A 112,452-nucleotide genomic window follows, 5' to 3' on the forward strand; every position below is an offset into this window, starting at 1 on the left:
GGAGATCGCCAAGGCGGCGAAGGAGCACGGCACGCCGATCCGCATCGGCGTGAACGCGGGCTCGCTGGACCAGCGCCTGCTCCAGAAGTACGGCAGGGCCACGCCGGAGGCGCTCGTCGAGTCGGCGCTGTGGGAGGCCTCCCTGTTCGAGGAGCACGACTTCCGCGACATCAAGATCTCGGTCAAGCACAACGACCCGGTGATCATGATCGAGGCGTACAAGCAGCTCGCCGCCCGGTGCGACTACCCGCTGCACCTCGGTGTGACCGAGGCGGGCCCCGCCTTCCAGGGCACCATCAAGTCGGCCGTCGCCTTCGGCGCGCTGCTCTCCCAGGGCATCGGCGACACCATCCGCGTCTCGCTGAGCGCGCCGCCGGCCGAGGAGGTCAAGGTTGGCATCCAGATCCTCCAGTCGCTGGGCCTCAGGGAGCGACGGCTGGAGATCGTCTCCTGCCCGTCCTGCGGCCGCGCCCAGGTCGACGTCTACAAGCTGGCCGAAGAGGTCACCGCCGGTCTCGACGGGATGGAGGTGCCACTGCGGGTCGCGGTGATGGGCTGCGTCGTCAACGGCCCCGGCGAGGCGCGGGAGGCCGACCTCGGCGTCGCCTCCGGCAACGGCAAGGGACAGATCTTCGTCAAGGGCGAGGTCGTCAAGACGGTCCCCGAGTCCAGGATCGTGGAGACCCTCATCGAAGAGGCGATGAAGATCGCCGAGCAGATGGAACAGGACGGTACAGCCCCGGGGGAGCCGGCCGTCACCGTGAGTTGAACAGCACGGACCGAAGGGGGCCCGAGCGTGACGATTCTGGAGAACATCCGGCAACCACGCGATCTGAAGGCGCTGTCCGAGGCGCAGCTTCGCGAACTGTCCGGGGAGATCAGGGAGTTCCTGGTGCACGCGGTCGCCAGGACCGGCGGCCACCTCGGCCCCAACCTGGGCGTGGTGGAACTGACCATCGCGCTGCACCGGGTCTTCGAGTCACCGGCCGACCGCATCCTGTGGGACACCGGACACCAGAGCTATGTGCACAAACTGCTGACCGGGCGCCAGGACTTCTCCAAGCTGCGCGGCAAGGGCGGCCTGTCCGGCTACCCCTCCCGTGAGGAGTCCGGGCACGACGTCATCGAGAACAGCCACGCCTCCACCGCGCTCGGCTGGGCCGACGGCCTCGCCAAGGCCCACCAGGTGCAGGGGGAGAAGGGACATGTCGTCGCGGTCGTCGGCGACGGCGCCCTGACCGGGGGCATGGCCTGGGAGGCACTGAACAACATCGCGGCCGCCAAGGACCGGCCGCTGATCATCGTCGTCAACGACAACGAACGCTCCTACGCCCCCACCATCGGCGGCCTCGCCAACCATCTGGCCACCCTGCGCACCACCGACGGCTACGAGAAGTTCCTCGCCTGGGGCAAGGACGTCCTGCTGCGCACACCGGTCATCGGCCACCCCCTCTACGAGGCCCTGCACGGCGCCAAGAAGGGTTTCAAGGACGCCTTCGCCCCGCAGGGCATGTTCGAGGACCTGGGCCTGAAGTACGTCGGCCCCATCGACGGGCACGACATCGGCGCGGTCGAGTCCGCACTGCGCCGCGCCAAGCGCTTCCACGGGCCGGTCCTGGTGCACTGCCTCACGGTCAAGGGCCGCGGCTACGAACCCGCCCTCGCCCACGAGGAGGACCACTTCCACACCGTCGGCGTGATGGACCCGCTCACCTGCGAGCCGCTCGCCCCCTCGGGCGGCCCGTCCTGGACCTCCGTGTTCGGCGAGGAGATCGTCAGGATCGGCGAGGAGCGCGAGGACGTCGTCGCCATCGCCGCGGCCATGCTGCACCCGGTCGGACTCGGCCGCTTCGCCGAGCGCTTCCCGGACCGGGTCTGGGACGTCGGCATTGCCGAGCAGCACGCCACCGTCTCCGCGGCCGGACTCGCCACCGGCGGACTGCACCCGGTCGTCGCCGTCTACGCCACCTTCCTCAACCGCGCCTTCGACCAGCTGCTGATGGACGTCGCCCTGCACCGCTGCGGAGTGACCTTCGTGCTGGACCGGGCCGGGGTGACGGGCGTCGACGGGGCCTCGCACAACGGCATGTGGGACATGTCGGTGCTCCAGGTGGTGCCGCGGCTGCGGATCGCCGCGCCGCGCGACGCCGCCCAGCTGCGGGCCCAGCTGCGCGAGGCCGTCGCCGTGGACGACGCGCCGACCCTGGTCCGCTTCCCCAAGGAGAGCGTCGGGGAGGACGTCCCGGCGGTGGACCGGGTCGGCGGCATGGACGTGCTGCTGCGCGACGAACACCCCGAGGTGCTGCTGGTGGCCGTCGGCGTGATGGCGCCCGTGTGCCTCCAGGCGGCCGAACTGCTCCAGGCCCGCGGCATCGGCTGCACGGTGGTGGACCCCCGCTGGGTCAAGCCCGTCGACCCCGCCCTGCCGGGCCTCGCGGCGAAGCACCGGATGGTCGCGGTAGTGGAGGACAACAGCCGCGCCGCCGGGGTCGGTTCGGCCGTCGCCCTGGCCCTCGGCGACGCGGGCGTGGACGTGCCGGTACGGCGGTTCGGCATCCCCGAGCAGTTCCTCGCCCACGCCAAGCGCGCCGAGGTGCTGGCCGACATCGGGCTGACCCCGGTCGAGGTCGCCGGGGCGATCAGCGGAAGTCTCGCCGTACGAAAGGCCGGCGAGGACGGCCCCGCGGGCCTCGGCCGCACAGTCGGGGAGACGGAATGACCGATGCCGAACCCGCCGCGGGAACCGGGCAGTTCGATCTCGCCCGGCTCCTCGCCGAGCGCGGCGCCGAACGCTACGAACTGCACACCAGGTACCTCAACCACCAGCTCCCGCGCATGCTGCACACCATCGGCTTCGACAAGGTCTACGAGCGGGCCGAGGGCGCCTACTTCTGGGACGCCGACGGAGACGACTACCTGGACATGCTCGCCGGGTTCGGGGTGATGGGCCTCGGCCGCCACCACCCCGTCGTCCGCAAGGCGCTGCACGACGTCCTCGACGCGGACCTCGCCGACCTCACCCGCTTCGACTGCCAGCCGCTGCCCGGCCTGCTCGCCGAGCAGCTGCTCACCCACAGCCCGCACCTGGACCGGGTGTTCTTCGGCAACAGCGGCACCGAGGCCGTGGAGACCGCGCTGAAGTTCGCCCGCCGCGCCACCGGCAGACCGCGCGTCCTCTACTGCGACCACGCCTTCCACGGCCTGACCACCGGCTCCCTCTCCGTCAACGGCGAGGACGGCTTCCGGGACGGCTTCGCCCCGCTGCTGCCCGACACCGCCGTACCGCTCGGCGATCTGGACGCGCTGGCAAGGGAGTTGAGGAAGGGGGACGTCGCGGCTCTCATCGTCGAGCCGATCCAGGGCAAGGGCGTGCACGAGGCCCCGCCCGGCTATCTGCGCGCCGCTCAGGAACTGCTGCACCGGCACAAGGCGCTGCTCATCGCCGACGAGGTGCAGACCGGTCTCGGCCGGACCGGCGACTTCTACGCCTACCAGCACGAGGACGGGGTGGAGCCGGACCTGGTGTGCGTGGCCAAGGCGCTGTCCGGCGGGTACGTGCCCGTCGGTGCGACCCTCGGCAGGGACTGGATCTTCAAGAAGGTCTACTCGTCCATGGACCGCGTCCTCGTCCACTCGGCGAGCTTCGGCTCCAACGCCCAGGCCATGGCGGCGGGCCTCGCCGTGCTGTCCGTCATGGAGAACGAGCAGATCGTCGCGGGTGCGCGGGTCACCGGCGACCTGCTGAGGTCACGGCTCGCGGCCCTCGTCGACAAGTACGAGCTGCTCGCCGACGTGCGCGGCCGGGGACTGATGATCGGCATCGAGTTCGGCCGGCCCAAGTCCCTGAAACTGCGCAGCCGCTGGACCATGCTCCAGGCCGCCCGCAAGGGCCTGTTCGCGCAGATGGTGGTCGTCCCGTTGCTCCAGCGGCACCGCATCCTCACCCAGGTCTCCGGCGACCACCTGGAAGTGATCAAGCTGATCCCGCCGCTGATCGTCGGGGAACGGGAGGTGGACCGGTTCGTCGGGGCGTTCACCGAGGTGATGGACGACGCGCACACGGGTGGCGGGTTGATGTGGGACTTCGGGAAGACCCTGGTGAAGCAGGCGGTGGCCAACCGCTGAGTCGCGGCGCCGGGTGCCACGTGTGTTCTCGACGTGCGACCGGGCGCCGTCGAGGGTCGCTTTGCCTCTGAGGCAAGAGATTTGCCGCAGAGGCAAGAATACGGCTGAATGGAGCGCATGAGCTCTCCCGAGACCGGGCCCGTCCCGGAGGAGGCGGCGGCCGAGCTGCCCGCCGTCGCGCCCCAGCTGCGCGCCCTGCGCCGCCGTGCCTCCCTCACTCTGGAGGCCGCGGCGCGATCCGCCGGGCTCTCGCCCGCGCACCTGTCCCGCCTGGAGACCGGGCAGCGCCAGCCGTCGCTGCCGATGCTGCTCGCCCTCGCCCGGGTCTACGGTACGACCGTCTCCGAGCTGCTCGGTGAGACGGTCGCCGACCAGGACGCTGTCGTGCGCGCCGCGGACATGGAACCGACCCGGGCGGGCGGCTGGACCTACTGGCAGGCCGGGTCGTCCGGACGCGGCATGCAGGCGCTGCGGGTGCATGTGCCGCACGGCTCCCAGGGCGACATCGTGCGCGTCCACCCCGGCGAGGAGTGGCTGCACGTCCTCCAGGGCCGGCTGCGGCTGCGCCTCGGCGACACCGCGCATCTGCTCGGCCCCGGGGACAGCGCGCACTTCGACTCGCTGACCCCGCACCGTATCGCCGCCGAGGACGCGGGTGGGGCCGACCTCCTCTTCGTCCACACGCTGCTTCAGAGCCCCACGGCCGCGCTGTGCCTGGGACCCATGACAGGAGACACGCCATGAGCGACATCGAGCAGAAGTTCCCCCGCACCCTCTGGGTGCGGCTGTTCATCTACATCGCGGCCGGCCATGTCTTCGCCGGGTTCCTGTATCTGCTGTTCGCGGTGGGCGCGAAGTAGGAGCGGGTCGCGGGGTCCGTCCCCGGGCCGGGCTCCGGGTCCGTCTCCGGGCCGGGCTCCGGGTCCGTCTCCGGGCCCGGCTCAGTGTCAGTCGACGAGCCGCTCCCGCAGCCGCTCGCGGGTCTCGGGCGTGATGCCGAGGCCCCGCTCCAGATAGGCGTCGACTCCGCCCCAGGTCTCCTCGATGGTCTCCATCGCCGCCGTGAGGTACTCGGCGCGCGCGTCGAACAGGGGGCTCAACAGGTCCATGATCTCCGGCGAGTACGCGGAGACGGCGTCGCCGTTGCGGCGCACCTTGTAGCGGCGGTGCTTGGCGTTGGACTCCAGGTAGTCGGTGAGGATGGCGTCGCGCTCGACCCCTACCGCCAGCAGGGTCACGGCCACGGACAGGCCCGCGCGGTCCTTGCCCGCCGCGCAGTGCATCAGCGCGGGGACGCTGTCCTCGGCGAGGGCGTGCAGCACGCGCGAGTGCTCCGCGGTGCGCTCACGGATGATCATGCGGTAGGAGGCGATCATCCGGCCGGCCGCCTTGCCGTCCGCGAGGATCGAGCGCAGCTGGTCCAGGTCCCCGTCGCGGACCATCTTCCAGAACTCGGCGCCGTCGGCCGGGTCGCTCAGTGGCAGGTTGACGTTGCGCACACCCGGCAGGCCGACGTCCGGGCCCTCCAGCTGCTGGTCGGCGGCGTTGCGGAAGTCGAAGATCGTGTGCAGGCCGAGGGAGGAGAGGAAGACGGCGTCCTCCGCGGTCGCGTGCGCGAGGTGGCCGCTGCGGTAGAGCACGCCGTGGCGCACCCGGCGTCCGTCGACGGTCGGCAGTCCGCCCACGTCACGGAAATTACGCACGCCGGCCAGCTCGGGCTCGGTGGACGGGACCTGCTGCGTCACGGGGGCTCCCTCCCGGTCGGACCCTTCGGCGCGGCTCGTCGACGGGCGTGCTGTCGACGATACGACATGGCTTCCTGAGGCAACGAGTTGGCGCCCGGGGGTCTCGGTGGGGTGGTGTGCCGCTCCGGCGCGCCCGGCCGCCCGGCCGCCCCGGGACGGGTCCGGGCGCGGGGTGGCTCGGTGCAGGGCGTCTCACCGCAGGCGTCTCACTGCGGGGCGCGAATGGCTTGAAACGGGCTAATCCACCACGATGCCCTTTTGGTGCCGGTATCGGCGGCGCGTCTCGATGCGGCAGTTCTCCTGCTGCGCCACTTCTGGGCTTTCTGTCCGAATTGGCGCCTTCATTCCAACTCGCTCTGGAGTAAAGGAACCTGGAGACGCGTCATGTGGGGAGCGTCATATCGGTGACCGTGAGTCGTTCGTCATGCTCACGTAATCAAAGAGGTTTTCCAGGGCATTTGAGAAACCCGACAAGGTCGTATTGCACGGAGTGTGACCGGGAAACTCCCGAAGGGATCAAGAACTCACGCTTCGGGCGGAACCTCTTGCTTGTCCGTTTGAGCCTTGCTCGCTTACGTTCGCCACCGATCCGGACGGACGCCTAATCCTGCCGCCGACCGGAGCCCGCACCGACCCACCCGTGTACGGCAGGAGCGGGGGACCCACAGGTACATCAGCCTGTTCCGGTCTCCGGATTCAGGCTTGGGGTAAAGCCGCGCCTCGGCGCGGCCGGACATCTCCAGTCCGCACCCGACAGCTCACCTCGCAGGCGCCGGAGAGGAACTCGCCATGCCCGCGAAGGGTAAGCACCGTCGTCCCAAGGCCCTGCGCCTGACCCGTACTCTCGCCGTCGCCGGAACCGGCGGCGCGGCTCTCGCCCTCCCGCTGCTCGGGGCCGGCGGCGCCAACGCCGCCACCGGACAGACCGTTTCCCACCCGGCCGCCCAGTCGGCCGTCACGGTCCAGAAGTCCGCGGTGGCCACCAAGGCCGCCGCCGTGAACTCGGTCCCCCGCACCTACGCCGTGAAGTCCGGCGACTACCTGTCGAAGATCGCCGCGGAGCAGAAGGTCAGCGGTGGCTGGCAGAAGCTCTACCAGGACAACCGCGAGGCCGTCGGCGGCGACCCGTCGCTGATCCACCCGGGCCTGAAGCTCACGCTCGGCAAGAAGGCGGCCGAGACCCGGTCCGAGGCCCCGGCCGCGCCGCGCCAGTCCTCCTCGAAGTCCGCCGGGGCGTCCAAGTCCTCTGCGGCCCCGAAGTCCTCCGCTGCCTCGAAGTCCTCCGCTGCCCCGAAGTCCTCCGCGCAGCAGTCCCCCTCCGGCGCGTCCACCGCCGCCCAGGCGGCCACCACCACGGCCAACGGCTTCAGCGCCCCGGTCTCCGGCGCCGGCGTCGGCACGGCATACCGCGTGGCGGGCGGCATGTGGGCCAGCGGTTACCACACGGGCGCCGACTTCGTCGTCCCGACCGGTACCCCGCTGAAGGCCGTGGGCGCGGGCACCGTCGTCTCCGCGGGCTGGGCCGGCGCGTACGGCAACCAGGTCGTCATCCAGCTCGCCGACGGCCACTACGCCCAGTACGCCCACCTGTCCTCCCTCTCCGTCTCGGCCGGTCAGTCCGTGACCGGCGGGCAGCAGGTCGGCCTCTCCGGCTCCACCGGCAACTCCACCGGCCCGCACCTGCACTTCGAGATCCGCACCACCCCGAACTACGGCTCGGACGTGGACCCGATCGCGTACCTGCGCTCGCACGGTGTCTCCATCGGCTGACGCCCCCGCTCCACCCCCGCCGAAGGCCGGACCCCGATCCCCGGGTCCGGCCTTCGCCGTGCCCGGAGTTATTCCGCGGATGCCAAGACTTGACCAGTGGCTTATGTCACCGCCCGTCAACCCCTGCCTACGGTCGCGTAGGTCACATTCGAGGGGGAATCATGGGCCGACGTGGCAGACGATTCGAAGAACGACAGCAGATCAGTGATCGGGTCGTACGTGGCGGTGGGGGACAGCTTCACCGAGGGCGTCGGCGACCCCGGCCCCGACGGGGCGTTCGTGGGGTGGGCGGACCGGTTCGCGGTGCTTCTCGCCGACCGGCGGCCCGAGGGCGATTTCGCCTACACCAACCTGGCCGTGCGCGGGAAGCTGCTCGACCAGATCGTGGAGGACCAGTTGCCGCGGGCCGTTGAGCTCGCCCCCGACCTGGTCTCCTTCTGCGCGGGCGGCAACGACATCCTCCGGCCCGGAACCGACCCCGACGACGTCGCCGAGCGGTTCGAGCGGGCGATCGCCGCGCTGACCGGCGCGGTCGGCACGGTGCTGGTGACGACCGGGTTCGACACCCGTGGCGTGCCGCTGCTCAAGCATCTGCGCGGCAAGATCGCCACGTACAACGGGCATGTGCGGGCCGTCGCCGACCGGTACGGCTGCCCGGTGCTCGACCTGTGGTCCCTCAAGTCCGTCCAGGACCGCCGGGCCTGGGACGACGACCGGCTGCATCTCTCGCCCGAGGGGCACACCCGTGTGGCCCTGCGCGCCGGGCAGGCCCTCGGGGTCGAGGTCCCCGCCGACCCCGAGCAGCCCTGGCCGGCGCTGCCGCCCCGCGGCACGCTCGAGGTCCGCCGGGACGATGTCCAGTGGGCCCGTGAGTACCTCGTCCCCTGGATCGGGCGCCGTCTGCGGGGGGAGTCGTCCGGGGATCATGTCATCGCCAAGGGTGCGTTGAGCGCGGACGATATCCGGCATCGGATCGGGAAGGTGGCCTGACGGCCGACGGGTTGGCGCCTGCCGGGTGGGGGTGTTCCGGGGACGTGGGGCTCGGCCTGCGTGGGGGTGGGGTGCGGGTTGGCTGTGGGTTTTTGCGCGGTTCCCCGCGTCCCTGAGGTGGGTGGGTCGTTCGGTTGGTCTCGGGCCGCGGGGTGGTTGGCGGGTTTGCGCGGTTCCCCGCGTCCCTGGGGTGGGTGGGTGGTTCGGTCGGTGTCGGGGTGCGGGGTGGTCGGGGGTTTGCGTAGTTCCCCGCGCCCCTTTGGGGTGGGGGGTTTGCGTGGTGCCGCCCGCGCGCCTCGAGGGCTGAGGCGGCCAGAGAGGTGACCGTGCGGGAGTGGTGCGCGGTGTCGGGGCGGGCGTGGTGCTGGGATGACCGCGACATCCCAGCGCACCCGAAAGGACCGGCCCGTATGCCCCCCCACAGCACCGGCCCGCACGACCGCCGCCCTCGCGGTCATCCTGCTCGCCCTCGGCCTGCCGGCCGCCGCCGCTCCCGCGGCCACCGCGCTCCCGGAGCCGACGCCAGCCCCCGCGGCCGCCGCCCCGCACGCCTCGACCGTCACCGTCACCGGTGAGGGCAGCGCCACCACCGAACCCGACCTCGCGGTCGTCGGGGCCGGTGTCGAGTCCGTCGCCGAGACGCCCCGTGCGGCCCTGGACGCGCAGAGCGAGGCGGCCACCGCGCTGCTTCGGGCCGCCAGGGGGCAGGGCATCACCGAGGGCGACATCCGCACCGAGAGCGTGTCCCTCACCCCGGTCTACGAGTACCAGGAGGGAACCTCGCAGCTGAAGGGCTACCAGGCCTCGCAGTCCTTCACCCTGAAGGTGCGCGACGTGGACCGTACGGGCGCCGTCCTCCAGGCCGTCACCGACGCCACCGGCACCGCGGGCCGTATCCACTCCGTCGCCTTCGACGTGGCCGACCCCGGCCCGCTGCGGGCGCGCGCCCGGCAGGCGGCGTACGAGGACGCGCACACCAAGGCCGAGCAGTACGCCCGCCTCGGGGGCCGGAGCCTGGGACGGCTGGTCTCCCTGACCGAGGACACCACCAGCACCCCGCGTCCCTTCCCGCCGGCGGCCGACGCGCCCGACGGCACCACGGTGGGCGTCCCGATCGCCCCGGGCGAGATCCGCGCGACCTCCACGGTCACGGCGGTCTACGAACTGGAGTGATCCCCGGGCGGGCCCCGCGGGCGTCGGGCCGGGACGAGGGTTCCGGCCGCCGTGGCCCGGCGACGTCCTACGCCGTCAACGTCTCGCGCTCCAGGCCGAGTTCCCGCGCGAGTGCCTCCTCCGCCCAGTCCGTCGCCCGGGTCCGCGACATCGCGCCCGGGTAGGACGTCAGCTGGACCGCGAGACCGTCGAGGAGGGCGGTCAGCCGCAGCGCGCTGGCGGCGGGGTCGGGGCAGCGGAACTCGCCCGCCGCGACGCCCTCGGCGATCACCTCGGCGAGCGCGGCCTTCCACTGACGGTCGAGATCACGGGTGACGTCCCGCAGCACCGGCTCGCGCAGGGCGGCCGCCCAGCCCTCGATCCACAGCCGCCAGCCCTTGGCCTGCCCGGTCGGGGCGTACCAGCGAACGGCGGCGCGCAGCCGGCGCACCGCGGTGGTACGACGGCCCAGCAGCTTGCGCAGCCGGATCAGGTCGCCCTCGGCGGCGTGGGCGAAGGCCGCCGCGACCAGCTTCTCCTTGGTCGAGAAGTGATACAGCACCAGCGCGTTGCTCACGCCGAGCGCGGAGGCGACGTCGGCGATCCGCACGGCGGCCACACCCCGCGCCTCGATCTGCCCGATGGCGGCCCGCAGCAACTCCTCGCGCCGCTCCGTCACGCTCAACCGCACTCTCGCCACGCGGATCACCCTACACAGCGGCCCCCGCCCGCCCGCCGCGCCGGGGCGGCCGGGTGGAGCACGCCCCGTGACACCGCGTCCCGCCCCCGGCGGCCGCTCAGCCGGCCGTCCGGTACCAGCCGAAGCGCTCCGCGATCACCGGCAGCCGTTCCGCCACGATCGCGTGCGCGGCGGCCCGCGGGGTCGTTCCGTCGGCCTCGGCGCGCTCGAGCATCTGCCCGACCAGGGCGCGCATCGAGCGGCGCGTGTAGGCGAACGCCTCGTCCGCGTCGGCGCCGATGTCGCCGAACAGGGTCCACCACCACCAGGCGTTCGTCCCGGAGTTGACCACCACGTCGGGCAGCACGCTCACCCCGCGCGCGGCGAGCAGTGCCTCCGCCTCGGCCACGACCGGCATGTTGGCCGCCTCCACGATCCAGCGCGCCCGCACGCGTTCCTGGTTCGCCGCGTCGATCGTGTACGACACCGCGGCCGGGACCAGGATCTCCGCGTCGGCCGACAGCCAGGCGTCGCCCGGCAGTTCGCGGTCGCCGGGCCGCAGCGCGGACCGGTCCACGGTGCCGTAGGAGTCGCGCGCCGCGAGCAGGGCCTCCACGTCGAGCCCGGCCGGGTTGGCGACGGTGCCCTTGACGTCGGCGACCGCCACCACGGTCAGCCCCGCGCGCGCGAGGAAGCGGGCGGTGGCCCCGCCCATGGTGCCGAGCCCCTGCACGGCGACCCGGGTGCCTGCGTACGGGGCGCCCGCCCGGTCCAGGGCCGTGAGCGCGGCCTCGGCCACCCCGCAGCCGCCCGCCAGCTCGTCGAGCCCGATGCCGTCCACCTCCACCGCGAAGGCGTCGGCGAGCCGGGCGCGGGCGGCCGCCTCGTCGTCCAGCAGCGGGTACACCGCCTGGATCGAGGAGACGAGCCCCGCCTCGGCGGCGGCCCGGTCGACCAGGTCCTGGGTCAGCCCGAGGTCCTCACCGGTGGTCCAGCAGTGTTCGACGTACGGCCGCACGGCCCGCAGGTACCGCACCAGCAGGCCGTACGCCTCCGGGTCCCGGGGGTCGCAGTCGATGCCGCCCTTGGCTCCGCCGAGCGGGACGTAGCGGCCCAGCGGGTTGTAGTGCAGGGCCTCCTTCATGGTCATGCCCCGGGCGAGCCCGGTGACCTCGTCGAGGGTGCAGCCCGGCCGCATCCGCAGTCCGCCGCTGGAGACGCCGCGCACCAGCCGGTCGACGACCAGGAAGCCCTGCCGTCCGGTGATGTGGTCGGTCCAGGTGAGCGACAGCAGGGGGGTGGTCATGGAGACTCCTCGGGGACGGTGACCGGGGTGGGCCGACCGTGGCGAGGTCCACCGTGACCGGAGGCGCGCCGGGCCGCCCGACCGTCGGCGGAGCGGGGTACCGGAACGCACTTACTGAATCAGTGGTCAGTATCGAAACGCGGCCGGGGGACTGTCAACGCGACGGCCCGGCGATGGCCGCCACCCGCTGTCACGGCGCTGTGACTGGACGGACCCGGCGTTGTCGGAGGGGCGGACCATAATGGAAAGCCTCACCGACTCCACCTGGAGGTACCGTGGCCGGTTTCCGTCCCCTGAGCGCCGGGCTCAGCGCGCTTCAGCCCGAGGCCTTCGGCGTGGACCCGAGCGGTGAGCGCATGGCCCGTGTCCGTAGATCGCCGCACTTCAAGGACGGTGTCTTCCAGAATCCCGGCGGCCCCGCCCGTACCCGGCCCTCGGGCTCCGCCCTGGACTTCGCCAAGATCTACTTCGACAAGGACGCCCGCGCCCGCCGGGGCCCGCGCGGCCCGATCCCGGTCCATGCGACGACCCTCGCCGACATCTCCCGGCCGCCTGCCACCGGCCTGCGCCTGACCTGGATGGGGCACTCCAGCGTCCTCGCCGAGATCGACGGCAGGCGGGTGCTCTTCGACCCGGTCTGGGGCACGCGCTGCTCCCCGTTCGCCTTCGCCGGACCCAAGCGCCTGCACCCCGCGCCGCTGCCGCTGGCCGCGCTCGGCCCGGTCGACGTCGTCGTGATCTCCCACGACCACTACGACCATCTGGACCTGCCCACGATCAAGGCCCTGGCGGCCACGGACACGGTCTTCGCCGTGCCGCTCGGCGTCGGCGCGCACCTGGAGCACTGGGGCGTCTCCGCCGACCGGCTGCGCGAGCTGGACTGGCACGAGGCCACCCGCATAGGCGGACTCACCCTCACCGCGACGCCGGCCCGCCACTTCTGCGGCCGGGGCCTGCGCAACACCCAGCACACCCTGTGGGCGTCCTGGGTCGTCGCCGGCGAGGAACACCGCGTCTTCCACAGCGGCGACACCGGCTACTTCGAGGGTTTCCAGGAGATCGGCGCCCAGCACGGCCCGTTCGACGCGACGATGATCCAGCTCGGCGCGTACAGCGAGTTCTGGCCCGACATCCACATGACCCCGGCCGAGGCGCTGCGCGCCCACCTCGACCTCCAGGGCGGTGCCCCCGCGGGCGTGCTGCTGCCGATCCACTGGGCCACCTTCAACCTCGCCCCGCACGCCTGGGCCGAGCCGGGCGAGTGGACCAAGGACGCGGCCGAGGAGGCCGGCCAGACGGCGGCCTTCCCCCGCCCCGGCCAGCCCTTCGAGCCCGGCGGCAAGGTGCCCGGCGAGGCCTGGTGGCGCACCCTGTCGGCCCCGCTCCCGGCCACCTGGCGCCGCTCCGGACAGTCCACCCCCCTGGCCCAGACCCCATCGGGCTCGGGCCCGGCCGCGGACACCCGCCCCGACCTGGACCTCGCGGGCGACCGCTGACGGGACTACGGGACACCGGAGAAGGCCCGGGCCGGGGGCGCTGTGCCGCCTGCCCGTGCGGGCCGCCGTCGTACTGCGATCCACAGGCGAACGACAGGTGCTGTCACACCTCTTGATGGACCGTCAGGTCCACTGACGGGATCTCCGGCACCAGTCGACCCCGACCGTGCCGGAGGCCCGTCCGTGTGCCGACGACTGTTCGCCGCGCTCGTCTGCGCCGCCCTGCTCGGGGAACCCCGATCGTGGGCGAGGGCGCACCCACCCGACTCGGCCGGGTGGACGACCCCAAGGCCGTGTACGCCCCGCGGACCGGTCGGCCACGGCCCGCGTGCACGCCTGGCCGGGCGGCCGGGCGGCCGGGTGACGGTGATGGTCACGCAGGGGGGGACCCGTCGGGAGGGGAACGAGCGTCACCGACTGTGATCGCTTCCGATCGGGTCGGACCGGTTCGGCGCGCTTCACGACCGGCGTGTCCGAGCGGTTATCGGTCTGACGTGCGAAAGCTCATACCAGAGCGGGACGGATGGCGGAGGAGTTTGTCAACTGCCCACCGGACCTCACGCGTTGGCGACTACCGTGAGTGCCCGTCGAGCGACGCAGGGCCGGTTCCGGCCGGCCAGTGCCCGGGCACCGACGGGCAGCCCTGAGACGGATCAGTAGACGGACCAGTACGAGGACACCGATGTCTCACCTCCGCGCACCGGCCGCACGCGCAGACCGCCGCGAGGGCGGGCGGCACGGACGGCCGGTCGCCCGTACCGCACCCGCACTGCCCGAGGCCCCCATACGACCGCAGTTGCTGAGGCTGGCCGTGCTGCCCCCCACCGCGGTCGCCCTCAGCGCCAGCGCGGCCGTGCTGTTCACCGTCCGCTCCACGGGCGCCCGCAACAGCGTCACCCTGTGGGCCGTACTCGCCGGAGCCGTCGGCGTGACGCTCGTCGGCATCGCGATCGCCGCCGTGGCCGCCGACCGGGCCGCGCGGTCCGTGCACGAGCGGATCGGAGCGCTGCGCCGCGGCAGCGCCCGCCGCGAGGCCGATCTGCGCACCCTCGTGGAGGCCCTGCGCCGGGGCGAGACCCCGCCCCGGCGGGGGCCGCGCTCCGGGCCGCCCGAGGACGCCGACGACTTCGAACTGCTCGCCGCCGACCTGGCCCGCGCGCACGACGGCGCCGTCACCGCCGTCGTGCGCGCCGCACAGCTGTCCAGCCAGACCGGCAGCGAGCAGAAGCTCGAGGTCTTCGTCAACCTCGCCCGGCGCCTCCAGTCCCTGGTGCACCGCGAGATCGCGATCCTCGACGAGCTGGAGAACGAGATCGAGGACCCCGACCTCCTCAAGGGCCTCTTCCACGTCGACCACCTCGCCACCCGCATCCGCCGCCACGCCGAGAACCTCGCCGTCCTCGGCGGCGCCGTCTCCCGGCGACAGTGGAGCAACCCGGTGTCCATGACGGAGGTGCTGCGCTCCGCCATCGCCGAGGTCGAGCAGTACTCGCGGGTCAAGCTGGTGCCGCCGGTCGACGGCGAGCTGCGCGGGCACGCCGTCGCCGACGTCATCCACCTGCTCGCCGAACTCGTCGAGAACGCCACGCTGTTCTCCTCCCCGCACACCCAGGTCCTGCTCCGCGCCAACCTGGTCACCTCGGGACTGGCCGTCGAGGTCGAGGACCGGGGGCTCGGCATGCCGGTCGGCGAGCAGAGCCGGATGAACGAGCTGCTCGCCGACCCCGACCAGGTCAACGTCGCCAGCCTGCTGGCCGACGGGCGCATCGGGCTGTTCGTCGTCTCCCAGCTCGCCAAGCGGCACGGCATCACCGTCCGGCTCCAGAGCAACATCTACGGCGGTGTCCAGGCGGTCCTCGTCGTGCCCCAGGCCCTGCTGGGCGGTGCGCCGGGCCCCGCCACGTCACCGGGCCGGTCCGAGGGGCAGGGGCAGTCGGCCGTCCCCGCCCTCACGGGACAGCCGCCGCAGGGCGGGGACACCGGCCGGCCCCCGGCCGGAGCGCGCCCCGACGCCTCCGGAGCCGGACAGGACCCCGACGGCACCCGGGCCCCGCACGACCTCGGCGCCACCCCGGCTCCGTACGACCTCCCCGGCCCCGCGGTCCAGCCCTCGTCGGCCACCGCGCCCCCCGGCGGTCACACCCCGCACACGGCGCACGCAGAACCCCCCGCGCCCGCACCCGCGCCCCACGTCCCGCAGGCGCAGCCGGAACCCCCGGCCTTCCGGCCCCTGCCGCACAGCACCCCGCCGCCCTCCCGGCCCGGCGCACCGCACGTTCCCCTCCCCGTGCGCGGCACGCGCGTCGAGCGGCGCAACCCCGCCGACGCCGCCCCCGGCATCCGGCCGGGCGACCGGCCGATCCTGGAGGAGCACGGCACCGCCCCGCCGGTCCCGCGCAACGGGGCGGTGCGCGGCACCATGGGCAAGCCCCAGCTGCCCAGACGCCGCGCGCAGGAGCACATCGTCCCCCAGCTCCGCGAACGCCCGGCGCCCCGGCCGGACGCCGAGGAGCACGTCGGCCACGACCCGGGTCTGATGGCGGCTTTCCAGCGCGGCATCGGCCTCGCGGAGACCCGGCACGGCCCGGAGGCGACGCACGACGGCTTGGGCCCGGTCGGCGGCCACCCGCCCCTGCCGTACCCCGACCCGGCCTACGACGTCGTACCGGCGGCCCCCGCACCCCGTACGACGGCGCACCCCGCGGACGTGCCCGACCGGCACTCCGCGGCGTCACCGGTCGCGCCCCTGCCCGCGGCCGGTTCCGACCACACCGCACGGCACGACGGGAGCGCACCAGCCGGATGACCGTCCACGCACCCACCCCCACCGCAGCCGCAGACCCCACCGGCGCTGCCGCGGCCCCCCGTATCCCAAGGAGTCGAACCACCATGGCGACCGACGCGCCGACCGGTCATGTTTCCGATCTCGACTGGCTGATGAGCGGCCTCGTGCAGCGGGTGCCGCACACGTCCAGCGCGGTTCTGCTCTCCTGCGACGGCCTCGTGAAGTCCGTGCACGGCCTCGACGCCGACAGCGCCGACCACATGGCCGCGCTCGCCTCCGGCCTGTACTCGCTCGGCCGCAGCGCGGGCACCCGGTTCGGCGACGGCGGGGACGTGCGCCAGGTCGTCGTCGAACTCGACTCGGCCCTGCTGTTCGTGACCACCGCCGGGGCCGGGACCTGTCTCGCCGTGATGGCCGGCCGGGAGGCGGACGCCGCCGTCCTCGGCTACGAGATGGCCATGCTCGTCAAGAGCGTCCGTCCCTACCTGGTCACCGCGCCCCGCCAACACGCCGTCGAACCCACGGTGATGAGGCCTTGAGCGTGGCCGCGGCCGGTGACGGGCCCTGGCTCGACGACGCGGCGGGACGGCTGGTGCGCCCGTTCACGATCAGCAACGGCCGCACCCGCCCCTCCGTGGCGTTCGACCTCATGTCGCAGGTCATGGCCACCGGAGTCACCCCCCTCGGCCATCCGGGCCCGGAACACTCGCTGGCCCTCGACCTGTGCCGGGCACCCATCTCGGTCGCCGAGGTGGCCGCGCACCTGAAGCTGCCTGCGGCGGTCACCAAGGTGCTGCTGTCCGACCTCGTCGACTGCGGGGCGCTCACCACCAAGCCCCCCGAGTTCCACCACAACCCGACGGACCGGGCCCTTCTGGAGGCAGTGCTCGATGGACTACGACGACAGCTCTGACTACGACGGCGCCACGGACCCCTTCCCCACCGCGCTCAAGATCCTGGTGGCGGGAGGCTTCGGGGTCGGCAAGACCACGTTCGTCGGCGCGGTGAGCGAGATCCAGCCCCTCTCCACGGAGGAACTCCTCACCACGGTCAGCGCCGCCACCGACAACCTCGACGGCATCGAGAACAAGGTCGAGACGACCGTCGCGATGGACTTCGGCCGGATAACCCTCGATCCGCAGCATGTGCTGTACCTGTTCGGCACGCCGGGCCAGGAGCGGTTCTGGTTCATGTGGGACGAGCTGTCCGAGGGCGCGCTCGGCGCGGTCGTCCTCGCGGACACCCGCCGGCTGGAGGAGTGCTTCGCGGCCGTCGACTTCTTCGAGGAGCGCGGCCTCGGCTTCATCATCGCCGTCAACGAGTTCGACGGGGGCTACCGCTACCACCCCGAGGAGGTGCGCGCCGCCCTCGACCTGGACCCCGGGGTCCCCGTCGTCTGCTGCGACGCCCGGATCTCCAGCTCCGGTGTGCAGACCCTGCTCACACTCGTCAAACACCTCATCGCCCACGCGCCCGTGGCCCCCGCGCCGAGCCACGGCGCCCACCGGTGACCCCAGCCCCCTTCCGACGGAGCCGCACATGCCGTACGACCACAGCGACGGAGCCCGGTGATGAGCTACGACCCGCCCCGCCCGGCCGGTCGGCTGCTGCTCACCCCGCAGGACAGCGAGGCCCCCGCCCGTGCCCGCCGGCTGTACGGACTCGGCCTCGGGGAACGCCCCGAGCCCGCGCTCGACTCCTTCGCGGCCCGGCTGGCGGGCCTGACCGGGACGACGTACGCCATGGTCAACTTCATCGGTGAGCAGGCGCAGTTCTTCGCGGGTCTGCACGCGCCGGAGACCGCCCCGGTGGTCCGGGAGGACGGGACCCGCGCCGAGATCGGCCGCTTCCTGCCCCGCGACCACGGCTTCTGCCCCCATGTGGTGGTCCGGCGACGGGCGCTGGCCCTGGGGGACGTGCGCGACTATCCGCGCTTCGCGGGCAACGCGGTCGTCGACGACCTCGGCATCCGCGCCTATCTCGGCGCCCCGCTCCTGGACAGCACCGGTATGGCCCTCGGCACGGTCTGCGTCGCCGACGTGATGCCCCGGTCCTGGGGCCGGGAGGGGCTGGAGACCATCAAGTCGGCCGCCGCCGAACTCGTCGTACGGCTGGAGCGGCAGGCGGGCGACGGACTGCCGATCTGAGGCGGGAGCGGGCACCCGCGGGCGGGCCCACGGGTGCGGTGAAGGCGACCGTGGCGGACGGGCCGACGGGGGCGGTGGAGACGACCGTCGCGAGCGGGCTGCCGTGGCGGTGGTGGCGACCGTGGCGGGGCAGGCCCCGGGGACGGTGGTGGCGACCGTGGCGGGCGGGCCGACCGGGGCGGTCGAGACGACCGTCCGGCTGGCGATCCGAGGCGGAAGTGCGCTCCGGGGCACAGGGTGTGAAGGAAAGCTGTGGCGGCGCTTAAGAAATCCTCGATGGACCCGGGCCGCGCCATACGGCAGATTTCTCACCGCATCCCCATCTGCCCCCGTCCACGGGAACATTCGGCGTGCCCGCGGCCGGGATCACACCCCACAGGAGCCGTCGCGTGAAGGCGCTGGTCAAGGACAAGGCGGAACCCGGACTCTGGCTGCGGGACGTCCCGGAGCCGCGGATCGGTCACGGCGAGGTGCTCATCAAGGTGCTGCGCACCGGCATCTGCGGCACCGACCTGCACATCCGCTCCTGGGACGGCTGGGCGCAGCAGGCGATCCGCACCCCCCTCGTGGTCGGCCACGAGTTCGTCGGCGAGGTCGTCGAGACCGGCCGTGACGTCACCGACATCGCGGTCGGCGACCGGGTCAGCGGCGAGGGCCACCTGGTCTGCGGCAAGTGCCGCAACTGTCTGGCCGGCCGCCGCCACCTGTGCCGGGCCACCGTCGGCCTCGGCGTGGGCCGCGACGGCGCCTTCGCGGAGTACGTCTCCCTGCCCGCCTCCAACGTCTGGGTGCACCGCGTCGCCGTCGACCTCGACATCGCCGCGATCTTCGACCCGTTCGGCAACGCCGTGCACACCGCGCTGTCGTTCCCGCTGGTCGGCGAGGACGTCCTGATCACCGGGGCCGGTCCGATCGGCCTGATGGCCGCGGCGGTGGCCCGGCACGCCGGCGCCCGCAACGTCGTGATCACCGACGTCAGCGGGGAGCGCCTGGAGCTGGCCCGCAAGATCGGCGTCAGCCTCGCGCTCGACGTCTCGCGCTCCACGATCGCCGAGGGCCAGCGCGAGCTGGGTCTGCGCGAGGGCTTCGACGTCGGCCTGGAGATGTCCGGCAACCCCGTCGCGATGCGCGACATGATCGCCAACATGACGCACGGCGGCAGGATCGCCATGCTCGGCCTGCCCGCGCAGGAGTTCCCGGTCGACTGGGCCCGGATCGTCACCTCGATGATCACGATCAAGGGCATCTACGGCCGGGAGATGTTCGAGACCTGGTACGCGATGTCCGTCCTGCTGGAGGCCGGCCTCGACCTCGCCCCCGTGGTCACCGGCCGGTACGGCTACCGCGACTTCGAGGCGGCCTTCGCCGACGCCGCGAGCGGCCGCGGCGGCAAGGTCATCCTCGACTGGACCGCGTAAACCACCTCTCTGGGTACTTCTAGGAGCTTCTCGATGTTCGACTCCGTGCGCGACGACCTGCGTGCCACCCTCGACGAGATCCGCGCGGCCGGGCTGCACAAGCCCGAGCGGGTGATCGGCACCCCGCAGTCCGCGACCGTGACCGTCACCGCCGGCGGACGGCCCTGGGGGTCCCCCCGGCCGGAGGCCGGGGGAGAGGTCCTCAACTTCTGCGCCAACAACTACCTCGGCCTCGCCGACCACCCCGAGGTCGTCGCCGCCGCCCACGAGGCCCTCGACCGCTGGGGCTACGGCATGGCCTCGGTGCGCTTCATCTGCGGCACGCAGGAGGTGCACAAGGAACTGGAGGCCCGCCTCTCGGCGTTCCTCGGCCAGGAGGACACGATCCTGTACTCCTCCTGCTTCGACGCCAACGGCGGTGTCTTCGAGACGCTGCTCGGCGCCGAGGACGCGGTGATCTCGGACGCCCTCAACCACGCCTCGATCATCGACGGCATCCGGCTGTCCAAGGCCCGCCGCTTCCGCTACGCCAACCGCGACATGGCGGACCTGGAGGCGCAGCTGAAGGAGGCCGTGGCCGCGGGCGCCCGGCGCAAGCTGATCGTCACCGACGGCGTCTTCTCCATGGACGGCTACGTGGCGCCGCTCGCCGAGATCTGCGACCTGGCCGACCGGTACGACGCCATGGTCATGGTCGACGACTCGCACGCGGTCGGTTTCGTCGGCCCCGGCGGCCGCGGCACCCCCGAGCTGCACGGCGTGATGGACCGCGTCGACGTGATCACCGGCACCCTCGGCAAGGCCCTCGGCGGTGCCTCCGGCGGCTATGTCGCGGCCCGCGCCGAGATCGTCGCCCTGCTGCGCCAGCGCTCGCGCCCGTACCTGTTCTCCAACACCCTCGCCCCGGTGATCGCCGCGGCCTCGCTGAAGGTCCTGGACCTGCTGGAGTCGGCCGGCGATCTGCGCGAGCGGCTCAACGCCAACACGGCTCTGTTCCGCTCGCGGATGACCGAGGAGGGCTTCGACGTCCTCCCCGGCGACCACGCCATCGCCCCGGTCATGATCGGCGACGCGGCCGAGGCGGGCCGGATGGCCGAGCTGCTGCTGGAGCGCGGGGTGTACGTGATCGGCTTCTCGTACCCGGTCGTGCCGCAGGGCGCGGCCCGTATCCGCGTCCAGCTGTCGGCGGCGCACTCCACCGAGGACGTGAACCGCGCGGTGGACGCGTTCATCGCCGCGCGTGCGGAGCTGGCCGGCTGAAGTCAGGGCCTCATCGACTGATTCCCGCCTGCCGGGCGCCGTCGCGCCCCAGGTCCCCGCGTCGGACTCCCGCCGTCGCCCCGAAGGGGGCGGGCGGGAGTCCGAGCGGGGTGGGCGGGGTTCGAGCGGGGCGGGCGGGAGTCCGACGACCGGGTTCGGGGGCATTCGCACCCCTTCCGGCCTGAGAGAATCGGCTTCGTGATCGAGGCACGGCGGCTCCATATCCTTCGTGCGGTGGCGGACCACCGCACGGTGACCGCGGCTGCCGCCGCGCTGTATCTGACGCCCTCGGCGGTCTCCCAGCAGCTCACGGCCCTGGAGCAGGAGACCGGGCACCGGCTGGTGGAGCGCGGCGCCAAGGGCGTACGGCTCACCCCGGCGGGCGAGATCCTGCTCAGCCACACCAACGCCGTCCTGGCCCAGCTGGAGCGGGCCGAGGCGGAGCTGGCGGCGTACGGCTCGGGCGAGGCCGGCACGGTCACGGTGGCCTCCTTCGCGACCGGTATCGCGCTGGTGGTGGCCCCGGCGGTGGCCTGGCTCGCCGCCTCGGCGCCCGGTATCCGCATCCGGGTGCAGGACGCCGAGGGCGACGCCAGCCTGCCGATGGTGCTGGATCGGCAGGTCGACGTGGCGGTCGCCGTGGAGTACCGCGGAGCGCCGTCGGCCGACGATCCGCGGCTGACCCATGTGCCTCTGTACGCCGAGCCCTTCGACGCCGTCGTCCCGGTCAGCCACCGGCTGGCCGAAGCGGGCGAGGTGCCGCTGGCGGAGCTGGCCAAGGACCCGTGGATCGGGCCGTACCCCGGCAACCCCTGTCACGAGGTGGTCGTCCTGGCCTGCGAGGGCGCCGGGTTCCAGCCCCGCCTGGAGCACTCCTCCGACGACTTCCGCGCCGTCGTGGCCCTGGCCTCCGCCGACGCGGGGGTCGCCCTGGTGCCGCGCTCGGCGCTGCGCGGCATGGACCTGGCGGGCGTGGTCGTCCGTCCGGTGGACGGGGTGGCCCCGACCCGCCGCGTCTTCGCGGCCGTACGCCGGGGCGCGGAGGCGCACCCGCTGATCAGTCCGGTGCTGAACGCGCTGGGCGCGGTGGCGCGGGGGTAGTGCCCGGAGGGGCATCCCGGGCGCGGGGAACCGCGCGACCGGCCCCGACGGACGGAAACCCGGCCACCCCGCCCCCGAGGCCCGCGGGAACGGAACCGCACACCCCTCCGACGCTGCGGAGGCAGGGAGCGGCCGAGGCCCGCATCCTGCACCGGGACCTCTACGACACCCGCCACGTCGGCCACGAGCCCTACGCGGGCGGCTGGAAGAAGTGCGGACCCGCCTGGGACCTGCTGATCCGCTCCCGGCGGGGTGGTGCGGGCACTGCTCGTACCGGAACGGCCGCCGGCGGCGTTCGGGGGCGGGAGGGGGGAGCGGCGGGCGTGAGGGTGCCGTAACACCCCTGTTTCATATGTGGGATAGCGTCCCGGATATGAAACGAGACGAGGTCGGGGCCGCCGGCGTCGACGTGCTCCTCGGCGCCCGGCTGGCCGAGCTGCGGGCCGAACGCGGCTGGTCCCTCGGCGAGTTGGCGGAGCGCAGCGGTATCAGCCGCTCGACGCTGTCGCGTGCCGAGCGCGCCGAGACCAGCCCCACCGCCGCCCTGCTCAACCGGCTGTGCGCGGTCTACGGCCGCACGATGTCCCAGTTGCTCAGTGAGGTCGAGGCGGAACCCGACCCGGTCGTCCGGGCGACCGACCAGCCGGTCTGGGAGGACCCGTCCTCCGGTTTCGTACGGCGTTCCGTGTCGCCGCCCCACACGGGACTGCGCGGCGAACTGGTCGAGGGGCGGCTCGCGCCCGGCGCCGACATCGCCTACGACCGGCCGCCCGTGCCGGGGCTGGAGCAGCACATCTGGCTGCTGGAAGGGGAGTTGGAGGTGACCGCGCAGGACATCCCGCACGCCCTGCGCGCGGGCGACTGTCTGCGGCTGCGGGTCTGGGGGCCGACCCGGTTCCGCTGCCCGGGGCCAACTCCCGCGCGCTACGCCCTGGCGGTGGTGCTGCCATGACCGTGACCCGACTGGACGCCGCACAACTACTGTCCTGCGCGGACGAGTTGGCACGACTGCTCACCGACACCGTCGAGGGCGGCGCCTCCATCGGCTTCCTCGCGCCGATGGACCCGGGCGCGGCGCTCGCCTGGTGGCGGGAGCGCGCGGCCGCGGTGGCGGAGGGACAACTCGGCGTGTGGATCGCGCGCGACGGGGACCGGGTCGTCGGGACCGTCGGCCTCGCACTCCCCGACAAGCCCAACAGCCGCCATCGCGCCGAGGTCGTCAAACTGATGGTCCACCGCGACGCCCGGGGCCGTGGCCTCGGCCGCGCCCTGCTCACCGTGGCCGAGGAGGCCGCGGCGGCCGCGGGCATCACCCTGCTGCACCTGGACACCGAGACGGACAGCCCCGCCGAGCGCCTGTACCGGTCGGCCGGCTGGACCAGGGCCGGCGTGATCCCCGACTACGCGGCGACCCCGGCGGGCGTCCTGCGCGGAACCACGATCTACTACCGTCGCCTGGGCGTTCCCGCCGCGCGGTGATTGTCAGTGCCGGGCGCTACGGTGCGGGGCATGCAGGAAGCCGAAGACGTACGCCGTGTCGCCCTGTCCCTGCCGGACGCCACCGAGAAGGTCGCCTGGAGCATGCCCACGTTCCGGGTCGCGGGGAAGATGTTCGCGACCCTGCCGGAGGACGAGTCGTCCATGGCGGTGCGCTGCCCCAAGGAGGAGCGCGACGAACTGGTGCTGGCCGAGCCGGACAAGTTCTGGATCGCCGGCCACGAGGCGCAGTTCGCCTGGGTGCGCGTACGGCTGGCGGCCCTGGAGGACGAGGGCGAACTGCGTGACATCCTCGCGGACTCCTGGCGCCAGGCGGCCCCGTCCCGGCTGCTCGACGCCCACCCCGCACTGGGCCTGCAGGGCGGGGACTGACGCCGCCCGGAGGCCGGCGCCGGCCGGCCCCGGAAAACCCCCGGGCGCCACCGACGGTCCGTGGCATGATCCGATTCCTGTAGGTCTGGACCGGATCTGGCGGTGCGGGGCCCGGTCGCGCTCGTGGAGGGGCGCGCGGATGTCGGGGAGGGCGTCGGGGGGAGCGGGCGGCGGGACCCGGTCCGTCAGGGGTGCGGGGGCCCGCCGGGCCACGCCCACCGGAGACGGAGGGCTCGAAGCACCCCGGAGGACCGTCGCCGTCTGGTCACGCGACTTCGGGCTCTTCTTCGTCGCCCGGGCCGTCGCCCCGCTCGGGGACACCATGCTCCCCGCGGCCCTCGCGGCCGGACTCCTCCGGGTGGCGCTGCTCTCCGTCGGCCGTCCGCGACCGGGTCCGCGTCGACCCGGCACCGGCCTCCGCGTCCCGGAGGCCCTGACGCCGCGGTCGTCGTGGCCGTCGCAAAAGGAGTGCGCGACCACCGACCCGAGTGGGGTATGGTTGCTCTGCGCGTTCGGCCAGGGGAAAGCCCAGGTCAGACGGCACCGGGACGTGGCGCAGCTTGGTAGCGCACTTGACTGGGGGTCAAGGGGTCGCAGGTTCAAATCCTGTCGTCCCGACCAGCTTCTACGCAGGTCGGAGGCCGTTTCTCAGCTATGGGAAACGGCCTTTTCGTATGCCCCGGGCCGGTCCCCGGCCCTTCCTCGGACCTTCCCCGGCCGACACCGGCGTCGGTGGCGACTCTTGTCGCGAGGCCCGTGAATACGCAGGTCAGCGCTGATCCGACGGGCACTCAGGTGGCGTAATGGTCCGGCAACACCACTCGGTCGGGACCGTGGCTATGGTCACCGCATGTCAGCCGAACGCACCCGTGAGCACACCGCACCCCTCGCCGCCGCGCGGCGCCGGAGGCTGCGCGCGGACCGGGCGCGCCAGCTGGCGGACCTGCTGCGGCACCTGGTCCTGACCGGGGCCTTCCCGGGCGGGGTGCTGCCGCACGAGGACGTCCTCGCCGCCGACTACCGGGCCACCCGCAACACCGTCCGGCACGCCCTCGACCTGCTGCGCGCCGAGCAGCTCGTCGAACGGCTGCCCGGTGTCGGCACGGTCGTCGTCGCCGAGAAGTACCGGCACGGACTGGACCGGCTGATGGGACTCGCGGAGACCCTGCGGGAACACGGTCCGGTCACCAACGAGGTCCGCACCATGGGACCCGTCGCCGCGCCCGCCCCCGTGGCGGCCCGGCTGCGGCTGCCCGTCGGCACCGACGTCCTCTACGTGGAGCGGCTGCGCAGCCTCGGCGGGCTGCCGCTCTCCCTGGACCTCACCTATCTGCCCCTGGACATCGGTGGGGACCTGATCGGCGCCGATCTGGAGAACACCGACGTCTTCCGGCTGCTGGAGCAGATCACCGGCCGGCCGCTCGGGCACGCCGAGATGACCCTGGAGGCCGTCAGCGCCGACGCGCACTCCGCCGCCGTGCTCCAGGCCCCGCACGGCGCCGCCCTGCTGATGCTGGAGCGGCTCACCCATCTGTCCGACGGGCGGCCCGTGGACCTGGAGTTCATCCGGTTCCGCGGCGACCGGATCACCATGAGCGGCCTGCTGCACCGCCACATCTGACGACCGCCCCGCGCCCCCTACCGCCCCCGCGGTACCTCACTGGAGACACCCATGCCCTTGGTGCCCCAGCGGGCCGACGTGCCCGTGACCGTAGACGAGTCGAAGTGCATCGACGGCTGCACGCTCTGCGTGGACATGTGCCCCCTGGACTCCCTCGCCATCCACCCCGACAGCGGCAAGGCGTACATGCACGTCGACGAGTGCTGGTACTGCGGCCCCTGCGCCGCCCGCTGCCCCACCGGGGCCGTCACGGTCAACATGCCCTACCTCCTGCGGTGAAAGGCCACCTGTCATGAAGCGAACGACCACGGCCCTGACCGCGGCCGCCCTGCTGATCACCCTCACCTCCGGCTGCGGCGGCGACGCGGCCGCCGGTGACGACGCCCGGCACGTCACCGTGACCGTCGGCTACCAGTCCAAGACCATCAACACCGTCACCGCCGGCACCCTGCTGCGCTCCCTCGGCTACTTCGAGCGCGAGCTCGCGGCCCAGGGCCAGAAGGACGGCATCACCTACAAGGTCGAGTGGCAGGACTACGCCACCGGCGCGCCCATCACCGCGCAGATGACCGCCGGGAAGATCGACATCGGTTCCATGGGTGACTTCCCGCTGCTCATCAACGCCGCCCGCGGCAAGCAGCTGAACAACCCCACCCATCTGGTCTCCGTCACCGGCCACAACCCGCGCGGCGGGCTCAACACCGTGGTCACGGCCCCCGACGCGTCGCTCCGCTCCCTGAAGGACCTGCGCGGCAAGAAGGTGTCCACCAGCGTCGGCTCGGCCGCCGACGGCACCCTCGTCCGTGCCCTGCAACGCGCCGGTCTCGACCCGCAGAAGGACATCCGCAAGCTCAACCAGCAGCCCGCGGTCGGTGCTTCGGCGCTCCAGGCGGGCGGCGCGGACGCCCTGTCCCAGTTCGTCGCCTGGCCCGGCCTGCTGGTCTTCCAGGGCAAGGCGAAGGCCCTGTACGACGGCGCCGAGCTGAACCTGCCCACCTTCCACGGCGTCACCGTCCGCGAGGACTTCGCCGAGCGGCGCCCCCAGGTGCTCGACGCGTTCCTCAAGGCCCAGATAGAGGCCACGGGTTACCTCAACGAGCACCCCGTACAGGCCGCCGAGAAGGTCGCGGACGTCACCGGACTGCCCGCCGAGGTCGTCTACCTCTACAACGGCAGCGGCGGCATTGCCACCTTCGACCCGGTCCTGCGCCCCGAACTGGTCGCCGCGCTCGAGGAGGACGTCCCCGTACTGCGCTCCGCCGGCCTGGTGGACGACGTGGACGTGGCGTCCTTCGTCGACGACGCCCCGCTGAAGCGGGTGTACGGCACCGGGTACGCCGAGCGGCTCGGCGCGGCCGCCCCGGCCTCGCGCGCCGAGGTGTGGCTCAAGGGCGAGGACCGCACCCGGGCGTTCGCCTCGCCCGCCGCCCTGCTGGAGTTCGTCGCCGGGCACCCGGGCCAGGTCCGCGCCGCCTACGTGCCCGACGCCGCCACCGGCACCCGCTGGTACGCCGACAAGGCCGCCTGGGTCCAGGACGGCCCGGACCTGCTGCCCTTCGTCACCGAGGCCGCGGCCCGTGCCCACGCGGCGGCCCACCCCGGCGCCCGTACGGTCACCTACGCCGCCGCCCTGGAGCGGGCCTCATGACCGCGCTGACCGCCTCGGCGAAGACGCCGAGCGCCCGCGGCGGTGCCCGGCGCGCGCTGCCGTACCGGCCCGTGGTGCGGGTGCTGTCCCTGCTCGCCGCGCTCGGCGTGTGGCAGCTGGTCACCACGCTGGACGTCCAGCTGTGGCTGCGCTTCGAGCAGTTCCCCTCCGTGGTGGACGTCGGCCGGGAGTTCGGCGAGCGGCTCGGCGCGGGCGCCTACTGGCAGGACGTGGCCGACAGCCTGCGCAGGATCGTCACGGGCTTCGTGCTCGCCGCCGTGCTCGGCGTCGCGGCGGGGGTGGCCGTCGGCCGCTCCCGCTGGGCGGCGGACCTGCTCGGGCCGGTGCTGGAGGTGGTACGGCCGGTGCCCGCCATCGCGCTGGTCCCGGTGGCGATCCTGCTGTTCCCGGACAACGAGCAGGGCATCGTCTTCATCACCTTCACCGCCGCCTTCTTCCCCGTCCTCGTCGCGACCCGGCACGCCGTGCGGGCGCTGGCCCCGGCCTGGGAGGAGGCCGTGCTGACCATGGGCGGCGGCCGGTGGCGCGTACTGGCCTCGGTGGTGCTGCCGGGCGCCCTGCCCGGGATCTTCTCCGGCCTCTCGGTCGGCATCGGCGTCTCGTGGATCTGTGTGATCTCCGCCGAGATGATCTCCGGCGAGTACGGCATCGGCTACCGGACCTGGCAGGACTACACCGTCATCGACTACCCGGGCGTCCTCACCGGCATCGTGACCATCGGACTGCTCGGCCGGCTGACCTCCACCGTGGTGGAGGGGGTGGGGCGGCGGCTCACCCACTGGCTGCCCCGCCGCGAGGGGAGGGCCGCCGTATGACCACCGGAACGCAGACCACGACCGGCACCGGGGCCGCGTCCGGCGGCGGGGCCGGGACCGCCGACGAGGCGCGGACCGCTGCCGCCGACGGCGCCCGGCTCACCCTCGCCGGGGCCAGGCTCGGGCGCCCGGGGGCACCCGTGCTGGACGGGGTGGACCTGGAGGCCGCGCCCGGCGAGATCCTCACCGTCGTCGGCCCGTCCGGCTGCGGCAAGTCCACGCTGCTGCGCACCCTGGCCGGGCTGCTGCCCCCGCTCGGCGGCGAGGTCGCCCAGGACGGCAGGCCCCTCGTCGGACCCGGGGCGGACCGGGCCCTGGTCTTCCAGGAGGACGCCCTGCTGCCCTGGCGCACCGCCCGCGCCAACGTCGAACTGCCCCTGGCCATCGCGGGACGGGGCCGGGCCGAGCGCCGGGCCCGTGCGCAGGAGTGGCTGGAGCGCGTCGAACTGGGCGGGCTGGAGAAGCAGTTGCCGCACCGGCTGTCCGGCGGGCAGCGCCAGCGCGTCCAGCTCGCCCGTGCCCTCGCCGCCCGCCCCCGGGCCGTCCTGATGGACGAACCCTTCGGCGCCCTCGACGTACGCACCCGGACCGGCATGCAGCGGCTGCTCGTCGAGGTGCTGCAGGGCACCGGAGCCACCGTCGTCTTCGTCACCCACGACGTCGACGAGGCCCTGTTCCTCGGCGACCGGGTGGCCCTCCTCGGCGACGGCGCCCTCACCGCCGTACACCCCGTGCCCCGGCCGCGCGACCCCGCCGCCCACGACGACCCCGCCACCGCGGTCCTGCGCCAGGAGATCCTGCGCTCCCTGAGCGGCCCCGGGCCCACTCGAAAGGCAGCACCGGCATGACCCCCACGGAGATCCCCGCCCTCGACTCCGCCGAGGAACTCACCTGCGACGTGCTGGTGATCGGCGGCGGCACCGCGGGCACCATGGCCGCGCTGACCGCCGCCGGGCGGGGCGCGTCCGTACTGCTCCTGGAGAAGGCCCACGTCCGGCATTCCGGCGCCCTCGCCATGGGCATGGACGGCGTCAACAACGCCGTGATCCCCGGCCGGGCCGAACCCGACGACTACGTCGCGGAGATCACCCGCGCCAACGACGGCGTCGTGGACCAGTCGACGGTCCGTCAGACCGCCCTGCGCGGCCACGACATGGTCCGCCGCCTGGAGTCCTACGGCGTGAAGTTCGAGAAGGACGAGCACGGCGAGTACGCCGTCCGCCAGGTCCACCGCTCCGGCTCCTACGTGCTGCCCATGCCCGAGGGCAAGGACGTCAAGAAGGTCCTCTACCGGCAGCTGCGCCGACGCGAGATGCGCGAGCGCATCCGCATCGAGAACCGGGTCATGCCCGTCCGGGTCCTCACCGCCGAAGGCCGGGCGGTCGGCGCCGCCGCCTTCAACACCCGCACCGGCGCCTTCGTCACCGTACGGTCCGCCGCCGTGATCCTCGCGACCGGCGCCTGCGGCCGCCTCGGACTGCCCGCGAGCGGCTATCTCTACGGCACGTACGAGAACCCCACCAACGCGGGCGACGGCTACGCCATGGCCTACCACGCGGGCGCCGAGCTGACCGGCATCGAGTGCTTCCAGATCAACCCGCTGATCAAGGACTACAACGGCCCCGCCTGCGCCTACGTCGCCAACCCTTTCGGCGGCTACCAGGTCAACCGGCACGGGCAGCGCTTCGTCGACTCCGACTACTGGTCGGGCCAGATGATGGCCGAGTTCGCCGCCGAGACCGCCTCCGACCGCGGACCGGTCTACCTCAAGCTCAGCCATCTGCCCGAGGAGTCCGTCGCGGCCCTGGAGTCCATCCTGCACTCCACCGAACGCCCCACCCGCGGCACCTTCCACTCCGGACGCGGCCACGACTACCGCACCCACGACGTGGAGATGCACATCTCCGAGATCGGCCTGTGCGGCGGCCACTCCGCCTCCGGCGTCCGCGTCGACGACCACGCCCGCACCACCGTCCCCGGCCTGTACGCGGCCGGCGACCTGGCCTGCGTCCCGCACAACTACATGATCGGCGCCTTCGTCTACGGCGACCTGGCCGGCGCCGACGCCGCCCGGCGGCCCCGCTACGAGGGCGTCCTGCCCGCCGACCAGCTCGCCGAGGCCCACGAGCTGATCTACCGCCCGCTGCGCCACCCCGGCGGCGCCCCCCAGACGCAGGTCGAGTACAAGCTGCGCCGCTTCGTCAACGACTACGTGGCCCCGCCCAAGACGGGGGCGCGGCTCTCCCTCGCGCTGGAGCACTTCGAGCGGATGCGGGACGAGATCGCCGCGATGGGCGCCCGCACCCCGCACGAGCTGATGCGCTGCGCCGAGGTCTCCTTCATCCGCGACTGCGCGGAGATGGCGGCCCGCGCGTCGCTCGCCCGCACCGAGTCCCGCTGGGGCCTCTACCACGAACGCCTCGACCATCCCGAGCGCGACGACACCGCCTGGCTGCACCACCTGGACCTGTACAAGGGCCCCTCGGGCACGATGGAGTTCACGGCCCGGCCCGTCGCCCCCTACCTCGTGCCGGTCCCCGAGTTCACCCCCACCGGCGGCGAGGCCCGCCGGCTGGGCGAGGTGCGGCCGCTGCCCACCGCCACGGCGGGCGGCCGCGAGGCGCCCGCGGCGACGCACGTTCCGGCCGCCCCCGCCCGGTCCGAAGGCGGTGCCGTCGCCAGCCGTGACCGGCTCCTCGAACTGCTCGCCCTCGCCGAGGAGACGCCCGAACTGCGCGACCTGGAACCCTATTTGAAGGAGGCGGATCCCGCCGTGCGGCTCGCCGCCGTCGGTGCGCTGACCGAGACCGTCCCCGACGACACCGGCCCCGCGCTGGCCGCCGCGCTGGCCGACGACGACGCCCGGGTGCGTGCGGCCGCCGCCGCCTCGCTGCGGGAACTGGCCGAAGTCCTGACACCCGCACCGGAGTTGCGCACCCCGCTCGTCGCCGCCCTGGCGTCCGCCGATCCCCAGGCGCGCAGGGCCGCCCTGGACGTACTGCGCGCCCTTCGCCTCGGCGACACCGGCCGCTACGCCTCCTCGCTCACCGACCCGGACGACGGGGTCCGGCTCGCCGCGGTCCGGGCGCTGGTCTCCGTGGACGCGGCCGACGCCGTGTCCGAGGCGGTCGGCGACCCCGCCCGCGAGGTGCGGATCGCGGCGGCCAGGGGGTTCGCCGCGATGTTCCCGGAGGCCGGGCGCCCGGACGTGCCCCCCGCGCTCATTCGCCTCACCGGCGACCCCGACGCCCATGTGCGCGCCGCCGCACTGGAGTCCCTGGGCGTCCTCGGCGTGCCGGAAACCCTCCTCGCCGCCGTCACGGGGGCCTTGACCGACCCGGCCTGGCAGGTCCGCGCGGGCGCGGCGACGGCACTCGGCGGAGCCGACCCGGGCCGTGCCGTCCCCGCGCTCGCCGGGCTCCTCGGCGACCGGGAGGCCGATGTGCGCAAGGCCGCGGTGCTCGCCCTGCTGCGCCATCGCGCCCACGCCGCCGCGCGGACCGCGCTCGCCGGAGCGGTGGACGATCCCGACGCCGACGTGAGGGCGTTCGCGGCACGCGGAGAGGCGGGCTGACCCCAGGGCCTGTTGTCTCAGGGCCTGTCTCCAGGACCTGCCTTTACGGCTGGCTGCCTTCACGGCCGCCAGCCTTCAGGGCGGCCTGTCGTCGCGTTCCCGCCGTCGCCCGATGAGCGCCCTCGCCCCGGAGCCCGGCCGTCCCCTACAGTGCGTGATGACCGCACCCCGTCCCAGTGACGCAGCGCCGCCGAACAGGAGCAGACCTGTGGCCACCGAAGTCCGTACCGGCTCCGACCCGGGCCGGTCACCGGCCGGGCAGCCGCTTCCCGAACTGAACCCGGAAGCCGTCACCGAGTGGCGGGCCGGGGGAGGGGAACTGATCGACCTCTTCGCCCTCGCCCGCCAACGGGTCGGCGGCGTCGCCGGGTTACGGCTGGGACCCCGGCCGACCGTCCTGGTCACCGCCCCGCACGCGGTGCAGCACGTCCTCGCGCTCCACCCCGACCGCTACGTCAAGCGCTCGCACCGCGCCCGGCTGCTCATCGGCGACGGAGTGCTGGCCGCGACCGGTGAGGCGTGGCGGCGGCAACGGCGGCTTCTCCAGGCCCAGTTCACCGGCCGCGGACTGCGCCGCTACGAGGAGCGGATCGGCGCCGCCGCCGACACGGCCGCCGCGCGCTGGGCCGGATTCGCCGACAGCGGCGAGGAGTTCGACGTGGGCGAGGAGATGCGGCGCTTCGCCCTGGACACCATCTGGCGGTCGCTGACCGGGCACGCCCTGGACGCCGTGACGGAGGCCGAACTCGCCTCCGTGCCCGCGGTGGTGGCCGCGCTGCCCCGGCTGCCCGAGGACGCCGTCGTCGCCGAGGGCGCCGTCGCCGGGGATCTGGCCCGGATCGACGCCGTGGCGTCCCGTGCCATCGCCGCCGCCCGCGACGGCGAAGCCGGACCCGACGGACCCGGCCTGCTGCATGTGCTGACGGAGGCCGCCGAGACCCGCCCCGAGTACACGGAACGCCTGGTCCGCGACGAACTGGTCACCCTGATGGTCGCCGGGCACGAGACCACGGCCACCACCCTGACCTGGCTCCACCTGCTCCTGGACCGGCACCCCTGGGAAAGGGAACGGGCCCTCGCCGCGGGCCCCGAGGGCTCACCGGAGCGGCGCCAGGCCGTCCAGGCGCTGGTCCACGAGACGCTCCGGCTCTATCCGCCCGCGTGGATCATGCCGCGGCACGCCGCCCGGGACGACGTGCTCGCCGGGTACACGATCGAGGCCGGTACCGACATCGTCGTCTGCCCCTACCTCACCCACCGCGACCCCGGCCTCTGGCCCGAGCCCGAGCGGTTCGACCCGGCGCGCTTCCGCGACCCGGGCGCCCGCCCCGCCGACGCCGGGAGCTACTACCCGTTCGGTGTCGGACCCCGGGCCTGTCTGGGGCTCCAGTTCGCGCTGCGGGAGTCGGTCGCCCTCCTGGAGCGCCTGCTGCCCGCCCCGTCTCCACGGTTCCGCTCGGCGCCCACGGGGGCCGTGTACTCCATCACCGTCCGGCCGGACGGTCCGGCCCTCGCGACACTGGACGCCTGAGCGCCCTCACCGGCCGGAGCGCGCCGAGGCCGGCCTCGGCGCGGGCACGAACTGGAGCTCCAGCGCGGCGGGCGGCTCGGCGATCCCCGGACCGCCCGCCGCCGCCCAGCGCACCAGCTCCCCGGTGCTGTCCTCGTCCGTAGCGAAGCCCACCCACACCGGCCGCCCGCCCGCCGCGCGGCCCGTGCCGGACGGCCGCACCACGACCACGTTGGCCTGGCCGCACGGCCCGAGGCAGTCCGAGGTGCGCACGGCGAACCGGCCGCCGGAGTCCGCCGCGGCGGCCCGCAGCGCCCTCAGCTGCCCGTCGTGGTCGAAACCCGGGTTCCTGCGTCCGTCGCCGCAGCAGCAGCCCCGGCACACCACCAGCGTGCAGGGGCGCCGCGCGCCGCCGACGACCGCCCTCAAAACGCCAGACCGACGTGCGCCAGCGCCTGCTTCAGCAGGACGCCGTGCCCGCCCGGCATCTCGCTCAGGACGGCCATCGAGGCCGCCTCGTGCGGGCTGAACCACACCAGGTCCAGTGCGTCCTGCCGGGGCCGGCAGTCGCCGGTGACCGGGACGACGTAGGCGAGGGACACCGCGTGCTGACGCGGGTCGTGGTACGGCGTGATGCCCTGGGTGGGGAAGTACTCCGCGACCGTGAAGGGCTGCGGGGAGGACGGGATCCGGGGCAGCGCCACCGGGCCGAGGTCCTTCTCCAGATGGCGCAGCAGCGCGTCGCGCACCCGCTCGTGATGCATCACCCGGCCCGAGACCAGGGTGCGGCTCACGGTGCCGTCCGGTCCGATGCGCAGGAGGAGTCCGATGCTGGTGACCTCGCCGCTGTCGTCGACGCGCACCGGCACCGCCTCGACGTACAGGATCGGCATGCGGGCGCGTGCCAGTTCGAGCTCGTCGGGAGTCAGCCAGCCTGGCGTGGTCTCGGTCAAGTCAGACATTGCTTGATCATACTTTCAGGAGTCGTGGGAAAGACGATAGACCCGGCGGGCGTTCTCCGCTCCCGCCCACCGCGCGTGCCGCACGGCGTCTGTCAGGCTCATCTCGTCGGTGTCCACCCGGTCCTGGAGCAGCTCGCCGAGTCCCCGGCGGAAGGCGAGCGCCCCCAGCCAGTGGAACTCGGCCAGTCCGCAGGCGTCCGAGCTGTACAGGAGTTTGCGGTACGGGGTGATCTCCAGCGCCTCCTCGAGCACCGCCCGTGCCCGGACCGGGCCCACGTGGTGCAGGGTCAGTCCCACGTCCAGGTACACCTGCTCGAACACGGCTGAAAGATAGGCGGCTTGGCGGTGGTAGGGCCAGCAGTGCAGGAGCAGCACCGGCAGACCGCCGGGGACCAGCCGCAGCCAGTCGGTCAGCCGGGCCGGGTCGGAGCGGTGCAGGCGCAGGTCGTTGTCGCCGAACCCGGTGTGCAGCTGGAGCGGTAGCCCCAGGTCGACGGCCGTCCACAGCAGTTGACGCGTCAGGACCGGGTCGTCGAGCCGGCCGCCGCGGGCCAGCCAGCGCCGGGCCGCGGCCGTGACCTGCTGGTCGGTGGGCCGGGCGGGGTCCAGGTCGAAGCCGGTGCGGTAGGCGGCGACCGACTTCACCGCCACCACGCCCGGGCGGCGCACGGCGTCCAGCGCGGCCGCGCGGAACCGGTCGGCGTACTCGTCCGGCTCGACGCCCCGCGCCGCCACGTCTTCCGCCACGCTCTCCAGCCGGACCACCTCGTACGCCACCGCCCCGGCCGCGGCGGCGAGTTGGGCGGGGGTGCCGAGGCGTTGCGGGGCGTAGCCGGTGTCGACGCAGAACACCGCGGTCCCGGCGCCGGTCAGGAACCGCCGGTCGGTCTCGGCCTGCCCCAACTCGGCCCGGCGGGCCAGGTAGTCGGCGGCCGGGGCGTGCCGCGGCAGGTCCAGCCGGGGCGCGCAGTACCGGCGTACGGCCGTACCGACGGGGGTGTCGAACGCCGAGACGCCCGGCCAGGGTTCGCCCTCCGTCAGGAGGGAGTCGAACTCCGCCGGACCCGGGGCGGAGACGGTCACGCCGTGGCAGTGGTGGTCGACCAGGCGCAGTTCGGCGAGCGCCTCGTGCACGGCTCCGGAGTGCGGCATGTCAGTACACCCAGCGGTAGGCGGCGGCGACCTGGGCGTCCTCCAGGCCGTCGACGGCCGCGATCTCGCCCTCCCGCACAGCGATCACCGCGTCCGTGAGGCGGGCCCCGAGGGCCTCGCGCAGCACCTCGTCCGCGCGGAACGCCCCGACGGCCTCCGCCAGGCAGGCCGGCAGCCGCCGCACCGCGCGGGCCGCGGCCTCCTCGGGGGGGAGCCTGGCCGGGTCGCCCGTGGTCTCGCCGGGCAGCGTCGCCTCCCGGTCCACCCCGTCCAGGCCGGCGGCGATCACCGCGCCCAGCGCGAGGTAGGGGTTGGCGGCCAGGTCCACCGGCTTGACCTCCAGATTGGCGGCCCGGTCGCGCAGCCCCGCCGTGCCGGTGATCAGCCGCAGCGCGCACTCGCGGGTCTCCAGGCCCCAGGCGGTGAAGACGCCCGCCCACTGGGAGGGCCGCAGCCGCAGATAGCTGGCCGGACTGGGCGCGGTCACCGCCGTCAGGGCGGGCAGCCGGTCCAGGACCCCGGCCGCGAACGCCTCGGCCTCGGAGGTCATGCCGTGGCGGCGGGCCCCGCCGGTGTGGAGGTTCAGGCCGGCCCGCCACAGGGAGAGATGGAGGTGCCCGCCGTTGCCGGCACCGACGGCGGTGACGGCGGGTGAGAAGGAGACCCGCAGGCCGTGCCGCCGGGCCACCGCGCGGATCGTCTGCCGCAGCAGCACACTGCGGTCGGCCGCGGCCACCGGGTCGAGCGCGCCGGCCGAGATCTCGAACTGCCCGGGCGCGTACTCGGGATGGAACTGGTCGACGTCCATGCCCTGCGCCGCGCACGCGGCCAGCAGACCGGCGCCGAAGTCGCTCAGGTCCACCTGACGGGCCGCGCCGTAGGCCGGTCCCGTGGTGGCCGGCGCGAACTCCCCGGCGGGTACGGAGTCCAGGCCCACCGCCCACTCGACCTCCACGGCCGCCCGGAACTCCAGGCCGAGCCGGGACTGCGCGCCGGTGAGCAGATGCCGCAGGAAGGTGCGCGAGCAGCCCGGGTGCGGACGCCCGTCCTGGGTGATCCGGTCCACCGGCGCCCACGCCCAGCCCGGCTGCCCGGCCAGCACGGTCAGTCCGTCCAGGTCCGGGTACAGCCGCAGGTCGCCGTCCGGGGAGCCGAGGTCGCCGCTGGTGACGATCGCGTCGTCGGCGAGGAAGCTGTCGAAGACCGGCGACATGCCCACGCCCCAGGCAGCGGCCTCCGCCAGTCTGCCGGTGGGGACCGTCTTGACCCGGCCGACGCCCGCGGTGTCGACGTAGGACAGGACGATGCCGTGCACGCCCCGGCCGGCCAGTTCGCCTGCCAGTCCGGCGGCCCGCTCGACGTCGCCCGGGCGCCCGCCGGGGACGGGGTCGGCAAGGGTGGTCATGCGTCCTCCTCGGCGGCCGGGGTCGGGGTGGCACGGGGCCGTGCCACCGGGTCACGCGGCGTCAGGGTTTCACGGCGACCGCGCCGAACTGCGGCACCACGACCGGCGCGTGCAGCTCCGCGCGCCACTGCGAGCAGGGCACCAGGCCGGGTTCCAGCAGGTCGAGGCCGTCCAGGAACGCGGCGGTCTCCGCCCGGGAGCGGGCGGTGATCGGCGGGGTGGCGTGGGCGTTCCAGAACTCCATCGCCGCCGCGTTGCCCTCGCCGCCGACGTCCGCGTCGAAGGTCGGATGGGTCAGCACCAGGAAGCTGCCCGGCGCCACCGACTCCATCACCCGGCGCACGATCAGCCGCGCCTCGTCGTCGTCCAGCACGAAGTTCAGGATGCCCAGCATCATCACCGCGACCGGCCGGTCCAGGTCCAGGACCTCCCGTGCCCGCGCCACGATCGCCGCGGGGTCGTGCACATCGGCGTCGAGGTAGTCGGTGACGCCCTCGGGGGTGCTGGTCAGCAGGGTGCGCGCGTGCAGCAGGACGATCGGGTCGTTGTCGACGTACACGATCTTCGACTCGGGTGCGATCCGCTGGGCGATCTCATGGGTGTTGTCGACGGTCGGCAGGCCGGTGCCGATGTCCAGGAACTGCCGGACGCCGCGCTCCTCGGCCAGGAAGCGCACCGCGCGGCCCAGGAAGTCGCGGTCGGCCCGGGCGACGTCCCTGATCACCGGGAACATCCCGGCGACCTGCGCGCCGACCCGCTGGTCGACCTCGTAGTTGTCCTTGCCGCCGATCCAGTAGTTCCAGACCCGCGCGTTGTGCGCCACGGTGGTGTTCAGCCGGGCCGCCCCCTCGGGACCCTCGCTGTCGCTCACGTCGCTCGCCCTTCTCTCCGCGGGGCCTTCGCGGCCATTGTGCCCCGCACATGATCAGGTGTCCCGGGGTTCGGCCGCCCGGGGCCCCCGGCCCGCCCCGGTAGGGTGGACGGTCGTTCACGGAAACGACGAGGTGCCGTGGAGGTCCGTACCCGCCGAACCAGGAAAGCAGCCATGCCGTACACGCCGCCGCCCGCGCCCCCGCACGCCCCCGCCGCCGTTCCCGCGGCCCGGCCCGCCGCTCCCGCCACCGCCCTCGCCGACATCCGGCTGATCGTGACCGACATGGACGGCACGCTCCTCGACGACGGCAAGAAGGTCCCCGAGGGGCTGTGGCCGACGCTGGACCTGCTGCGGGAGCGGGGGGTGCTGTTCAGCCCGGCGAGCGGCCGGCAGTACGCGACCCTCGCACACGAGTTCTCCCGGGCGTCCGACGGCATGGTGTTCATCGCGGAGAACGGCACCTACGTCGTCCGCGACGGCGTCGAGCTCGGCTCCGACCCGCTGGACCGTGGTGTCGTCGCGGAGATCCTCGGGACCGTGCGGCGGCTGAACGCGGACGGCGTGGACGTGGGCGCCGTGGTCTGCGGCAAGCGGTCCGCCTACGTGGAGCGCGCGGACGAGCCCTTCCTCGCGGAGGTCCGCCAGTACTACGTGGAGAACCGGGTCGTCGCCGACGCCACCGCCGTCGAGGACGACATCCTCAAGGTGGCCGTGTTCGACTTCGGTCCCGTCGAGCGGACCACGGCCCCGGCCCTCGCCCACCTCGACGCCACCCACAAGGTCGTGGTCTCCGGTGAGCACTGGGTCGACGTCATGAACACCACCGCGAACAAGGGCGCCGCGATCCGCCGCCTCCAGCGGGAGCTGGGCATCACCCCGGCGCAGACCATGGCGTTCGGCGACTACCTCAACGACCTGGAGATGCTCGACACCGCCGAGTGGTCCTTCGCCATGGCCAACGCCCACCCCGAGGTCGTACGCCGGGCCCGCCACCTGGCCCCGGCCAACACCGACAACGGCGTCCTGCGGACCGTCGCCCGCGTCCTGGGGCTGCCCGAGCTGTAGGCACCGGCGACGGGCGTGCGGTTCCGTGCCATCGTGAGCGGGTGTCCCGCGAAGGGGCTTCGACGGCCCCGGCCGGTGGGGCCGGGGTCTGCCCTTTCCGGGCCCCGCCGACGAGAGGGAGCCAGATGACCGAGCCCGCCGTGGCCGCCCGCCTGACCCGGGAACTCGCCTCCGCCCTCAAGCACGAGGAGCTGGAGGGCTTCTACCAGGACCTGCACCGGCGTCCCGAGACCGCGTTCGCCGAGCACCGCACCGCCGCGAAGCTCGCCCTGCGGCTGCGCGCGGCCGGGTTCACGGTCACCGAGGGGGTCGCCCGCACCGGCGTGGTCGGCGTGCTCGGCAACGGGGACGGCCCGGTGGTGTGGCTGCGCGGCGACATGGACGCGCTGCCCGTGCGGGAGGAGACCGGGCTGCCGTACGCCTCGGCGGTGGACGGTGTGATGCACGCCTGCGGGCACGATCTGCACATCACCTGGCTGGCGGCGGCCGCCGAGGCGCTCGCGGCGGGCCGCGGCGGCTGGTCGGGGACGCTCGTGGTGGTCGGGCAGCCCGCCGAGGAGGCTGGCGGCGGCGCGGCCGCCATGGTCGCCGACGGGCTGCACGCGCGCTTCCCGCGCCCCGACGTGCTGCTGGGGCAGCACGTGGCGCCGGGCCTCGCCGGGTTCTACCCGCACACCCCCGGGCTGACCATGTCGGCCACCGACGACATCGACGTCGTGGTGCACGGCGTGGGCGGCCACGGATCGCGTCCCGAGTCGACCGTGGACCCGGTGGTGACCGCCGCGCACATCGTCACCCGGCTCCAGACCGTCGTCTCGCGCGAGATCGCCGCCAAGGACTCGGCCGTGCTGACCGTGGGCGAGTTCCACGCCGGTACGAAGCCCAACATCATCCCCGCCGAGGCGCGGCTCGCGCTGAACCTGCGCAGCCAGGACCCCCGGGTGCGCGAGCGGATCCTCGCGGCGGTGCGGCGCATCGTCGAGGGCGAGTGCGCGGCGGCCGGCTGCCCGGTGCCGCCGGAGGTGACGGTGCGGCCGGGCGGGTACCCGGTCACCGTCAACGACGCCGTCCTGGACGGCGAGATCGCGGCCGTGCACCGCGAACTGTTCGGCCCCGAGAGCGTGTTCGACTTCGGCCCGGCGATGGGCAGCGAGGACTTCTCCCTGCTCGCTCCGGAGGGCGTGCCGTACGACTACTGGTACGTGACCTCGACGCCACCGGACGTGTGGGCGGCGGCACCGGGGGAGGACCTGTTCGAGAAGTTCGCCGCCGTCCCCGGCAACCACAGCCCGCTGTTCGCCCCCGACCCCTCGGTGCTCGTGCCCGGGGTGCTGACGCTGGTGTCGGCCGCGCTGAGCCGCCTCGGCGGGTGACGCGGACCGGCCCGGCGGGGGAGGGGTCCGTGTCTCGCGGCCCGACCGACGGGCCCTGCGCGGGAGGGGGCCGGGTCAGGGCTTGACGCCGACCGCCCCGTACAGCGACACGGGCTCCGGGCCGATGTCGGACTCGTCCTCGGCGAGGTCGGTCCGCCACTCGGCCACCGACACGATCCCGGGGTCCATGAGGTCGAGCCCGGTGAAGAACGTGCCCAGCTCGGCCCGCGAACGGGCCACGAGGGTCACGCCCTGGGCGGTGTAGAGGTCGATGCCCCGCCGTACGTTCTCCGGCTCGAAGTCGGCGGTCATCGCCGACAGCACCAGGCAGCTGCCCGGCGCGAGCGCCTCGACCAGTGTGCCCACCAGGTCGTGGGCGCCGTCCTCGTCCGCGATGAAGTGCAGCAGCGCGATCAGCGACAGGGCCACCGGGCGGTCGAGGTCCAGGACCCGGCCCGCCTGTTCGAGGATGTTCCGCGGATCGCGTGCGTCGGCCTGGACGTACTCCGTGGCCCCTTCCGGGGTGCCGCGCAGCAGGGCGCCCGCGTGGGCGAGGACGATCGGGTCGTTGTCGACGTAGACCACGCGGGTGGCGGGGGCGACGCGCTGGGCGATCTGGTGCAGGTTGGGCTCGGTGGGTATGCCGGTGCCGATGTCCAGGAACTGGCGGATTCCGGTCTCCCGGGCGAGGTGCCGGGTGGCCCGCTGCATGAACCAGCGGTTGGCGCGCGCGGCCCTCGGGGCGCCGTCGTCGATCGCCGCGATCTGCCGGCCCAGTTCCTCGTCGACCGGGTAGTTGTCCTTGCCGCCGAGGTACCAGTCGTAGACGCGGGCCGGGTGCGGCCTCGTGGTGTCGATCTGCGGGAGGGCCGGCTGGGTCCCGGTCACACGGAGCTCCTCGGTCGCGGGGCGGGGCGTCGTGCGAGCAGTGTGACACGATCTTGCTGCCGCTCGGAGTCGGCATTCGGCCAGCCGCGGGCGGGGCAAGTCCCGCTCGCCTGCGCCGAGTTCGAGCGGAAGCGGCTGGTCCGCCCGCGGGCCGGGCGCAGGGCGGGTGCCGGGGTCGCTTCCCAGGGGGCGTTCCGCGGTCTATAGTCCGAAACTAGCAGTGCTAATTAACCGTTCCGGTCCACAGCGTCGTCGGTCAGGAGTCCTCCCCTTGCGTCCCGTCCACTTCGCGGCCGCCCGCCGCACGCCCATCGGCAAGCTGCGCGGCGCCCTGTCCGCCGTACGGCCCGACGATCTCGCCGCCGCCGTGGTCCGGGGTCTGATCGCCGACGCGCCCGCCCTCGACCCCGCCCGGATCGACGACGTGTACTGGGGCGCGGCCAACCAGGCCGGCGAGGACAACCGTAACGTCGCCCGGATGGCCGTGCTCCTCGCCGGCCTGCCCGAGTCCGTGCCCGGCGCCACGGTCAACCGGCTGTGCGCCTCCGGTCTGGAGGCGGTCACCACGGCCGCGCGCACGATCGCCGCGGGCGAGGCCGACGTCGTGGTGGCGGGCGGCTCCGAGTCCATGAGCCGCGCCCCCTTCGTACTGCCCCGCCCCGACGAGGCGCTGCCGCACCGGATGGAGACCGTCGACACCCGCCTCGGCTGGCGGCTGGTCAACCCGGCGATGAAGGACCTGCACGGCCTGCTCGCCATGGGCGAGACCGCCGAGGAGGTCGCCGCCCGGTACGGCGTCTCGCGCGAGCGGCAGGACGCGTTCGCGCTGCGCAGCCACCAGCGGGCCGCGCTGGCCCGCAAGAACGGTCACTTCGACGACGAACTCCTGCCCTACGAGCGGGCCGACGGCGTGGTCGTGGACGCCGACGAATGCGTCCGCGAGGACACCTCGCTGGAGAAGCTCGGCCGGCTCAAGCCCGTCTTCCGCAAGGACGGCAGTGTCACCGCGGGCAACGCCTCGCCGATGAACGACGGCGCGGCCGGTCTGCTCCTGGTCAGCGAGGAGGCCCTGAACGACCTCGGCCTCGAATCGCTCGGCCGCTATGTCGCGGGCGCGTCGGCCGGGGTCCACCCCGACGTGATGGGCATCGGCCCCGTCCCGGCCACCCGCAAGGCCCTCGCCCGGGTCGGCTGGGAGATCGGCGACGTGCAGGAGGCCGAGTTCAACGAGGCCTTCGCCGCGCAGGCCCTGGCCTGTGTGGACCAGCTCGGCGTCGACCCGGACCTGGTCAACCCCAGCGGCGGTGCCATCGCCCTCGGCCACCCCCTCGGCTGCTCCGGCGCCCGCATCCTCACGACCCTGCTGCACCGCATGCGGCGTACGGGGGCGGCTCGTGGCCTCGCGACGATGTGTGTCGGGGTGGGGCAGGGGAGTGCGGTGCTGGTGGAGCGCGGCTGATTCAGGGTCTGGCGGGGGCTGTGCTGCGCGGCGGCGGGTGCGGGTTGCCTGTGGCCGGTCGCGCAGTTCCCCGCGCCCCTGGGAGTGGTGGTGTGCTGGGGGTGTGAGGGTCGTGTGAGCGAGCACGGGGCCGGGTGGGGGTGTGTGGGCGGCTGGTCGCGCCGTTCCTCGCGCCCCTGGGGGTGACGGCGTGCCTGGGGGGCGCGGGGAACTGCGCGATCACCCGCACCCGTTCACTGGCAGCCCCCCCCCGGGATCGCCATGCAGGGGACGCTCCTGAGGGGCGCCGCATACGTGCGCATAGCATCGGTCTCCGCATGAACACGATGACGCTCTGGCACATATCAGGCTGGGAGTTCGCCGCCCTGGCCGCCGCCGCCCTGCTCGTAGGCTTCTCCAAGACCGCCGTGTCCGGGGCCAACACCATCAGCCTGGCGGTGTTCGCGGCGGTGCTGCCCGCCCGTGCCTCCACCGGCGTGCTGCTGCCGCTCCTGATCGCCGGGGACGTGCTCGCCGTGCTCACCTACCGGCGGCACGCCCACTGGCCGACCCTGCTGCGGCTGTTCCCCGCCGTCGCGGCGGGCGTGGTCGTCGGCACGGTCTTCCTGGTCTGGGCCGACGACGAGGTGGTCCGGGTCTCCATCGGCGCCACCCTGCTGCTGATGACCGCGGTCACGCTCTGGCGGCGGCGCGCCGTCGACAAGGAGGACGACCCCGACGCGGTGACCACCCGCGCCGGGCGGGTCAAGGCCCGTTCCTACGGCGTCCTCGGCGGCTTCACCACGATGGTCGCCAACGCGGGCGGCCCGGTGATGTCGATGTACCTGCTCTCCGCCGGCTTCCGCAAGCTCGGCTTCCTCGGCACGTCGGCGTTCTTCTTCCTCATCGTCAACGTGGCGAAGGTGCCCTTCAGCGCGGGGCTCGGGCTGATCGACGGGCAGTCGCTGCTGCTCGACGCGGCGCTGGTGGTGTTCGTCGTGCCGGGGGCGGTCATCGGCAAGTGGGCGGTGCGGCGGATCAACCAGCGGCTCTTCGAGCAGATCGTGATCGTGGCGACGGTGGTGGGGGCGGTGCAGTTGCTGCTCCGCTGACCGGGGGTGCTTCCTGACGCCGGTGGCTCTGCCCGGGTGGCGGCTGCGGGTCGTGGGTGGCTGGTCGCGCAGTTCCCCGCGCCCCTTTTGGGCGGTTGTTCTGGGGGCGTCGGGGCGGGCCTGCCTTCTTGGGGGCGCGGGGAACTGCGCGAACGGGCACGGGCGGCCTGCAGGCGAAGGACGGGGACAGGTGCGGGTTGTGATGGGTTGCTCGCGCAGTTCCCCGCGCCCCCAGACGCAGACCTCCATCCCCTGCCCCTGCCCCTGCCCCGGGCAGCTCCTGCGCAACGCCGCCGAGGACAACCGCCCCAAGGGGCGCGGGGAACTGCGCGACCAGCCCCGTGCGGCCCGCAGGCGTAGGAGGGACAGGTGCGGGAACTGCGTGGTCTGTTCGCCACGACCCGTGGCCGGCGGGAAAAGGCGGCGCAGTACTGTCGGTGTATGGATCACGTGTTGGTGCTCGGGGGGACCGGGGAGGCGCGGGAGCTGGCGGGCGAGTTGGAGGCGCGGGGCGGGGTCCGGGTGACGACCTCGCTCGCGGGGCGGGTGTCGCGGCCCGGCGCGGTCGCGGGGGAGCTGCGGATCGGCGGGTTCGGCGGAGCCGAGGGCCTGGCCGACTGGATGCGCGAGCACGGCGTCACCGCGCTGGTCGACGCCACGCACCCGTTCGCCGAGGCGATCACCGGGAACGCGGCCGCGGCGGCGGCTCTGACCGGCGTACGAGCGGTCGTGCTGCGCAGGCCCGGCTGGCAGCCCGGCCCCGGAGACCGCTGGCACTGGGCGGACTCCCTGGAGGACGCCGCCGCCCTGCTGCCCGCCCTGGGCCGCCGCGTGCTGCTGACCACCGGCCGCCTCGGCCTCGCCGCCTTCGCCGGACAGACCGCCCTGGAGTTCGTCGCCCGCTCCGTGGAGCCGCCCGCGCCGCCGATGCCGCCGCACACCGAAGTCCTCCTGGCCCGGGGGCCGTTCACCGAGGCCGACGAGAGGAACCTGCTGCGGGAACGCCGTATCGACGTCGTCGTCACCAAGGACAGCGGGGGAGACGCGACCTCCGCCAAGCTCACCGCCGCCCGTGAACTGGGCCTGCCCGTCGTGATCGTACGGCGCCCGCCGCTGCCGGACGGAGTGGCCGCCGTGCCCGATACGAGGGGCGTGCTGGACCGGCTGGGCCTGTGAGACGGGGCTGTCCGGCGGGGACCGGCTGCGGGGAGCGGTCCGGCAGGCCCGTGTTGAGGTCCTCCACCAGCAGCCGCTTGGCGATCGTGTCGACCGCCGAGCGCAGGTCGGCGCCGGGCGGACGGCCGATGTCCTGGCGGACCCGCTCCTCCAGCCAGGCCGCCCACGCCTCGCCGAGGAAGTTCGCCTCACGGGCCCCGGCCTCGGTGTGGGAGACCAGCATGCCGTTACGGGTGAGGTAGCCCTCGGCGACCATCCGGTCGAAGACCGGGAGCAGCACCTCGGGCGGCACATGCTTACGGGTGGCGATCAGGCTGACGCTCGCATGCCCGACCATGCGGGTGAACAGGTCGACCTGCATGACCGCCCACGCCCCCGCGATGTCGAGCCGGCTCCGCGAGTCGCGCAGCAGCTTGCGGGCCGTGTCCAGGTCCGTCCCCACGATGATCTTCGCGACCGCCGCCTCCAGCAGCCGCTGGGAGTCCGCGCCGCGCGGCGAGGCGAAGCCCTCGCCCATGTCCGTGGAACCCGTCCGGGCGCTGTCGCGCGGCGGCACCCGCTTGAGGAACAGGGCGACCAGGAAGCCGAGCGCGGCGACCGGGACCGTCCACAGGAACACCGTCTGGAGCGTGTCGGCGTAGGCGTCGACGATGGGCGCAGCCGTCGCGTCGGGCAGCCCGTGCGGCCCCTCGGGGCTGGTCGCCGCGCGGGCGACGTCCTGCGGGTCGGCCCCGCCGACCGCGGCCGCCTCCGCCACCCCCTCGCGCAGATTGGGCGTCAGGGTGTTGGTGTGGATCGTGCCGAACACGGCCGTGCCGAACGAACTGCCCAGCGTCCGGAAGAAGGTGACACCCGAGGTCGCCGTGCCGAGATCGGCGTAGTCGACCGTGTTCTGCACGGCGATCGTCTACGGGAGGCTGCGCGGCAGGCGGTGCGGTTTCCTCGGCGACTGTCACGAGGCCACGATCACACCGGCCGACCGGCCCCGCACGCGGGAACGGCCCGCGCGGGTGGAGCCGGACGGGACGGCGGGTGTGCCGCTCAGGAGCCGGTCAAGGGGCCTCTCCGGCCTCCTCTCACGCTTCCCTGGGGCGGCGGCGCAGCAGATAGGTGTCCATGATCCAGCCCTTGCGCTCGCGCGCCTCGGCCCGCAGCCGCTCGATGCGCGGCGCGGCCTCGGCGATCGGTCCGGAGGCCAGGATCTCGTCCGGGGTGCCGATGTACGCGCCCCAGTAGATGTCGATGTCCTGGTCCGCGTACCGCCGGAAGGCCTGGTGCGCGTCCAGCATGACCACGACGTCGTCCACGCCCTCGGGAAAGCCCTCGGAGAGCCGCCGCCCGGTGGTGATCTGCACCGGCCGGGCCACCCGGTTCAGCCCCGTGCGATGCCGTGCCACCAGCGCGGAGACACTGCTGATGCCCGGGATCACGTCGTACTCGAAGGTCACCGCGCCGCGCTCCAGCACCTCCTCCAGCACCGCGAGCGTGCTGTCGTAGAGCGCGGGGTCGCCCCACACCAGGAAGGCGCCCGTCTGCTCCTCGCCGAGCTCCTCGCGGATCAGCCGCTCGAAGATGCCGGCCCGCGCGCTGCGCCAGTCCCCGACCGCAGGGGAGTACGCCGCCCCGCCCGCCCCGCGGTCCCGTTCGGGGTCCTGGGCCCGTACGACCCGGTACGTGCCCTCCGGGACGTGTGTGCGCAGCATCTCCTGGCGCAGGTCGGTGAGATCCGCCTTGACCTCGCCCTTGTCCAGGACGAAGAAGACGTCCGTGTCCCGCAGCGCCCTGACCGCCTGAAGAGTCAGCTGGTCGGGGTCGCCCGCGCCGATACCGATGACATGAATGCTTCGCACGCCCCGAGTCTGCCGTACGCCACCGCCACGGTGTACACCGGTCGGGTGACCCGGCCCTCAGGGCGTCCGGCCGCCCCGCAGCCGGGGTGCCCGCGCCACCGCGTCCACCGGACCGCCCCCGGCCTCCACCCCGTCCGCCAACTCCCGTGCCCACGCCGCCACGCCCGCGAGATCCATCCCGTGCGGCCGCGGCCGGCCGCTCAGCGCCGCCCACTCCTCGGCCCCGGCCGCCCCGCGCCGCAGCAGCCGCGCGCCGCCCGTGGTGTTGCCGCGCGCGGCGTGCGTGAGACCCACGGCGACCTGGGCCAGAGCGCGCCACAGCGTGCGCTCCGCCTCGGGGCCGGACTTCCAGGCGTCCTCGAACACCTCGTGCGCGTGGAACGGCTTGCCCTCGGCGAGCAGCGCCTGCGCCTCGGCGACCGTCTCGTCGGGGGTGCGCGCGACGCCCTCCGGCTGCCGGGCCACGCCCCGCTCGCCGTACGGCAGGGGCCGGCCCAGGCCGTCCCGTGGCCGGGCGTTGCGCGCCCGTCCCTCGTCGTCCCGGTCCCGTCCGCCGCCCGCCGTACGTTCCATACGGCCATTGTCCGCCCCGGCGACGGCCGGGTTCGGCCGGACCGGTCGGGTGCGGTAAGGTACTGTCCGCACGATCACGCGGATCATCGCTGGTCGCGGCACCGGGACGTGGCGCAGCTTGGTAGCGCACTTGACTGGGGGTCAAGGGGTCGCAGGTTCAAATCCTGTCGTCCCGACGGTGCGAAAGGGCCCTCGCGGGCGGAAGTCCGCGGGGGCCCTTTTCCTGTTCGGTTCCGTTCCTATTTGGTTCCGGCGGTCGTCGGCAGTTGGAGGTCGCCGCCCGGGGGACACCGAGGACGGACGTGAACCTGTTGCAGGCGTCCACACGGCTCTGCGCCTGTGCCGGGTCGCGGCCGTCGCACTCCAGGGAGCCGTTGGCCGAAGGGCGGGGCCGGGAGCGCGGCTTACGGGGTCGTGAAGGGGGTGAGGAGGGCGTTGAGGCCTGAGGCCAGGCCCTTGGGGCCGCCGGGGGTGGCCAGGGTGGTGGTCGCCTCGCGGAGGTGGGGGAGCTGGTGGGCCGGCATCCGGTGCAGGCCCAGGCGGAACGCGGGGTCGGACTCGTCGGGGTTGTCGACCATCTGCCGCAGCTCCACGAAGACGTAGCCGAGGATCCAGGCCTGGAAGGCACGGAACACCGTGGCCGCCTCCGCCACGTCGAACCCGGCCTCGCGCAGCAGCCCGAGCACCCTCTCGTGCTCGCGCAGCACCGCGAGCGGCCGCCGCGCCAGCGGCACCGCCAGCATCCGCGTGGACAACAGCGGCACCACCTGCGGATGGGCGAGGCAGACGTCGTACGTCGCGCGAGCGATCCGGTGCAGCCCGGCCCGCCAGTCGGGCTCCGCGTCCGGCAGCCGTTCCTCCAGCTCCAGATAGAGCGCCTCGACCAGCCCGTCCAGCAGGGCGTCCTTGCTCGCCGCGTACCGGTACAGCGCCATGGCCTCCACGCCCAGTTCGGCCCCCAGGCGGCGCATGCTCAGCGCGGACAGGCCCTCCCGGTCGACCAGCTCCAGCGCGCTCGCCAGCACCCGCTCCCGGCTCAGCCGCCCGTAACGGCCCCGGTCGCTGGCGCGCCGCGCCGGTCCCGCTCCGGTGCCCCGTGACCCACTGCGTTCGTCCGCCATGCCCGACCTCCCCGATGGTCCGTCGCTGTTGACTCTAAGCACCCTTGGGGGCAAAGTGTATGTATACGACGTAAACGTACGCTTATGGGTCACGCGGTGGCGTCGCACCCGCACCACCGGGGAGTACTCGATGACGAGCGAACCGGACATCCCCTTCGCCAGGACCCGGATCACCCCCGAGGCCCGGCGCGCGGTCGAGCGGGTCCTCACCTCGGGATGGGTGACCGCCGGCCCCGAGACGGACCGGTTCGAGGCCGAGTTCGCGGACCGGGTCGGCGCCGACCACGCGATCGGCGTGAGCTCCTGCACGGCCGCCCTCGAACTGTCCCTGCGCGCCCTGCGCCTGCCCCCCGGCGGCACCGTCCTGGTCCCCGCGATCACCTTCTGCGGCGTGGCCCACGCCGTCCTGAACGCCGGGCTCCGGCCCGTGCTCGTCGACGCCGACCCGCGCACCGCCGCCCCCACCCCGGCGACCGTCGCCCGCGCGGCCCGGGCCTGCGGCTGCCCCCAGGCCATGATCGTGCTGCACTACGCGGGCGCCCCCGCCCCGGTCGACGAGCTCGCCGCAGCGGCCCGCGTGCCGCTCACCCATGTCGTCGAGGACGCCGCGCACGCGCTCGGCACCACGGTCGGCGACCGGCCCGTCGGCAGTCTGTCGCACGCGACCTGCTTCAGCTTCCACGCCGCCGCGAACCTCCCCATCGGTGAGGGCGGCATGGTCACCACCGACGACGCCGGCCTCGCCGCCCGCGTCCGGCGCACCCGGCTGCACGGCATGTCCACCGACGCCAGGGGCCGCTACCTGCCCGGCGGCGCGCCCGACTTCACCGTCGAGGAGGCGGGACTGAAGGCCGACATGACGGACGTCCAGGCCGCCGTGGGACGAGCCCACCTGCGGCGCCTGGACGTCTGGCAGCAGCGGCGCCGGGAGCTGGCCGCACGCTACGACGAGGCCCTCACCGGCGTTGTCGGCATCGAACCCCTGGAGACGGACACCCCGGGCCGGCACGCCCGCCGGCTGTACCCCGTGCGGGTCCAGGACGAGTACGGCACCGCCCGCGACGAGCTGATCGTCCGCCTCGCCGACGTCGGCGTCGCCACCTCCGTCCACTTCGTCCCGCTGCACCGTCTGCCCTACTTCCGCGACCGCTCCCTGCTGCCGCCCGGCGGACTCCCCGGCGCCGACGCCCTCCACCCCCGGCTGCTCTCCCTGCCGCTGTACCCCGACCTCACCGACCGGCAGGCCGACCGCGTCTGCGCCGAACTGGCCCGGCACGCCCGCGCCGTGACCCCTCCCTCGACCGGGCCGCGCACGCTGATGATCGGCATGGGGTAGCGCCTGTCCTGTCCGGCAGATCCCCGCCCGCCCGGCGACACCTGGCCCCGGATCCGCGCCCTCCGGCCCGCGACGCCTGGGACCGCGCCCTCCGGCCCGCGACGCCTGGCCCTGGATCCGCGCCCTCCGGTCCGCGACGCCTGGGACCGCGCCCTCCGGCCCGCGAGACCTGGGACCGCGCCCTCCGGCCCGCGAGGCCTGGATCCGCGCCCTCCGGTCCGCGAGGCCTAGGACCGCGCCCTCCGGTCCGCGAGGCCTGGATCCGCGCCCTTTCGGCCCGCGATGTCCCGAGCCTCGCCCCCGTCCCGCCACCTCCCGCACAGCGGCCAGCGCCCGTTCCCGCCTCCCCTTTAATCCGTGTTGACCGGAATTGTCCGGAGGGAGATGATGTACGTGTACGTCGTAAACGTACGGCCTATATCGGCGGTGATCGAAGATGCGGAACGGGACCCTCGCCCCCGGCCCGGGGCGCCCGCGGGCCCTGGCCCCCGGCCGGCCCGAGACGCTCCCCCGGGTGGTGCCGGCCGCCGAGCTGCCGCCCCGGCCCGCGCTGCCCCGCGTCAAGGCGCTGCACGTCGCACCCACCGCCCCCGGGACACCGCCGACGCCGTCGGCCGGCTCCTGGACCACCCGCAGGAGGCCGCCCGGACGGGACGTCAGGACCGGCTGCGGGTGCGTGCCGCGTCGGCCCCGCAGACCATGTGCGCGGCGGTGGACGCCTGTTACCGCGACCTGCTCGGGACGTGACCCCACGGAGTGACACCATGCGCCTCACCGTCATCGGTACCGGATACGTAGGAGCCGTCCACGCCGCCTGCCTGGCCGACCTGGGCCACGAGGTACTCGGGGTCGACCTCGACGCCGAGCGGATCGCCGAACTCGCCGCCGGACGGCCGCCGTTCTACGAGCCGGGGCTCGACGCCCTGCTGAAGCGGGGGGTGGACACCGGACGGCTGCGCTTCGGCACCTCGCAGGCCGAGGCCGCCCGGTTCGCCGACACCCACTTCCTGTGCGTCGGCACCCCGCCGCTGCCCGGCACGGGAGCCGCCGACCTGCGCTACGTCGAGGCTGCCGCGGACGGCCTGGCCCCGCATCTGACCGAGGGCGCGCTGGTCGTCGGCAAGTCCACCGTACCCGTCGGCACCTCGGCCCGGCTGGCCGCGCGGCTGCCCGGCGCGGAGGTCGCCTGGAACCCCGAGTTCCTGCGCGAGGGCTGCGCGGTGCGCGACACCCTGCGCCCGGAACGCATCGTCGTGGGCACGTCGTCGCCCGCGGCCGAGGCACGGCTCAGGGAGATCTACGCGCCCCTGCTGGCCGCCGGGGCCCCGCTGATCGCCACCGACCCGGCCACCGCCGAACTGGTCAAGCTCGCCTCGAACTCCTTCCTCGCCACCAAGGTCTCCTTCGTGAACGCCATGTCCGAGATCTGCGACGCCACCGGCGCCGACGTGCTCACCCTGGTCGGGGCGATGGGCGCGGACACCCGCATCGGCTCCCGCTTCCTCGCTCCCGGTCTGGGCTTCGGCGGCAGCTGCCTGCCCAAGGACATCCGCGCCCTCGCCGCCAGCGCCGAGGGACTCGGCCTCGGCGGTTCGGTGGCCTTCCTGCGCGAGGTCGACGCCATCAACTCCCGCCAGCGCGACCGGACGGTGGAGCTGGCCCGGCGAATGCTCGGCGGCGGCTTCGCCGAGCGCAACGTCGCCGTGCTGGGCGCCGCGTTCAAGCCGCACAGCGACGACGTCCGCGACTCGCCCGCGCTGGCCGTCGCCGAGACCGTACGGCAGGCGGGCGCCCAGGTCCGGGTGCACGACCCGGAGGCCGTCGACAACGCCCGGGCCGCCTGTCCCGCGCTCCAGTTCGCCCCGGACGTCACCAAGACCTGCGAACAGGCCGACCTCGTCCTGCACCTCACCGAGTGGCCCCAGTACCAGGAGCTGGACCCGGCCGCGCTCGCCACGGTGGTGCGCGACCCGCTGCTGGTCGACGCGCGCCACACGCTCGACGCGGAGAGCTGGAGCGAGGCCGGCTGGACGGTGCGGGCGCCGGGCCGGCCGCGGCTCGCCTGACCGGAGGAAGGCGCACGATGCGTGTCGTGGTGTCCGGCGGAAGCGGCTTCCTGGGTTCGCATCTGTGCGAGGCGCTGGTGCGCAGGGGTGACAGCGTCCGCTGCCTGGACAACTTCTCCTCCGGCCGGATCGCCAACATCGTGGCGCTGCTGGAGAGTCCGCGCTTCGAGTTCACCCTGTGCGACGTCACGGACGAGCCCGCCTTCTCCGGCGGCATGGACGCCGTGATCCATCTGGCCGGCCCCGCGTCCCCGCGCGACTACCTCGGCCGGCCGCTGCAGACCCTCGCCACGGGCAGCCGGGGCACCGAGAACCTGCTCCGCCTCGCCCACCGCCACCGCGCCCGGTTCCTGCTGGCCTCCACCAGCGAGGTCTACGGCGACGCCGCCGTGCATCCCCAGCGCGAGGACTACTGGGGGCAGGTCAACCCCATCGGGCCCCGCAGCGCCTACGAGGAGGCCAAGCGGTTCGCCGAGGCCGTCACCGCCGCCTACCGGCGCAGCGAGGGCACCGACACCGCCATCGTGCGGATCTTCAACACCTACGGCCCCCGGATGCGGGCCCACGACGGACGGGTCGTCTCCACCTTCGTCCGCCAGGCCCTGGACGCCGAGCCCCTCACGCTCCACGGCGACGGCAGCCAGACCCGCAGCTTCTGCTACGTCGACGACATGGTCCGCGGTCTGGTCGCCATGCTGGACAGCGACCTGGCGGGCCCGGTCAACCTCGGCAGCCCCGACGAGCGGACCGTGCGCCGGCTCGCCGAGCTGGTCCTGCGGATCACCGGCTCGCACAGCGAACTGCGTCTGCTGCCGCTGCCCGAGGACGACCCGGTCCGCCGCCGCCCCGACATCACCCGCGCCCGCGAGGGCCTGGGCTGGCAGCCGCGGGTGCCGCTGGAGGAGGGGCTGCGGCACACGGTCGCCTGGTTCGCCCACCGTCCGGAGTCGCTCACGGTCCCCTCCTGACCTCCGTCCCGGCCCGGCCGGGATCGCGCCCGGTCCGGTTCGCACAGGTGTGGTAGAAGCGGCGTATGACCACTTCGACCCATCCGTACAGCCGATGACCGCCGGCGTCGACACCCCGGACCACCGGGGCCGCACGGGGCTCGACCGCACCGGACTCGACCTGACCGGCAACCCGCGGGTGAAGGTGCGGGAGGTGCGGCTGCTGTCCAGCCACTGGTACGTCGAGCGCGCCACCACCTACGACCTCCAGCGCGGCGACGGCACCTGGAGCACCCAGCAGCGCGAGACGCACGACCGGGGCAACGGCGCGACCATGCTGCTCTACGACACCGAGCGCGAAACCGTCCTGCTCACCCGGCAGTTCAGATACCCGGTGTACGTCAACGGCCACCCCGACGGGATGCTGATCGAGACCCCCGGCGGACTGCTCGACGACGAGGACGAGCAGCCCGAACTCGCCGTGCGGCGCGAGGTGGTGGAGGAGACCGGTCACACCATCGGCGAGGTCCGGCACGTCTTCGACGTCTATATGAGCCCCGGCTCGGTCACCGAACGCGTGAGCTTCTACGCCGCCGAGTACGGCCCCTCCACGCACACCCACGAGGGCGGCGGCCTGGACGAGGAGGGTGAGGACATCGAGATCCTCGAACTGCCCTTCCGCAGGGCCCTGGAGATGATCCGCTCCGGGGAGATCGCCGACGCCAAGACCATCATGCTGCTCCAATGGGCCGCGCTGGAAGGGCCGTTCGCGCGCTGACCCGCCGGGACCGTTCGCGCGCCGGCCCTCCCGGGGCCGGCGCGGGCGCCGTGGTTGGCCGCCGCGGCCGGGGGTAGGGAACGCCCACGCCCGTCCCCTGCTCGCACAGTGAGGTGCAGAACAGATGGATCGCTCTTCCCGGCCCCGTTCCCGCTCCCGCAGAATCGTTCCCGCCCTGGCCGTGGCCGCAGCGGCGGCACTGGCCCTCGCCGGCTGCTCCAGCGACTCGGGCGGCAAGAAGGCCGAGGAGTCGCGGGACGGGGGCGGGGGCGGCTCCGCGGGCAGGGCGGACACCCCGCGCATGACGATCGCCCTGGTCACCCATCAGTCGCCGGGCGACACCTTCTGGGACATCGTCCGCAAGGGCGCCGAGGCCGCCGCCGCCAAGGACAACGTCAAACTCGTCTACTCCGCCGACCCGAGCGCCGGAAACCAGGCGAACCTCGTCCAGAACGCCATCGACCAGAAGGTCGACGGCATCGCCGTCACCCTCGCCAAACCGGACGCCCTCAAGGACGTGGTGGGCAGGGCGAAGGCGGCCGGCATCCCCGTGGTCGGCCTCAACTCCGGTGTGAGCGAATGGCAGCGGCTCGGCCTGATGGAGTTCTTCGGCCAGGACGAGACGGTCGCCGGCGAGGCCCTCGGCAAGCGACTGAACACACTCGGCTCCCGGCGCGCCGTCTGCGTCGTCCAGGAACAGGGCAACATCGGCCTCACCCAGCGCTGCGACGGCGTGAAGAAGACGTACTCCGGCACCCTGGAGAACCTCTACGTCAACGGCACCGACATGCCCTCGGTGAAGTCGACCATCACTGCCAAGCTCAAGAAGGACGGCGACATCGACCACGTCGTCACCCTCGGCGCCCCCATCGCCCTCACCGCCACCCAGTCCGTCTCCGAGGCCGGCAGCGAGGCGAAGGTCGCCACCTTCGACCTCAACAAGCAGCTCACCAAGGCCATCGCCGACGGCAGCGTCGAGTTCGCCGTCGACCAGCAGCCCTACCTCCAGGGCTATCTGGCGATCGACTCCCTGTGGCTCTACAAGAGCAACGGCAACTACCTGGGCGGCGGCGAGCAGCCCGTGCTCACCGGCCCGGCCTTCGTCGACAGGTCCAACGTCGCCGCCGTCGACGCGTTCGCCGCGAAGGGCACGCGGTGATGAGCACCGCCCCGCACGCCGGACCGGCGGCCGCCGCGCCGCCGGCCCCCGGGTCCGGCAGGACCGCCGACGGGCGCGCCGCCCGACGGCCCCTCGCCCGCAGACTCCTGGCCCGCCCCGAGGTCGGCGTCCTGCTCGGCGCGGCCGCGGTGTTCGTGTTCTTCCTCGTCGCCGCGCCCGCGGTGCGCGACGGCGACTCGATGGCGAACATCCTCTACCAGTCGTCCACCATCGGGATCATGGCGCTGCCGGTGGCCCTGCTGATGATCGGCGGCGAGTTCGACCTCTCCTGCGGCGTCGCCGTCATCACCTCCGCGCTCACCGCGAGCATGGTCAGCTACCAACTGACCATGAACGTCTGGGCGGGTGTGCTGCTCGCCCTCGTCGTCTCGCTCGCCGTCGGCCTGCTCAACGGCTGGCTGCTGGTGCGCACCGGCCTGCCGAGCTTCCTCGTCACCCTCGGCACCTTCCTGATCCTCCAGGGCGTCAACCTCGCCGTCACCACCTGGGTCACCGGGAACGTCGCCACCGACGACATCAGCGACATGGACGGCTTCGGCCAGGCCAGGGCGGTCTTCGCCTCAGACTTCGGCGTCGGCGGCGTCCAGGTGAAGATCACCGTCGTGTGGTGGCTGGTCCTCGCCGCCCTGGCCACCTGGCTGCTGCTGCGCACCAGGTACGGCAACTGGGTCTTCGCCGTCGGCGGCGACAAGGAGTCGGCCCGCGCGGTCGGCGTCCCGGTGACCTTCACCAAGATCTCCCTGTTCATGCTGGTCGGCCTCGGCGCCTGGTTCGTCGGCATGCACCAGCTGTTCACCTTCAACACCGTGCAGTCCGGCGAGGGCGTCGGCCAGGAACTGATCTACATCGCCGCGGCCGTGATCGGCGGCTGCCTGCTCACCGGCGGACACGGCTCCGCCGTCGGCCCGGTCTTCGGCGCCTTCATGTTCGGCATGGTCCAGCAGGGCATCGTCTACGCCGGCTGGAACCCCGACTGGTTCAAGGCGTTCCTCGGCGTGATGCTGCTAGGCGCCGTCCTGATCAATCTGTGGGTCAGCCGCACGGCGACCCGGAGGTGACCCGCCCCATGACGACCACCCACACGCCCGCCGCGCCCCTCGTCGAACTGCGCAGGGCCGGAAAGTCGTACGGCAACGTCCGGGCCCTGCAAGGCGTCGACCTCGCGGTCCACCCCGGCCGGGTGACGTGCGTGCTCGGCGACAACGGCGCCGGCAAGTCCACCCTCATCAAGATCGTCTCGGGGCTGCACCGGCACACCGAGGGCGAGTTCCTCGTCGACGGCGCGCCCGTGCGCTTCGGCTCCCCGCGCGAGGCCCTCGACCGGGGCATCGCCACGGTCTACCAGGACCTGGCCACGGTGCCGTTGATGCCGGTGTGGCGCAACTTCTTCCTCGGCTCCGAACTCACCCGCGGACCCTGGCCGTTGCGCCGGCTCGACATCGGCCGTATGAAGCGGACCGCGGACGCCGAACTGCGCGCCATGGGCATCGTCCTGGACGACCTGGAGCAGCCCGTCGGCACGCTCTCCGGCGGTCAGCGACAGTGCGTCGCCATCGCCCGCGCCGTCCACTTCGGCGCCCGCGTCCTCATCCTCGACGAGCCCACCGCCGCCCTCGGCGTCAAACAGTCCGGTGTGGTCCTGAAGTACATCGCCGCCGCCCGCGACCGCGGACTCGGCGTCATCTTCATCACCCACAACCCCCACCACGCCTACATGGTCGGCGACCACTTCAGCGTGCTGCGCCTCGGCACCCTCGAACTCAGCGCCGACCGCTCCCGGATCACCCTGGAGGAACTGACCAACCACATGGCGGGCGGCGCCGAACTCGCCGCGCTCAAGCACGAACTGGCGCAGGTCAGCGGCGTGGACGTGGCCGAACTGCCCGAGGCCGAGGAGGTCGCCCCGCCGTCGCCCGACAGCCCCTGAGGCCCCTCCGGGGAGTTCCGCCTGCGGTGCGGACGACGGGGCCTCGCCGGACAGCCCCTGGGGCCCTTCTGATGGCCTCCGCGGCGTCGCGACGCCCGCCCCTACCGCTCGGAGACCGAACGTCGCGAGGCGTTCCCCGGGTGGCTGCACACCCACAATCACCACCGCGGACACACCGCGCTCGCAGGCAAACCACCCGCCGGCCGCGTCCCCGACCTCACGGGTCGGTACACCTAGCCGACCATCTGAGGCACGGGCGTCCCGGTCGCCGGCTCCGGGGCGTCAGGGCGCCGGCCCCGCACCAGCAGGGCCGCGCCCACCGCCGCGAGCAGGAACCCCACGGCCCCGGCCCCGACGGGCACGGTCGTGCCGAGCGCCCGCAGCTTGGCCCCGTCCGCCTTCGCCTTCTCCACCGCCGCCTTCTGCGTGGCGGTCGTGTGGGTCAGCGCGGGCACGTCCAGCAGGACCACCGCGTCCTTGGCGGAGTCCGGCGCGCGCAGCGCCTGGCGCGGGCCGATCCGGGCCTTCAGCACACGGCCGGTGACCTGGTCGACGACCAGACGGATCCCCCGGTTGGAGTACCACTCCTCGGCGAGCACCTGAGGCGCCGTGCGCAGCCCGACCAGCACTCCCGGCACCTGTCGGGTGCCCACCTTGGTCGGCGGGACCGCGCCGGTGAAGGCGTACCCCTCGTAGCCCTGGACCTTCTCCCGCCCCGCGTAGGACAGCGCGACCGTGGAGCCGAGCGTGGCGTCCCACCACTGGTAGGTGCGCTTCTCCACGCCGAACGGGAACTTCAGGTACGCCTCGCCCTCGTGGTAGGGCTCCTCCTCGCAGCAGTGCGCGGGCCGGTTGGTGCGCCGGTCGGTGACCCACCGGGCCTGGTCGAACTTCAGGGCGTCGTGCGGGTCGGCGGCGGGCAGCGACTTGTCCGTGTCGACCGTCGTCACCACGTCCCAGACGGCCTTCCCGCTCTCCTTGCTCGCCGCCACGTCCCCGCGCACCCGCTGGGTGGCGGTGATCCGGCGGTCGTCGAGGGTCTCGGCCTCCCCGACATCGAAATAGCTGCCCATGCCCTCGGACACGGAGACGGCGTCGATGTCGATCGGGTTCACCGCCGCGCGCGGCTTCACGTACCACGCCAGCATCGGGGCGAGGACCAGCAGGAAGACACCGATGCCCAGCAGGGTCAGGGACAGCGGTGAGGCACTTCGGCGCATCCGGCACTCCCACAGGTTCGACTGCCCGGACCGTAGGAGCCGTGAGCGGTGCGCGTCTACGCACCTGCGTGACAAAACAGCCCGGGGATCCGGCCCACTCCGGCCGACAGCCGCCCGACGGGGCGCGGGGAACTGCGCGAACGGCCACGACGAGCCCGCGGCACGGACGGACGCACCGGGCGGGTGGCACGACCCGGGGCGTGCCACATTCGAGGCAGGAGGGGGCCGGCGGCGACGCAGTCCTCACGCTCGGGTATCGCCTCCGGCCTCCCTTCACCACGCACGGCTACGACACGGGGACCGGCACCCAGCCCCCGTCACGCGCCGACCGCTCCATGGCCTCCAGCGCCACGGCACTGCGCACGGCGTCCGTGAGGGTCGCCCCGTACGGCCGCCCCTCCTCGACCGAGCGCAGAAACCGGTACGCCTCGACGACCTTCAGATCGTCGTAGCCCATGGCATTGGCCGCCCCCGGCTGGAAGGCCCCGAACTCACCGTCACCGGGACCCACGTACACCGTGCTCACCGGCTGGTCCTGGTAGGCCGGGCCACGGCCGACCCCGAGCTCGTTCATCCGGCGGAAGTCCCAGAACAGCGCACCCCGGGTCCCGTGCACCTCGAAGCCGTACGCGTTCTGCTCGCCGACCGACACCCGACAGGCCTCCAGGACACCCCGCGCGCCGGAGGCGAAGCGCACCAGACAGCTGACGTAGTCCGCGTTCCCGACGGGTCCGGGCGCGCCGCCGGCCGCGCGGGCGTGACCGGCCGTGGGGGCCGTCGGGCGGGGCCGCTCGGGGACGAACACGGCCGTGTCGGCGGTCAGTTCGGTCGGCTCGCCCAGCAGATACCGGGCGAGGTCCACGCCGTGCGAGGCCAGATCGCCCAGCACTCCGCTGCCACCGTGCTCCCGCTCGTACCGCCAGGTCAGCGCGGCGTCGGGATGGGCGGCGTAGTCGCTGAACAGCCGGACGCGGGCATGGGTGACCCGGCCGATCTCCCCGTCGGCGATCAGCGCGCGGGCCGTCTCGACGGCGGGCGCGTTGCGGTAGTTGAAGCCGACCGCGCCCTGCACACCCGCCCCGGCGACCGCGTCGGCCACGGCACGGGCGTCCGCGGCGGTCAGGCCGACCGGCTTCTCGATCCAGAGGTGCTTGCCCGCCCCGGCCATCGCCGTGCCGATCGCGCGGTGGAGGAAGTTCGGCGCGGTGACGCTCACGGCCTCGACGCGGGGGTCGGCCGCCACCTCGCGCCAGTCCCGGGTCGCCGACGCGAACCCGAACTGCCCGGCCGCCCGCTCGGCCAGCCCCGGCACCTCCTCGGCGACCGCCACCAGCTCGGGCCGCAGCCCGAGCCGCGGATAGTGATGCGGCAGCCGGGCGTACGCCCGGGTGTGCACCCGGCCCATCCAGCCGAACCCGACGACGGCGACACCGAGCGCGCGCACCACCATGCCCAGCTCTCCTCTGTGTCCTCGGACGCCTCTCCGGACCGGGACGAACCGCCCCGGACCACCCTCGGCGCCCGTGTTCACAGGTGTCAATCCGTGCCGCCGGGCACCCTGCCTCAGAGGTTGATCGCGTACGCCTTGCGCAGCGTCTCGTGGACCGTCCACGTCGTACGGTCGCCCTCGCGCAGCACGGCCAGGTCGCCGGGCCCGACCCGCAGCGTCGGCCCGCCCTCGACCTCGATCGTCGCCGAGCCGCTGATCACCACGAACAGCTCGTCCGCCTCGGTGTCGGTCACCACGCCGGGGGTGATCTGCCAGACGCCCCGGACCTGCCGGCCGTCCGCCGACTCCCAGACCACCTTCCCGGTCACCTCGGGTGTGCCGGAGACGATCTGCGCCGGGTCGAGCGGCTCCGGTCCGAGCTCGGCGTCGGGGATGTGGAGAGCGAAGCTGTCGCTGTGCGTCATGCGGCGACCCTAGCCACCGGACGGGGTCCTCCGGCGCCGACAGAGTGTGGGGTGTCACCCCTGCCGACAGGACAGTCCGTCGGGTCGGATCGGGTGACCGAGGTGGCGGGGCCGGGCGGGCCGGGCGATCGTGGAGGGCAGTGCGGTGCAGTGTTGTGCGGGACACGGCAGGACAGGACAGGGGCGGCGGTGACCATGACGGAGTCGCGCCGGCTCGGCGAGCGACCTCCTGAGGAGCGATGAATGATCGACGTCACGGACCAGATCACCTCCGTGCGACGCAGGGCGGGCCGCCGCCCGTTCAAGGCGGCCGAGGCCCGCTACGTCACCATCGGGCGCGTCTTCGACGTCCCGCTCGACGACCTGTGGAACGCCTGCACCAGCCCCGAGCGCCTCCCGCAGTGGTTCCTGCCCCTGACGGGCGACCTGCGCGTCGGCGGCCAGTACCAGCTGGAGGGCCACGCCGGAGGCACCGTCGACCGCTGCGACCCGCCCGAGCGCCTCCTCGCCACCTGGGAGTACGAGGGCGACATCAGCTGGATCGAGCTGCGCCTGTCACCGGAGGGCGAGGGACGCACCTACTTCGAGCTGGAACACCTCTTCGACACCGGCGACGAGAAGTGGGCCGAGTACGGCCCCGGCGCGGTCGGGGTCGGCTGGGACATGGCCCTGGTCGGACTCACCCTGCACCTGGCCACCGGCGAGTCCGTCGACGGCGAGCAGGCGATGGCCTGGTTCGGCTCCACCGAGGGCCTCTCCTTCATCACCGCGTCCGGCGAGTCCTGGTACACCGCGAACGTCGACAGCGGTGAGGACCCGGCCGTCGCCCGCGCCGCCGCCGACCGCAACGCCGCCGCCTACACCGGCGCCGGGCAGGCGTAGCCGCCCGGGGCCCCCGTCACCCATGCGGTAGGGTTTACCTGCACGATCACCGGGTCCGTCCCGCTGATCGGAACACCGGGACGTGGCGCAGCTTGGTAGCGCACTTGACTGGGGGTCAAGGGGTCGCAGGTTCAAATCCTGTCGTCCCGACGTGTGAAGCGACAGCCGAGAGGCCGTACCGGATGACTCCGGTACGGCCTCTCGGCCGTTCCCGGGGGACACGGGGGGCCTGACGCCGTTGGGGCCGGTGCGGCGACCCAGGCTGTGAGCCGGGGTAACAGGACGAACGCCTGTCTGGCTGCGCGGGAGGACCGCCGGAACGATGGCCGGGCAGGGCTGCCCGAGCGCGCCGGGGCCCTGTGCCTCCGGGGTCTGCGAGACAGGCCCTCGCCCCCAGCCTCGTGAAAGGCAGTGATCCCTCGTGAGTCCGAGCGCATGGCAGGCCGCGTTCGACCGATGGCGGTACGCCGGTGTCCTCCTGCTGCTGTTCCTGTTCGGCACCGAGACCTTCCTGGTCTCCCCGCTGCTGCCCACCATCGCCGACGACATCGACGTGTCCGAGTCCGCGGCCGCCCACAGCGTCACCGCGTACGTCCTCGTCTACGCCGTCGCCGCGCCCTTCCTGGGACTACTCAGCGACCGCGTCGGCAGGCGGCGCACCCTGCTCGCCGGAACCGCGCTGTTCCTGCTGGCCAACGCGGCTGCCGCGGCGGCGGGCGGGCTCGCCCTGCTGATCGTCTCGCGGGCCCTGGCCGGACTCGCCGCCGCCGCGGCCGGACCGGCGATCTGGGCGCACATCGCCGAGACCGCCCCCGACCGGGTGCGCGGCCGGGCGCTCGCCCTGGGCATGGCCCTGTTCTCCTGCGGCCAGGTCGTCGGCGTGCCGCTCGGCGGACTGCTGGCCGGGGCGGCGGGCTGGCGCTCGGCGTTCCTCGCCCTGGCCGTCGCCACCGCCGCGGCCGTGCCGCTGCTGCTGCGCCAGGTGACCGGACGGCCCGCGCCCGAGGCGGCGGCCCGGAACCAGGGTGCCTTCGGCGCCGTGCTCGCCGCGTGGCGTCATCCCGCCCTGCGCCGCGCGCTCGCCGTCAACACCGCGTTCCACGCCGCCAACCTGGGCGCCTACACGTTCCTCGGCGTGGTGCTCGTCGACCGGTTCGACCTGTCGGTCTCCGCGCTCGGCCTCGTCGGCGTCCTGGTCGGCGCGGGCAGTGTCGCCGGGTCGCTGGCCGGCGGACGGCTGGGCGACCGGGCACGGGCCGCGGGCCGTGACCACCTCCCCCTGCTGGCGGTGTGGGGGCTGCTCCTCGCCGTGGGTGTCGCGCTGTCCGCCTCGGGCCCCGGCCTCGTGCTCGCCCTGCTCGGGGTGACCGTCTGGTTCGTGGCGAGCGGCGGGTTCGTCATCGACCAGCAGACCCTCGCCGGTACGGCCGCCCCCGACCTGCGGGCCACCTCCAGCGCGTGGCTGACCTCGACGATGTACGCCGGAACCGGGCTCGGCGCCTGGGCCGTCGGCGCCTTCGACGCGGCGGCGACCGGAACGCTCCTGGTCGGGACGGGTCTCGCCCTGGCCTCGGCGCTCGCGGCCCTCGCCGTCAGCACCGGGATGCGGCGCGACGCGAAGCGCGGAGGCGGCACGGCCGCCGCCGTGCCGGGCGGGGCGGCGCAGGAGACGGCTCACCCCTGAGTCGCTCGGCCGGCGGGCACCCGTGCGGCGGGCTGAACCGGGGAGGCGCCCTGTCGGCTCAGCCCGCCGCGCGGGCGTCCGCGTCCGGGTCCACCGCCCGCAGCGGCCGCTCGCACAGCCCGGTCATCCGCTCCCGGTCCTGTTCGGTCGACGGCGTGAAGAGCAGGATGAGCGCGGAGGGGTCGTCCACCGGGTGGAAGGACGACAGCGACAGGGACATCGGGGCCGACCCCGGCGGCCGAACCGTCACCGTGCGGGCCGTCAGCTCCGCCACCGAGTGGCAGCCCCACCAGTGGCGGAGCTCCGGCGCGTCCTCCTCCAGCCGGTCGTAGAGCTCACCCGTGCGCCCGTCGGCCAGGGCGGGACCGGCCTGGGCGCGGAAGTGCTGGAAGATGTTCATCGCCAGCGGCTCCCAGTCGAGCAGCACCGTCCGCAGCCGTGGGTCGGCCACCATCAGCCACATCAGATTGCGCCGGTCGCCCGGCACCGACTCGGGGCTGCCCCACAGCGCGCTCCACGCCGTGTTCCAGGCGACCAGGTCGAAGTGGCGGTCGAGCAGCACCGCCGGACTCGCGGGCCAGGAGTCGAGGACCGGCCGTACGGTCGCGGCCAGCCCCGCGGGCTCGGCGCCTGACACCACCGGTTCGTGGTGGCCCGCCAGACGCATCGCGTGCCGCAGCCCGGCCGCGTCCAGCCGCAGGGCCCTGGCCACCGAGGTCAGCACCTGGCGGCTGGCGGTCACCCTGCCCTGCTCCAGCCAGGTGTACCAGGCGAGCCCGACCCCGGACAGCGAGGCGACCTCCTCGCGGCGCAGACCGGGCGTGCGCCGCCGCGGCGTGGCGGTGAGCCCCACGTCGACGGGCTTGAGCAGCTCGCGGTGGGCGCGCAGGAAGGCTCCCAGCTCCTGGCTGGGGCCGGGGATGGGAGTGGACATGCTGACGGCTCCTCGCCTCGGTCGGTTCCGCGACGGGCCCGGAGTGCCAACCGGCCTCCGGGCCCGTGGTGTTCAGCCTATGCCTCGCTCATCCGCGCGCGCCGAGGCGCCACAGCCGTACCGGCATCGCGCTGACCCGCCCGTGCCGCGACTGCCGCTCCCAGGCGGCCCGGCCGACGGCCGCGAAGAACTCCGCCCGCTGTCCGGGCTCCAGTGCGGAGGCGTAGTAGTCGCCGAACGTGGCCGCGTGGAAGTGCTCGTACTGCGCCGCGTCGCGGACGGTGACCACCGCCTCCCGCTCCCACCACTCCTCGACGGTGAAGAACTCGGCCAGCAGCGAGGCGAGTTCGTTTTCCTGGCGGGTCCGGGTCGCGATGGGCAGCACCCGGTGGCCGGCCAGCAGGGCCGGTACCGACTCACGGGCGACGCCGAGGGCCGTGAGCGCGTCGCGCACGACGTCGTCCTCGCCGCCGAGCCCGTGCTCGTCCCGGGTCGGGTGATACGTCGTCAGCAGGAAGCTGCCGCCCGGCGCGAGATGGTCCCGCACCCAGCCCAGCACCCGGTGCTCCACCGGGTACAGCCAGTGCAGCACCGACGTCATCGTCACCACGTCGGCCCGGTACGGCAGCGGCTCGGGCGCGGTCAGGTCGGCCCGCCGCAGCGCGACCCGGTCGCCGTACGGGCGCAGCCGCTCTCCCGCCTCGGCGATGCGGTGCTCGGAACGCTCGAGCCCGACGGCCAGCCGCAGCGAGGGATGACGCTCCAGCGCCTCCTGGAGCAACTGGCCTATCCCGCTGCCGAGATCGACCAGTACACCGGGCTCGCCGGGCACCCGGTCGAGCACCCAGTCGCGGTCGTGGACCTGACGCAGCCGGCTGGCGTCGTCGTAGCCGCCCAGGGTGCGGGCCTGGGCCTCGATGTCGGACAGGGTCACGGCTGCTCCTCCACGGTGGACGACGGGTCGGCGGGACGGCCGGGCCGCGGCGCGGCGATGAACTCCTCCAGCCGCCGCCTCACCTCGCTCTGGTCGTACCGCTTGAACAGGTTGATCCGGTTGCGGGCCAGGTCGCCCCGGTGGACCAGCTCGTAGAGGTGCTGACGCTGGCCGAAGCCGTCGCCGGTCAGCTCCCAGGCGAGCCGCAGCAGCCGGGACTTGGCTTCGGCGTCGATGCCCCGTCCGCGCATGTAGCGGTCGAGCAGGGGGCGCAGCCGGGGGTGCGCGAGATCGTTCTCGGTGGGCTGCATCAGCAGTCCCGAGGCCCCGATCCGGCGCAGCACGTCCACCGCCCCGTCGGCGGCCTCGGCCGACCAGACCCGGCTGGCGGCCGTGTCGCCCGGGGCGAGCAGCCCGCTGTCGGTGACGACGGCCCGCGCCTCGGCGGCGTCCAGGAAGAGTTCGGTCAGCTCGGCGTAAGAGGCGAGCCGGCCGAGGTCCTCCTGGATGTTGCGGAAGCCGTCGACGCCGATGCTCTCGGCGACCAGGGTCGCGGTGGCCAGCAGGGTGCGCAGCCGTTCCCGGTAGCGGACGTGCCCGATGTACGCCGACCAGGCGTTGATCCTGGCCAGTCCGGTGCGGGCCAGGGCGGCGTCCTTCAGCAGGAAGACCCGGTCCCAGGGGACGAGGACGTCGTCGAAGAACAGCATGGCGTCCTGCTCGTCGTAGCGCGCCCCGAACGGGTGGGCGTGGCCCCACGGTTCGGCGCCCAGCGGCTCCCGGCACAGGGTCACCAGACCGGGCGTGTTCAGCGGCAGCGCGAACCAGGAGACGAACTGCTCGCCGCGCCCCTGGGTGAACGAGGCCGACAGATAGACGAGCACCTCGTGGGCGAGGGGAGCGAGCGTGGTGAGCTGTTTGGCGCCGCGTACGACGATGCCCCGGTCGTTCTCGGCCACCACCCGCAGCGCGAGGTCCGGTTCGTCCACCGGGTCGGCGGAGCGGTCGATCTGCGGATCGCCCAGCGCGTGCGAGAGGACGAGGTCGTTGGTGGCGCAGTACCGGTGCCACGCCTCCGCGTTCGCGCCGAAGCCGGGCCGGGACCTGTCCAGTTGACGGCGGAAGTCGTAGAGCCCCACGGCGATCGACGCCATGAAGGACGGCGAACGGCCGTGCTGTCCGAAGGCGTTGGCGTGCCAGAACTCGGCGCTGCGGCGCTGGAGGCGCAGTTCGTCGAGGGTGCGCGGCGGCTGGTAGGCGCGGGCCAGCCGCAGCCCGCTCTCGGGGTCCTCGTAGGTGAGCAGTTCCCGGTGCCCGGGGTCGTGCTGGAGGTCGAGCAGGTCCGCGAGGGCGTCGGCCGCGGGGCGGAAGGCGCGGTGGCCGGCCGGGTCCGACACCCGCCGCCCGTCGAGGTACAGCTCACGGCCGTCGTCGAGCTCCGCCCGGTACCGGTCGCCGGTGAGCAGCCCCCGGGCGGTGGCGGCGGAGGTGTCCAGCAGGGTCATGTACGGGCTCCCGTCGGGGGTGTGGGCGGGCCGGCGAGCGAGCGGTACTCGCCGTGGTGGTAGATCAGCGGCTCTCCTGGCACCGCGTCGGCCGCCGCCACCCGGCCGACGAGCACGGTGTGGTCGCCGCCGGGCAGCACGGAGTGCAGCCGGCAGTCGAACCAGGCCAGACAGTCCTCCAGGACCGGCGCGCCGGTGGCCCGGGGAAGCATCGGCGCGGCGGTGAACAGGCCGAGGGCGCGTCCGGCGCCCGGTGCGGCGAAGCGGCGGGCGACCGGCTCCTGATGGCGGGCCAGGACGGCCACGGCGTAGCGGCCGTCGGCGCGGACCGCGGCCGTCAGCGGGCTGCGGGCGCTCACCGCGACGCTGACCAGGAGCGGGTCCAGGGAGAGGGTGCACAGGGACGACACCGTCTTGGCGAAGACCTCCTCCCCGTGCCGGGCGGTGAGCAGGGCGACGCCGCTGGTCCAGCGGCGGGCGGCGAGCCGGAAGGCGTCCGGGCCCGGCTCACCGGCGTGGGCCGGTCGCGTGCCTGTCCCGCCGTGCCGGGCGGGGTGTGTGCCCGTCCCGCCGTGCCGGTTCGGGTCCGTGCCCGCCTCGCCGAGCCGGGCGGATGCGTCGGTTCCCGCCTCGCCGCGCCGGAGCGCGTCCGTACGGGGCGCGCTCACCGCAGCCCCACCCGGTAGGCGCGCAGCCATTCGTCGACCTGCACCAGGTGGTCCAGGCCGCCCACCGGATTGGGTGCCGTACGGGGACCGGGCAGCGGACGGCCCTCCTTCAGGGCCAGCCGTACGGTCTCCCGGTCGACCAGGTCGAAGACCGGGGCCCCCGGGTCGGCGAGCAGCTCCCGGGCGCGCTCGGTGAGCACCTGGGTGTAGCGCACGGCGGGTGTCGACGGGTAGCCGCTCTTGGGCCGGTCGGCCACCCGCTCCGGCAGCAGATCGCGCACGGCGTCCCGCAGCAGCCCCTTGGGTCTGCCCCCGGGTGCCTTGAGCGCCCAGGGCACGTTCCACGCGTACTCCACGAGCCGGTGGTCGCAGAACGGCACGCGCACCTCCAGGCCGACCGACATGCTGATCCGGTCGACGCGTTCCAGCAGCGGCGGCAGCCAGCGCGTCAGCGCGAGATGGAACAGCTCGCGCATCCGCCGGTCGGTGCCGTCCTCCCCGGGCAGCGCGGGCACCTGCGCCAGCGTGGCGCGGTACTGCTCGGCGGTGTACTCCTCGGGCCGCACCACCGCCCGCACCTCGGGACGCAGCAGCGCGGCCGGGGTCGTACGGCCGTGCAGCCAGGGGAAGGTGTCCGCGGCGCGGGCGGCCGGGTCGTGGAAGTAGGGGTAACCGCCGAAGACCTCGTCGGCGGCCTCCCCGGACAGCGCGACCGTCGAACGCCGGCGCACCTCACGGAACAGCAGGTGCAGCGAGGCGTCCATCTCGCCCCAGCCCGGCCGGTCCCGGGCGCGCAGCACGGCCGCGCGGGCGTCGAGGAGGTCGTCGTCGGGGACGACGACGGTGGTGTGCAGGGTGCCGATGTGCTCCGCGGCCGCCTTGACGAAGGGGGCGTCGGCGCCGGTGCGCCAGTCGTCGGGCGCCCGGTCCGTGCTGCCGGGGAAGTCCACCGAGAAGCTGCCGACCTTGCCCTGCCCGGCCCGCTCCCGGGCCTGTGCCGCCAGCGCCGTGATCGCGCTGGAGTCGACGCCCCCGGACAGCAGGGTGCACAGCGGCACATCGCTCATCAGCTGGCGCTCCACGGCGTCGGCGAGCAGCTCGCGCACGGTCCGCCGGGTCGTGGCCGGGTCGTCGGTGTGCGGGCGGGAGACCGGCTGCCAGTACCGGGTCTCCCGGGTCACGGACCGCCGTATCCGCACCAGATGGCCGGGACGCACCTCGCGCAGGCCCCGGAACAGGCCGTGCCCGGCGGTGGGCGCGGCGGGCAGCGCGAACAGTTCGGCGATGCCCTCGGCGTCCAGTTCGGCGCGGAACGCGGGATGGGCGAGCACCGCCTTCGGCTCCGAGCCGAAGAGGACGCCGGTGGCGTGGGCGTGCCAGTACAGCGGCTTGATGCCCAAGTGGTCGCGGGCCAGGAGCAGTTCCTCGGTCCGCCCGTCCCAGAGCGCGTAGGCGAAGATGCCGTTGAAGCGGCGTGGGGCCTCGGCGCCCCACTGGAGATGGGAGCGGAGCACGACCTCCGTGTCGGAGCGGGTGCGGAAGGTGTGGCCGAGGGACTCCAGTTCACGTCGGAGGTCGGTGTAGTTGTACAGCTCGCCGTTGTAGGTGAGCACCGTCCCGTCCGCCTCCAGCGGCTGGGCGCCGCCGTCGAGGTCGATGACGGACAGCCGGCGGTGGCCGAGTGCCGCGTGCCGGGTGAGCCGGATGCCGGCGGAGTCGGGGCCGCGGCAGGCGAGGGTCTCGGTCATCGCCTCGACGGTGGTGCCCCGGGTCCGCAGGTCGGCCGCCCAGTCGAGCCAGCCGGTGACGCCGCACATCACAGCTCCCCGGGAAGGCCGGCGGAGCGGTCCTGTTCGGCGGCGGTGCCCGCGCCGGTGGACGCCTCCCAGCGGCAGCCGTGTCCGCTGGGCCCGGTGCGCAGACTGTGCGACGGCTCGAACCCCTTGGCGCGGATGTTCGCGGACAGGGCCCTGACGCAGTACGTGCAGGGCGAGGCGAGGGTGATGCGGACACCGGAACGCCGGGCCTTCTCGCGGTAGTCCCAGATCGCGCAGTGGGTGATGGTCAGCGCCGCCCGGTCGGTAACCCCGGTGCCGGTGCCGGTGCCTGCGCTTGTGCCGGTGTCGTCGTCGAACTCGTAGTCCGATCCGTACAGTTCGGCCTGGCGGGCGATGCGGTGGACGGGGTCGGCGGCGCCCCGGCCGCGATCGGGTTCCACCTCGCGGTGCACCTCGCCGATGGCCGACGCCCAGGCGGCCAGGGCCTGTTCGCCGAAGCGGGCGACGAGGAAGCGTTCCATCAGGGCCTGGCCGCGGAAGAAGACGCGCTGCCAGTCCGTGGAGGTGCCGGACTCGGCGTCCGGCAGGTCGGCGAAGATCTCCGACTGGAGCGCGAACCAGTCCACGAGGTGTGTGTTGTTGTTGCGGGCGGCCAGCAGCCGGGTGAGCCCGGACTCCGCCTCGTGCAGCCGCTGTCTCCACAGGGCCGAGCGTTCTGCGTCCGGCATGCCGCGGTAGGTGTTGCGCAGGCGTTCGGGCTGCCGTTCGGCCTGCGGCCCGGGTGCGCCGGGCGTGCGCGGGCCGTCCAGCACGGCGGTGGCGGGACGGCCGGTCTCCCGGGCGCCGACGCCGTCGTCCGCGGTGGTCGCCGAAGCCCCGTCGGAACCGTCGCGCGCGATGCCTGCTGAGGGCGCATCGCTCATGTCGGGTCTCCTTCGCGGTGGGGGGCGGACCGGTGGGGTCCTGGTGTGCCGCAACGCTATGAAGCGAGCCGGCCGGCTCAGAAGCCCCGAAAGGCTGCGCCGACGGCGACCATCGGGGCCCGGGAACTACTCCGAAGGTCGCCCTCGGCGCCCCACGGCACAGGCGGCGCCGGAGACCTTCGCGGGGACGCCGAGGCGTGCGGTCCGCGCGTGCGTCGTACGCGGCGGCCGTCACTCGCCGGACACGCCGACGGGCGGGCACCTTCGCGGTGCCCGCCCGTGACGTCCGGCGGCTCAGCCCGCCAGACCGTGGCGGTGCGCGTACAGCGCCGCCCGCAGCCGGTCCGACTGGCCCGTCTTGCGCATGGCGTTGGTGAGGTGCTTCTTCACCGTGGCCTCGGCCAGGGCCAGTTCACGCCCGATCTCGGCGTTGCTCAGCCCGCGGGCGAGCTGCGCGAGGACCTGGCGTTCGCGGTCGGTGAGCCCGCAGGTCTGGGGCAGGGGCTCGGCGGCCTCCCCGGCCAGGTTCGCCGCCTGGACGCGGGCCGGCGGGGGAGCGGGCAGGAACACCGAACCGCCGGCACCGGCCACGGCCACCGCCCGGATGATCCGGTCCTCGGGCAGGTCGAGCGGGAAACAGCCGCTCGCGCCCGCCAGCAGCATGCGGCTCGCCTCGGCGGTGCTCTCCGCCCGGCGCAGCAGCAGCACCCGTGCCTGGGGCGCGGCGTCGGCGGCCCGCAGCCGGGCGACCAGCGCCAGGTCCTCCGCGAGCGTCCCGCCCCGGCCGAGCAGCACCACGTCGGGCCGGACCCGGCGCAGCGCGTCCGGCAGCCGCAGCGGGTCCGCGGAGCTGCCGACGACCGCGAGGCCGGGGTCGGTGTTCAGGACACTGCGCAGCCCGGCGCTGGCCACCGGGTGGCGCTCGGCGAGGAACACCCGCACGACGGACGCCTGGCGGTGCGCCCGCGGCCCGGCGCAGGCGGCGTGCCCGCAGTCGCAGACGGCCACCGGCGGCCGCCCGGCGGTCCGTTCCTCCGCGTCGGCCAGGAACTGGTGCCCGGCGATCAGGTCCAGCGGGTTGTCGATCTCGGCGTGCAGCGCTCGCGGAGCGCACGGCGCGGGCGCGACGGTCAGCGCGGTCACGACGGACTCCCGTGCGGGACGGACAGACTCGCGTGCAGGGCAGACGGATTCCCGTGCGGGACAAGGGAGATGACGTCAAAAGGGCGGTACGGCTTCATGTGTGTCCCCTCGGCGGTGGCGGATCGGCCTGGAGCAGGGAGAGGGGCGCGCGGACGGACGGGGCCGTCGGGTCAGCGCCCGGCACACGGACGACAGGACTCGTCGAAGCACCTGCGGTGCCACGAGCCGCCGATACCGACCAGGGTGAAGTCGGTTCGCCGTTTGACCATGCGAGCAGCGTAAATCGGCCGTTCGACGGGGGTCAACCAGGACCGGACCACACGCGTATGAGGGAACCGTGTATTCCGTACGACCGGTCCTATGACCACCGGTATCGGCATCAACGCCTGGCTGGTTCCCGCCCCCGCGCTCCCCGCACTCTTCTGGCGAACCGCACCCGGCCAGGAAGGAAACCGAGCGCATGGCCGCCCACTCCCGCGAGACCGACGGATGAGGCGGTACCTGCTGCGGCGACTGCTGCTGGCCGTGCCCACCCTCCTCGGCGTCACCGTCGTCGTCTTCGCCGCCGTCGCCCTCGTCCCCGGGGACCCCGTGCTCGCCCTGCTCGGCCCCGGTGCCTCCGAGGAGGCCAGGCAGCGGCTCACCGAGCGCCTCGGGCTGGGCGAGCCCCTGCCGGTCCGCTACCTGCACTGGCTGGGACACGCGCTCCAGGGCGACCTCGGTGTCTCGGTCTCCGCCCAACGCCCGGTCGGCGAAATGCTGTTGCCCGCTCTCGGCCAGACCCTCCTGCTGGCCGGCGCCGCGTTCCTGCTGGTGCTCACCGGCGGCACCCTGCTGGGCGCGCTCGGCGCGGGCCGCCCCGACGGGCCGGTCGCCAGGGCGGCGAGGGCGCTGGGCACCCTCGCCGTGTCTGCGCCGCAGTACTCCGTGGCGCTGCTGCTGATCGCCGTGTTCGCGGTGGGGCTGCGCTGGTTCCCGGCCGGCGGCACCCACGACCTGTTCACCGGCGGCGGCGCGGCCGACCAACTGCGCCACCTCGTGCTGCCCGCCGTGGCGGCGGCGCTCGTGCCGCTCGGCCTGACCGCCCGGGTCTTCGGCGCCGCCCTCGGCTCCGTCCTCCAGTCCGAACTGGCCGACGGGCTGCGCGCCCGCGGCCTGCGCCGCCCGGCCGTGCTCCGGCACTGCGTCCACAACGCGGCCCCGGCCCTGCTCACCATCGGCGGGCTCCAACTGGCCTATCTGCTGGAGGGCGTGGTCTTCGTCGAGACCCTGTTCGCCTGGCCGGGCCTGGGCCGGCTGCTCTACGACGCCCTCACCGCACGCGACCTGCCGCTGATCCAGGCGGGCGTGCTGCTGGTAGCCGTCGCCTTCGTCGGCGTCAACATCCTGGTCGACACCGCGCACGCGCTGATCGACCCCCGGCTGCGAGGTGCGCTGTGAGCAGACGCCCGCCCCTCTCCGCCTGCCTCGCGGCCGCCCTGCTCCTGCTGGCCGTCGTCGGCCCGCTGCTGGCACCCGGCGACCCGGACGCGGGCGACCTGCGCGAGCGGCTGCTGCCGCCGGGCAGTCCGGGTCATCTCCTGGGCACCGACACCCAGGGCCGGGACGTCCTCAGCCGCCTCCTGGTCGCGGCGGGCCCCTCGCTGCTCGGCGGCCTCCTCCCGGTGGTCGTCGCCACCGTCGCCGGCGGCCTGCTCGGCATCGCCGCGGGCCTCGGCGGCAGCCGCACCGAACACGCCCTGCTGCGCACCCTCGACGTGCTCTACGCCTTCCCGGGCGTCCTGCTGGCGATCACCGTCGCCACGGTGATGGAGCCGGGCCTCACCGCCACGGTCGTCTCGCTCTCGGTCGTGCTCACCCCGGCGGTCACCCGGGTCGCCTTCACCGAGGTGCGGCGCATCCGCGGCGCCGAGTACCTGGTGGCCGCCCGGGTCAGCGGGGCGGGCGCCCGGACGGTCGCCGTGCGCCAGGTCGCCCCGGTCGTCACCCCTGTCCTGCTCGTCCACTCCTCCTCCCTGGTCGGGCTGGCCATCGTCTACGCCGCCGGGCTGTCCTTCCTCGGCCTGGGCGTGCCGCCGCCCGCCGCCGAGTGGGGCGCCATGCTCGACGAACTGCGGCCCAGCCTGCTCACCCGCCCCGAGGTCGCCGTGCTGCCCGCCCTGACCGTCCTCGCCGTCTCCGTCGTCTTCAACACCCTCGGCGAGGCCCTGCGTCGCCGCACCGGGGCCGGGCGCGGGCTCCTCGCGGAGGCCGGCCGATGAGCGCACCCGAACGGCTGGAGGTAGCGGACCTGACGGTCACCCACGGCGGTGTACGCGCCGTGGACGGAGTGTCCCTGACCGTGCTCCCCGGCGAGGTGCTGGTCCTGCTGGGGGAGTCCGGCAGCGGCAAGTCCACCCTCGCCCGCACGGTCCTCGGCCTGCCCGGCCCCACGGCCCGGGTCGGCGGCAGCGTGCGGCTGTCCGGCACCGAACTGCGCACCCTGGACGAGCGCGACCTCAGCGACATCCGCGGCCGCCGCATCGGCTACGTCCCCCAGGACCCGGACGCCGTTCTCGACCCGCTGCGCCGGATCGGCTCCCAGCTCGTCGAGGTGCTGCTGCGCCACCGGGTGGCGGCCGGCCGCCGCACGGCCCGTGAGGCCGTCCCGGAACTCCTGGCCGCGGCGGGCCTCGACGACCCGGACCGGGTGGCCCGCAGCCATCCCCACGAACTCTCCGGCGGCCGGCGCCAGCGCGCCGTCATCGCCCTGGCCCTGGCCTGCTCGCCCGGTCTGCTGATCGCCGACGAGCCGACCACGGCGCTCGACGCCCTGGTCCGCGGCCGCGTCCTGGACCTGCTGGCCTCCCGCGGCGCCTCCGTACTCCTGGTCACCCACGACATCGGCGTCGCCCGCCGGATCGGGCACCGGGCGGCGGTGCTGCGAGCGGGACGGATCGTGGAGTACGGGCCGGTCGCCAAGCTCCTCACCGAACGCGAGCACCCCTACGCCGCCGCACTGGTGGCGGCGCAGCCGGGAGGCGCCCGATGAGCCGCCGCGCGGTCACCGAGGCGGTGGACACCGCGAGCACCGAAGTCGGCGGACACCACCACCTCCTCCGCCTCGACCAGGTCTCCAAGAGCTACCCGCGCGGTCCCCTCGCCGTCGACGGCGTCTCGCTCCGGGTGGCGCGCGGGGAGACCGTCGGGCTGGTCGGCGAGTCCGGGTCCGGCAAGTCCACGCTCGGGCGACTGGCCCTCGGACTGCTCGCACCCGACGCGGGAACCGTCCGCTTCGACGGCCACGACCCCCACCGGCTGCGCGGCGCCACCGGCCGGCGCGTCCGGGCCCGGCTCCAGTTCGTGCCCCAGCAGCCGAGCGGCTCGCTGAACCCGGCGCTGCGGGCGGGCGAGGCCGTCGAGTTCGCCCTGCGCGTCCACGGCACACCCCGCGAGGAACGGCAGGACCGCGTCGCCGACCTGTTCCGAAAGGTCGGCCTGGACCCGGCCCTGGCCAGGCGCCGCCCGCGCGAGCTCTCCGGCGGACAGGCCCAGCGCGTCGCCGTCGCACGGGCGCTCGCGACCGGACCCGACCTGATCGTCTGCGACGAACCGACCTCGGCCCTGGACACCACCGTCCAGGCCCAGGTCCTCGCCCTCCTCGCCGACCTCCAGCAACACCTCGGCCTCGCCTACCTGTTCGTCTCCCACGACCTGGCCGTCGTACGGCAGCTGTCGCACCGGGTCGTGGTCCTGCGCGCGGGACGGGTGGTGGAGGAGGGACCGGCCGAGGCCCTGTGGTCCGCGCCCCGCCACCCGTACACCCGCGCCCTGCTCGCCGCCGACGGCGGTGTCCCCGAGCCCCCCGCACCGAACCGGCCCGGTGATCCGGAGCCGGCCGGTGAACCGTCCGCCCCTCGAGCCACACCGTCCGCCCCTTGAGTCACGACGAGGAACCCATGACGCACCACCACCGTCCACCCGTCTCCCGGCGCCGCGCAGGCCTGGCCGCCGTACTCCTGCTGAGTCTCGCCGTGTCCGGCTGCGGCACCGGCAGCGCCGCCGACGACACCCCCGGCGGCGGGTCCGGCGGCACCCTCGTCATCGGCGCGACGGGCAGGCTCCCCAACCCGGACACGGTGATCGGCGGCGCCGGCTTCGAGGGCAAACGCCTGGTGAGCTTCCAGATCTACGAGGGCCTCACCCGCTACGACCTGTCCAGGGGCGACGGCCCCTCCGAGATCACCGGCGCCCTGGCCACCTCCTGGAAGGTCGCCCCGGACCGCAGGACCTGGACGTTCACCCTGCGCAAGGGCGTGAGGTTCCAGGACGGCACCGGCTTCGACGCCGACGCCGTGCTGTTCAACCTCGACCGCTATCTGGACAAGGACAGCCCGCAGTACACCGACGCCCTCGGCGCCGCCGCGAGCGAGTACGCCGGGGGCATCACCTCGTACTCCAAGCTCGGCGAGGACAAGGTCCGCCTCGTCACCAGGACGCCCAACGGGCACTTCCCGCAGGACCTCGCCCACGTCCTGATCGCCAGCCCCACCGCCGTGCGCGAGACCGGGACGGAGAAGTTCTCCGAACACCCCGTCGGCACCGGCCCGTTCCGCTTCGTGCGCCAGCAGACGGGCGAACAGATCGAGCTGGCCCGCTTCGACGGCTACTGGCGCGGCGCCCCCGAGCTGGACAAGCTGGTCGTGAAGGCGCTGCCCGACGCGGCCGCCCGCACCGCCGCCCTGCGCTCCGGCGAGGTCAACTGGATCGAGTACCCCAACCCCGACGACCTCCCGGGTCTGAGGGACGACGGCGCGAAGGTCGTCACCAACAGCTACGACCACCTCTGGTACTGGATCCTCGACACCGCCGCGAAGCCCTGGGACGACCCCCGGGTGCGCCGGGCCGCCAACCACGCCATCGACCGCGAGGCCATCGCCGAGAACCTGCTGCACGGCACCGCCGACCCCGCCCACCAGGCCGCCCCGCGCGGCACGTTCGCCTACGACAAGTCGCAGGACGTCTACACCCACGACCCCGCGAAGGCCCGGCGGCTGCTCGCCGAGGCCGGCTACCCGAAGGGCTTCAGCACCTCCGTCACCGTGCCCACCGGCGGCTCCGGGAACCTCGTCCCGGTGCCCATCGCCGAGGCCGTGCAACGCGACCTCGCCGCCGTCGGCATCAAGGCCGAGATCCGCACCACCGACTGGTCCACACTGATCGGCGCCGAGGCCGAGGGCGAGGTCGCCCGCGGCTCGCAGGCCATCGCCCAGTCCACCACGCTGTTCCAGTCCGAGGCGCTGCTGCCGCTGTTCATCGGCACCGGCAGCCCCTTCTGGACCGGCCACTACAGCAACCCCCGGGTCGACAGGCTGCTGGCCTCCGCCGGTGCCGAGGCCGACCGGGCGGCCCGCGAGGCCGACTACACGCGGGCGCTGCAGCTCGTCACCGAGGACGCGCCCTGGCTGTTCGTCGTCAACGACCGCAACCCGAGGGCGCTCTCGCCGAAGGTGCGCGGCTTCGTGCAGCCCCAGTCCTGGTTCATCGACCTCACGACCGTACGGGTGGACTCATGACCCTCTCCCACACCCCGGCGACCGACCCGCCCCCGAAGTGGGGCGTCACCCTGCCGCTGCCCGGCCTGACCATCGACCGCCACCGCTTCCTCGTCGAACGGCTCCCCGACCTCGGCTACACGGACGTGTGGAGCGCCGAGGGCGGCGGCACGGACGCCTTCACCCCGCTCGCCGCCGTCGCCGCCTGGTCGTCCTCGCTGCGCATCGGCACCGGCATCGTCCCGGTGCACACCCGCGGCCCGGCCGTGCTCGCCCAGACGGCCGCCACCCTCGCCCAACTCGCCCCGGGACGCTTCCTGTTCGGCCTCGGCGCCTCCGTGCCCGCCCATGTCACCGACATCAACGGCATCCCGTTCGACGAGCCCTTCAAACGCACCCGGGACGTGCTGCGGTTCGTCACCCGGGCCCTGCGCGGGGAGTACGTCGCCGGGGACTTCGACACCTTCTCCATCAGCGGCTACCGGCTGCCGCACCCGCCCGCCGACCCGGTCAAGGTGATCCTCGGCGCCCTGCGCCCCGGCATGCTGCGCCTCGGTTTCACCGAGGGCGACGGGGCCATCACCAACCTGCTGTTCCCCGACGACGTGCCGAAGATCCTCGACGCCGTCGGGCCGCAGCCGCCGGGCAAGGAACTCGTCGTCAAGGTGTTCGTCTGCCCCACCGAGGACACCGACTACGCCCACCGCGCCACCCGGCCCTTCCTCGCCTGGATCCTCAACCGCGAGCCCTACCGCAAGTTCCACGCATGGCTGGGCCACGGCGAACTGCTGCGCGAGTCGCACGAGCGCTGGGCGGAGGGCGACACCGACGGCGCGCAGAAGGCGCTGCCCGACGAGGTCGTGGACGGCCTGTTCATCAGCGGCTCGCCCGAGGAGTGCCGCGAACGCATCCTGCGCTACCACCGGCCGGGCGTGACCACCATCCAGCTGTACGTGTCCCTGCCCCCCGAGGTCTTCGTCAGCCGGGCCCGGGTCCTGGACACCCTGACCCGGCTCGGCCCGGCCGCCGCGCACTGAGCGGCCTGGACGGACTGCCAGGCCGCCGCCAGCCGACCGGCCTGGACGCGACAGCCCGGCGCGGCCACCGCCCACCGACCCCGTCCCCGAAAGGCACCCCCGTGGAGCTCGACATACGCGGCGGAGTCCGCGCGGCGCCCGTGCCGGGCACCACCCCCGAGGAGCGCCAGGCCCTGCGCTTCGCCCCCGACCCGCGCGAGCGCGACGCCGACCCGGAGTTCGTGGCGCGCGGTGCCCGGGAGAACGAGGAGGACGGACTGGACAGCGCGCTCGTCGTGCAGTCCAGCTCCTGGCCGGACCCCTGGCTGGTGGCCTCCTGGGCGCTGGCGGCCACCAGCAGGCTGCGGGTGGCGGTGGCCCACCGGGCAGGCACCACCGCGCCGACCGTGGCCGCCCGCTCCCTGGCCACCCTGGACCGGCTCTCCGGCGGGAGGGCCGCCGCGCATGTCATCGTCGGCTCCAGCGACGCCGACGTGGCCCGCGACGGAGACACCCTCGGCAAGACGGACCGCTACCGCAGGGCGGGGGAGTACCTCGAGGTCTTCCGGCGTTCTCTGACGGAACGCCAGGACTTCGACCACGAGGGCGAGTTCTACACGGTGCGCGGCGCTCGCGCGGGGCTGCTGCCGCGGCCCCGCGCCGAGCTGCTCTCCTTCGGCGGCTCCTCACCGCAGGGCGTGGCGCTCGCCGGCCGCTTCGCGGACGTGTACGCGGTGCCGCCGCTGCCCCTGACCGCCACCCGGCGGCACATCGCCCGCGCCCACGCGGCCGCCGCGGAGCACGGCCGGACCCTGCGGATCTGGCGTCATGTCACCGTCGTCACCGCCCCCACCGACGAGGCCGCCGAGCAGCGGGCCCGCCGCATCCGCGCGGACGCGGTCCGGCTGATCTCCGGCCCGGACGCGGACCGCTGGCTGGACGCCGTACAGCTCGACCGGGACCGCGAACGCGGTCGCTCCGACGGCCGTGACCAGCTGTCCGCCTATGTCGCCCGCTCGCTGGCCGGCGCGTTCGTCGGCTCGCCCGCGACGGTCGCCGCCCGCATCGGCTGGCTGCGCGCGGCCGGCGTCGGCATCGTCCAGCTCGACATGCCGCTGGAGACCGACCAGGACCGGGAACTGCGCCGCGCGCTCGTCGCCGCACTCCGCTCCGCCTACCTCCCCTCCCGGGACCGCCGCACGGCCCACGCCCGTCGCGGCTGGTGAACCCGGGCACCAGGACGCGCTGTCGACCCCGCCCGCCTGACGGACGCCCCCTTGACACCGCCGCGTACCGGCCCGAGAGTCCAGGGAGGAGAACCTCGAGAACGGGCGGAGAAACCATGGGGCGCCTCGGGCCGGTCACCGCAGAGGTGACTCGTGTGTCCCCGCGCCCGCCGCTGCTGACCTCCCGCCGCCACATCGACCTGCAACGCGTCTGCAGCGCCATGGCCGCCCGCGGCTGAGGCCGCCCGTCGATCCGCCGCGCGTCCGCGGCGCCCGACGTCCAGGGCTGATACCGCACCCCCGCCCTCGCACCCCTCGCTGTCACGCGCGCCGTCGGCGCCGTCTTCGGCGTTCCGGGTCCGACAACACCGTCGCCGTGCGTACGTCCACGCCTTCACCCGGGGAGAACCATGTCCGTCGCACCTCTCGCCGCCCGCCCCGCGCCCTCGCTGCGCGGCCGTATCGGCCGTGACGCGCGCAGCGGCCACTACGCCGTGCCCGGCCGCTACCGCCTGTACCTGTCGACCGCCTGTCCCGACGGTCTGCGCCTCGCCGTCACCCACGCCCTGCTCGGCCTCGACGCCGTCTGCCCCGTCACCCACCTGCCCGCCGTCCCCGACCTGCCCGACGGCGGCCACTCGGCACTGCTCCCGCTCTACGAGGCCAGCGCCCACCGCCACACCGGTCCGGCCGCCGCGCCCGTCCTCGGCGACGACTGGTCCGGCCGTGTCGTCAGCGTGCACGCCCAGGACATCATGCGCGACCTCGCCCGGTGCTTCGGCGAGAGCGGCCCCGCCCTCTACCCGTGCGGGACGGAGGGGGAGTTCGAGGCCGTACGGCGGCTGTGCGCGCGAGGCGTCGAGGACGCGGCCCAGCGTGCCGGGACGGCCGGCGCGGACCCGGCCGAACGCGCCGCGGCCCTGGACGAGTTGCTGGCCGCGCTGGGGGAGCTGGAACGGCTGCTGGGCGCCGACGTGGACGTGTCGTGCCGTCAGACAAGCGCTCTGGACGTCGAGTTGTGGGTCACCCTGCTGCGGCTCGACACCGTGCACCTCCATCACCTGGACGCCGCCGCGGTGCAGCTCATCGCCGGGCACCGGACCCTGTGGGCCTATGCGCGCGGGCTGGCCGCCCACCCCGCGTTCGGGCCCCAACTGGACCTCGACGGCATCGCCCGCCGCCACCGGGCCCACTGTCAGGGCCTGGAGGCGGCCGGAGCGGCCGTCGGCATACTCGACTGGGCGGCGCACGCGGAGGCGGCCGGCCGCCGCTGAGAGTCCGTCCAGTGGACCGGCGTTGACATGTGCCGGGGCGGCTGTGTTCACTACGGCACCAGAACGGTCATGAGTGTCAGCGACAAGCCCTGGCTCGCTGGCCGGCAACCCTCGCGCCGCGGTGGGGTGCCCCAGGTGACGACCGGACCGGATCACCTTCGGTAAGCGCGAGGCCCCGAGCGGGCCGCTGAACAGAGGACGACGGACATGGACGCAGCTTCCAGGACGGCGGCAGCGCGCCGCCCCCGGGGCCGCGTCCTGCCGCCCCTGACACCGCTCGTCGCCGACCGGGCCGTCGACCTCCTGCGCGTCAGCAGCGCGCTGTGTACCGCACCGGGCCGTGCCCGCCCGCGGGGCTGACCGACTTCTCCCCGCAGGGCCCCGCAGGCCCGGACGAACACCGCCTCAGCGGTGTGCCGTTGCCCGCCCAGCCCCCGGTCCCGTGCGTTCCGCGCTCCCGCGCGCCGCCATGCCGCCGTGCCGCACCCCGCCCCGCTGGCGGGGACCGCCGCGCTGCCCCGGGGTGTCCGACCCCGCTGGAGCCCGCCATGAGTGAACCCCCAGGCGCCGCCGTCTCCCTCGCCGAGGCGACGCCCGCCGCCAGGCCCCAACGTCCCCTGGCCGCGCAGCGCGTGCTGCCGCTGCGCCGTCCCGGCCGCTGGATCGCCACCGCCGTCGTCCTCGTCCTGCTCGCCCAGTTCGTCCACGGGCTGGCGACCAACCCCTTCTACCAGTGGGACCGCTTCCGCTACTGGTTCCTGCGCCCCGTCATCCTCGACGGGCTGGTCATCACCCTCGAAGTGGCCGCGCTCAGCGCCGTCCTGGGCCTGCTCGGCGGCATCCTGCTCGCCCTCGCCCGGCTCTCCGGAAGCCCCGTGCTGCGCGCGGCGAGCTGGGTGTACACCTGGCTGTTCCGGTCCGTCCCGCTGATCGTCGTCCTGATCTTCCTGTACAACTTCAGCGCCCTCTACCAGACCCTCAGCCTGGGCGTGCCGTTCGGCCCGGCGTTCATCACCTTCGACGAGTCACGGCTCGCCACCGACCTCGCCGTGGCCGTCGTCGGCCTCAGCCTCAACGAGGCCGCCTACGCCTCCGAGGTCGTCCGGGGCGGCATCCTCTCCGTGGACCAGGGTCAGCACGAGGCGGCCGCCGCGCTCGGCCTGCCCAAGGGCTACCAGTTCCGCCGGATCGTCCTGCCGCAGGCGCTGCGCTCCATCACCCCGAACTACGTCAACCAGCTCATCGGCCTGATCAAGGCGACCTCCCTGGTGTTCTACGTGTCGCTGCTCGACCTGTTCGGCTCGGTGCAGACCATGGGCAGCACCTACCCCGGCGACATCGTCCCGCTGCTGATGGTCGCCACCGTCTGGTACCTGGTCCTCACCAGTGCCGTCTCGGTCGTCCAGTACTACGTCGAGCGGTACTTCGCCCGCGGCGCCACCCGCACCCTGCCCCCGACCCCGTTGCAGAGACTGCGCGCCGCCGCCGGCGAACTGCGCGCCCGCGCCCGCAGGGAGACCGCCGTATGACCGCCACCGCCCTCGAAGTCCACGACGTGCACAAGTGGTACGGCTCCCACCGCGTCCTCGACGGCATCGACCTCACCGTCCGCCCGGGCGAGGTCACCGTGATCCTCGGCCCCTCCGGCTCCGGCAAGTCGACGCTGCTCAGGGTCATCAACCATCTGGAGAAGCCCGAGATCGGCCATGTCAGCGTGGGCGGCGAGCTGATCGGCGTGCGCAGGCACGGCGACCGGCTCAAGGAGCTGGGGGAGCGGGCCATCCTGGCGCAGCGCGGCCGGATCGGCTTCGTCTTCCAGAACTTCAACCTCTTCCCGCATCTGACCGTCCTCGACAACGTGGCCGCGGCGCCCGTCGCGACGCGGCGGCTCTCCCGCCCCGCCGCCGAGGAACTGGCCCGTGAGCTCCTGGGCCGGGTCGGCCTCGCCGACCGCACCGGCGCCTACCCCCGACAGCTCTCCGGCGGCCAGCAGCAGCGCGTGGCCATCGCCCGCGCGCTCGCCCTGCGGCCCGGGATCATCCTGTTCGACGAGCCGACCTCGGCGCTGGACCCCGAGCTGGTCGGCGAGGTCCTCGCCGTCATCAAGGACCTGGCGACCAGCGGCACCACCCTGGTGATCGTCACCCATGAGATCGGCTTCGCCCGCGAGGTCGCCGACCGGATCGTCTTCATCGACGGCGGCCGGATCGTCGAACAGGGCCCGCCCGAGCAGGTCCTGGACCACCCGCGGCACGAACGTACCCGCGACTTCCTCGCCAAGGTCCTCTGAACCCCTCCCGCCCTCAAGGCACTTCACCCTCTCCACCGGACGACAAGGACAGCCATGCCCTCCCGCCTCTCCCGACGCGCCCTGCTCCGCGGCCTCACGGCGGCGACCGCCGCCACCGCCCTCGCCACCGGCCTCAGCGCCTGCGGAGGGGAGAGCGACGCCGCCACCACGACGACCGACAAGGCCGGCACCGTGACGATCGGGCAGCTGTCCAACGGCGCCGCGAAGCAGACCACTCTGAAGGCCGCCGAGGTCGAGTCCATCAGCGCCGAACTGCCCGCCGACGTCCGCGAGAGCGGCAAGCTGGTGATCGGCGTGGGCGCCCTGCCCGACGGCTTCCCGCCGCTCGCCTACATCGGCGAGGACCAGAGGACCCTCACCGGCGCCGAACCCGACTTCGCCCGCCTGGTCGCCGCCGTGCTCGGTCTGGAGCCCGAACTGAAGAACTCCACCTGGGAGAACATGTTCGTGGGCGTCGACAGCGGCAAGGTCGACATCGCCTTCGCCAACATCACCGACACCGAGGAGCGCAAGCGCAAGTACGACTTCGCCTCCTACCGCAAGGACGACATCGGCTTCGAGACGACGAAGAAGAGCACCTGGACCTTCGACGGCGACTACCGCGACCTCGCGGGCCTCACCGTCGCCGTCGACAACGGCACCAACCAGGAGAAGATCCTCCTGGAGTGGCAGGCGAAGCTGAAGAAGGAGGGCAAGCAGCTCACCGTCAAGCACTACGCCAGCAAGAACGCCACCTATCTCGCCCTCACCGGTGGCAAGATCGACGCCTATCTCTCCGCCAACCCGGGCGTCGCCTACCACGTCACCCAGACCGCGAACACCCCGAACGCCACCCGCAGCGCGGGCACCTACTCGGGAGCGGGAGAGAGCCTCCAGGGCCTGATCGCCGCCACCACCAAGAAGGGCAGCGGTCTGGCCGAGCCCGTCGCCGAGGCCGTCAACCACCTCATCGAGGACGGCACCTACGCCCAGTGGCTCGCCGCCTGGAACCTCTCCGACGAGGCCGTCGCCAAGTCCGAGGTGAACCCGCCCGGTCTGCCCCTCGACAACTCCTGACGGGCACTCACCAGCCGGGGCCCCGCGACCTTCGGGGCCCCGGTCCTCAGCACGGTTCTCCAGAAGGGACCCACCCGTGTCCGACACCACCCCCGCGCATCTGCACCTCGCCGTCGCCCTGGACGGCACCGGCTGGCACCCCGCGTCCTGGCGCGAGCCGGAGTCGCGGCCCCGCGAGCTGTTCAGCGCCGCCTACTGGGCCCGCCTGGTCACCGAGGCCGAACTCGGCCTGATCGACTTCGTCACCATCGAGGACGGCCTCGGCCCGCAGACCTCCCGCTTCCTCGAACCGGACGACCGCACCGACCAGGTCCGCGGCCGTCTAGACGCCGTCCTGGTCGCCTCCCGCGTCGCCCCGCTCACCTCGCACATCGGCCTGGTCCCGACGGTCGTCGCCACGCACACCGAGCCGTTCCACGTCTCCAAGGCCGTCGCCACCCTCGACCACGTCAGCAACGGCCGGGCGGGACTGCGCGTGCAGATCAGCGCCCGCCCCGACGAGGCCGCCCACTTCGGCCGCCGCACCCTGCCGCGTATCGAGGACTACGACGCCCCCGTGGTCGCCGAACTCTTCGACGAGGCCGCCGACCACGTCGAGGTCGTGCGCCGGCTGTGGGACAGCTGGGAGGACGACGCCGAGATCCGGGACGCCGCCACCGGCCGCTTCATCGACCGCGACAAGCTGCACTACATCGACTTCGAGGGACGGCACTTCAGCGTCAAGGGCCCCTCCATCACGCCCCGCCCGCCGCAGGGCCAGCCGCTCGTCACCGCCCTCGCCCACCAGACCTGGCCCTACCGCCTCGTGGCCCGCGCCGCCGACGTCGGCTACGTCACCCCGCACGACGCCGCCCAGGCCCGAGCCGTCGTCGCCGAGATCCGCGCCGAGCAGCGGGCCGCGGGCCGTGCCGACGAGCCGCTGCACATCTTCGCCGACCTCGTCGTCCTCCTCGACGACTCCGAGGCCGAGGCCGTGGCCCGCCGGGACCGGCTCGACGCCCTCGCCGGGACGCCGTACACCAGCGACGCCCGCGTGTTCACCGGCACCCCGGCCCAACTGGCCGACCTTCTCCAGGAGTTCCAGGCCGAAGGCCTGACCGGGTTCCGGCTGCGGCCCGCCGTCGCCGGGCACGACCTGCCCGCCATCACCTGGGGGCTGGTACCCGAGCTCCAGCGCCGCGGGGTCTTCCGCCACGCCTACGAGGCGAGGACCCTGCGCGGCCTGCTGGGCCTGCCCCGCCCCGCCAACCGCTACGCGGCAGTCTGAGCCGGAGGGAGACCGCACACCATGAGCAAGCCGCTGAAGCAGATCCATCTCGCCGCCCACTTCCCCGGCGTCAACAACACCACCGTCTGGAGCGACCCGCGCGCCGGCAGCCACATCGAGTTCTCCTCCTTCGCCCACTTCGCGCGCACCGCCGAACGCGCCAGGTTCGACTTCCTGTTCCTCGCCGAGGGCCTGCGCCTGCGCGAACAGGGCGGACGGATCTACGACCTGGACGTCGTCGGCCGCCCCGACACCTTCACCGTCCTCGCCGCGCTCGCCGCGGTCACCGAGCGCATCGGCCTGACCGGCACCATCAACTCCACCTTCAACGAGCCCTACGAGGTCGCCCGGCAGTTCGCCAGCCTCGACCATCTCTCCGACGGCCGCTCCGCCTGGAACGTCGTCACCTCCTGGGACGCCTTCACCGGCGAGAACTTCCGCCGCGGCGGCTTCCTCCCGCAGGAGGAGCGCTACTCCCGGGCCAAGGAGTTCCTGGCCACCGCGAACGAACTCTTCGACTCCTGGCGGGGCGACGAGATCCTCGCCGACCAGGCGAGCGGCGCCTTCCTGAGCGACGCCAAGGCCGGCGCCTTCGTCCACACCGGCGAACACTTCGACATCCACGGCCGCTTCAACGTCCCGCGCTCACCGCAGGGCCGCCCGGTGATCTTCCAGGCCGGCGACTCCGAAGAGGGCCGCGAGTTCGCCGCCTCCGACGCCGACGCGATCTTCAGCCGGTACGCCCGGCTCGACACCGGCCGCGCCTTCTACGCGGACGTCAAGTCCCGCCTCGCCAAGTACGGGCGCAGGCACGACCAGTTGCTCATCCTGCCCGCCGCCAGCTTCGTCCTCGGCGACACCGACGCGGAGGCCGAGGAGATCGCCCGCGAGGTACGGCGGCAGCAGGTCAGCGGCGCCACGGCGATCAGGCACCTGGAGTTCGTCTGGAACCGGGACCTGTCCGCCTACGACCCGGACGGACCCCTGCCCGACGTCGACCCCGACCCCGGTGAGCACCACATCGCGCGCGGCCGGGCCCAGGTCCGGATGTACCGCGACCCCCTCGCCACGGCACGGGAGTGGCGCGAACTGGCCGCCGCCAACAAGTGGTCCATCCGGGACCTGGTCATCGAGACCGGCAACCGGCAGAACTTCGTCGGCAGCCCGGCGACCGTCGCGAAGGACATCGACGACCACGTCCAGGCCGACGCGAGCGACGGCTTCATCCTCGTCCCGCACATCACGCCGGGCGGACTGGACGAGTTCGCCGACAAGGTCGTCCCCCTGCTCCAGGAGAAGGGCGTCCACCGCACCGACTACGAGGGCACCACCCTGCGCGACCACCTGGGACTGGACCATCCCGACGCGGCCGTCCCCGGCCACCGGGCGGCGTCCTAGACCCGAGGCCGTCGGCCACCGGGCCGCGTCCTGGGCCCGGCGCGCGGGGCAGGCGGGGGTCCGACGACAGGGCCCGGGGGCCGGACACGCGAAAGCCCCGCACCTCCCTCGTGGTGCGGGGTTCCCGCGCGCGGCCGGGGCCCGTCCCCCTCCCCCGAAGGAGACGGGCCCCGGCCGCTCCCCGGTGCCGGACTGTGTGGTCCTGCCTCCGTGCGGAACGGTGTCGTACGGTCGCCGCGGCGGTGCCGTCACCAGCACATGACCGCTGTCTCACCCGGCCCCCAGCCGGAGTACAGGCGCACGCGGACGACGTAGCGCCGGCCCTTGACGAGCCGGGCCCCGATCCGGGCGTTGCGCGAGCTGCCGCCGTCGTCGTCGGCGGCGAGATAGCGGGGTTCGCCGTCGCGCTCCTCGAAGAGCACCACGACGGTGTCGCAGTCGCCGAACGCGGCGACGGTGTACTCGCGCGTCTCGGCGGGTTCGAGCGTGAAGTCGGCCTGCTCACCCGGCCCGAGCCTCAGCGGGGCCGACCGGAACGGCACCAGGGCCGGACGCGCCGCGAGCGGCGGGTACCAGCGGAGCGCGAACTCCTTGTCCGCGGGAGACAGCGTCCCCGGCGGGTTCAGACCGCCGCGGAACTCCTCCGGCTCCAGGATCAGCCCCGGCGGGAACGCGAACTCCATGACCGACTGCGGGTCCCAGACCGAGCCGTTGACCTCGGCCGGACTCAGCTTGCGCAGGATGTTGTCCCGGGTGGTCTCCCGGCTCCAGTGGTGCGGCGGCCCCGCCAGCTCGGCACAGACGGCCTCGTCGTCCCAGTGGATGGCGGCGTACGGGTTCTGGTGCTCGTGCTGCATGCCCAGCGCGTGCCCGATCTCGTGCAGCGCCGTGCCGTGCCCGCCGGACGCGGTCAGGTCCCAGCCGAAGTTCATGGTGCGGTCGTTGATGCCGGTGCGCAGGGCGTCCTTGCCGATCGCCGACCAGGAGCCGTCGCCGAGCTGGAACCCGACGCGCAGCTCGGCCTCCGAACGGTCGGCGACCTCCACGAAGCTCAGCCCGATCCCGAGGTCGTGCCACTCGCCGAAACCGGCGCGCACCACGTCCCGTTGCCGCTCGGAGCCGACCCAGGACACCCGCCGGGTCTCCCCGGACCCGGGAACGGGGATCACGGACGCGTCGGCCTGGCCGTCGAAGAAGCAGTAGTGCAGGACCGTGCCGTTCACCCACATCCGCCGGCCGCCCACGAGCGCGCCCAGCCGCTCGGCCCCCAGCCCCGCGGTGAAGGCGGGGGCCGGTGCCTGCGTGAGCGAGCAGTAGCGTCCGGTCATGCGAGAAGCCTGCCGCCGTACCGCGGGCCCGCGCCTGAGTCGGGGTCTACTCAAGTCCGCCTGTATCAGAAGTGAGTACGCGGACTCCTCTTGTCGTGACGAGTTTCGAGACGGCCATCGAGAACGTGACGCCCTTCGGGACGGAGGCGTCCGGTGCGGCGGCGGGTACGCCCGGCCGCGCGGGAACATCCGGCGGGGCCGGGTCGCCCGCCGAGTCCGCCGGACCATTCGAGCGTGACCCCAGGACCCTCGACATGCCCTGGCCGTTCACCGGCCGGGAGGACGAAGTCGAGCTGGTCCGCCGTTCGTCGACGGCCGCGCGCCACGGCATCGTCGTCACCGGCCCGGCCGGCTGCGGCAGGTCCCGGCTGGTGGAGGAGGCACTGCGGGGCACCGACCGCGTCCGGGCCGCGGGCACGCCGGACACCCGTGACACGCACTTCGCCGCGTTCGCCCACCTGCTCCCGGAGGCCGTCACCCTGCACGGCGCCGTGCGGCTGCTCTCCGGGGTCCGGCTGCTGGTCGTCGACGACGCCCACCTCCTCGACGACGCCTCCGCCGCGCTCGTCCACCAGCTCGCGGTGCACGCCCGCACCCGGCTCGTCGTGGTCGCCACCGACCACGCGCCCGCCCCCGACGCCGTACGACGGCTGTGGACCGGCGATCTGCTGCCCCGCCTCGCCCTCGGCCCCCTGCCCCACGACGAGACCGCCGAGCTCCTCACGGCCGGCGCGGGCGGCCCCGTGGAGCCCCTCACCGCGCGCCGACTGCACCGTCTGTGCGGCGGCGACCTGCGGCTGCTGCGGGACCTGGTGGGCGCTGTCCGCGCCCGGGGCCTGCTCACCCCCGACCCGGCCACCGGCGAACGCGCCTGGCGCGGCCCGCTGCCGCTGACCGCCGCCGTCCGGGAGCGGGCCGCCGCCGTCCTCGGCCGCGCCGAGCCCGCCGAGCGCGAGACGCTCGACCGCCTCGCCTTCGCCGAACCCCTGCCGCTGGCCTCCGACGCCTGTGACCTGGACGTCCTCGAACGGCTCGAGGCCGACGGCCTGATCGAGGTCACCGAGCCCGCCCGGGGCGGCTACGCCGTCCGCCTCGCCCACCCCCTGCACGGCCCGGCCCTGCGCGCCGCCGCCGGACGGCTGCGCGCCGGACGGCTCGCCCGTGCGCCCGAGGAGATCGGCCTCGCCCTGAAGACCGAGGCCGCCGCACTGGAGCGCCGCGTCGAGCGGGCCGACGTACGCGACACTCCGACACCGGCGGGGGAGTGGCTGGCCGAGTCGGGCGAGCCGGTGCCCGCCGCCTACGCCGCCGTACGCGCCCGCTACTGCCGGCTGCGGGGAGAACTGCGCGACGCCTCCGCCTGGGCCCGTCAGGGACTGCGGCACACACCCGGCGACGAGGCCTGCCACCTGGAACTCGTCCTGAGCGAAGCCCAGTCGGGCATCGTGGGCGAGGACGAGACCGACGAGCCCCGAGGCGGTGGAGGCCGCGGTGGAGGTCGCGCCGCCGCCTGGCGTGCCGCCGCCCGGGGCGACCTGGACGCCGCCCTCGAAGCCCTGGACGGCGAACGGCCCTACGACGCCGTACGCCTCGGCGCGCCCGAGCTCGCGGCCGAACTGCCCTGCTCCGCACAGGTTTTCCAGGACCACGCCGATGCGCTCTCCCGCGCCGACGGCCCCGCGCTGGACGGGGCCGCCGAGGCCCTGAGGGAGCGCGGTTTCCTGCTGTTCGCGGCGGAGGCGCACGCCCAGGCCGTACGGGCACACCGCGACCCGCTCGCCGCGCGCACCTCACGCACCCGGGCCGTCGCCCTGGCCCGTCGCTGCCAGGGCGCCCGCACCCCGGCGCTGACCGGGCTGGTGCTCGGTGAACTCACCGCCCGCCAGCGGCAGATCGTCACGCTGGCGGCGGCCGGACTGAGCAACCGGCAGATCGCCGAGCGCCTCACCCTGTCCGTGCGGACCGTCGGCAACCACCTCTACAGCGCCTACACCCGCCTCGGCGGCGACCGGCGGAACCTGCCGGGCAGGACGACGGCTCCGGAGAGCAAGTCCGCCTGAGGTGGCGTGTGTTGACGGCTCACGCGGCACGATCCGCACGGCATAGTGGGGCCTGCTCGAAGCGCCGTTGCGCCGGTCTCCCCGCAACCCGCCGCCCCGTCGAGGGCATGAGTCGAGGGAGACCGTTCAGTGGATCCGGGAAGGCCGCGCCATTGCCGCGAGTGTCCTTATGACGGTTCCGGCAGTGCACGGCCCGGAATAGAGGTGTGACGAGCACGACCGAGGGCCTCCACCGGGCCTCGGTCACCTCCGGCACCGGGCCTCGGCCACCTCCGGCACCGGGCCTCGGTCACCTCCGGCACCGGGCCTCGTAAACCCACCGGCACCGGCCCTCGGTCACCCACCATCCCGCGCCCCGGACCGCACATGGCCCCCACCCCGGACCACCACACCAGGCCCGCACCCCCGGACCACACCAGGTCCGCACCCGGGCCCCGCCCTCATGCCGCGCCGAACGCCGTGAACGCCCACCCCGTCGCCTGGTGCACCGCGTCGTCCGGTACCGCGGCCCGCGCGTCCCGCAGCGCCTCCGCCAGCGACAGCCCGGCCGCCAGCCCCTTGTGCAGGGCCAGCATCAGCGGCACCACCGCCTCGTCGTTCACGGGCGCGCTGCACGCCACCACGCCCGCGGTGCCCAGCGGCAGCAACGCCGTGACCAGACCCAGGAGTTCGTCCGCCCCGACGGAGGCGAACCGGGCGGTGTCGCAGCAGGACAGGATGATCCGGTACGGGCTGCGGTCCAGACGCTCGAAGTCATGGACGACGATCGGGCCGTCGGCCATGCGCAGAGAGGAGAACAGCGGACTGTCCGCCCGGAAGGCGCCGTGCGCGGCGATGTGCGCCAGCGCCGCCCCGTCGAGTTCCCTGAGGACCCTGGGCGCCCGCGCCTCGTCCTGCTCCAGGACCGTCGGAGCGCCGTAACGGCCCGCGAGCTCGGGCACCTCCGCGCCACCGGTGGCGAGACCGGGCCCGCGCACCAGCACATGCCGCCCGCCGGGCGGGGGAGCCGTCTCGTGCGCCCGCAGCCAGCTGCCCGCCGACGGCGACACGCTCAGCACCCGCTCGCGCAGCGACGGCAGCAGCGCCCACGGCACCCGGTGCAGCCGGCCCGGCGGCACGATCACGACCGGCCCGCCGCCCAGCTGCGCCGCCGCGGGGCCGAGCAGCAGCTCCTCCAGGCGCCGCCCCATGGCCTCCACCAGCGGCAGCCGGGCCTCCGCCCCGGGATGCGCCAGCCGTCGCAGCCCCGCCTGCACATGCTCGGCCTCGGCCACCGCCTCGGCCAGCAGCCCCGCCTCGAACCGCCGTACCCGCCCGCCGCCGCACAGCAGCACATGCACCCGGCCGTCGACCACCGCCAGCTCCACCAGCCGGGTCCCGCCCAGCGCCGCCAGCAGCCGGGCCACGTCGAACCGGTCACCGCCGCCGGGCGCGTCGCCGCGGATGTGCAGGGTCAGCGAGCGGATCTCCCGTTCCAGCCGCCGCTGTTCGCGCTCCAGCGCCGGGACCGGCCGCCCCTCCATCCGGGCGGCCTCCGCGCGCGCCGCGATCTCCCGGAAGGCCGTCAGCCCGCGCTGGAGCGCAGGGTCGCCCGGCGGCCGGGTGGGCGGCGCGGACAGTGCCGTCGCGCGCCACCTCTCGCTCCACTGCAACAGCCGCCGTGAGCCGCCCGCCGCCAGCGAGGCCCCCTGCGCCAGTGCCGCCAGCTCCGCTCCCTGCTCGGTCGCCCGCGCCCGCAGCTCCGAGGCGCCGAGGGTGGTCCGGTGGTCGTCCAGCACGGCCAGACCGCGCCGGCACGCCTCCAGCACCCCCCGCCCCGAACCGGCGGCCTGGGCGCGCAGCGCCTGCGCAGCCCAGCCCGTGATCCGCGCCAGCGGCGGACCGCCGTGCCGACTGCGCGCCGCCGCGGCCAGATGCCGTTCGGCGTCCTCCCGCCAGCCCAGCTCCAGGGCGATCCGGCCCGCGAGCAGCGAGGCCTCCGGCGCCGAGGGCGCGCCGAAGGACGCCAGCCGCTCGGCCACCGCGGCCGCGTCCGCCACCATCCGGCCCGCGTGCCGGCCGGCCGCCACCCGCGCCTCGATCAGCACCAGCCGGGCGTGCGTCTCCCACCACGTGCGCCGCTGGCCGGCGAACAGCCGCACCGCCAGCGCCGCGCGCGCGATCGCCGTGTGCGGGTCACCCGCCAGCCGGGCCGCGCGGGCCGCCGCCAGCAGCAGCTCCGCCTTGCGCGTGGACTGGCCGCCGATCCCGTCCAGCGCCGCGATCGCCGCGTCCGCCTCGGCCAGCGCCTCCGGCGCGAGTCCCGCCGCCATCAGCACCTCGCAGCGCCTGATGTTCAGCATGAACGTCGGTGTGCCCAGCGCCGCGTAACGTCCCTCGGCCTCGTCCAGCAGCCGCAGCGCCGCGGGGATGTCCCCGGCGCGGAACGCCGCGAGGCCCCGGCTCTCCACCGCGTCCGCCTTGTCGTGCTCCTGGCCCGTGGTGTCCCACAGCGCCTCCGCCGCCGTGAAGTCGGCGTCCGCCCGGTCCACCGCGCCCAGCGCCAGATGCACGGTGGCCCGCAGCGTCAGCGCCCGCGCCGTCCAGATCACGTCGTCCGCCTGCCGCAGCACCGGGATCGCCCGCCGTACGTCCTCCAGGGCCCGCCGGTGGTGCCCCAGTACCCACCAGGCGTACGCCCGGCGGTACAGCACGCGCGCGCGGGTGTGACCGCTGCCGCGCCGTACGCCCCGCTCGAACGCGGCGAGCCCCTGCCGGGTGCGCCCCGCGTGCACCAACGCGACCCCCAGCGTGCCCAGTACGTCCGCCTCACGCTCCGCCGAGTCCGCGCGCGCCGCGCAGTCCCGCGCCCGGCGCAGATGGTGCAGGGCCAGCCGCAGATCACCGAAGTCCCGCTGCCAGATGCCGATGACCTGGTGGGCCACGGAGGCGTGCAGCGGCGGCGCGTCCGACGTCAGCACGCCGCGCGCCCGCGCGAGAGCCTCGTTCGGGGCGGCGAACACCATCGGCAGCAGTTCGAGCACCGTGTCGCTTCCCGCTGTCACGCAACGGATGGTAGTGCTCCGCGGAACCGTGTCACATGGCCCGGGGGTCTGTATCAGGCAACGGACCCGCGGCTCTGTCTGACGACACGTGCCCCACTGGGAGGACCCGCCATGGCACCACAGCGATTCCACGAGCAGTTCGACCAGATCCAGCGCTCGCTCCCCGACGTCCCCCTTGCCATGGGACCGGACGACTCCGCCGAGTTCATCTACGAGCAGGGAGTCGTCCTCGCCCGCGACGGGGAGGAGGCCCGGCTCGTCGAGGACACCGTGCGCGCCCACTTCACCGAGGCGCCCGGACTGACCGCCGACACCATCCGCCGCGCGGGCCCGCGCACCAACCGCTCCGGCATCACCCGTATCCAGGTCGGCGACCCGGGCCAGGGCCTGCGCGCCGGCGGCGGCGACCGCGAAGTGGCCGCCGCCCTGCGGTCGTTGCGCCAGGCCGAGGGCCGCGCCGGACGCCGTCTGGTCAGCCGCAACCACCTGGTGTCCATCGCCGTCAACGCCTGCCCGGGCGACGAGCCCGAGCCCGTCGCCCGCACCGAGGCCCCCAACCCCGGTCTGGACACCACCCCTTACGACCCCGGGACCGCGGTCGGCGTCCTGGTCGTCGACACCGGCCTGATGAACGACTACCGCTCCTACCAGCCCCTGGCGCACACCCGGGGCGACGCGCAGACCCGGGAGACCGACGACCAGGGCATACTCCAGCAGTACGTCGGCCACGGCACGTTCATCGCCGGGCTCGTCGCGGCCGTCGCGCCCAACACCGAGATCACCGTGAGCAACGCGCTGACCGACGCGGGCGCCATCCTGGAGTCCGAGTTCGGCGAGAAGCTGTTCGAGGCCGTCGACCACAGCGGCTGGCCCGACATCCTCTCCCTGTCGGCCGGCACCTCCAACGGCCGCCTCGACGGGCTGCTCGGCGTCGAGAACTTCATGGCCGAACTCCTCCAGCAGCGAACCCTGCTGGTCGCCGCCGCCGGCAACAACGGCAGCGCCACCCCCTTCTGGCCCGCCGCCTACTCCAGCCTGCCCGCCTACGAGCACGCCGTGCTCTCCGTCGGAGCCCTGCGCGGCGACGGCGAGTTCGGCGCCTGCTTCTCCAACCACGGCCCCTGGGTGCGCGCCTACGCCCCCGGCGAGCGCCTCACCAGCGCTTTCACCGGCTTCAACACCCCCGTGCCGTACGTCTACCAGCACTCCACCTACGAGACCTGCCGCTACGGCTTCACCTACGCCTGCACCTGCCAGGCCCCCAGCCACACCGGCGAACTGACCGAGCGGCAGACCAACGGCAGCGGCAAGCCCGACCAGGTGATGTTCGACGGCTTCGCGAGCTGGAGCGGCACCTCCTTCGCCACCCCGGTCGTCGCCGGGATGGTCGCCGCCCATATGACCGCCCACCAGCTGGCCGACCCGCGTCTGGCCCGGCAGCAACTGCTGGCCGCCAACACCGAGTTCGCCGAGGTGCGGGGCGCGCACGTGCCTGCGCTGCGCCCGGCCGGGTGGCGCGCGGTGCCCGTCGCGCCCACCGCGTGAGGCCCGGATGAGGATCGGAGCATGCCCCTCCACGGCGTACGATGACAGGCCGTACACGAGGGGTGGGGCCGTGGACCGTGCAGATGTCGGCGCGCTCGTCCAGTCCGCCGTCGAGGGTGACGCGGCGGCCTGGAAAGCGCTGGTGGAGGGCATGAGCCCGCTGGTGTGGTCAGTGGTGCGCGCGCACCGGCTGTCCGACGCCGACGCGCACGAGGTCTACCAGACCGTGTGGTTCCGTTTCGCCCAGCATCTGGGGCGGCTGCGGGAACCGGACAAGGCGGGCTCGTGGCTCGCCAGCACGGCGCGGCACGAGAGCCTGAAGGTCATCAAGAGCCTGAAGCGGCTGACCCCCACCGACGACCCGCAGCTCCTGGACCGGGTCAGCGAGGACCGCACGCCCGAGCAGTCGGTGCTGGACTCCGAGGAGGCGGCCGCCGAGACCGAGCGGATCCGCCGTATGTGGCAGGAGTTCGAGGCCCTCGGCGACCGCTGCCGGCAACTGCTGCGGGTGCTCATGGCCTCGCCGCCGCCCACGTACCAGGAGGTGTCCGCGGCCCTGGGGATCGCCGTGGGCAGCATCGGACCGCTGCGCCAGCGCTGCCTGCGGCGGCTGCGCGCCCGAATCGACGCACGGGGAGCGCTGTGAACGGCCACCACATCGACGACAACGGCCACGACGACGAAGCCAGCTACGACAGCGAGGCCGGCCACGACAACGACGACCTGGGGGAGGACGCCTTCGACACGGGGCTGCTGGAGGAGGAGCTGCGGCGCGCCGCGGCCGTCCTCGACCCGGTCCCGGCCGCGCTGCGGCAGATCGCCGTCGAGGCGTTCCTGCTGCACGACCTGGACGCCCGGGTCGCCGAGCTGACCTTCGACTCGCTGGTCGACTCCATTCCGGTGAGGGGAGCGGGCGACCCGCCGCGGATGCTGACCTTCCGGGCGGGCGACCTGACGGTCGACATCGAGGTGACCGGGGAGGGCCTGATGGGGCAGGTGATCCCGCCCCAGCCGGCCGGCATCGAGGTGCTGGGCGGGCCGCATCCCTCCACGCCCGACACGCTCGCCGCGGACGCGCTGGGCCGCTTCAGCAGCGACGTGGCCCCGTCGGGGCCGTTCGCGCTGCGGCTGCGGGCCGGCGGTCAGGTGGTGGTCACGGAGTGGCTGCGCGCCTGACACCCGGGTCCGGGCCCTGACACCGTACGGTCACCAGGTGCACGGCAGGCTGCGCGGTCCCCGGAGCGTCGTCCTGGTCCGCCAGGGCACGTCCTCGGCGGGGACCGCCAGCCGCAGGCCGGGCAGCCGGTCGAGCAGGGTGTCGACGAGCAGCTCGGCCTGCATCCGGGCCAGCGCCGCGCCCGTGCAGTGGTGGGTGCCGTTGCCGAAGGCCAGATGCGCGTTCGGCTCCCGGTCGGGGTCGATGCGCAGCGGGTCGGGGAACACCGAGGGGTCCCGGTTGGCCGCGAGGTAGGAGACGTACACCGGCTCCCCGGCGCGGATCCGGTGGCCGGCCACCTCGACGTCCTCCAGCGCGATCCGCGCCGGGCCGACGCTGCTGCGGTGCGGGACGTACCGCAGCAGCTCGTCGACGACCCGGCCGCGCTCCTCGGGCGCCTCGCGCATCCGGCGCAGCAGATCGCGCCGGGTGAGCAGCAGGTAGAGCATCTGCCCGCAGTTGTGGGTGACCGCCTCGCCGCCGGTCTGGAGCGGTCCGGCCAGGCCCACCGCCTCCTCCTCGCCGACCTCGCCCCGTGCGACGGCCCGGCCCAGCATCGCGTACACGTCGTCGCCGTCGCTGCCGGCGCGGGCCCGCACGGTCTCGCTGATCCATCCGCACAGCTCGCCCCTGGCCCGCTCGGCGGCCTCGGCGTCACCGGCGGCGATCTCCCGGGTCCAGGAGCGCACCCGCGGCCGGTCGGCCGCGCCCACTCCCATCACCTCGCCGACCACGGCGACCGGGAACGGCTCCAGCACCCGCTCGACCAGATCGGCCGGCGGCCCCTGGCCCACCACGTCGTCCACCAGCTCGTCGAGGAGCTCCTGCGCCCTCGGCCGCAGCCGCTTCGCCGCGTCGGTGGTGAACGCGTCCGCGACCGCCTCGCGCAGCCGGTCGTGGTCGGGCTGGTCGGTGAACGCCAGTGAACCGGGGCGGGGCCCGAAGTGCCTTGTCGTCCGGGTGGTCTGACGTCGAGTCAGCTCGGCCCGGCCGAACCGCGGGTCGTCGGTGATCTGCCGGACGTCCTGGTAGCGGGTGGCCAGCCACGCCCAGCCCTCGCCGTGCGGCAGGGTGATGCGGGCCAGCGGGCCCTCGCTCATCAGCAGGTCCAGCACCGGGTCGAAGTCCGTGCCCGGCACGTCCAGCGCGGGCCAGTTGCGCACGGTCGGCGGCGCCTGCCCGGTCAGCGTGGTGGTCTCCTCGGTCATGCCCTCACCCTCGCCGCCCCGGCGCCGCCTGTCGCGCGGGAGTGCTCCAGCCGGTTACCTCGGCACCGCGTCCACCAGACGGGCCAGCGCCTCGGCGAGCGGGGCGAGTCCGGGACCGGCCGGTCCGCCCGGCTCGGTCATGTACGTGTCCCGGCGGATCTCCACCATCAGCGCCGCCACCCGCGGATCGCGCCCGTAGTACTCCAGCGGCACGTACGTCCCCGCGAACGGGCTGTCCAGCCCCGTCTCCCCGATGCCCGCGAACGCCTCCCGCGCCGCCGCGAGAAGCTCCGGCGGGGTGTGGAAGGAGTCGGTGCCCAGACACACGGGCGGCCGCGGCCCGGCGCCGTGCAGCTCGTAGGGCAGGGCCTTCGCGGGATAGGAGTGGAGGTCGACGATCACGGCCCGCCCGGTGGCCTCGAGCCGGTCGGCCACGGCGTCGGCCATGGCCCGCGCGTACGGCCGGAAGTACCGCTCGAGCAGCGGCTCCGGGTCCGTGTCCGCCTCCCGCAGCACCTCCTTGTGCGTGGTGCGGGTGTACACGGCCCCCATGCCGGCGGCGAGCATCTCCTCGCGCTCGTCCGGGAACCGCTCGGGGTCCACCACCAGCCGCGACAGCCCGTTCACGAACCGCCAGGGCGTCAGGCCCGCGAGCTGCGCGGCCGCGGCCGCGACGCCGTCCGTGTGGGCGTCGGTGATGTGGTCCAGCTCTCGCTCCAGCGCCGCGTCGTCGAGCACGATCCCGGCCCGTACCTCGGCGGGTATCGCGCGCGCCGCGTGCGGCACGTGCAGCAGGACGGGCGAGTCGGGGGCGCCGGGCAGGACGGCGTAGGACATGCGAGGTCTCCCAGGTCGTACGGGCGGGCGGCGGGGCAGACGACTCCGCCCCGGCCGGGCGGTTGCACCGGTCGGGGCGGAGTCGTCGGGTGTGCCGGGAGGCGTCAGCTCAGGGACGCGAGCGCCGCGTTCCAGGTGGCGGAGGGACGCATCACGGCGGCGGCCTTGGCCGGGTCGGGCTGGTAGTAGCCGCCGATGTCGGCCGGCTTGCCCTGGACGGCGTTCAGCTCGTCGACGATCTTCGACTCGTTCGCGGCGAGGGACTCGGCGAGCGGGGCGAAGGCCTTCGCCAGCTCGGCGTCGTCGGACTGCTGCGCCAGCTCCTGGGCCCAGTAGAGGGACAGGTAGAAGTGGCTGCCGCGGTTGTCGATGCCGCCGACGCGACGGGTCGGGGACTTGTCCTCGTTGAGGAAGGTCGCCGTGGCGCGGTCCAGGGCGTCGGCGAGGACCTTGGCCTTCGGGTTGTCGGTGGCGGCCGCGTACTGCTCCAGGGACGGGACCAGCGCGAAGAACTCACCGAGGGAGTCCCAGCGCAGGTAGTTCTCCTTGACCAGCTGCTGGACGTGCTTCGGCGCGGAGCCGCCGGCGCCCGTCTCGAACAGGCCGCCGCCCGCCATCAGCGGGACGACCGACAGCATCTTGGCGCTGGTGCCCAGCTCCAGGATCGGGAAGAGGTCGGTGAGGTAGTCGCGCAGGACGTTGCCGGTCACCGAGATGGTGTTCTCGCCGCGGCGGATGCGCTCCACCGACAGCTTGGTGGCCTCGACCGGGGCGAGGACGCGGATGTCCAGGCCGTCGGTGTCGTGCTCGGCCAGGTACGCCTCGACCTTGGCGATCAGGTTGGCGTCGTGCGCACGGGTCTCGTCCAGCCAGAAGACGGCCGGGTCGCCGGTGGCGCGGGCGCGGGTGACGGCCAGCTTGACCCAGTCGCGGATCGGGGCGTCCTTGGTCTGGCAGGCGCGGAAGATGTCGCCCTCGGAGACCGGCTGCTCGATCACGACGTTGCCGGCCCGGTCGACCAGGCGGACCGTGCCCGCGGTGGCGATCTCGAAGGTCTTGTCGTGGGAGCCGTACTCCTCGGCCTTCTGCGCCATCAGGCCGACGTTCGGGACGGAGCCCATGGTCGACGGGTCGTAGGCGCCGTTCGCGCGGCAGTCCTCGACCACGGCCTGGTAGACACCGGAGTAGGAGGAGTCCGGCAGCACCGCGAGGGTGTCGGCCTCCTGGCCGTCCGGGCCCCACATGTGGCCGGAGGTGCGGATCATGGCCGGCATCGAGGCGTCGACGATGACGTCGGACGGCACGTGCAGGTTGGTGATGCCCTTGTCGGAGTCGACCATCGCCAGAGCCGGGCCCTCGGCGAGCTCGGCGTCGAAGGACGCCTTGATCTCGGCGCCGTCCGCCAGCGACTCCAGGCCCTTGAGGATGCCGCCGAGACCGTCGTTCGGGGACAGACCGGCGGCGGCCAGCGCCTCGCCGTACCGGGCGAAGGTCTTCGGGAAGAACGCGCGCACGACATGGCCGAAGACGATCGGGTCGGAGACCTTCATCATCGTGGCCTTCAGGTGCACGGAGAACAGCACGCCCTCCGCCTTGGCGCGGGCGACCTGCGCGGTCAGGAACTCGCGCAGGTGGGCGACGCGCATCACGGAGGCGTCGACGACCTCACCGGCGAGCACCGGTACCGACTCGCGCAGCACGGTGGTGCCGCCGTCCTCGGCCACCAGCTCGATGCGCAGCGCGCCGTCCTCGGCGATCACCGCGGACTTCTCGGTGGAGCGGAAGTCGTTCTCGCCCATCGTCGCCACGTTGGTCTTCGACTCGCCGGACCAGGCGCCCATGCGGTGAGGGTGGGTCTTGGCGTAGTTCTTCACCGAGGCGGGGGCGCGGCGGTCGGAGTTGCCCTCGCGCAGGACCGGGTTCACGGCGGAACCCTTGACCTTGTCGTAGCGGGCCTTGATCTCCCGCTCCTCGGCGGTCTTCGGGTCGTCCGGGTAGTTCGGCAGCGCGTAGCCCTGGCCCTGGAGCTCGGCCACGGCGGCCTTGAGCTGCGGGATGGAGGCCGAGACGTTCGGCAGCTTGATGATGTTGGCCGCGGGCGTCTTCGCCAGCTCGCCCAGCTCGGTCAGCGCGTCCGGGATGCGCTGGTCCTCGTCGAGGTACTCCGGGAACACCGCGATGAGGCGCCCGGCCAGCGAGATGTCCCGGGTCTCCACGGAGACACCCGCCTGCGAGGCGTAGGCCTGGACCACCGGCAGGAAGGAATACGTCGCCAGGGCCGGGGCCTCGTCAGTGTGCGTATAGATGATGGTCGAGTCAGTCACCGGGTGCTCCGCTCCACGTCTGCAACATTGCTCGACATCAAGATATCTCGTGATCGGCCGCGCCTCGACAGGGGTCCGGCCGGATGCCGCCACGGATCGCTTGCACCGGGACGCAACCGGGGAGGGTGATCTTGCGGTCATGAAGGGTGATCGTCATCTCATCCGAGACGGCCGGACATGACCAGCCGGCCGCCCGAGTGAAAGCGGACCATGAGATATCGCAGCAGAGTGACCGCCCCGGCCGCCCTGATCGGCACCGCCGTGGCACTGAGCGCCGGCAGCACCGCCCACGCCGCCACGGGGAAGCGCCCGAAGAACCCGCCCGTCCAGGGCCCCGAGACCCTCGGTGACCCCGTCTTCCCGAGCCTCGGCAACGACGGCTACCGCGTGTGCGGCTACCACCTGGACCTGGTCTGGGACGCCACGACCCGGCTCGTCGGCGCCACCGCCCGGCTGACCGTCCGGACCACGCAGGCGCTCAGCCGCCTCTCCCTCGACGCCCTCGGCCTCGACATAGCGGCCGTCCAGGTGGACGGCACCGACGCGGCGTACGCCCAGGAGGGCGAGAAGCTGCGGATCACCCCCGCGACGGCCCTGCGCGCGCGCCGGTACGCCGAGATCACCGTCCGGTACACGGCCGACCCGCGCCGCGCCCTCGCGCACACCGCCTGGGTGCCCACGCCGGACGGCTTCGCGGTCTGCCCGCAGCCGAACTCGGCGCACACCCTCTTCCCCTGCAACGACCACCCGGTGGACAAGGCGGACTTCACCTTCCGCATCACCGTCCCCGCCGGACTGCGCGGCGTCGCGAGCGGCTCGCTCGTCTCCACCGAGGACCTCGGCGACGGCCGGACGGCGTACACCTACACCTCGCGTGAGCCGATGGCCACCGAGCTGGTGCAGATCACCGTCGGCGACTACACGGTCAGGGAGCGCTCCGGCCCCCACGGACTGCCCCTGCGCGACGTCGTCCCGGTCGCCCGCGCCGCCGCGCTGGAACCCGCGCTGGCCCTCACCCCCGACCTGGTGAGCTGGATCGAGGCGCGGCTCGGCGCGTACCCGTTCGAGACGTACGGCCTGCTGCCGTGCAACTCCGACGACCCGGCCGCGTTCGACTTCACCGGCCTGGAGACGCAGACCCTCACGCTCTACAAGCCGAACTACCTGCTCCAGGCCGAGCCGAAGATCGCCTCGCACATGATGCACGAGCTCGTGCACTCCTACTTCGGCAACAGCGTCAGCCCCGCCACCTGGGCCGACCTGTGGCTGAACGAGGGCCACGCCGACTTCTACGGCCTGCTCTACCGCTACGAGCGCGGCTGGGCCGACTCCCTCGGGCTGACCACGATGGAAGCCCGGATGAAGGACACGTACGCGCGCGGCGACCAGTGGCGCAGGTCCTCCGGCCCGGTCGCCGCGCCGAACGAGGCCAACCTCTTCGACAGCCAGCGCTACCTCGGTGGCGTGCTCGTCCTGTACGCCCTGCGGCAGCAGGTCGGCGAGGCGGTCTTCCACACGATCGAGCGCACCTTCCTGGAGCGGTTCCGGGGCCGCTCCGCCTCGACCGAGGACTACATCACCGTCGCCACGCAGGCCGCCGGCCAGGACCTCTCCGGCTTCCTGCGGGACTGGCTCTACGGCACCAGGACCCCGCGGATGCCCGGCCACCCCGACTGGACGGTGACGCCGGTGAGTTCGGCGCTCACCGCCCCGCACAGCCGCAGGGGCGGGCACTACCACGAGAACTCGGCGACCCTCTGAGCCGTGGCGTGACGGCCCGGTGAGCCGTCAGTCGAGCCGGGCGGAGGACACTTCGCCCGGCTCGGCGGCGCCCGCGCGCTGGTGCGGGATTACCACCGCGCCCTGCTCCAGCGACACCGTGCGGGTGGGCGCCGGGATACGGATGCCCTCCGCGCGGTAGCGGCGGTGCAGCCGCTTGATGAACTCGTGCTTGATCCGGTACTGGTCGCTGAACTCGCCCACACCCAGGATGATCGTGAAGTTGATCCGCGAGTCGCCGAAGGTGTGGAACCGCACCGCCGGCTCGTGCTCCGGCAGCGCCCCGGTGATCTCCCGCATCACCTCGGCGATCACCTCGACGGTCACCCGCTCCACGTGTTCCAGGTCGCTGTCGTAGGCCACGCCCGCCTGGAGGAGGATCGTCAGCTCCTGCTCGGGGTGGTTGTAGTTCGTCATGTTCGTCCCCGCCAGCTGCCCGTTGGGGATGATGACGAGGTTGTTGGAGAGCGAACGGATCGTGGTCTGACGCCAGTTGACGTCGGTCACATAACCCTCCTCGCCGCTGCTCAGCCGGATGTAGTCGCCCGGCTGCACGGTCTTGGAGGCGAGGATGTGGATGCCCGCGAAGAGATTGGCGAGCGTGTCCTGAAGGGCCAGCGCGACGGCCAGACCGCCCACACCGAGGGCGGTGAGCATCGGGGCGATCGATATGCCCAGCGTCTGGAGCACGACCAGGCCGCCGATGGCCAGCACCACGACCCGGGTGATGTTCACGAAGATCGTGGCCGAACCGGCGACCCCGGAGCGGGACTCGGTCACCGTACGCACCAGACCGGCGACCACCCGCGCGGCGGCCACCGTCGCCGCGACGATCAGCAGCACGGTCAGCGTCTGGTTCACATGCCGCTGCACGGTCCTCGTGAGCGGCAGCACGGCCCCCGAGGCCGCCGCGCCGCCCAGTACGGCGGCCCACGGCAGGACCGTGCGCAGGCCGTCCACGATCACGTCGTCGCCGCCCCAGCGAGTGCGGTCGGCCTGCTTGCCCAGCCAGCGCAGCACGACGCGCAGTACGAACGCCGCCAGCAGACCCGCGGCCAGGGCGATCCCGGCGACGACGTAGTCGTGCAGGGTGAGCGTGCGGGTCACCGGTCACCTCCGGGGAGACGGTGTGCGGCGGAACGGGCCGCCGACGGCCGGATGTGAAGTCTCGTCACGTTGTCACCTGCTCGTTTCGGGAAGTGCGCAGCCACCGGCGGACGTACGTTACGAACCGGCGCGAGGGCTCATCCTGCCGTATGGGGAACACCGGTTCGTGCACGTGGTCGGGCTTCTGGTCATCCGTTACGCCGAGTCCGGGCCGCGGGCCCGGCACACCTGGCGCAGGCACACCCCACCCCACGCCGGGCGTCAGATCACCTTCAGCCGCACCAGCGCGCCCAGCGTCAGCGCCCCCGGCACCAGCGGCACCCACACCGTGATGATCCGGTACGCCAGCACCACCGCCGTCGCCACCGCCACCGGGCCGCCCGCCGCGACCAGCGCCACGATCAGCGCGGCCTCCACCGAACCGATCCCGCCCGGCGTCGGTATCAGCGCGACGGCGACGGTGGCCGCCAGGTAGGCGACGGCCGTGTGCGCGGGCGGCACCGGCAGGTCCAGCGCCGTCCCCACCGCGGCGAGCCCCGCCGCCTGGAGCGCCGGGAAGGCGAACGAACCGCCCCACAGCGCGAGGGCCCGCGCGGGCCGTGTGTGCACCGACCGGGCCTCGCCCAGCGCGGTGCGCGCGAACCGCAGCACCGGCTCCCGTACCCGCCGGACCAGCAGCACCACCGCCACGGCCGCCACCGCGCCCACGCCCAGCCCGAACAGCAGCGGACCGCCCACCCCTTCGGGCAGCAGGGCGCCCGGCCGCAGCGCGTGCGGGAACGCCAGCAGCAGCACCGCCAGCAGCCCCACCCGGGCCACACCCTCGGCGAGCAGGAACAGGGCGAGGGCCGCCGAGGACCGGGCGAGCGGCACCCCGCACACGGTCAGGAAGCGGAGGTTCACCGCGCCCGCCCCGAGACCGGTCGGCAGCAGATGGTTGGCCGCGCCCGCCGCGAACTGGGTGGCCAGCAGCCGCAGCCTGGGCAGCCGTTCCACGACCGCGCCCTGCCGGCCGACCGCCGCCGCGACCCAGGTCAGACAGGTCGCCGCGCCCGCCGCGAGCAGCCACGGCCACTGCGCGTGCGCCAAGTGCCGGAACCCGTCGGCCAGTACGTCACGGTGGCGCACGGCCGGCACGGCGACCAGCGCCACCGGAAGCAGGCACAGGATCTGCCGCACCGGGACGCGCCGCCCGAGCCGTCCCACGGAAATTCGAACCCCTGTCACATCCGGACAGGTTCTCCGCACGGCGCCAACGCCGGGTGGCGGCAGCGCGGACGGCGCCTTACACCACGGGAACCGGACACATCTCCTTGACCTCAATGCCGCTTGAGGTCCTACGGTCGTGCCATGAGCATGGAGACCACCGCCTGGACGCAGTTGTACAGCGTCATGAACGCCCAGCAGGAGCGCCGCCCGTTCGCCGCCGCCACACTGCGCCGTATCGCCGCGTTCGCCCGCCCGCACCGTTCCCGTATCGCCCTGTTCGTCCTGCTCGGGGTCGTCACCGCGCTGCTGGCCGTGGCGACGCCGGTCCTCGCCGGAGGGGTCGTCGACGCGATCGTGACCGACGGCGACGAGGACACCGTCGTACGGCTCGCCCTGCTCATCGCGCTGATCGCCGTGGTGGAGGCGGCGCTCGGCATCCTCGCGCGCAGGCTCTCGGCCCGGCTCGGCGAGGGCCTGATCCTCGACCTGCGCACCGCCGTCTTCGACCACGTCCAGCGCATGCCGGTCGCCTTCTTCACCCGCACCCGCACGGGCGCGCTCGTCAGCCGGCTCAACAACGACGTGATCGGCGCCCAGCGGGCGTTCAGCAACACCCTGTCCGGTGTGGTCAGCAACCTGGTCACCCTGGTGCTCACCCTAGCCGTCATGCTCACCCTGTCCTGGCAGGTCACCCTGCTGGCGCTGGTCCTGCTGCCGGTGTTCGTGGTGCCCGCCCGGCGCATGGGCAGCCGGATGGCGAAGATGCAACGGGAGGCGGCCACGCTGAACGCGGCCATGGGCACCCGGATGACCGAGCGCTTCTCCGCGCCCGGCGCCACCCTGGTCAAACTGTTCGGCCGGCCCGAGGAGGAGTCCGCCGAGTTCGCCGACCGGGCCCGCCGGGTCGCCGACATCGGCGTCCGTACGGCGACCGCGCAGTCGGCGTTCATGACCGCGCTCACCCTGGTCTCGGCCCTGGCCCTCGCCCTGGTCTACGGCCTCGGCGGCTGGTTCGCGCTGCGCGGCACCATGGAGCCCGGCGCCGTCGTCGCCCTGGCCCTGCTGCTGACCCGGCTGTACGCGCCGCTCACCGCGCTGGCCGGGGCGCGGGTGGAGGTGATGAGCGCCCTCGTCAGCTTCGAGCGGGTCTTCGAGGTGCTCGACCTGAAGCCGCTCATCGAGGAGCGCGCCGACGCCCGGGAGGTGCCCGAGGGACCGGTCGCCGTCGAGTTCGACGACGTCCGCTTCGGCTACCCCGCCGCCGACAAGGTCTCCCTCGCCTCCCTGGAGGAGGTGGCGACCCTGGACACGCGCGGCGGCGCCGAGGTCCTGCACGGCGTGTCCTTCCGCGCCGAACCCGGCCAGACCGTGGCCCTGGTCGGCTCCTCCGGCGCGGGCAAGTCGACGATCGCCCAACTGCTGCCCCGCCTCTACGACGTGGACTCGGGCGCGGTCAGGGTCGGCGGCGTGGACGTCCGCGAGGTGAGCCAGACCTCGCTGCGGGCCACCCTCGGCATGGTCACCCAGGACGGCCATCTCTTCCACGACACCGTCCGCGCGAACCTGCTGCTGGCCCGGCCCGACGCGCCCGACGAGGCCCTGTGGGACGCCCTGCGCCGGGCCCGCCTGGACGACCTGGTCCGTGACCTGCCCGACGGTCTCGACACGGTCGTGGGCGAGCGCGGCTACCGCCTCTCCGGCGGCGAGCGCCAGCGCATGACCATCGCCCGGCTGCTGCTGGCCCGCCAGCGCGTGGTCATCCTCGACGAGGCCACCGCCCATCTGGACAACACCTCCGAGGCGGCCGTCCAGGAGGCACTCACCGAGGCCCTCGCGGGCCGTACCGCCCTCGTCATCGCCCACCGGCTGTCGACCGTGCGCGCGGCCGACCAGATCCTGGTCCTGGAGCGGGGCCGTGTCGTCGAACGCGGCACGCACGAGGAACTGCTGGCCGCCGAGGGCCGTTACGCGGAGCTGTACCGGACACAGTTCGAGCAGCAGCGCGGGAGCGGGACGGACGTGGCGGAGGGGGCGGGCACGGAAGCGGCGGGGGTGGCTGCGTAGGCGGGGGCGCCGGACCGGCCGGGCCGCGGCCCGGCCGGCCCGGCAGCGGGTCGTGGCGAGGGGCCAGGGCCCGCCGCCGTCACCGGGTGCGCGGTGACCCGTGCGCGGTCACCTGGACCGGGTCACCAGTGCGCGGGCCTGCTCAGCGCCGGCGGCAGCCGGGTGCCGGCGTCACCGCGGGCGGCGTTCACCTGCGCCTGGGTCAGGAAGACGCTGCCGGTGAGGTCGGCCCCGCCGAGGTCGGCGTCGCGCAGGTCCGCGCCGATCAGGTCGGCCATCCGCAGGTCGGCGTTCTTCAGGTCGGCGGCGACCAGCAGGGCGCCCCGCAGGCTCGCGCCCCGCAGGTCGGCCCCGGCGAGCCGGGCACCCATCAGGTCGGCCCCGCGATGGTCACGGGTCCGGCCGGGCACCTGCGCCCGCACCAGCTCGCCGACCCGCACCAGCAGCACGTTCACCTCGCCCCGCAGCGCGTTGACGTCCAGCGCCGGCAGCGTGTCGGCGTCGCCGCGCGTCAGCTCCTCCAGCCGGGCGCGCTCGCGGCGCAGCCTCTGGTGCACCGGCCTGGCCACGGCGAGGTCGAGGGCCTCGGTGACGTACCACAGCAGCTCGTGCAGCTGCCGCATCACGGGGAACACGGCGAACATCCGCTGGGCCGTCGCGGGCGCCTCCCGCCAGTCGGTGCCGCCGAAGGTGACCTGGGAGACCTTCTGCCCGGCGCCGAAGCAGTCGAAGACCGTGCAGCCCCGGTAGCCCTCCTCGCGCAGCCGCGCGTGGATGCCGCAGCGGAACCCGGCGTCGAGGTTCGAGCAGGGGCGCCCGGCCTGCTTGTCGACCGCGAAGTCGGCGGACCTGGCGAAGGGGAGGGCCACGCAGCAGAGGCCGAAGCAGTCGGCGCAGTCGGCCTGCAGGGCGCTGCGGTCGGTCGAGGGGGTGTCGGCGGTCTCGGCCCGCGCCGCTCTCCTGTCCCGCGCCGCTGCCCTGTCCCGCGACTGCCCCCGGGCGGTGCCGGACCGCCTGCGCCCCGAGGAGGACGAGGAAGCCGAGGGCGGTGGTGGTGTCTGTGGCGACAACGTGCGGACTCCTGCGGTGCGGTGAGCACCCCGTCCGGATGCTCGGAGAACGTCTGCCAGTCTCGCAGACGCCGGGAACGCCCGAGCCGCCGGAGACGCCGAGCGCCGCGCGCCCGGCCGCCGTGCGGCGGGGTCAACGAGGCGTCACGGCCGCGATGTGGTCGAGGATCTCCTGCCGTACCGCGTCCGTGTGCGTGTCCAGGAAGAAGTGGCCGCCGCGGAACACCCGCAGACGGAAGGACGCCGTGGTGTGCCGCTCCCAGGCCTCCAGGTCCGCCACCGGGGTGACGGGGTCGGCGTCCCCGCCCATCGCCACGACGGGGCAGCGCAGGGGAGGGGCCGACGGACGGTGGTACCGCTCGATGGCACGGTAGTCACCGCGCAGGGTCGGCAGCACGATGCGCAGCACGCCCTCGTCGTCGAGGAGCCGGGTCACCGCCTCGTTGCCGGCGTTGAGCCGCTTGAGCTCGGCCACCAGCTCCGCGTCGTCGGCGAACCGCACCCGCCGGACACGCGGCAGCGAGGGCGCCCGCCGCCCCGTCGCGACCAGCCCCCGGGGCGGCGCCCCGAGCGCCTCGAGGCGCAGCGCCACCTCGTAGGCGACCACGGCCCCCATGCTGTGCCCGAAGAGCACGAACGGCGGGTCGCACCGGTCGAGCAGTTCCTCGGCCACCCGGTCGGCCAGCACCGTGAGGTCCTCGGCGCACGGCTCGTCGGCACGGTCCTGCCGCCCCGGGTACTGCACCGCCAGCACCTGTACGTCCGGAGCCAGCGCCCGGGAGAGCGGGTGGTAGTACGAGGCGCCGCTGCCGGCGTACGGGAAGCAGACCAGCCGCACGGGCGCGTCCGGCGCCGGGTGGAACCGCCGGATCCACGCGCTCCCGGTCGAGGTCTCGGCCACGGTCCGCTCCCCTTCTTCGTACGGTCGCCCGCCACCCTAGGAGCAGGACGGGGCGGAGCCGTACGCCGCTGGCACGGCCTGACGGCGTGGTGTCAGCGGTCCGCGCGGCGGACGCGTACCCGCGGCCTTCACAGATACCGGTCGAGGAGGAGGAAGGCCAGGCTGGTGACGGACACCACCAGCCACAGGCAGCCGCCGAGCAGCAGGGGCGCCGGGCCGGTGCGGCGCAGCCTGGCGGGATCGGTGGACAGGCCGATCGCGGCCAGGGCGACGGTGATCAGGAAGCCGGCGAGGGTGCCGAGCGGCGCGTGGGCGGCGGACGGGACGAGTCCGGCGCTGTTCACGGCCGCCAGGGCGAGGAAGCCGACGAGGAACCACGGCACCAGCCGGCCGACGCGCGGCGGGCCCGCGGCCCCGCGGCCGGGACCGGCCGCTCCCGCGCCCGCCGCGGAGCCCACGGCGGCCGCCGCCGCGCCCACCGCGTCCTCCGCTGTGGTCGTCCTCTCGTCCGCCTTCCGCGCGCGACGGCGGGCGAGGGCGGCGAGGCCCAGGCAGATCGGGATGATCATCAGCGTGCGGGCCAGCTTGACCACCACCGCGTGGTCGGCCGCCGGGCCCCCGAAGGTGGCGGCCGCGGCCACCACCGACGACATGTCGTTGATCGCGGTGCCGGCGAACAGGCCGAAGGTCTGCGGGTCCATGTCCAGCAGATGGCCGAGGAGGGGGAAGGTCACCACCGCGGCGACGTTGAAGACGAAGATGGTGGAGACGGCGTAGGCCACCTCCGCCTCGGCCGCGGCGATGACCGGCGTGACGGCGGCGATCGCCGAGGCGCCGCAGACGCCGGTGCCCACCCCGATCAGGGTGCGCAGATCGCGTACGACGCCCAGGCGGCGCCCGATCCAGTAGGCGGCCGCGAGACAGGCCGCGAGGGTCCCGGTCATCACCGGCAGCGAGCCGGCACCGACCCGCAGCACCTGGCCCAGGGAGAGCTGCGCGCCCAGCACCACCACCGCGGCCTGGAGCACCCCGCGCCCGGCGAAGGCGATGCCGGGCCGTGTCCGTTCCCCGGGCCGCACCGCCAGCGCGACCAGTATCCCGAGCACGACCGCGCTCACCGGCCCGCCGACGACGGGCACCAGCCGTCCCGCCTCGGTCGCCACGAGGGCGATGCCGACGGCGAGCGCGAGGCCGGGCAGCCGGACGGCGAAACCCCTGATCAGGGCGGCACCGGGCGAGGGGTGGGAGGCTCCCGACGGGGAGCCGCCGGTGCCCTTCACGACCGCCACCCGCGGGGGGCGCGCGGCGGCTGACAGCCGCAGCCGGGGCGTGCCCCGCCCGGGCCGCGCGGATGGACGACATCGCGCGGGACGACCCCGGCCCGGGTCGGGGGCCGGACGGGCGGTGCGGCACCCCGTTCGCCCGGGGCGGTGTCCTCCGGGCGGGCGAGCCACAGTCGCAGCAGGTGACGTCGGTCCTGCGGGGCGTCGAAGTCGTCGTAGGCGGAACGGGCGTGCAGGACCGCGTGGTTGTCGAGCAGCAGCAGGTCGCCGGGCCCCAGATCCAGGTCGAGCCGCACATGGGGGGAGGCGGCCGTGGTGTCGATGAGGGCGTAGAGCTCGCGGTCGACGTCCTGGGTGTCGCGGGGGCCGTGGGCCAGGCGGCCGCGGTCGTAGCGCATGCTGGATCTGTCGCCGTGCCGCGTGAACAGCGGGGAGGACAGGGGGAGTTCCCCGTCGGACGTAGGCTCCCGCCCACGGTCGAAGTGATGACTGCGGTACAGGTGCGCGGCCAGGTCCGGCCGGGCGTCGAGCACGGCGTTGTGCACGGCCGCGGCACTGGCCAGCAGAGTGCGCCCGCCCGACCGGGCCGGGCGCAGGCACAGCAGGCCGAGCAGATCGGACTCGGCGGTGTGGAACGGTATCGCCGCCCGGGTCCGGTACGCGGGCGGCGCGGCTCCGCCGGGTGCCGCCCCGGCGTCCCGGACGTGGCAGAGGGTGCGGCCGTCGGGCGTCTGCGGGACGGGCCGTCCGAGGTACTGGCCGATCCCGCGCAGCACGGTGCCCGCCTCCGCCTCGCCGAGTAGGTCCGCTGGGACGCTCCTGAGCAGGACGAAGCCACGGCCGCGCGTCAGTGCCGCCGCGGCGCGTCCGAGTGCGGCGGCGAGCGTGGGCAGCGGGAAGTCGGCGACCGTCATCCGCAGCAGTGGGGCGGCACGCCGCCGGACCGTGCGCACAGCGGTACGCAGTTCCTCACGGTGTCCGGCGGACAGCGTCAGGACCCAGTCGTCGCGGTCCGCCACCTCGGGGCCGTACCACAGGGCGGGACCTGTGAACGGCCCGCTCGGCACGGTCGTCGCATCCGGGGTTTCGGCCATGGTCGCCTCCGCGAGGTCTGGGAGAGCCGGGCAGCTTCTGGCGGCGGCGCGGCGGCCGGGCGCTGCGGCCGGACCGCCGCCGCGGTGCCGTGTCGAACGGGGATGCTATGAAGCACCCGTCCGGGATGCTTGACGTACAGGGACGGGAAACTTAACTTCTGGGGACCCCGCCGCCCCTGGAGCGTGTCCATGAGGCCCCTCGCCCGCACCGCAGCGCTGAACGGCTACGTCGAACTGAGCCGTTCGCTAGGTCTCGACCCCCGGACGCTGATGAGGAGCGTGGGCCTGGACACCGCGGACCTCGCCGTCCAGGACCGGTGGATCTCCGCCACGGCCGTGGTCGGCCTGCTGGAACTGTCGGCCGCCCGCTCGGGGCGCGAGGACTTCGGGCTGCTCCTGGCGGAGTTGCGACGCTTCTCCAATCTCGGGCCGATCAGCCTGCTGGTGCGCGAGGAGCCCGACGTGCGCAGCGCGCTGGCCCTGCTGATCCGCCATCAGCACACCTACAACGAGGTCCTGCACGCCCGCCTCTCGGAGGGCAACGGGGTGGCCACGCTCAAGGTCGACCTCCGGCTCGGCGAGCCACACCCGGCCCGGCAGGGCACGGAGCTCGCCGTGGGCGCCTTCCACCGGGTGCTCTGCGGTTTCCTCGGCCCGCGCTGGCGTCCGTCGTCGGTGTGCTTCACCCACCGGGCGCCGCGGGACACCGCCGGACACCGCCGTCTGTTCGGACCGGTCGTGGAGTTCGACCGCGACTTCAACGGCATCGTCTTCTACACCGACGACCTGGACGCCCCCAACGCCATGGCCGACGCGCAGCTGCGCAGCTACACCCGGCAGTACTTCGAGCCCGTCGCGGCCCCCGTCCAGGCCTCCGAGGCCGACCGTGTGCGCGACCTGATCGAGGCGCTGCTGCCGACCGGGCGCTGCTCGATCGAGCAGATCGCACGCAGTCTCGGTGTCGACCGGCGCACCGTGCACCGCCATCTGGCCCGGTGCGGGGAGACGTTCTCCTCGCTGCTGAACTCGACCCGCAGGGCGCTCGCGGAGCAGTTCGTCGCCAATCCCAGTCGTTCCCTGACCGAGGTCTCCACGCTGCTGGGGTTCTCGTCGCTGAGCGCGTTCTCCCGGTGGTTCCACGAACAGTTCGGCACCGGTCCGCGGGAGTGGCGCAAGGCCCGGACCGGCTCGTCGGGGCCGGGCGGAAGCTGAGCCGGCGGGACGAGGCACGCGTCCGGGCGGAAGCTGAGCCGCCGGGACGTGGCACGCACGGCGGTGGCGCCGTATCGCCGCTCCCGTGTCCCCGATCGACAAGTCACCTGTCACCGCAGGCAAAGCGGGCCCCTTCCGCCGCCCCTACCTTGGCACCACCGCGCAGGCCACGAGCTGTCAATGGTCCGGACGGCCCCCGGTCACGGCCGGTCGTCCCCCAGCCCCTGCCGCGTGAAGCCGTCTCCCGATGCCAAGGAGAAGCACCCGTGCACTTCCACGACGACTCCCTCTTCCCGGAGAACCAGGAGAAGCTGGTGATCCAGGCCGCGCCGTACGGCCCCGAGTGGCTGCCCGGGGACGCGGACGACCTGCCCCTGACCATGGACGAGCACGTCCAGGCGGCCGTCGACTGCTACAACGCCGGCGCGACGGTGCTGCACATCCATGTGCGCGAGCTGGACGGCAAGGGCTCCAAGCGGATGTCCATGTTCAACGAGCTGCTCGGGCGGCTGCGCGAGGCCGTGCCGGACATGGTGCTCCAGATCGGCGGCTCCATCTCCTTCGCCCCCGAGGGCGAGGGCGGCGACGCCAAGTGGCTCGCCTACGACACCCGCCACCTGCTGGCCGAGCTCACCCCGGCGCCGGACCAGGTGACGATCGCGATCAACACCAGCCAGATGAACATCGTCGAGATCATGAACGACGACGATCTGGAGGGCACGTCCATCGCGAAGCCCGACTACTACCGGGCCTACCGCGACATGGTCGTCGAGGCCGGTCCCGACTTCTATCTGGAGCACCTCAGGCGCCTGCACGCCGGCGGCATCCAGCCGCACTTCCAGCTCGCCCACCTGGCCCAGCTGGAGACCGTGGAGCGGCTGATCCGCGCGGGCGTCTACACCGGCCCGCTGATCCTCAACTACGTGGCCATCGGCGGCGGTTTCGCCGGCCGGCACCCCGCCGACCTGGTCGAGTTCATCCGCCGTGTGCCGGACGGCGCCGTGCTGACGATCGAGAGCTCCATGCGTGCCGTGGCCCCGATGAACGCCGTCGCCATCGCCCTCGGCCAGCATGTGCGCGTCGGCAACGAGGACAACCTGTGGGGCGCGAAGGGCGAGCGCATGTCGTCGGTGGCCCAGATCGAGCAGATGGTGAGGATCTCCGAGGCCCTCGGCCGCGACATCGCCACCGGCACCGACGCCAAGCGGATCTACCGGATCGGCGAGTACTACGCCGACGCCGACGAGACCCTCGCCCGCCTCGGCATGGTGCCCAACCGCCGCCCGGGACAGCGCGGCTTCATGCTGCGCGACGTCCAGGCCTGACCCGGCCCCCTTCCCCGCCCCACGAACCCCCGGGAGCTCCCTGTGGCACACGCCGTCCGCTTCTACGAAACCGGTGGCCCTGACGTCCTCACCTGGGAGGAGGTGACCGTCGGCGACCCCGGCCCCGGACAGGTGCGCATCCGGCACGAGGCCGTCGGTCTCAATTTCGCCGACACCTACTTCCGCACCGGGCTCTACCCGGTCCGGCTGCCCGACGGCATCGGCGTCGAGGCCTCCGGCGTGGTGGAGGCGGTCGGCGAGGGCGTCACCCACGTCACGGCGGGGGACAGGGTGACGTACACCGGGAGCCCCCTCGGCGCGTACAGCACCGAACGGGTCATGGACGCCTCGCACCTGATCCGGCTGCCCCGCGAGATCAGCTGCGAGACGGCGGCCGCGATGACCATGCGCGGCCTGACGGCGGCCTACCTCCTGCGCAGGATCCACCCGCTGCGGGAGGGGGACACGATCCTGCTGCACGCGGCCGCCGGCGGCGTGGGCCTGATCGTCTCCCAGTGGGCCGCGCTGCTCGGCATCCGTGTGATCGGAACGGTCTCCAGCGAGGAGAAGGCGGAGCTCGCCCGCGCACACGGATGCGAGCACGTCATCCGCTACCGGCAGGAGGACGTGGCCGAGCGGGTGCGGGAACTGACCGGCGGCGCCGGAGTGCCGGTGGTGCTCGACAGCATCGGCAAGGACACCTTCGCCGGCTCGCTGGCCTCGCTGGCCCGTCGCGGCCTGCTGGTCTGCTTCGGCACCGCCTCCGGCCCCGTGCCGCCGATCGACGCCATGCAACTCGCCGTCCGCGGCTCGCTGTTCGTCACCCGGCCCGCACTCGCCGACTACATCGCCGACCCCGCCGAACGCGACGCCCTGGCGGGAGAGCTGTTCGGCCACGTCGCCTCGGGCCGCATCTCCATCGAG

General features: G+C 73.8%; 98 protein-coding genes, 3 tRNA genes, 3 pseudogenes and 2 riboswitches (1 of these 106 only partly in view). Of the genes and pseudogenes, 69 read left to right on the forward strand and 35 right to left on the reverse strand.

All coding sequences use genetic code 11. The features are described from left to right. The 5 genes from ispG to ACFYR0_RS07245 form a co-directional block, all read left to right on the forward strand. Positions 1-769 (forward strand): flavodoxin-dependent (E)-4-hydroxy-3-methylbut-2-enyl-diphosphate synthase (gene ispG, locus ACFYR0_RS07225; protein WP_389322814.1); only part of this gene is annotated, 769 nt, incomplete at its 5' end. Positions 770-796: 27 nt separating this feature from the next. Next, positions 797-2,719: a 1-deoxy-D-xylulose-5-phosphate synthase gene (gene dxs / locus ACFYR0_RS07230; RefSeq protein ID WP_389322816.1), complete on the forward strand. Its 1,923-nt coding sequence runs from the start codon at positions 797-799 to the stop codon at positions 2,717-2,719. Continuing rightward, entirely contained in the window at positions 2,716-4,125 is a 1,410-nt protein-coding gene (locus ACFYR0_RS07235) for an aspartate aminotransferase family protein (protein ID WP_389322819.1), read from the forward strand. The genes dxs and ACFYR0_RS07235 overlap by 4 nt, the downstream gene beginning before the upstream one ends. A gap of 117 nt (positions 4,126-4,242) precedes the next feature. Continuing rightward, entirely contained in the window at positions 4,243-4,869 is a 627-nt protein-coding gene (locus tag ACFYR0_RS07240; RefSeq protein WP_389322821.1) for a helix-turn-helix domain-containing protein, read from the forward strand. After that, positions 4,866-4,985 carry a DUF6126 family protein gene (locus ACFYR0_RS07245; protein WP_386378290.1) on the forward strand — a complete coding sequence of 40 codons (120 nt, stop codon included), beginning with the start codon at positions 4,866-4,868 and terminating at the stop codon, positions 4,983-4,985. The genes ACFYR0_RS07240 and ACFYR0_RS07245 overlap by 4 nt, the downstream gene beginning before the upstream one ends. An 87-nt stretch (positions 4,986-5,072) precedes the next feature. Here the strand turns inward: ACFYR0_RS07245 and ACFYR0_RS07250 are convergent, their stop codons facing one another. Next, complete coding sequence (locus tag ACFYR0_RS07250; protein WP_389322824.1) at positions 5,073-5,870, reverse strand: tyrosine-protein phosphatase; 798 nt, start codon at positions 5,868-5,870, stop codon at positions 5,073-5,075. A gap of 617 nt (positions 5,871-6,487) precedes the next feature. Continuing rightward, positions 6,488-6,655: riboswitch (cyclic di-AMP (ydaO/yuaA leader) on the forward strand. 4 nt (positions 6,656-6,659) lie between these two features. Between ACFYR0_RS07250 and ACFYR0_RS07255 the strand changes: the two genes are divergently transcribed. The 3 genes from ACFYR0_RS07255 to ACFYR0_RS07265 all read left to right on the forward strand — a co-directional run bounded on the left by ACFYR0_RS07255 (position 6,660) and on the right by ACFYR0_RS07265 (position 9,803). Then, complete coding sequence (locus ACFYR0_RS07255) at positions 6,660-7,640, forward strand: peptidoglycan DD-metalloendopeptidase family protein (RefSeq protein WP_389322826.1); 981 nt, start codon at positions 6,660-6,662, stop codon at positions 7,638-7,640. A 204-nt stretch (positions 7,641-7,844) separates the two neighbouring features. Next, entirely contained in the window at positions 7,845-8,630 is a 786-nt protein-coding gene (locus ACFYR0_RS07260) for an SGNH/GDSL hydrolase family protein (RefSeq protein WP_389323732.1), read from the forward strand. A gap of 369 nt (positions 8,631-8,999) precedes the next feature. Further along, on the forward strand, positions 9,000-9,803 hold the full coding sequence (locus tag ACFYR0_RS07265) for an SIMPL domain-containing protein (RefSeq protein ID WP_389322828.1): 804 nt from the start codon (positions 9,000-9,002) through the stop codon (positions 9,801-9,803). Between the two features lie 67 nt (positions 9,804-9,870). Here ACFYR0_RS07265 and ACFYR0_RS07270 read toward each other — a convergent pair whose 3' ends face one another. Then, entirely contained in the window at positions 9,871-10,482 is a 612-nt protein-coding gene (locus ACFYR0_RS07270; RefSeq protein WP_389322830.1) for a TetR/AcrR family transcriptional regulator, read from the reverse strand. 97 nt (positions 10,483-10,579) lie between these two features. Next, positions 10,580-11,767 (reverse strand): Glu/Leu/Phe/Val dehydrogenase dimerization domain-containing protein, encoded by a 1,188-nt coding sequence (locus tag ACFYR0_RS07275; protein ID WP_389322832.1) that lies wholly within the window; start codon positions 11,765-11,767, stop codon positions 10,580-10,582. Between the two features lie 275 nt (positions 11,768-12,042). Here ACFYR0_RS07275 and ACFYR0_RS07280 point away from each other — a divergent pair, with 275 nt between their 5' ends. The 20 genes from ACFYR0_RS07280 to ACFYR0_RS07375 all read left to right on the forward strand — a co-directional run bounded on the left by ACFYR0_RS07280 (position 12,043) and on the right by ACFYR0_RS07375 (position 33,053). Next, positions 12,043-13,263, forward strand: a complete 1,221-nt coding sequence (locus ACFYR0_RS07280; RefSeq protein WP_389322834.1) for an MBL fold metallo-hydrolase — start codon at positions 12,043-12,045, stop codon at positions 13,261-13,263. A 682-nt stretch (positions 13,264-13,945) separates the two neighbouring features. Then, positions 13,946-16,069 carry an ATP-binding protein gene (locus tag ACFYR0_RS07285; RefSeq protein ID WP_389322836.1) on the forward strand — a complete coding sequence of 708 codons (2,124 nt, stop codon included), beginning with the start codon at positions 13,946-13,948 and terminating at the stop codon, positions 16,067-16,069. 83 nt (positions 16,070-16,152) lie between these two features. Continuing rightward, positions 16,153-16,587: a roadblock/LC7 domain-containing protein gene (locus tag ACFYR0_RS07290; protein WP_389322838.1), complete on the forward strand. Its 435-nt coding sequence runs from the start codon at positions 16,153-16,155 to the stop codon at positions 16,585-16,587. A 2-nt stretch (positions 16,588-16,589) separates the two neighbouring features. Next, a complete protein-coding gene (locus ACFYR0_RS07295; RefSeq protein WP_389323735.1) occupies positions 16,590-16,961 on the forward strand; it encodes a DUF742 domain-containing protein in 372 nt (123 codons plus the stop codon). Beyond that, on the forward strand, positions 16,939-17,559 hold the full coding sequence (locus ACFYR0_RS07300; RefSeq protein ID WP_389322840.1) for an ATP/GTP-binding protein: 621 nt from the start codon (positions 16,939-16,941) through the stop codon (positions 17,557-17,559). Before ACFYR0_RS07295 ends, ACFYR0_RS07300 begins: the two co-directional genes overlap by 23 nt. 60 nt (positions 17,560-17,619) lie before the next feature. Beyond that, on the forward strand, positions 17,620-18,195 hold the full coding sequence (locus tag ACFYR0_RS07305; RefSeq protein WP_389322842.1) for a GAF domain-containing protein: 576 nt from the start codon (positions 17,620-17,622) through the stop codon (positions 18,193-18,195). A 389-nt stretch (positions 18,196-18,584) separates the two neighbouring features. Further along, entirely contained in the window at positions 18,585-19,613 is a 1,029-nt protein-coding gene (tdh, locus tag ACFYR0_RS07310; RefSeq protein WP_389322844.1) for an L-threonine 3-dehydrogenase, read from the forward strand. A 33-nt stretch (positions 19,614-19,646) separates the two neighbouring features. Beyond that, positions 19,647-20,873: a glycine C-acetyltransferase gene (locus ACFYR0_RS07315; protein ID WP_389322846.1), complete on the forward strand. Its 1,227-nt coding sequence runs from the start codon at positions 19,647-19,649 to the stop codon at positions 20,871-20,873. Positions 20,874-21,071: 198 nt separating this feature from the next. Next, positions 21,072-21,974: a LysR family transcriptional regulator gene (locus tag ACFYR0_RS07320; RefSeq protein ID WP_389322848.1), complete on the forward strand. Its 903-nt coding sequence runs from the start codon at positions 21,072-21,074 to the stop codon at positions 21,972-21,974. Between the two features lie 373 nt (positions 21,975-22,347). Beyond that, a complete protein-coding gene (locus ACFYR0_RS07325) occupies positions 22,348-22,926 on the forward strand; it encodes a helix-turn-helix domain-containing protein (RefSeq protein ID WP_389322850.1) in 579 nt (192 codons plus the stop codon). Then, positions 22,923-23,453, forward strand: coding sequence for a GNAT family N-acetyltransferase (locus tag ACFYR0_RS07330; RefSeq protein WP_389322852.1), 531 nt, complete (start codon positions 22,923-22,925; stop codon positions 23,451-23,453). Before ACFYR0_RS07325 ends, ACFYR0_RS07330 begins: the two co-directional genes overlap by 4 nt. Before the next feature lie 30 nt (positions 23,454-23,483). Continuing rightward, on the forward strand, positions 23,484-23,843 hold the full coding sequence (locus ACFYR0_RS07335) for an MmcQ/YjbR family DNA-binding protein (RefSeq protein ID WP_389322854.1): 360 nt from the start codon (positions 23,484-23,486) through the stop codon (positions 23,841-23,843). 544 nt (positions 23,844-24,387) lie between these two features. Continuing rightward, positions 24,388-24,464 (forward strand) — tRNA-Pro (locus ACFYR0_RS07340). A gap of 229 nt (positions 24,465-24,693) precedes the next feature. Continuing rightward, positions 24,694-25,464: a GntR family transcriptional regulator gene (locus ACFYR0_RS07345; protein ID WP_389322856.1), complete on the forward strand. Its 771-nt coding sequence runs from the start codon at positions 24,694-24,696 to the stop codon at positions 25,462-25,464. A 51-nt stretch (positions 25,465-25,515) separates the two neighbouring features. Beyond that, on the forward strand, positions 25,516-25,743 hold the full coding sequence (locus ACFYR0_RS07350) for a ferredoxin family protein (protein ID WP_356692750.1): 228 nt from the start codon (positions 25,516-25,518) through the stop codon (positions 25,741-25,743). 13 nt (positions 25,744-25,756) lie between these two features. Beyond that, the gene (locus ACFYR0_RS07355; protein ID WP_389322858.1) at positions 25,757-27,112 is read left to right on the forward strand and encodes an ABC transporter substrate-binding protein; all 1,356 of its coding nucleotides are present in this window, start codon (positions 25,757-25,759) and stop codon (positions 27,110-27,112) included. Further along, positions 27,109-27,948, forward strand: coding sequence for an ABC transporter permease (locus ACFYR0_RS07360; RefSeq protein WP_389322860.1), 840 nt, complete (start codon positions 27,109-27,111; stop codon positions 27,946-27,948). Before ACFYR0_RS07355 ends, ACFYR0_RS07360 begins: the two co-directional genes overlap by 4 nt. After that, the gene (locus ACFYR0_RS07365; RefSeq protein ID WP_389322862.1) at positions 27,945-28,796 is read left to right on the forward strand and encodes an ABC transporter ATP-binding protein; all 852 of its coding nucleotides are present in this window, start codon (positions 27,945-27,947) and stop codon (positions 28,794-28,796) included. Before ACFYR0_RS07360 ends, ACFYR0_RS07365 begins: the two co-directional genes overlap by 4 nt. Further along, a complete protein-coding gene (locus ACFYR0_RS07370; RefSeq protein ID WP_389322864.1) occupies positions 28,793-31,522 on the forward strand; it encodes a fumarate reductase/succinate dehydrogenase flavoprotein subunit in 2,730 nt (909 codons plus the stop codon). Before ACFYR0_RS07365 ends, ACFYR0_RS07370 begins: the two co-directional genes overlap by 4 nt. 208 nt (positions 31,523-31,730) lie before the next feature. After that, positions 31,731-33,053 carry a cytochrome P450 gene (locus ACFYR0_RS07375; RefSeq protein WP_389322867.1) on the forward strand — a complete coding sequence of 441 codons (1,323 nt, stop codon included), beginning with the start codon at positions 31,731-31,733 and terminating at the stop codon, positions 33,051-33,053. Positions 33,054-33,059: 6 nt separating this feature from the next. Here the strand turns inward: ACFYR0_RS07375 and ACFYR0_RS07380 are convergent, their stop codons facing one another. The 5 genes from ACFYR0_RS07380 to ACFYR0_RS07400 form a co-directional block, all read right to left on the reverse strand. Then, positions 33,060-33,461 (reverse strand): (2Fe-2S) ferredoxin domain-containing protein, encoded by a 402-nt coding sequence (locus ACFYR0_RS07380; protein WP_389322869.1) that lies wholly within the window; start codon positions 33,459-33,461, stop codon positions 33,060-33,062. Further along, a complete protein-coding gene (locus ACFYR0_RS07385) occupies positions 33,458-33,994 on the reverse strand; it encodes an NUDIX hydrolase family protein (RefSeq protein WP_389322871.1) in 537 nt (178 codons plus the stop codon). The genes ACFYR0_RS07380 and ACFYR0_RS07385 overlap by 4 nt, the downstream gene beginning before the upstream one ends. 15 nt (positions 33,995-34,009) lie before the next feature. After that, positions 34,010-35,146, reverse strand: a complete 1,137-nt coding sequence (locus ACFYR0_RS07390; protein ID WP_389322873.1) for an amidohydrolase family protein — start codon at positions 35,144-35,146, stop codon at positions 34,010-34,012. 1 nt (position 35,147) lies between these two features. Further along, positions 35,148-36,551 carry a glutamine synthetase gene (locus ACFYR0_RS07395; RefSeq protein ID WP_389322875.1) on the reverse strand — a complete coding sequence of 468 codons (1,404 nt, stop codon included), beginning with the start codon at positions 36,549-36,551 and terminating at the stop codon, positions 35,148-35,150. A 61-nt stretch (positions 36,552-36,612) separates the two neighbouring features. Further along, complete coding sequence (locus ACFYR0_RS07400; RefSeq protein WP_389322877.1) at positions 36,613-37,422, reverse strand: SAM-dependent methyltransferase; 810 nt, start codon at positions 37,420-37,422, stop codon at positions 36,613-36,615. Positions 37,423-37,596: 174 nt separating this feature from the next. Here ACFYR0_RS07400 and ACFYR0_RS07405 point away from each other — a divergent pair, with 174 nt between their 5' ends. Both ACFYR0_RS07405 and ACFYR0_RS07410 read left to right on the forward strand, forming a co-directional pair. Further along, entirely contained in the window at positions 37,597-38,490 is an 894-nt protein-coding gene (locus ACFYR0_RS07405; RefSeq protein ID WP_389322879.1) for a Cof-type HAD-IIB family hydrolase, read from the forward strand. A 125-nt stretch (positions 38,491-38,615) separates the two neighbouring features. Beyond that, a complete protein-coding gene (locus ACFYR0_RS07410; protein WP_389322881.1) occupies positions 38,616-39,863 on the forward strand; it encodes an amidohydrolase in 1,248 nt (415 codons plus the stop codon). A 75-nt stretch (positions 39,864-39,938) separates the two neighbouring features. On the opposite strand, the gene ACFYR0_RS07415 is transcribed toward ACFYR0_RS07410, so the two are convergent. Next, on the reverse strand, positions 39,939-40,751 hold the full coding sequence (locus ACFYR0_RS07415) for an SAM-dependent methyltransferase (RefSeq protein ID WP_389322883.1): 813 nt from the start codon (positions 40,749-40,751) through the stop codon (positions 39,939-39,941). A gap of 271 nt (positions 40,752-41,022) precedes the next feature. Here ACFYR0_RS07415 and ACFYR0_RS07420 point away from each other — a divergent pair, with 271 nt between their 5' ends. The 3 genes from ACFYR0_RS07420 (at position 41,023) to ACFYR0_RS07430 (ending at position 44,477) form a co-directional block, all read left to right on the forward strand. Beyond that, positions 41,023-42,210, forward strand: a complete 1,188-nt coding sequence (locus ACFYR0_RS07420; protein ID WP_389322885.1) for a thiolase family protein — start codon at positions 41,023-41,025, stop codon at positions 42,208-42,210. Positions 42,211-42,527: 317 nt separating this feature from the next. Beyond that, the gene (locus tag ACFYR0_RS07425; protein ID WP_389322887.1) at positions 42,528-43,301 is read left to right on the forward strand and encodes a sulfite exporter TauE/SafE family protein; all 774 of its coding nucleotides are present in this window, start codon (positions 42,528-42,530) and stop codon (positions 43,299-43,301) included. A 441-nt stretch (positions 43,302-43,742) separates the two neighbouring features. Next, positions 43,743-44,477, forward strand: coding sequence for a cobalt-precorrin-6A reductase (locus tag ACFYR0_RS07430; protein ID WP_389322889.1), 735 nt, complete (start codon positions 43,743-43,745; stop codon positions 44,475-44,477). Positions 44,478-44,487: 10 nt separating this feature from the next. Here ACFYR0_RS07430 and ACFYR0_RS07435 read toward each other — a convergent pair. The 3 genes and pseudogenes from ACFYR0_RS07435 to ACFYR0_RS07445 form a co-directional block, all read right to left on the reverse strand. Beyond that, positions 44,488-45,384 (reverse strand): annotated as a pseudogene (locus ACFYR0_RS07435) (MFS transporter); the annotation flags it as partial. Between the two features lie 169 nt (positions 45,385-45,553). After that, entirely contained in the window at positions 45,554-46,327 is a 774-nt protein-coding gene (gene cobF, locus ACFYR0_RS07440; RefSeq protein WP_389322891.1) for a precorrin-6A synthase (deacetylating), read from the reverse strand. A gap of 57 nt (positions 46,328-46,384) precedes the next feature. Continuing rightward, on the reverse strand, positions 46,385-46,900 hold the full coding sequence (locus ACFYR0_RS07445) for a DUF309 domain-containing protein (RefSeq protein WP_389322893.1): 516 nt from the start codon (positions 46,898-46,900) through the stop codon (positions 46,385-46,387). Between the two features lie 102 nt (positions 46,901-47,002). Here ACFYR0_RS07445 and ACFYR0_RS07450 point away from each other — a divergent pair. Beyond that, positions 47,003-47,076 (forward strand) — tRNA-Pro (locus ACFYR0_RS07450). 86 nt (positions 47,077-47,162) lie between these two features. Here ACFYR0_RS07450 and ACFYR0_RS07455 read toward each other — a convergent pair. Together ACFYR0_RS07455 and ACFYR0_RS07460 are read right to left on the reverse strand one after the other, a co-directional pair. Continuing rightward, positions 47,163-47,282: pseudogene (locus ACFYR0_RS07455) on the reverse strand (chitinase); the annotation flags it as partial. A gap of 22 nt (positions 47,283-47,304) precedes the next feature. After that, on the reverse strand, positions 47,305-48,021 hold the full coding sequence (locus ACFYR0_RS07460) for a TetR/AcrR family transcriptional regulator (RefSeq protein WP_389322895.1): 717 nt from the start codon (positions 48,019-48,021) through the stop codon (positions 47,305-47,307). 130 nt (positions 48,022-48,151) lie between these two features. Here ACFYR0_RS07460 and ACFYR0_RS07465 point away from each other — a divergent pair, with 130 nt between their 5' ends. From ACFYR0_RS07465 to ACFYR0_RS07500, 8 genes and pseudogenes are all read left to right on the forward strand, one after another. Further along, on the forward strand, positions 48,152-49,357 hold the full coding sequence (locus tag ACFYR0_RS07465; RefSeq protein WP_389322897.1) for a DegT/DnrJ/EryC1/StrS family aminotransferase: 1,206 nt from the start codon (positions 48,152-48,154) through the stop codon (positions 49,355-49,357). A 764-nt stretch (positions 49,358-50,121) separates the two neighbouring features. Further along, entirely contained in the window at positions 50,122-51,423 is a 1,302-nt protein-coding gene (locus ACFYR0_RS07470; RefSeq protein WP_389322899.1) for a UDP-glucose dehydrogenase family protein, read from the forward strand. Between the two features lie 17 nt (positions 51,424-51,440). Further along, positions 51,441-52,391 carry a UDP-glucuronic acid decarboxylase family protein gene (locus tag ACFYR0_RS07475; protein ID WP_389322901.1) on the forward strand — a complete coding sequence of 317 codons (951 nt, stop codon included), beginning with the start codon at positions 51,441-51,443 and terminating at the stop codon, positions 52,389-52,391. A gap of 94 nt (positions 52,392-52,485) precedes the next feature. Then, entirely contained in the window at positions 52,486-53,148 is a 663-nt protein-coding gene (locus ACFYR0_RS07480; protein WP_389322903.1) for an NUDIX domain-containing protein, read from the forward strand. A 124-nt stretch (positions 53,149-53,272) separates the two neighbouring features. Next, positions 53,273-54,307, forward strand: a complete 1,035-nt coding sequence (locus ACFYR0_RS07485; RefSeq protein WP_389322905.1) for a sugar ABC transporter substrate-binding protein — start codon at positions 53,273-53,275, stop codon at positions 54,305-54,307. Continuing rightward, on the forward strand, positions 54,307-55,386 hold the full coding sequence (locus tag ACFYR0_RS07490) for an ABC transporter permease (protein WP_389322907.1): 1,080 nt from the start codon (positions 54,307-54,309) through the stop codon (positions 55,384-55,386). Before ACFYR0_RS07485 ends, ACFYR0_RS07490 begins: the two co-directional genes overlap by 1 nt. Positions 55,387-55,394: 8 nt before the next feature. Further along, positions 55,395-56,255 (forward strand): ATP-binding cassette domain-containing protein, encoded by an 861-nt coding sequence (locus ACFYR0_RS07495; protein WP_389322909.1) that lies wholly within the window; start codon positions 55,395-55,397, stop codon positions 56,253-56,255. Positions 56,256-56,348: 93 nt separating this feature from the next. Further along, positions 56,349-56,492: pseudogene (locus ACFYR0_RS07500) on the forward strand (IS481 family transposase); the annotation flags it as partial. Here the strand turns inward: ACFYR0_RS07500 and ACFYR0_RS07505 are convergent. From ACFYR0_RS07505 to ACFYR0_RS07515, 3 genes are all read right to left on the reverse strand, one after another. Further along, the gene (locus ACFYR0_RS07505; RefSeq protein ID WP_389322911.1) at positions 56,489-57,475 is read right to left on the reverse strand and encodes a DUF3068 domain-containing protein; all 987 of its coding nucleotides are present in this window, start codon (positions 57,473-57,475) and stop codon (positions 56,489-56,491) included. The pseudogene ACFYR0_RS07500 and the gene ACFYR0_RS07505 sit on opposite strands and share 4 nt — an antisense overlap. A gap of 286 nt (positions 57,476-57,761) precedes the next feature. Further along, positions 57,762-58,922 (reverse strand): Gfo/Idh/MocA family protein, encoded by a 1,161-nt coding sequence (locus ACFYR0_RS07510; RefSeq protein WP_389323738.1) that lies wholly within the window; start codon positions 58,920-58,922, stop codon positions 57,762-57,764. 116 nt (positions 58,923-59,038) lie between these two features. Further along, a complete protein-coding gene (locus ACFYR0_RS07515; RefSeq protein ID WP_389322913.1) occupies positions 59,039-59,389 on the reverse strand; it encodes a cupin domain-containing protein in 351 nt (116 codons plus the stop codon). 243 nt (positions 59,390-59,632) lie between these two features. Between ACFYR0_RS07515 and ACFYR0_RS07520 the strand changes: the two genes are divergently transcribed. The 3 genes from ACFYR0_RS07520 (at position 59,633) to ACFYR0_RS07530 (ending at position 61,955) form a co-directional block, all read left to right on the forward strand. Then, a complete protein-coding gene (locus ACFYR0_RS07520; RefSeq protein WP_389322915.1) occupies positions 59,633-60,271 on the forward strand; it encodes an SRPBCC family protein in 639 nt (212 codons plus the stop codon). A 76-nt stretch (positions 60,272-60,347) separates the two neighbouring features. After that, a tRNA-Pro gene (locus tag ACFYR0_RS07525) sits at positions 60,348-60,421 on the forward strand. 271 nt (positions 60,422-60,692) lie between these two features. Further along, positions 60,693-61,955 carry an MFS transporter gene (locus ACFYR0_RS07530; RefSeq protein ID WP_389322917.1) on the forward strand — a complete coding sequence of 421 codons (1,263 nt, stop codon included), beginning with the start codon at positions 60,693-60,695 and terminating at the stop codon, positions 61,953-61,955. Between the two features lie 58 nt (positions 61,956-62,013). On the opposite strand, the gene ACFYR0_RS07535 is transcribed toward ACFYR0_RS07530, so the two are convergent. The 7 genes from ACFYR0_RS07535 to ACFYR0_RS07565 all read right to left on the reverse strand — a co-directional run bounded on the left by ACFYR0_RS07535 (position 62,014) and on the right by ACFYR0_RS07565 (position 69,840). Beyond that, complete coding sequence (locus ACFYR0_RS07535; protein WP_389322919.1) at positions 62,014-62,889, reverse strand: helix-turn-helix transcriptional regulator; 876 nt, start codon at positions 62,887-62,889, stop codon at positions 62,014-62,016. Positions 62,890-62,977: 88 nt separating this feature from the next. Beyond that, entirely contained in the window at positions 62,978-63,823 is an 846-nt protein-coding gene (locus tag ACFYR0_RS07540; protein ID WP_389322921.1) for a class I SAM-dependent methyltransferase, read from the reverse strand. After that, a complete protein-coding gene (locus ACFYR0_RS07545; protein WP_389322923.1) occupies positions 63,820-65,328 on the reverse strand; it encodes a 4-hydroxyphenylacetate 3-hydroxylase N-terminal domain-containing protein in 1,509 nt (502 codons plus the stop codon). Before ACFYR0_RS07545 ends, ACFYR0_RS07540 begins: the two co-directional genes overlap by 4 nt. Then, on the reverse strand, positions 65,325-65,996 hold the full coding sequence (locus ACFYR0_RS07550) for a flavin reductase family protein (protein WP_389322925.1): 672 nt from the start codon (positions 65,994-65,996) through the stop codon (positions 65,325-65,327). The genes ACFYR0_RS07545 and ACFYR0_RS07550 overlap by 4 nt, the downstream gene beginning before the upstream one ends. Further along, complete coding sequence (gene asnB / locus ACFYR0_RS07555; RefSeq protein ID WP_389322928.1) at positions 65,993-67,813, reverse strand: asparagine synthase (glutamine-hydrolyzing); 1,821 nt, start codon at positions 67,811-67,813, stop codon at positions 65,993-65,995. Before asnB ends, ACFYR0_RS07550 begins: the two co-directional genes overlap by 4 nt. After that, positions 67,813-68,697: a hypothetical protein gene (locus tag ACFYR0_RS07560; protein ID WP_389322930.1), complete on the reverse strand. Its 885-nt coding sequence runs from the start codon at positions 68,695-68,697 to the stop codon at positions 67,813-67,815. The genes asnB and ACFYR0_RS07560 overlap by 1 nt, the downstream gene beginning before the upstream one ends. 294 nt (positions 68,698-68,991) lie before the next feature. Then, positions 68,992-69,840 (reverse strand): response regulator transcription factor, encoded by an 849-nt coding sequence (locus ACFYR0_RS07565; protein WP_389322932.1) that lies wholly within the window; start codon positions 69,838-69,840, stop codon positions 68,992-68,994. Positions 69,841-70,329: 489 nt separating this feature from the next. On the opposite strand from ACFYR0_RS07565, the gene ACFYR0_RS07570 reads away from it, so the two are divergent. The 15 genes from ACFYR0_RS07570 to ACFYR0_RS07640 all read left to right on the forward strand — a co-directional run bounded on the left by ACFYR0_RS07570 (position 70,330) and on the right by ACFYR0_RS07640 (position 84,922). Continuing rightward, the gene (locus ACFYR0_RS07570) at positions 70,330-71,280 is read left to right on the forward strand and encodes an ABC transporter permease (RefSeq protein ID WP_389322934.1); all 951 of its coding nucleotides are present in this window, start codon (positions 70,330-70,332) and stop codon (positions 71,278-71,280) included. Next, positions 71,277-72,101, forward strand: coding sequence for an ABC transporter permease (locus ACFYR0_RS07575; protein WP_389322937.1), 825 nt, complete (start codon positions 71,277-71,279; stop codon positions 72,099-72,101). Before ACFYR0_RS07570 ends, ACFYR0_RS07575 begins: the two co-directional genes overlap by 4 nt. Continuing rightward, a complete protein-coding gene (locus ACFYR0_RS07580; protein ID WP_389322939.1) occupies positions 72,098-72,871 on the forward strand; it encodes an ABC transporter ATP-binding protein in 774 nt (257 codons plus the stop codon). Before ACFYR0_RS07575 ends, ACFYR0_RS07580 begins: the two co-directional genes overlap by 4 nt. Then, the gene (locus ACFYR0_RS07585; RefSeq protein WP_389322941.1) at positions 72,868-73,761 is read left to right on the forward strand and encodes an ATP-binding cassette domain-containing protein; all 894 of its coding nucleotides are present in this window, start codon (positions 72,868-72,870) and stop codon (positions 73,759-73,761) included. The genes ACFYR0_RS07580 and ACFYR0_RS07585 overlap by 4 nt, the downstream gene beginning before the upstream one ends. Then, positions 73,758-75,395 carry an ABC transporter substrate-binding protein gene (locus ACFYR0_RS07590; RefSeq protein ID WP_389322943.1) on the forward strand — a complete coding sequence of 546 codons (1,638 nt, stop codon included), beginning with the start codon at positions 73,758-73,760 and terminating at the stop codon, positions 75,393-75,395. Before ACFYR0_RS07585 ends, ACFYR0_RS07590 begins: the two co-directional genes overlap by 4 nt. Then, the gene (locus tag ACFYR0_RS07595) at positions 75,392-76,411 is read left to right on the forward strand and encodes an LLM class F420-dependent oxidoreductase (RefSeq protein ID WP_389322945.1); all 1,020 of its coding nucleotides are present in this window, start codon (positions 75,392-75,394) and stop codon (positions 76,409-76,411) included. Before ACFYR0_RS07590 ends, ACFYR0_RS07595 begins: the two co-directional genes overlap by 4 nt. Before the next feature lie 101 nt (positions 76,412-76,512). Beyond that, on the forward strand, positions 76,513-77,616 hold the full coding sequence (locus ACFYR0_RS07600; protein WP_389322947.1) for an LLM class flavin-dependent oxidoreductase: 1,104 nt from the start codon (positions 76,513-76,515) through the stop codon (positions 77,614-77,616). 116 nt (positions 77,617-77,732) lie between these two features. Next, positions 77,733-77,855 carry a putative leader peptide gene (locus tag ACFYR0_RS07605; protein ID WP_389322950.1) on the forward strand — a complete coding sequence of 41 codons (123 nt, stop codon included), beginning with the start codon at positions 77,733-77,735 and terminating at the stop codon, positions 77,853-77,855. 171 nt (positions 77,856-78,026) lie between these two features. Then, positions 78,027-78,890 (forward strand): glutathione S-transferase C-terminal domain-containing protein, encoded by an 864-nt coding sequence (locus ACFYR0_RS07610; RefSeq protein WP_389322952.1) that lies wholly within the window; start codon positions 78,027-78,029, stop codon positions 78,888-78,890. Positions 78,891-78,955: 65 nt separating this feature from the next. Continuing rightward, a riboswitch (SAM riboswitch) is annotated at positions 78,956-79,064 on the forward strand. 33 nt (positions 79,065-79,097) lie between these two features. After that, positions 79,098-79,250 (forward strand): hypothetical protein, encoded by a 153-nt coding sequence (locus tag ACFYR0_RS07615; RefSeq protein ID WP_389322954.1) that lies wholly within the window; start codon positions 79,098-79,100, stop codon positions 79,248-79,250. 188 nt (positions 79,251-79,438) lie between these two features. Further along, positions 79,439-80,419: an amino acid ABC transporter permease gene (locus tag ACFYR0_RS07620; RefSeq protein WP_389322956.1), complete on the forward strand. Its 981-nt coding sequence runs from the start codon at positions 79,439-79,441 to the stop codon at positions 80,417-80,419. Next, entirely contained in the window at positions 80,416-81,180 is a 765-nt protein-coding gene (locus ACFYR0_RS07625; RefSeq protein ID WP_389322959.1) for an amino acid ABC transporter ATP-binding protein, read from the forward strand. Before ACFYR0_RS07620 ends, ACFYR0_RS07625 begins: the two co-directional genes overlap by 4 nt. Positions 81,181-81,234: 54 nt before the next feature. After that, positions 81,235-82,257 carry a transporter substrate-binding domain-containing protein gene (locus tag ACFYR0_RS07630; RefSeq protein WP_389322961.1) on the forward strand — a complete coding sequence of 341 codons (1,023 nt, stop codon included), beginning with the start codon at positions 81,235-81,237 and terminating at the stop codon, positions 82,255-82,257. Positions 82,258-82,333: 76 nt separating this feature from the next. Further along, the gene (locus ACFYR0_RS07635; protein WP_389322963.1) at positions 82,334-83,524 is read left to right on the forward strand and encodes an LLM class flavin-dependent oxidoreductase; all 1,191 of its coding nucleotides are present in this window, start codon (positions 82,334-82,336) and stop codon (positions 83,522-83,524) included. A 21-nt stretch (positions 83,525-83,545) separates the two neighbouring features. Next, complete coding sequence (locus ACFYR0_RS07640; protein ID WP_389322965.1) at positions 83,546-84,922, forward strand: NtaA/DmoA family FMN-dependent monooxygenase; 1,377 nt, start codon at positions 83,546-83,548, stop codon at positions 84,920-84,922. Between the two features lie 248 nt (positions 84,923-85,170). On the opposite strand, the gene ACFYR0_RS07645 is transcribed toward ACFYR0_RS07640, so the two are convergent. Continuing rightward, the gene (locus tag ACFYR0_RS07645) at positions 85,171-86,250 is read right to left on the reverse strand and encodes a M12 family metallopeptidase (RefSeq protein WP_389322967.1); all 1,080 of its coding nucleotides are present in this window, start codon (positions 86,248-86,250) and stop codon (positions 85,171-85,173) included. Positions 86,251-86,504: 254 nt separating this feature from the next. On the opposite strand from ACFYR0_RS07645, the gene ACFYR0_RS07650 reads away from it, so the two are divergent. After that, a complete protein-coding gene (locus ACFYR0_RS07650; protein ID WP_389323741.1) occupies positions 86,505-88,310 on the forward strand; it encodes a LuxR C-terminal-related transcriptional regulator in 1,806 nt (601 codons plus the stop codon). Between the two features lie 440 nt (positions 88,311-88,750). Here ACFYR0_RS07650 and ACFYR0_RS07655 read toward each other — a convergent pair whose 3' ends face one another. After that, on the reverse strand, positions 88,751-91,315 hold the full coding sequence (locus ACFYR0_RS07655; RefSeq protein WP_389323744.1) for a CHAT domain-containing protein: 2,565 nt from the start codon (positions 91,313-91,315) through the stop codon (positions 88,751-88,753). Between the two features lie 150 nt (positions 91,316-91,465). Here ACFYR0_RS07655 and ACFYR0_RS07660 point away from each other — a divergent pair, with 150 nt between their 5' ends. The 3 genes from ACFYR0_RS07660 to ACFYR0_RS07670 are packed head-to-tail and all read left to right on the forward strand — an operon-like array spanning position 91,466 to position 94,075. Then, on the forward strand, positions 91,466-92,899 hold the full coding sequence (locus tag ACFYR0_RS07660; protein ID WP_389322969.1) for a S8/S53 family peptidase: 1,434 nt from the start codon (positions 91,466-91,468) through the stop codon (positions 92,897-92,899). Between the two features lie 7 nt (positions 92,900-92,906). Continuing rightward, positions 92,907-93,545 (forward strand): RNA polymerase sigma factor, encoded by a 639-nt coding sequence (locus tag ACFYR0_RS07665; protein WP_386378206.1) that lies wholly within the window; start codon positions 92,907-92,909, stop codon positions 93,543-93,545. Further along, positions 93,542-94,075, forward strand: a complete 534-nt coding sequence (locus tag ACFYR0_RS07670; protein WP_389322972.1) for a hypothetical protein — start codon at positions 93,542-93,544, stop codon at positions 94,073-94,075. Before ACFYR0_RS07665 ends, ACFYR0_RS07670 begins: the two co-directional genes overlap by 4 nt. A 30-nt stretch (positions 94,076-94,105) precedes the next feature. Here the strand turns inward: ACFYR0_RS07670 and ACFYR0_RS07675 are convergent, their stop codons facing one another. The 3 genes from ACFYR0_RS07675 to ACFYR0_RS07685 form a co-directional block, all read right to left on the reverse strand. Further along, positions 94,106-95,323, reverse strand: a complete 1,218-nt coding sequence (locus tag ACFYR0_RS07675) for a cytochrome P450 (RefSeq protein ID WP_389322974.1) — start codon at positions 95,321-95,323, stop codon at positions 94,106-94,108. Between the two features lie 54 nt (positions 95,324-95,377). Beyond that, a complete protein-coding gene (locus ACFYR0_RS07680; RefSeq protein ID WP_389322976.1) occupies positions 95,378-96,160 on the reverse strand; it encodes an N-formylglutamate amidohydrolase in 783 nt (260 codons plus the stop codon). Between the two features lie 104 nt (positions 96,161-96,264). Then, positions 96,265-98,484, reverse strand: a complete 2,220-nt coding sequence (locus ACFYR0_RS07685; RefSeq protein ID WP_389322978.1) for an NADP-dependent isocitrate dehydrogenase — start codon at positions 98,482-98,484, stop codon at positions 96,265-96,267. Positions 98,485-98,694: 210 nt separating this feature from the next. On the opposite strand from ACFYR0_RS07685, the gene ACFYR0_RS07690 reads away from it, so the two are divergent. Next, positions 98,695-100,245, forward strand: coding sequence for a M1 family metallopeptidase (locus tag ACFYR0_RS07690; RefSeq protein ID WP_389322980.1), 1,551 nt, complete (start codon positions 98,695-98,697; stop codon positions 100,243-100,245). Positions 100,246-100,272: 27 nt separating this feature from the next. On the opposite strand, the gene ACFYR0_RS07695 is transcribed toward ACFYR0_RS07690, so the two are convergent. Next, on the reverse strand, positions 100,273-101,370 hold the full coding sequence (locus tag ACFYR0_RS07695; RefSeq protein WP_389322982.1) for a mechanosensitive ion channel family protein: 1,098 nt from the start codon (positions 101,368-101,370) through the stop codon (positions 100,273-100,275). Between the two features lie 261 nt (positions 101,371-101,631). Then, positions 101,632-102,582 carry a YbhN family protein gene (locus ACFYR0_RS07700; RefSeq protein WP_389323747.1) on the reverse strand — a complete coding sequence of 317 codons (951 nt, stop codon included), beginning with the start codon at positions 102,580-102,582 and terminating at the stop codon, positions 101,632-101,634. A 144-nt stretch (positions 102,583-102,726) separates the two neighbouring features. Here ACFYR0_RS07700 and ACFYR0_RS07705 point away from each other — a divergent pair, with 144 nt between their 5' ends. After that, positions 102,727-104,643: an ABC transporter ATP-binding protein gene (locus tag ACFYR0_RS07705; protein ID WP_389323750.1), complete on the forward strand. Its 1,917-nt coding sequence runs from the start codon at positions 102,727-102,729 to the stop codon at positions 104,641-104,643. A 122-nt stretch (positions 104,644-104,765) separates the two neighbouring features. On the opposite strand, the gene ACFYR0_RS07710 is transcribed toward ACFYR0_RS07705, so the two are convergent. The 4 genes from ACFYR0_RS07710 to ACFYR0_RS07725 all read right to left on the reverse strand — a co-directional run bounded on the left by ACFYR0_RS07710 (position 104,766) and on the right by ACFYR0_RS07725 (position 108,991). After that, positions 104,766-105,713, reverse strand: coding sequence for a pentapeptide repeat-containing protein (locus tag ACFYR0_RS07710; RefSeq protein WP_389322984.1), 948 nt, complete (start codon positions 105,711-105,713; stop codon positions 104,766-104,768). 133 nt (positions 105,714-105,846) lie between these two features. Further along, complete coding sequence (locus tag ACFYR0_RS07715; protein WP_389322986.1) at positions 105,847-106,614, reverse strand: thioesterase II family protein; 768 nt, start codon at positions 106,612-106,614, stop codon at positions 105,847-105,849. A 128-nt stretch (positions 106,615-106,742) separates the two neighbouring features. Beyond that, positions 106,743-107,894: a YeiH family protein gene (locus ACFYR0_RS07720; RefSeq protein ID WP_389322988.1), complete on the reverse strand. Its 1,152-nt coding sequence runs from the start codon at positions 107,892-107,894 to the stop codon at positions 106,743-106,745. Continuing rightward, positions 107,891-108,991 (reverse strand): TauD/TfdA family dioxygenase, encoded by a 1,101-nt coding sequence (locus ACFYR0_RS07725; RefSeq protein WP_389322990.1) that lies wholly within the window; start codon positions 108,989-108,991, stop codon positions 107,891-107,893. The genes ACFYR0_RS07720 and ACFYR0_RS07725 overlap by 4 nt, the downstream gene beginning before the upstream one ends. A gap of 189 nt (positions 108,992-109,180) precedes the next feature. Here ACFYR0_RS07725 and ACFYR0_RS07730 point away from each other — a divergent pair, with 189 nt between their 5' ends. From ACFYR0_RS07730 to ACFYR0_RS07740, 3 genes are all read left to right on the forward strand, one after another. Further along, a complete protein-coding gene (locus ACFYR0_RS07730; RefSeq protein ID WP_389322992.1) occupies positions 109,181-110,203 on the forward strand; it encodes an AraC family transcriptional regulator in 1,023 nt (340 codons plus the stop codon). A gap of 266 nt (positions 110,204-110,469) precedes the next feature. Continuing rightward, entirely contained in the window at positions 110,470-111,528 is a 1,059-nt protein-coding gene (locus tag ACFYR0_RS07735; protein WP_389322994.1) for a 3-keto-5-aminohexanoate cleavage protein, read from the forward strand. 42 nt (positions 111,529-111,570) lie between these two features. After that, positions 111,571-112,452: the 5' portion of a quinone oxidoreductase family protein gene (locus ACFYR0_RS07740; RefSeq protein ID WP_389322996.1), read on the forward strand. It continues 93 nt past the right edge of the window; 882 of the gene's 975 nt are visible here — the first part of the coding sequence; the start codon lies at positions 111,571-111,573; its stop codon lies off the right edge, out of view.

Origin of the sequence: Streptomyces sp. NPDC005017, assembly GCF_042873115.1 — a bacterium.
GTDB lineage: Bacteria > Actinomycetota > Actinomycetes > Streptomycetales > Streptomycetaceae > Streptomyces.

What these genes read in the sequence shown, in the direction of transcription:
- ACFYR0_RS07240 (WP_389322821.1), top strand. Translation starts at nt 4,243, where the DNA reads ATGAGCTCTCCCGAGACCGGGCCCGTCCCGGAGGAGGCGGCGGCCGAG.
- ACFYR0_RS07475 (WP_389322901.1), top strand. Translation starts at nt 51,441, where the DNA reads ATGCGTGTCGTGGTGTCCGGCGGAAGCGGCTTCCTGGGTTCGCATCTG.
- ACFYR0_RS07395 (WP_389322875.1), bottom strand. Translation starts at nt 36,551, where the DNA reads ATGACCACCCTTGCCGACCCCGTCCCCGGCGGGCGCCCGGGCGACGTC.
- ACFYR0_RS07605 (WP_389322950.1), top strand. Translation starts at nt 77,733, where the DNA reads ATGGGGCGCCTCGGGCCGGTCACCGCAGAGGTGACTCGTGTGTCCCCG.
- ACFYR0_RS07275 (WP_389322832.1), bottom strand. Translation starts at nt 11,767, where the DNA reads ATGACCACCCCCCTGCTGTCGCTCACCTGGACCGACCACATCACCGGA.
- ACFYR0_RS07445 (WP_389322893.1), bottom strand. Translation starts at nt 46,900, where the DNA reads ATGGAACGTACGGCGGGCGGCGGACGGGACCGGGACGACGAGGGACGG.
- ACFYR0_RS07615 (WP_389322954.1), top strand. Translation starts at nt 79,098, where the DNA reads ATGGACGCAGCTTCCAGGACGGCGGCAGCGCGCCGCCCCCGGGGCCGC.
- asnB (WP_389322928.1), bottom strand. Translation starts at nt 67,813, where the DNA reads ATGTGCGGCGTCACCGGCTGGCTCGACTGGGCGGCCGACCTGCGGACC.
- ACFYR0_RS07485 (WP_389322905.1), top strand. Translation starts at nt 53,273, where the DNA reads ATGGATCGCTCTTCCCGGCCCCGTTCCCGCTCCCGCAGAATCGTTCCC.
- ACFYR0_RS07245 (WP_386378290.1), top strand. Translation starts at nt 4,866, where the DNA reads ATGAGCGACATCGAGCAGAAGTTCCCCCGCACCCTCTGGGTGCGGCTG.
- ACFYR0_RS07290 (WP_389322838.1), top strand. Translation starts at nt 16,153, where the DNA reads ATGGCGACCGACGCGCCGACCGGTCATGTTTCCGATCTCGACTGGCTG.
- ACFYR0_RS07545 (WP_389322923.1), bottom strand. Translation starts at nt 65,328, where the DNA reads ATGACCCTGCTGGACACCTCCGCCGCCACCGCCCGGGGGCTGCTCACC.
- ACFYR0_RS07325 (WP_389322850.1), top strand. Translation starts at nt 22,348, where the DNA reads ATGAAACGAGACGAGGTCGGGGCCGCCGGCGTCGACGTGCTCCTCGGC.
- ACFYR0_RS07560 (WP_389322930.1), bottom strand. Translation starts at nt 68,697, where the DNA reads ATGAGCGATGCGCCCTCAGCAGGCATCGCGCGCGACGGTTCCGACGGG.
- ACFYR0_RS07650 (WP_389323741.1), top strand. Translation starts at nt 86,505, where the DNA reads ATGCCCTGGCCGTTCACCGGCCGGGAGGACGAAGTCGAGCTGGTCCGC.
- ACFYR0_RS07675 (WP_389322974.1), bottom strand. Translation starts at nt 95,323, where the DNA reads ATGACCGAGGAGACCACCACGCTGACCGGGCAGGCGCCGCCGACCGTG.
- ACFYR0_RS07470 (WP_389322899.1), top strand. Translation starts at nt 50,122, where the DNA reads ATGCGCCTCACCGTCATCGGTACCGGATACGTAGGAGCCGTCCACGCC.
- ACFYR0_RS07255 (WP_389322826.1), top strand. Translation starts at nt 6,660, where the DNA reads ATGCCCGCGAAGGGTAAGCACCGTCGTCCCAAGGCCCTGCGCCTGACC.
- ACFYR0_RS07505 (WP_389322911.1), bottom strand. Translation starts at nt 57,475, where the DNA reads ATGCGCCGAAGTGCCTCACCGCTGTCCCTGACCCTGCTGGGCATCGGT.
- ACFYR0_RS07365 (WP_389322862.1), top strand. Translation starts at nt 27,945, where the DNA reads ATGACCACCGGAACGCAGACCACGACCGGCACCGGGGCCGCGTCCGGC.
- ACFYR0_RS07305 (WP_389322842.1), top strand. Translation starts at nt 17,620, where the DNA reads ATGAGCTACGACCCGCCCCGCCCGGCCGGTCGGCTGCTGCTCACCCCG.
- ACFYR0_RS07690 (WP_389322980.1), top strand. Translation starts at nt 98,695, where the DNA reads ATGAGATATCGCAGCAGAGTGACCGCCCCGGCCGCCCTGATCGGCACC.
- ACFYR0_RS07235 (WP_389322819.1), top strand. Translation starts at nt 2,716, where the DNA reads ATGACCGATGCCGAACCCGCCGCGGGAACCGGGCAGTTCGATCTCGCC.
- ACFYR0_RS07430 (WP_389322889.1), top strand. Translation starts at nt 43,743, where the DNA reads ATGGATCACGTGTTGGTGCTCGGGGGGACCGGGGAGGCGCGGGAGCTG.
- ACFYR0_RS07630 (WP_389322961.1), top strand. Translation starts at nt 81,235, where the DNA reads ATGCCCTCCCGCCTCTCCCGACGCGCCCTGCTCCGCGGCCTCACGGCG.
- ACFYR0_RS07580 (WP_389322939.1), top strand. Translation starts at nt 72,098, where the DNA reads ATGAGCGCACCCGAACGGCTGGAGGTAGCGGACCTGACGGTCACCCAC.
- ACFYR0_RS07660 (WP_389322969.1), top strand. Translation starts at nt 91,466, where the DNA reads ATGGCACCACAGCGATTCCACGAGCAGTTCGACCAGATCCAGCGCTCG.
- ACFYR0_RS07460 (WP_389322895.1), bottom strand. Translation starts at nt 48,021, where the DNA reads ATGGCGGACGAACGCAGTGGGTCACGGGGCACCGGAGCGGGACCGGCG.
- ACFYR0_RS07655 (WP_389323744.1), bottom strand. Translation starts at nt 91,315, where the DNA reads ATGGTGTTCGCCGCCCCGAACGAGGCTCTCGCGCGGGCGCGCGGCGTG.
- ACFYR0_RS07625 (WP_389322959.1), top strand. Translation starts at nt 80,416, where the DNA reads ATGACCGCCACCGCCCTCGAAGTCCACGACGTGCACAAGTGGTACGGC.
- ACFYR0_RS07405 (WP_389322879.1), top strand. Translation starts at nt 37,597, where the DNA reads ATGCCGTACACGCCGCCGCCCGCGCCCCCGCACGCCCCCGCCGCCGTT.
- ACFYR0_RS07665 (WP_386378206.1), top strand. Translation starts at nt 92,907, where the DNA reads ATGAGGATCGGAGCATGCCCCTCCACGGCGTACGATGACAGGCCGTAC.
- ACFYR0_RS07330 (WP_389322852.1), top strand. Translation starts at nt 22,923, where the DNA reads ATGACCGTGACCCGACTGGACGCCGCACAACTACTGTCCTGCGCGGAC.
- ACFYR0_RS07315 (WP_389322846.1), top strand. Translation starts at nt 19,647, where the DNA reads ATGTTCGACTCCGTGCGCGACGACCTGCGTGCCACCCTCGACGAGATC.
- ACFYR0_RS07390 (WP_389322873.1), bottom strand. Translation starts at nt 35,146, where the DNA reads ATGCCGCACTCCGGAGCCGTGCACGAGGCGCTCGCCGAACTGCGCCTG.
- ACFYR0_RS07645 (WP_389322967.1), bottom strand. Translation starts at nt 86,250, where the DNA reads ATGACCGGACGCTACTGCTCGCTCACGCAGGCACCGGCCCCCGCCTTC.
- ACFYR0_RS07640 (WP_389322965.1), top strand. Translation starts at nt 83,546, where the DNA reads ATGAGCAAGCCGCTGAAGCAGATCCATCTCGCCGCCCACTTCCCCGGC.
- ACFYR0_RS07570 (WP_389322934.1), top strand. Translation starts at nt 70,330, where the DNA reads ATGAGGCGGTACCTGCTGCGGCGACTGCTGCTGGCCGTGCCCACCCTC.
- ACFYR0_RS07495 (WP_389322909.1), top strand. Translation starts at nt 55,395, where the DNA reads ATGACGACCACCCACACGCCCGCCGCGCCCCTCGTCGAACTGCGCAGG.
- ACFYR0_RS07425 (WP_389322887.1), top strand. Translation starts at nt 42,528, where the DNA reads ATGAACACGATGACGCTCTGGCACATATCAGGCTGGGAGTTCGCCGCC.
- ACFYR0_RS07515 (WP_389322913.1), bottom strand. Translation starts at nt 59,389, where the DNA reads ATGACGCACAGCGACAGCTTCGCTCTCCACATCCCCGACGCCGAGCTC.
- ACFYR0_RS07620 (WP_389322956.1), top strand. Translation starts at nt 79,439, where the DNA reads ATGAGTGAACCCCCAGGCGCCGCCGTCTCCCTCGCCGAGGCGACGCCC.
- ACFYR0_RS07705 (WP_389323750.1), top strand. Translation starts at nt 102,727, where the DNA reads ATGGAGACCACCGCCTGGACGCAGTTGTACAGCGTCATGAACGCCCAG.
- ACFYR0_RS07265 (WP_389322828.1), top strand. Translation starts at nt 9,000, where the DNA reads ATGACCGCGACATCCCAGCGCACCCGAAAGGACCGGCCCGTATGCCCC.
- ACFYR0_RS07535 (WP_389322919.1), bottom strand. Translation starts at nt 62,889, where the DNA reads ATGTCCACTCCCATCCCCGGCCCCAGCCAGGAGCTGGGAGCCTTCCTG.
- ACFYR0_RS07610 (WP_389322952.1), top strand. Translation starts at nt 78,027, where the DNA reads ATGTCCGTCGCACCTCTCGCCGCCCGCCCCGCGCCCTCGCTGCGCGGC.
- ACFYR0_RS07410 (WP_389322881.1), top strand. Translation starts at nt 38,616, where the DNA reads ATGACCGAGCCCGCCGTGGCCGCCCGCCTGACCCGGGAACTCGCCTCC.
- ACFYR0_RS07725 (WP_389322990.1), bottom strand. Translation starts at nt 108,991, where the DNA reads ATGGCCGAAACCCCGGATGCGACGACCGTGCCGAGCGGGCCGTTCACA.
- ACFYR0_RS07345 (WP_389322856.1), top strand. Translation starts at nt 24,694, where the DNA reads ATGTCAGCCGAACGCACCCGTGAGCACACCGCACCCCTCGCCGCCGCG.
- ACFYR0_RS07335 (WP_389322854.1), top strand. Translation starts at nt 23,484, where the DNA reads ATGCAGGAAGCCGAAGACGTACGCCGTGTCGCCCTGTCCCTGCCGGAC.
- ACFYR0_RS07360 (WP_389322860.1), top strand. Translation starts at nt 27,109, where the DNA reads ATGACCGCGCTGACCGCCTCGGCGAAGACGCCGAGCGCCCGCGGCGGT.
- ACFYR0_RS07355 (WP_389322858.1), top strand. Translation starts at nt 25,757, where the DNA reads ATGAAGCGAACGACCACGGCCCTGACCGCGGCCGCCCTGCTGATCACC.
- ACFYR0_RS07490 (WP_389322907.1), top strand. Translation starts at nt 54,307, where the DNA reads ATGAGCACCGCCCCGCACGCCGGACCGGCGGCCGCCGCGCCGCCGGCC.
- ACFYR0_RS07520 (WP_389322915.1), top strand. Translation starts at nt 59,633, where the DNA reads ATGATCGACGTCACGGACCAGATCACCTCCGTGCGACGCAGGGCGGGC.
- ACFYR0_RS07285 (WP_389322836.1), top strand. Translation starts at nt 13,946, where the DNA reads ATGTCTCACCTCCGCGCACCGGCCGCACGCGCAGACCGCCGCGAGGGC.
- ACFYR0_RS07465 (WP_389322897.1), top strand. Translation starts at nt 48,152, where the DNA reads ATGACGAGCGAACCGGACATCCCCTTCGCCAGGACCCGGATCACCCCC.
- ACFYR0_RS07730 (WP_389322992.1), top strand. Translation starts at nt 109,181, where the DNA reads ATGAGGCCCCTCGCCCGCACCGCAGCGCTGAACGGCTACGTCGAACTG.
- ACFYR0_RS07480 (WP_389322903.1), top strand. Translation starts at nt 52,486, where the DNA reads ATGACCGCCGGCGTCGACACCCCGGACCACCGGGGCCGCACGGGGCTC.
- ACFYR0_RS07585 (WP_389322941.1), top strand. Translation starts at nt 72,868, where the DNA reads ATGAGCCGCCGCGCGGTCACCGAGGCGGTGGACACCGCGAGCACCGAA.
- ACFYR0_RS07300 (WP_389322840.1), top strand. Translation starts at nt 16,939, where the DNA reads ATGGACTACGACGACAGCTCTGACTACGACGGCGCCACGGACCCCTTC.
- ACFYR0_RS07385 (WP_389322871.1), bottom strand. Translation starts at nt 33,994, where the DNA reads ATGTCTGACTTGACCGAGACCACGCCAGGCTGGCTGACTCCCGACGAG.
- ACFYR0_RS07370 (WP_389322864.1), top strand. Translation starts at nt 28,793, where the DNA reads ATGACCCCCACGGAGATCCCCGCCCTCGACTCCGCCGAGGAACTCACC.
- ACFYR0_RS07350 (WP_356692750.1), top strand. Translation starts at nt 25,516, where the DNA reads ATGCCCTTGGTGCCCCAGCGGGCCGACGTGCCCGTGACCGTAGACGAG.
- ACFYR0_RS07595 (WP_389322945.1), top strand. Translation starts at nt 75,392, where the DNA reads ATGACCCTCTCCCACACCCCGGCGACCGACCCGCCCCCGAAGTGGGGC.
- ACFYR0_RS07680 (WP_389322976.1), bottom strand. Translation starts at nt 96,160, where the DNA reads ATGTCCTACGCCGTCCTGCCCGGCGCCCCCGACTCGCCCGTCCTGCTG.